The following is a 115,343-nucleotide window of genomic DNA, read 5'->3' as shown; positions in this document are numbered from 1 at the left end:
TGGCTTTCATCGCCGCCGGTTACGACTATCTGCCTCAGGCCTTCAACAATGGCGACGTGGAAAACGCGGCCGGGCAGAACGAAGGTTCGTGCAAGACCCTGGGTCTGGCGCTGCTCGAAGGTTTGAGCGATGAAGAAGCCCTGTTGGCGTTCGGCGAGCATTACCGCTCTGTGCTGGCAACGCCGGAAGGCAGCGACCACGGCAATATCCGCGCGTTGATGGCCCATGGTCTGGCCGGTGTGAAATTCAGCCAACAGCCACTGACCCGCCGCTGATTTAAATTGTAGGAGCGAGCCTGCTCGCGAAAAACCCAAGAGCACTGCTGGGCCTCCGGTTTACGCGTAATCGTTCACCACCATCGCGAGCAGGCTCGCTCCTACAGGTTCTGCATTCACGGCGCGGAACTGATCAGAAACACATCCTGACTTTTAAGATTGACCCGACGACTTTATTTCGTTTGCCGGTCACTGCTGCTCCCGGCTTAGATAAAAAGAAGTCCTCCTTCTTCCGAGCCGGTCATTCATGCGCAGCGAAACCATCAGCCAGTCGATCAACATCGTTCACCCTGTCACGCTCAGCCATGGCAAAAACGCCGAGGTCTGGGACACCGATGGCAAACGCTACATCGACTTTGTCGGCGGCATCGGCGTGTTGAACCTCGGCCATTGCCATCCGCGCATCGTCGAGGCCATTCGCGAACAAGCCACCCGACTGACCCACTATGCGTTCAACGCTGCGCCCCATGTGCCTTACCTCGAACTGATGGATCGCCTCAGCACGTTCATGCCGGTGGGTTACCCGGTCAGCGGCATGCTCACCAACAGCGGCGCGGAAGCGGCGGAGAACGCCCTGAAGATCGTCCGTGGCGCCACCGGCCGCAGCGCGGTCATCGCCTTCGACGGCGCATTCCACGGCCGTACACTGGCCACCCTCAACCTCAATGGCAAAGTCGCGCCGTACAAACAGAAAGTCGGCGTGCTACCGGGGCCGGTGTATCACCTGCCCTTCCCCAGCCAGGACAACGGCGTCACCTGCGCCGAAGCCCTCAAAGCCATGGAGCGCCTGTTCAGCGTCGAGATTGATGTCGAAGACGTCGCCTGCTTTATCGTCGAACCGGTGCAGGGCGAAGCGGGTTTCCTGGCCATGGACGTCGCGTTCGCCCGGGTGCTGCGCAAGTTCTGCGACGACAAGGGCATCGTGCTGATCGCCGATGAAATCCAGTCCGGCTTCGGTCGTACCGGCCAGCGCTTCGCGTTCTCGCGGCTGGGCATCGAACCGGACCTGATCCTGCTCGGCAAAAGCATCGCCGGCGGCGTGCCGCTGGGAGCGGTGGTCGGGCGCAAATCGCTGCTGGATAACCTGCCCAAGGGCGGACTTGGTGGCACCTATTCCGGCAATCCCATCGCCTGCGCAGCGGCACTGGCAACCCTGGATGAAATGACCGATGCCAACCTGCATGCCTGGGGCACACAACAGGAAGAAGCGATTGTCGGCCGCCATGCAACCTGGCGCGTGAACAACCTGACACCGTACCTGGGCCGCCTGACCGGTGTCGGCGCGATGCGCGGTATCGAGCTGATCAATGCCGATGGCTCGCCTGCGCCGGCTCAATTGACCCAACTGCTGGCCTTGGCGCGGGACGCGGGTCTGCTGCTGATGCCCAGTGGCAAATCTCGGCACATCATTCGCTTGCTGGCACCATTGACCATCGAGGCTGCGGTGCTGGAAGAAGGGCTGGATATTCTTGAAGCGTGCCTGGCAAAACTGGCTTGAAAGCAAATCCCACAAGGGATTTGCGGCCAGCACAACATTTGTGGGCGACATCAATTAAATGTGGGAGCGGGCTTGCTCGCGAAAGCGGTGGATCAGCCAGCATCAATGTTGAATGACACACCGCCTTCGCGAGCAAGCCCGCTCCCACACCGGAGTGTTATCAAGCATTAAATCGTGGGCATGAAAAAACCGGCCGAAGCCGGTTTTTTCATTTCGACGAAAGCAGAATCAAGCGTTCTGCAGATTGTCGAGATAACGCTCGGCATCCAGTGCCGCCATGCAACCAGCGCCGGCCGAGGTGATGGCCTGGCGGTAAACGTGGTCAGCCACGTCACCAGCAGCGAAGATACCTTCGAGGTTGGTGGCAGTGGCGTTGCCGTCACGGCCGCCCTGCACCACCAGGTAACCGTCTTTCAACGTCAGCTGGCCTTCGAACAGCGAAGTGTTCGGGGTGTGGCCGATGGCGATGAACACGCCGTCGACTTTCACTTCGTCGAAGCTGCCGTCATTGTTCTTCAGGCGGGCACCGGTCACGCCCATGTTGTCGCCCAGTACTTCGTCCAGGGTCGCGTTCAGCTTCAGCTCGATCTTGCCTTCGGCAACACGGGCGTTCAGCTTGTCGATCAGGATCTTCTCGGCGCGGAAAGTTTCGCGACGGTGGATCAGCGTGACTTTGCTGGCGATGTTGGCCAGGTACAGGGCTTCTTCAACAGCGGTGTTGCCGCCGCCGACCACAGCAACTGGCTTGTTGCGATAGAAGAATCCGTCGCAGGTTGCGCAGGCGGAGACGCCTTTGCCCATGAACGCTTCTTCCGATGGCAGGCCCAGGTAACGGGCGCTGGCGCCGGTGGCGATGATCAGGGCGTCGCAGGTGTAAGTCGCACTGTCACCGGTCAGGGTGTAAGGCTTGGCGGCGAAGTCGACAGCATTGATGTGATCGAAAACGATCTCGGTTTCAAAACGTTCGGCGTGCTCGCGCATCCGCTCCATCAGCGCCGGGCCGGTCAGGCCGTGGACGTCGCCCGGCCAGTTGTCGACTTCGGTGGTGGTGGTCAGTTGACCGCCGGCCTGCATGCCGGTGATCAGCAGAGGCTTGAGGTTGGCACGGGCGGCATAGACCGCTGCGCTGTAACCGGCAGGGCCGGAACCGAGAATAATCACTCGCGAATGACGAACTTCAGACATGACCTGCTCCTGTTGACCGGCCCGGAACACCTGGCGCGGAACGCCGGATTGCCGGCGGGAATAAAAAAGAACGGTTGAAAGCACTTGGGGAAGGCTTGAACCCGACCGTCCTGTAAAAAGATTGGGTGCAGCGTATCGAGGGGGCGAAGATTAAGGAAATACGGTTTAACAATCCAGCTCATAGGTGGTCTCTATCCTGTAACCGTGATTATCAGGACGCCTTTGTTACAGTTAATGTCGATGCCGCTACCGCGCTTTCGTCCGTCAGGCAAAGCCGGTAAGGTCGGCGCGTTTTCCCTCTGCTCGGAGCACGTTATGCCCGCCCCTGTTCTGTCCGGCCCGCAATACCTGCGCGAAGGCCTCAAGCTGGTATTGAGCCCAAGCCTGCGCTTGTTTGTGCTGTTGCCGCTGGCAATCAACCTGGTGCTGTTCGTCGGATTGATTTACCTGGCCGGCCACCAATTCAGCCTGTGGGTCGATACGCTGATGCCGTCCCTGCCCGACTGGCTGAGTTTTCTCAGCTACATTCTCTGGCCGCTGTTCGTGGTGCTCGTCGTGCTGATGGTGTTTTTCACCTTTACCATGCTCGCCAACGTCATTGCCGCGCCATTCAACGGCTTTCTCGCGGAGAAAGTCGAAGTGGTGGTGCGCGGTACCGATGACTTTCCGGCGTTCAGCTGGGGCGAACTGATTGCGATGATCCCGCGCACCCTGGCCCGGGAAATGCGCAAGCTCGGCTACTTTCTGCCCCGGGCGATCGGGCTGTTCATCCTCTCGTTCATCCCGGTGGTGAACATCATCGCCGCGCCGCTGTGGCTGTTGTTCGGGGTGTGGATGATGGCGATCCAGTACATCGACTACCCGGCGGACAACCACAAGCTGGGCTGGAACGAGATGCTTGGCTGGCTGCGCGAGAAGCGCTGGCAGAGCATGAGTTTTGGCGGGATTGTTTATCTGGTGTTGCTGATTCCGGTGGTCAACATCCTGATGATGCCGGCGGCGGTGGCGGGCGCGACGCTGTTCTGGGTGCGTGAGCGCGGCGCGGAAAACCTGGTGGCCCAGCGCTGAGCCATCACCGCCGGCACCTCGGTCACAAATCCATCATCCCGACGTCACACTGACGACATGGCCCCAGCCGACACTGGGGTCATGACGACAGCTCTGCATATCACCCTGATCACCGAAACCTTCCCTCCCGAAATCAACGGCGTGGCCAATACCCTTGGTCGCTTGTGCGACGGCTTGCGCGCGCGCGGGCACCAGGTGGAACTGGTGCGACCACGTCAAGGCTGTGACCAGCAGCTGGGCAGCGACGATGAATTGCTGCTGTGCCGCGGCTGGCCGCTTCCGGGTTACCCCGGCTTGCAGTGGGGGCAGTCGTCGATGCACAAGCTGCTGCGGCGCTGGACGCGTCACCGCCCGGACGTGCTCTATATCGCCACCGAGGGTCCGCTGGGCTTGTCGGCCTTGCGTGCGGCACGGCGACTGGGGATTTCCGTGGTCAGCGGTTTTCACACCAATTTCCAGCAGTACTCCAACCAGTACGGGCTTGGTTTGCTCACGCGCCTGCTGACTCACTACCTGCGCTGGTTCCACAACCGCTCGACCATGACCCTGGTGCCCAGCGTCAGCCAGCGCATGGAACTGGAGCGACGTCATTTCGAACGACTGGCGTTGCTGTCCCGAGGGGTCGACAGCGAATTGTTTCACCCGGCCAAACGCTTGAATGCCCTGCGCGAGCAATGGGGACTGGCCGAGGAGGACATCGCGGTCATTCATGTCGGGCGTCTGGCCCCGGAAAAAAACCTTGGCCTGCTCAAACGCACCTTCAATACCCTCAAGGCGAGTTATCCCCAGCGCACGCTGAAACTGATCGTGGTCGGTGACGGCCCGCAGCGCCAGGAACTTGAAAACGAAATGCCCGAGGCGATTTTCTGCGGCACGCAACGAGGTGAGGCACTGGCTTGTCACTATGCCTCGGGGGATGTGTTTCTGTTTCCGAGCCTGACCGAAACCTTTGGCAATGTGGTGCTTGAGGCACTTGCCTCGGGGCTCGGCGTAGTGGCCTACGACCAGGCGGCGGCCGCCCAGCACATTCGTCATGGCTACAACGGCGTATTGGCGATGCCGGGGGATGAAGAAGCGTTCTGCGATGCAGCGGCATGGCTGCTGGAGGACAGGGAAACCTTGCGCAATGTGCGCCTCAATGCGCGCCAGCATGCCAGTCGGCAGGGTTGGGCGACGATCATCGAGCAGTTCGAGGGACAGTTGCGCGGGGCATGTGCCGGGGAGATGGTGGTGCCGAATGCACCGATTGTTCCCTGATTTTGTAGTGCTCTTTAGTCAGTCATCGCGAGCAAGCTCGCTCCCACATTGGTTCTGTGTCGTACACAAATCCCCTGTGGGAGCGAGCTTGCTCGCGATGAGGCCTTCCCGGTCGCCGCTTAAACCAGCGTCATCAACGCCTCACGGCTGAACGGCAGAATGTCCTCTTCACGGCCATCACGCACTTTCTGCGCCCAGTCCGGATCCACCAGCAACGCACGACCGACCGCCACCAGGTCGAACTCATCGTTGTTCAAACGCTCCAGCAGTTTTTCCAGACTGGCCGGTTGCGCAACCTTGTCGGTGTTGACCATGAATTGCAGGAACTCGCCATCCAGGCCGACACTGCCCACGGTGATGGTCGGCTTACCGGTGAGTTGGCGGGTCCAGCCAGCCAGGTTCAGCTCGGAACCGTCGAACTCCGGCTCCCAGAAGCGGCGGGTCGAGCAGTGGAAAATATCCACGCCCGCATCGGCCAACGGCTTGAGGAACTCGCCCAGGGCCTCCGGGGTTTGCACCAGACGTGCGGTGTAGTCCTGCTGCTTCCATTGGGAGAAACGGAAGATGATCGGGAAACCTTCACCGACCGCGGCACGCACGGCCTGAATCAATTCAATGGCGAACCGCGAACGGTTGGCCAGGCTACCGCCGTATTCGTCGGTACGCTGGTTGCTGCCTTCCCAGAAGAACTGGTCGATCAGGTAACCGTGGGCACCGTGAATTTCCACGCCGTCCATGCCAATGCTCTGGGCATCCTTGGCGGCCTGGGCGAACGCGGCGATCACGTCCTGGATATCCTGCCTGGTCATACCGTGCACCACGACCTGACCTTCCTTCACTTTTTCCGACGGGCCATAGCCCGGTACGCTCGCGTCCGGCTCGGTGCCGATACGGCGGACGCTGCCCACATGCCACAACTGCGGAACGATCTTGCCGCCTTCAGCGTGCACGGCGTCGACGACTTTTTTCCAGCCGGCCAGTGCCGCTTCACCATAGAAGTGCGGAACGTTCGGATAGCCGTTGGAAGCCTTGTGACCGACGGTGGTGCCTTCGGTGATGATCAGGCCGACGCCCGCAGCGGCACGGCGACGATAGTATTCGATCACTTTGGAGTTCGGCACGCCGCCCGGAGAAAACGAGCGGGTCATCGGCGCCATGACGACGCGGGTCGGCAGTTCGAGGGTGCCGAGGTGGAACGGTTTGAACAGGGCTTTGACGGGCATGGGACGCTCCACAGGGAATGACTTTATGACGGCGATAATATGGAGGTTCGCGCGTACTGAACAGCACTATTGATTTAGGTGATGTAGGAGCGAGCTTGCTCGCGATGGTGGTCAACGATAACGCTGGCGGTCTGATGCCCCGCGGTGTTCCTGTAACCATCGCGAGCGAGCTCGCTCCTACAGAGGGAGAGGAGAATGTCAGCTCAGCGCTTTTTCAATCGCGTGAACAATGGTCGGATCATCCGGCGCCGTGCGTGGCGAGAATCTCGCCAGTACGCGGCCGTCCTTGCCGAGCAGGAACTTCTCGAAGTTCCAGGTGATATCGCCGGGGAATTCCGCGCCCTCGCCCGCCAGCAAGCGGTACAACTGATGACGGTCATGCCCGTTGACTTCCAGCTTGCTGGACAACGGAAAGCTCACGCCATAGTTGAGGCTGCAGAAATCCTTGATCTCCTGCTCGCTTCCCGGCTCCTGCCCGGCAAACTGGTTGCACGGCAAGCCCAGCACGCTGAAGCCTTTGCCCTTGTATTGCTGATAGAGGTTTTCCAGCGCCGCATACTGTGGGGTCAGGCCGCATTTGGAGGCGACGTTGACCACCAATACGACTTGGCCTTTGAAAGGCGCCAGAGGTAGCTCCTGTCCATCCAGGGCTGTCAATTTAAGGTCGTGAAAAGCACTCATGACGTACTCCAGATTCCCGTGTTCTTCTCGAAACAGCCACTTGGCGGTGTCGTCAGGGACAGCCGCAGACTAAAAAGGCGCCCTCGGGGCGCCTCTCCAGTTATCTGAGCTTAGCGCAGAAATCAGTGGTGATGGCCACCTTCGCCATGGACGTGACCATGAGCGATTTCTTCCTGGCTGGCGTCACGGATAGCGACGATCTTGACCTGGAAATTCAGGCGCTGACCGGCCAACGGGTGGTTGCCGTCAACGGTGACGTCGTCGCCGTCCAGATCACGGATGGTCACGATCTGCATCTGGCCGTCCGGAGCGGAAGCGTGGAACTGCATGCCCACTTCCAGCTCGTCGACGCCTTCGAACATGCTGCGGCTCAGGGTGCTGACCAGTTCGGCCGCGTATTCGCCGTAAGCGTCTTCCGGTTCAACGGCTACAGTCAGCTCGTCGCCGACGGTCTTGCCTTCCAGAGCCTTTTCCAGGCCCGGGATGATGTTGCCTGCGCCTTGCAGGTAGACCAGCGGCGCGCCGCCGGCGGAGCTGTCGATGACCTCACCAGCGTCGTTGGTCAGGGTATAGTCGATGGAGACAGCCTTATTGGCGGCGATCAGCATGGGGCGAGACCTTTTGCATAAGAAGATTGAAAGGCCAAGTTTAGCGAAGCAATCGTCCGAAAGCGAACACAACCCGGACAGACGGGATTCGACGATCACAGGCTTCCATCAGGACGAGGACGGACACTGGGTGGCCGAGCTTTCCTGCGGCCACACCCAACACCTGCGGCATCAGCCGCCATGGCAATCCCGGGCCTGGGTCATGGACCCTGCGCAGCGCCAGGAAAAAACAGGCCAACCCTTTGCCTGTGGTTGGTGCGCACAAGGCTCGGTTAGCGATAACCTTGGCGACTGAATTTCGGTAATCGGCCAGCCATAGGTCGTGACCATTGCCATGCACCTTCCAGAGAATCCGCATGCAAACTTTTTTTATCGCTCCCACCGATTTTGGCGTGGGCCTGACCTCCATCAGCCTCGGGCTGGTACGCACCCTTGAGCGAGCCGGGCTCAAGGTCGGCTTTTTCAAACCGATTGCCCAGCCACATCCGGGCGACACGGGCCCGGAACGTTCCACCGAACTGGTGGCGCGTACCCATGGCTTGAAACCGCCTCAGCCACTGGGTCTGGCCCATGTCGAGCGCATGCTCGGCGACGGTCAGCTCGATGAATTGCTCGAAGAAATCATCACCCTGTATCAGCAGGCGGCCATCGGCAAGGACGTGCTGATCGTCGAAGGCATGGTGCCGACCCGCAGCGCCAGTTACGCCGCGCGGGTCAACCTGCACCTGGCCAAGAGCCTCGACGCCGAGGTGATCCTGGTCTCTGCACCGGAAAACGAAGTGCTGACCGAGCTTTCCGGCCGCGTCGAGTTGCAGGCGCAATTGTTCGGCGGCCCGAAAGACCCGAAAGTCCTCGGCGTGATCCTCAACAAGGTCAAGACCGACGAAAGCATGGACGCCTTCGCCACACGCTTGAAAGAGCATTCGCCGTTGCTGCGCAGTGGTGACTTCCGCTTGCTCGGCTGCATTCCGTTCCAGCCGGAACTGAACGCCCCGCGCACCCGCGACGTCGCCGACCTGATGGGCGCGCAAGTACTCAACGCCGGTGATTATGAAACCCGGCGCATGACCAAAATCATCATTTGCGCCCGCACCATGCGCAACACCGTGGAGCTGCTCAAGCCCGGCGTGCTGGTGGTAACCCCCGGCGACCGCGACGACATCATCCTCGCCGTCAGCCTCGCAGCCTTGAACGGTGTGCCGCTCGCCGGCCTGCTTTTGACCAGCGACACCCTGCCCGACCCACGCATCATGGACCTGTGCCGCGGCGCCCTGCAGGCCGGGTTGCCGGTGTTGTCGGTGAGTACCGGCTCCTATGACACCGCCAACCTGCTCAATGGCCTGAACAAGGAAATCCCCATCGACGACCGCGAGCGCGCCGAGATCATCACCGATTTCATCGCTGGCCATCTCGATGCCGACTGGTTGCATCAGCGCTGCGGTACACCACGGGAGATGCGCCTGTCGCCAGCGGTTTTCCGCTATCAATTGATCCAGCGCGCCCAGGCGGCCAACAAGCGCATCGTGCTGCCCGAAGGCAGCGAACCGCTGACCGTGCAGGCTGCCGCGATCTGCCAGGCCCGTGGCATCGCTCGCTGTGTGTTGCTGGCCAAGCCCGAGGACGTGCAGGCCGTCGCCCGCGCCCAGGGCATCGAGTTGCCACCGGGGCTGGAAATCATCGATCCGGACTCGATCCGCGAGCGTTATGTCGAGCCGATGGTCGCGCTGCGCAAAAGCAAAAGCCTCAACGCACCAATGGCCGAGCAACAACTGGAAGACACCGTGGTCATCGGCACCATGATGCTGGCCCTGGATGAAGTCGACGGCCTCGTGTCGGGCGTGATCAACACCACCGCCAACACCATCCGCCCGGCCCTGCAACTGATCAAGACGGCACCTGGCTGCACCCTGGTGTCGTCGGTGTTCTTCATGCTGTTCCCGGAAGAAGTGCTGGTCTACGGCGACTGCGTGATGAACCCGCACCCGAGCGCCAGCGAGCTGGCCGAGATCGCCCTGCAAAGCGCTGACTCGGCCGCCGCATTCGGCATCACGCCACGGGTAGCGATGATCAGCTACTCCAGCGGTGATTCGGCCAGCGGCGAAGAAGTCGAGAAGGTCCGCGAGGCGACCTTGCTGGCACACGAACAACAGCACTCGCTGCTGATCGACGGCCCCTTGCAGTACGACGCCGCCGCCAACGAAAGCGTGGCCCGGCAATTGGCGCCGAACAGTCAGGTGGCCGGCCGTGCCACGGTGTACGTGTTCCCCGACCTCAACACCGGCAACACCACGCACAAAGCCGTACAGCGCAGCGCCGATTGCGTCAGCCTCGGGCCAATGCTGCAAGGCCTGCGCAAACCGGTGAACGATTTACCGCGCGGCGCGCAGGTCGATGACATCGTCTACACCATTGCCCTGACCGCGATTCAAGCCGCCAATCGACCTATGGATGTGTGAATGCTGGACTTCCTACCCGCCCCGTTGCGCGGCGTGATCGCCTCGCTGCTGTTGGCACTGAATACGATATTGCTCTGCTCGTTCCTGTTCTGCGTGGCAATCGTCAAGGCATTGCCGTTCGCCCTCACCCAACGCATTGCGGGCTGGCTGATGAGCCATACCCACGAAGCCTGGATCAGCAACAACAAAGGCTGGATGAACCTGGTGCGCCGCACGCGCTGGCACATCAGCGGCCTGCAGGGCCTCGACTACCAGCACTCGTACCTGATCACCAGCAACCATCAGAGCTGGGTCGACATTCTGGTGCTGCAATACGTGCTCAACCGGCGCATTCAACCGCTGAAGTTCTTTCTCAAGCAGGAGCTGATCTGGGTCCCGGTCATCGGTCTGGCCTGGTGGGCGCTGGGCTTTCCGTTCATGAAGCGCTACTCCAAGGCTTATCTGGAGAAGCACCCGGAAAAGAAAGGCAAGGACCTGGAAACCACCCGCAAGACCTGTGCGAGGTTCCGCGACAACCCGGTGGGCATTTTCAACTTCGTCGAAGGCACGCGCTTCACCGCGGGCAAGCATGCCCAACAGCAGTCACCCCTCAAGTACCTGCTCAAGCCCAAGGCCGGCGGTATTGCCTTTGTGCTGGATGCGATGGGCGAACAGCTTGAATCGATCGTTAACGTGACCATCCACTACCCCGCCGGGCGCCCGGGTTTCTGGGACTTGCTGTGCGGTAACGTTGCGGACGTGGTGGTGCACTTTGAAGAACTGAGGATTCCGCCGCAATTCATTGGCAAGAACTATGACCAGGACGGCGAATACCGCCTGCAGTTCCAGGGCTGGATCAATCAGTTGTGGCAGGACAAGGATGCGTTGCTGGCGCAGATGCATCGCGAATATCCAGGCAAACACTGATCCTCTGTGGGAGCGGGCCTGCTCGCGATAGCGGTCGTACATTCAGAATTTATGTCGACTGAACCGCCGCTATCGCGAGCAAGCTCGCTCCCACAGGTTTAGTGTTTGTTTTGACTGAGCAAACACAAAAAAACCCGCCGGTGATCACTCATCTGCGGGTTTTTTATTGACCACTAACGCTTAGATCGCCCCACGCTCACGCAGCAGAGCCAGCACTTGCTTGACGCTTTCTTCCAGCGACACAGACTGGGTGTCGATCACCAGGTCGGCATCCAGCGGCACGTCGTACGGGAAGGATTCGCCCGGGATGTTATCCCCGGCCGCCGCGTACAAACCTTGCGGATCACGCTCGGCGCAGACCGTTGGCGAAGCCTGGACGTAGACCGTCAACAGACGCTCCTTGCCGATCAGTTCCCGGGCCTGTTCACGACCTTCGGCACTCGGCGCGACGAACGCTGCCAGGGTCAGCAGACCGGCTTCGTTGAACTGACGCGCAACGTGCGCGGCACGACGCCAGTTTTCGGTACGCCCGGCGCGATCCTGTGGCAGGCCTTTGTTCAGGTCGTGGCGCAGGTTCTGGCCATCGAGCACGAACACCGCACGGCCCATGTCGAACAGCTTGCGTTCAACCGCATACGCCAGGGTGCTTTTGCCCGCGCCCGACAAGCCGCTGAACAACACGGTGGCCGGTTGCTGGCCGAAGCGCTGTGCGCGCTCTTCGGTGGCAACGTGGGCCAGTTTGCCGTGGTGCGTGCTGGTGCCATGGGCCAAAGGCTGGGCGACGATCATGCCTGCGCCAACGGTGCCATTGGTCAAACGGTCGATGATGATGAACGCGCCGGTGGTGCGGTTGCTGTCGTAACCGTCGAGGGCAATCGGCGCGTCGAGCGCGATCTTGACCTTGCCGATTTCGTTCAACTGCAACGCGCTGGCCGGGCCTTCTTCCAGGGTGTTCACGTCGACCTTGTTGACGATGCTGGCGATGGAACCCGGCACGTAACTGGTGGCGCGCTTGATGTCGTATTTCTTGCCTGGCAGCATCGGCTCTTCAGCCATCCACACCAGCATGGCTTCGAAGCTGTCGGTCACCGGCGGCACGTTGTCGGCGTGAACCAACAGGTCGCCACGGGAGATGTCGATCTCGTCTTCCATGGTCAGCGTCACCGCCTGACCAGGACCGGCGTGTTCCAACTCGCCTTCGAAGGTGACGATGGATTTCACGCGGCTGCTCTTGCCCGACGGCAACACCACGACTTCGTCGCCTTTCTTGACGATGCCGCTGGCCAGCGTACCGGCAAAACCACGGAAGTTCAGGTTCGGACGGTTGACGTACTGCACCGGGAAACGCAGATCGGTGAAGTTGCGGTCGCCCGCCACTTCCACAGTCTCGAGGATTTCCATCAGCGACTGGCCGGTGTACCACGGCGAGCGCTCGGACTTGTTGACCACGTTGTCGCCCTTCAATGCCGACATCGGCACGAAGTGCATGCTGGTGGGCTTCATCTTCAAGCCTTCGGCGAACTGCAGGTAGTCGGCCTTGATCGACTCGAACACGCCCTGATCGAAGTCCTTGAGGTCCATCTTGTTGATGGCCACGACAATATGCTTGATGCCCAGCAGGGAGGCGATGAAGCTGTGGCGACGGGTCTGGGTCTGCACGCCGTAACGGGCGTCGACCAGGATGATCGCCAGGTCGCAGGTGGAGGCACCGGTGGCCATGTTGCGGGTGTACTGTTCATGGCCGGGGGTGTCGGCAATGATGAATTTGCGCTTGGCGGTAGAGAAATAGCGGTACGCGACATCGATGGTGATGCCTTGTTCACGCTCGGCCTGCAGGCCGTCGACCAGCAACGCCAGGTCGATGTCTTCGCCGGTGGTGCCGACTTTTTTCGAGTCGCGGGTGATCGCTTCCAGGTGATCTTCGTAGATCATCTTGGAGTCGTGCAGCAGGCGCCCGATCAGGGTGCTCTTGCCGTCGTCGACGTTACCGCAGGTCAGGAAGCGCAGCAGCTCTTTACGTTCGTGCTGGCCCAGGTAGGCGAGGATGTCCTCGCTGATCAAATCAGATTGATGCGACATGACAGCCCCTTAGAAATAACCTTGACGTTTTTTGTCTTCCATCGAGCCGGCACCATCGTGATCGATGACACGGCCCTGGCGCTCGGAAGTTCGCGTCAGGAGCATTTCCTGAATGATGTCCGTAAGGCTTTCGGCCTCGGACTCCACCGCGCCCGTCAACGGGTAGCAACCAAGGGTACGGAAACGTACTTTCTTTTTGACGATGCGCGCTTTGTCTTCGTCGCTCAGGTGCTCGAGGATGCGCTCGTCGTCGATCATGATCAGCGTGCCGTTCTTCTCGATGACTTCGCGCTCGGCGGCGAAATACAACGGAACGATCGGGATGCCTTCAAGGTAGATGTACTGCCAGATGTCCAGCTCGGTCCAGTTCGACAGCGGGAAGACGCGGATCGACTCGCCCTTGTTGACCTTGCCGTTGTAGACGTTCCACAGCTCGGGACGCTGGTTTTTCGGGTCCCAGCGGTGCTTGCTGTCGCGGAACGAGTACACGCGCTCCTTGGCGCGGGATTTCTCTTCATCGCGACGGGCGCCGCCGAATGCTGCGTCGAAACCATACTTGTCGAGTGCCTGCTTCAGGCCCTCGGTCTTCATGATGTCGGTGTGCTTGGCGCTGCCGTGGGTGAACGGGTTGATGTTTTGCGCCACGCCTTCCGGGTTGACGTGGGTGATCAGGTCGAGGCCCAGTTCGGCGACCATCTTGTCACGGAAAGCGTACATCTCCTGGAATTTCCAGCGAGTGTCGACGTGCATCACCGGAAACGGCAGCTTGCCCGGGAAGAACGCCTTACGTGCCAGGTGCAGCATCACTGCGGAGTCTTTACCGATGGAGTACAGCATCACCGGATTATCGAACTCGGCGGCCACCTCGCGGATGATGTGGATGCTTTCCGCCTCCAGCTGTTTCAGATGCGTCAGTTTGTCGACCATGGCTACTCACGAAAGCTTTCTTATGAACGGCCAGCGGGCCGTGTTCGAGCGGGGATCCTAGCACAGCGACCTCTTCTAATCAGGACACCAACTAGATCGAAAGAGCATATGAATATGCCTGCCCGTTTGGGCACATCGCCCCCCCCCTGTAGGAGCGAGCTTGCTCGCGATGAACCAGAGAACACCGCGGCGTGTCAGGCTGCCAGCGTTATCCTTGGCGACCATCGCGAGCAAGCTCGCTCCTACAGGGGATCCCGGATTCAGATCGGATTGGGACAATCGATGAAGATGTGCTCCAGCGCAAAGCGCCGCGCCAGGTAATCCCCCAGCGCCTGAATGCCGTATCGCTCGGTTGCGTGGTGACCGGCGGCGATAAAACTGATGTCGTTTTCCCGGGCACTGTGGAAGGTTTGCTCGGAAGCCTCGCCGCTGAGGTACAGATCGACGCCGGCCAGAATGGCCTGATCGATGTAACCCTGGCCACCACCGGTGCACCAGCCAACGCGGCGGATCATGGCGCTGCCTTCGATCAGCAGCGGCTCACGGCCCATCACCTCCTGGACGCGGCGGGCGAAATCCCGAGGCATCATCGGCTCATTCAGCGAGCCGACCAGGCCGACAATCTTCAGATTGTCCGGGTCCAGCGGCCCTTCGACGGTGATGTCGAGCTGGCGCGCGAGCTGCACGTTATTGCCGACATCCGGGTGCAGATCCAGCGGCAAGTGATAGGACAACAGGCTGATATCGTGCTTGAGCAGGGTCTTCAAGCGGCGCTGCTTCATGCCGGTGATGCACGGGTTCTCGCCTTTCCAGAAGTAGCCATGATGCACCAGCACCAGATCGGCATTGGCTTCCACGGCCGCATCAAGCAAGGCCTGGCTGGCGGTGACGCCACTGACGATGCGCATCACTTGCGGCCGCCCCTCGACCTGCAGGCCGTTGGGGCAATAATCGGCGATTCTGGCGCTGTTGAGGTAGCGGTCGGCTTCTTCGACCAGGGTGCTCAGGGCGACGGCCATAAAAGACTCCTAAATATCCCGTTCAGAGGCGCGTGCGGCCTCGTATAATGCGCGTCATTATGAGCGGTCTCATACCGCCTGCAACTCTCTCAGGACGTGCTTAATGCTCAAGGCGCTGCGTTTTTCCGGCTGGCCGCTGTTGGCCGGCGTGCTTGTCGCTCTTTTGATAATCCAGCGTTACCCGCAGTGGGTCGGGCTCCCGAGCCTCGACGTCAATCTGCAACAAGCGCCGCAAACCACCAGTATGCAGCAGGGTCCGGTGTCTTATGCCGAAGCGGTATCCACCGCGGCGCCGTCGGTGGTGAACCTGTACACCACCAAAGTCATCAACAAACCCAGCCATCCGTTGTTCGAGGATCCGCAGTTCCGGCGCTTCTTTGGCGACAACTCGCCCAAGCAGAAGCGCATGGAGTCGAGCCTCGGCTCCGGCGTGATCATGAGCCCGGAAGGCTACATCCTGACCAACAACCACGTGACCAGCGGCGCCGACCAGATCGTGGTGGCGCTCAAGGACGGCCGGGAAACCCTGGCGCGGGTGATCGGCAGCGACCCGGAAACTGACCTCGCGGTTCTGAAAATCGACCTGAAAAACCTGCCGTCGATCACCGTGGGGCGTTCCGACAACATCCGCATCGGCGACGTGGCGCTGGCCATCGGCAACCCGTTCGGCGTTGGCCAGACCGTAACTATGGGCATTATCAGCGCCACCGGGCGTAATCAACTGGGCCTGAACAACTACGAAGACTTCATCCAGACCGATGCGGCGATCAACCCGGGTAACTCCGGTGGTGCGCTGGTGGATGCCATCGGCAACCTGACCGGCATCAACACGGCGATCTTCTCCAAGTCCGGCGGCTCCCAGGGCATCGGGTTCGCGATCCCGGTGAAGCTGGCGATGGAAGTGATGAAGTCGATCATCGAGCACGGCCAGGTGATTCGTGGCTGGCTGGGTATTGAAGTACAGCCGCTGACCCAGGAACTGGCCGAGTCGTTCGGCTTGTCCGGGCGCCCGGGCATTGTCGTGGCGGGGATCTTCCGCGATGGTCCGGCACAGAAGGCCGGCCTGCAACTGGGTGATGTGATTCTTGCCATCGATGGCGAACCGGCCGGTGATGGCCGTCGCTCGATGAATCAGGTGGCGCGGATCAAGCCAACCGACAAGGTCGCGATCGAGGTGATGCGCAATGGCAAGGAGCTCAAGCTGACCGCGGAAGTCGGCCTGCGTCCGCCGCCGGCTCCGGCCCAAGAAAAAGAAGAAGAGTAAGCGGCTAATACAAGCCCTTGTAGGAGCGAGCTTGCTCGCGATGGAGTGTCAGGTTAAGTGGTGTCACTGACACACCATCGCGAGCAAGCTCGCTCCTACAGTAGGGGGGCAGCGGTGGTTTAGAGGTCGCCCAGGCCGTCGATCAGCGCTTGATTCTGCTCTGGCGTGCCGATGGATATCCGCAGGAACTGGGCAATCCGCTCCTGCTTGAAGTGCCGGACAATCACGCCCTGTTCGCGCAATTTAGCCGCGATACCTGCCGCATCGTGCCGGGGGTGACGGGCGAAAATGAAATTCGCCGCCGACGGCAGCACTTCAAAGCCCTTCCCTTCCAGCTGCGCAATCACCCATTCACGGTGCTCGATGACCAACCGGCAGGTCTTGTCGAAGTACTCGCGATCTTCGAATGCGGCGGCTGCACCGACATTGGCCATACGATCCAGCGGATAGGAGTTGAAGCTGTTCTTGATCCGCTCCAGCGCCTCGATCAGGTCCGGATGCCCAACCGCCAGGCCTACCCGCAGACCGGCCAGGGAACGGGACTTGGACAGGGTCTGGGTCACCAGCAGGTTCGGATAGCGATCCACCAGGGAGATTGCCGTCTCGCCGCCGAAATCGATGTAAGCCTCATCCACTACCACCACCGAATCCGGACTGGCCTTGAGAATCTGCTCCACCGCTTCCAGCGCCAACAGGCAACCGGTCGGCGCATTCGGGTTAGGGAAAATGATCCCGCCGTTCGGTTTGGCGTAGTCCGCCGGGTTGATCTGGAATTGCTCGTCCAGCGGCACCGCATCGAAGGTGATGCCGTACAAACCGCAGTAGACCGGGTAGAAGCTGTAGCTGATGTCCGGGAACAACAGCGGCTGATCGTGCTGCAGCAAACCGTGGAAGATGTGCGCCAGCACTTCATCGGAACCGTTGCCGAGGAACACCTGATTGTTCTGCACGCCATAGTATTTGGCGACCGCGTTCTTCAGCAGATCGCTATTCGGGTCCGGGTACAGGCGCAGGTTGTCATTGAGTTCGGTTTGCATCGCAGCCAAAGCTTTCGGCGATGGACCGTACGGGTTTTCATTGGTGTTGAGCTTCACCAGTTTCGCCAGTTTCGGCTGTTCGCCCGGCACGTAAGGCACCAGATTCTTGACGAACGGGCTCCAGAATTTACTCATGTTCAGTTTCCCTGCCCTTGTGGAAAGTCTTCATCAACGATGCGGTATTCGGCGCTACGGGCGTGGGCGGTCAGCGACTCGCCACGGGCCAGCACGGAAGCGGTCTTGCCCAACTCGGAAGCGCCCTGCTCGGAGCAGAAAATGACCGACGAGCGTTTCTGGAAGTCGTACACGCCCAGAGGCGAAGAGAAGCGCGCGGTGCCGGAGGTCGGCAACACGTGGTTGGGACCTGCGCAGTAGTCGCCCAGGGCTTCGCAGGTGTGACGTCCCATGAAGATCGCGCCGGCGTGGCGGATCTGCGGCAGCCAGGCTTGTGGATCGGCAACGGACAATTCGAGGTGCTCCGGCGCGATGCGGTTGGCCACTTCGATGGCCTGTTCCATGTCGCGAACCTTGATCAGTGCACCACGGCCATTGATCGAGGTTTCAATGATCGCGGCGCGCTCCATGGTCGGCATCAGCCTGGCGATGCTGGCGGCGACCTTGTCGAGGAATTCGGCGTCGGGGCTGACCAGAATGGCCTGGGCGTCTTCGTCGTGCTCGGCCTGGGAGAACAGATCCATGGCGATCCAGTCCGGATCGGTCTGGCCGTCGCACACCACGAGGATTTCCGAAGGACCGGCGATCATGTCGATACCGACCTGGCCAAACACATGGCGCTTGGCGGTGGCGACATAGATGTTGCCCGGGCCGACCACTTTATCGACCTTCGGCACGCTTTCGGTGCCGTAAGCCAATGCGGCAACGGCTTGAGCGCCACCGATGGTGAACACACGGTCGACGCCGGCGATGCAGGCAGCAGCCAGCACCAGTTCGTTGATTTCACCGCGCGGGGTTGGTACGACCATGACCACTTCGGTGACGCCGGCGACCTTGGCCGGAATCGCGTTCATCAGCACCGACGACGGGTACGACGCCTTGCCGCCCGGTACGTACAGGCCGGCGCGGTCCAGCGGCGTGACTTTCTGGCCCAGCACGGTGCCATCGGCCTCGGTGTAGCTCCAGGAGTCCTGCTTCTGCTTTTCGTGGTAGCTGCGCACACGAGCCGCGGCGACTTCCAGCGCTTCACGCTGGGCCACGGAAATGCGGGTAAGCGCCAGCTCCAGACGCTCGCGCGGCAGGATCAGGTCAGCCATGGACTTCACGTCCAGGCCGTCGAACTGGCGGGTAAAGTCCACCAGTGCCGCGTCACCACGCTCACGCACGGCCTTGATGATGTCCAGCACCCGCTGATTGACCGAGTCGTCAGACACACTTTCCCAGCTCAGCAGATGATCCAGATGATGCGCGAAATCCGGGTCAGCAGCGTTGAGTCGGCGAATTGCAGTCGGTGCGGTCATAGCGAGAGCCTCATAGAATTGGCAAAAACTCAGGCGCCCGAAGCTAACATTCGATCCGCTTGGGCACCTGAGAATTCTGGCTATGAGGCGGATAGACGGGCGCGACTTAACGTCGCGCAGGTGAATCAGCCGCGGTGTCGAGACTCCACTGCCTTGCGCAGGGTGTCGATCAACGCCTGGATACGGGCGTGCTGCATCTTCATCGAAGCTTTGTTGACGATCAGCCGGGAGCTGATGGCAGCAATGAAATCCTGTGGTTCGAGGCCGTTGGCCCGCAGTGTGTTACCAGTGTCGACCACGTCGATGATCTTGTCGGCAAGGCCGATCAGCGGTGCCAGCTCCATCGAGCCGTACAGCTTGATGATGTCGACCTGACGACCCTGTTCAGCGTAATAACGCTTGGCAACGTTGACGAACTTGGTGGCGATGCGCAGGCGGCCCTTGGGCTCGACCGCGCCAACCTTGCCGGCCGTCATCAGCTTGCACTGGGCAATTTGCAGGTCCAGTGGCTCGTACAGGCCCTGGCCGCCATATTCCATCAGCACATCTTTACCGGCGACACCGAGGTCGGCGGCACCATGTTCGACATAGGTCGGCACATCGGTGGCACGCACGATCAGCAGGCGTACATCTTCCTGGGTCGTGGGAATGATCAGCTTGCGACTCTTGTCCGGATTCTCGGTCGGCACGATGCCCGCTTCAGCCAGAAGCGGCAGGGTGTCGTCAAGGATGCGGCCCTTGGACAGTGCGATGGTCAACATGGGAAACGTCAGTCCTTATCAAGGTACTCATGCCCGGTCGCAAATGGCGCCGGACACACATCGAGCCGAAAACGGCTCGACTTCAACAAATCAACGGGCATGTCCTTATGCCCATGCAGCGGGTACTAGCCCGGAACGCGACGGATCTTGGCACCCAGCATCTGCAGTTTTTCTTCGATGCACTCGTAGCCACGGTCTATGTGGTAGATGCGGTCGATCAGCGTGTCGCCGTCGGCGATCAGGGCCGAGATCACCAGGCTGGCCGAAGCACGCAGGTCGGTCGCCATCACTGGCGCGCCCTTGAGTTTTTCGGTGCCGGTGACGATTGCCGTGTTGCCTTCGACCTGGATCTTGGCGCCCATGCGGTGCAGCTCGTAGACGTGCATGAAGCGGTTTTCGAAGATCGTCTCGATCACTGCGCCAGTGCCTTCGGCAATGGCGTTGAGGGAGATGAACTGTGCTTGCATGTCAGTCGGGAACGCCGGGTACGGAGCGGTCCGCACGTTGACGGCTTTCGGCCGCTTGCCATGCATGTTCAGCTCGATCCAGTCTTCGCCGGTAATGATTTCGGCACCGGACTCACGGAGTTTTTCCAGAACGGCTTCGAGGATGGTCGGATCCGTATCCTTGACCTTCACACGACCACCGGTCACCGCCGCCGCCACCAGGTAGGTGCCGGTTTCGATACGGTCGGGCATCACTTTGTAAGTGGTGGTGTGCAGACGCTCGACGCCATCGATGGTGATGGTATCGGTGCCAGCACCGGAAACCTTGGCGCCCATGGCGTTCAGGAAGTTCGCCAGGTCGACCACTTCAGGTTCGCGCGCGGCGTTTGCCAGTACGCTGCGACCCTTGGCCAATGCTGCGGCCATCATGATGTTTTCGGTACCGGTCACACTGACGGTATCGAAAAAGAAGTGCGCACCGCGCAGGCCGCCTTCTGGTGCCTTGGCCTTGATGTAGCCGCCTTCGACGTCAATGACCGCGCCCATGGCTTCCAGGCCGCGGATGTGCAGGTCAACCGGACGCGAACCGATGGCGCAACCACCAGGCAAGGCGACTTCGGCTTCACCGAAACGGGCAACCATCGGGCCCAGCACCAGAATCGACGCACGCATGGTTTTAACCAGTTCGTACGGTGCGACCAGGGTCTTGATGGTGCGCGGGTCGATTTCGACGGCGAGTTTCTCGTCGATCACCGGTTCAATGCCCATGCGGCCGAACAGCTCGATCATGGTCGTGATGTCGTGCAGGTGCGGCAGGTTGGCCACGGTCACCGGGCCATCGCACAGCAAAGTGGCAGCCAGGATCGGCAGGGCAGAGTTCTTTGCCCCGGAGATGCGGATTTCGCCATCAAGACGAACGCCACCGGTAATAATCAATTTATCCATAAGAATCTCGACGCCCTTGGGCTCAGGTGCGCTCGGCCCAGGCCGCGCTGCTGAAAAATTTCATAGTGACCGCATGGATGCTGCCATCGACGATCCACGGGTTCAAATGGGCATAGACCTGCTGCTGACGCTTGACCGGGCTCAATGCCGCCAGTTCATCGCTAATCACGTTCAGCTGGAAATTGCAGCCTTCGCCTTCAACTTCTACCTGAATTCCTGGCAGCTTTCCTTCAAGGAAGCTCTTCACTTCTACGGCCTGCATGCTCAACCTCAATCGGCGCCCTGTGCGCGCGGGTCGGACATCATACAAAAAAGCCCCGCGCCTGCGAACCCCGCAATCACAGGACTCTGACGGGGGGCTTCTTTATAGATGCGGTTCAGGAATGCGCCAATAGCCCGGTCATCTCGCTGACCTGAGCGATTTCACGCATGTCGTCCGGCATCCCGCGGATGCTCAGGGCCTTGCCGGCCGCCTGCGCATCGCGGATGAAGCACAGCAGCAACGACAAACCGACACTGCTGGACTTGGTCACCGCCGAGCAATCGACTACCAGCGCCGCAGCCTTGCTGGCCTTGATCAGCGCCTTGCCCTGCTCGCGCAGGCCAGGGCCGGTGCGGTAATCCAGCACTCCACTGAGTCGCAGCTCGCCCGCTTCGTCCATCTGGACTGCCGACTCACTCATTGGGCTGACTGCTCTGGTTTCTTGTCAGTGGCTTCCTTGGCCTTGGCGACTTCCCCGGCCCAACCATTGATGGTCTTGTCCAGGTCGTTGCCATTGCGCTGCATCGCATCGGCGAACTGATCGCGGAACAGCTTGCCGATGTTGATGCCGTTGATGATGACGTTACGCAGCTTCCACTCGCCGTTGATCTTTTCCAGCGTGTAGGACACTGGATAGATCGAGCCGCTGCTGCCCTTGACGGTCATGCCAACGCTGGTACGGTCGCCCGACTCGTCCTTGGCAGGTTCAACGGTGATGCCCTGGTTGTTGTACTCCAGCAAGGCATTGCCATAGAACTGGAACAGACCCTTCTTGAAGTTTTCTTCGAAGGTCTTCATCTGCGCAGGCGTAGCTTTCTTCGAGTATTTGACCGTCATGATGCTCTTGGAAATACCCTCGGCATCCACAACCGGCCCGACGATGTTGTTCAGCGCCGTATAGAAGTCCTGCGGGTCCTTCTTGTACTTCTCTTTGTTTGCCGCCAGATCCGCGAGCATACGGTTGGTTGTGTCCTGCACCAGTTCGTGCGCCGAAGGCGACGCTACGGCATGAGACACCAACGGAAACACCGCGAGCATTACCAACAGGCCACGTCGCAAGGTAGAGATCATTTAAAAGTTCCTCATTTAGCTTCTTTGCTAACGGTATTGAGCAGGAATTTACCGATCAGGTCTTCGAGCACCAGCGATGACTGCGTGTCATGGATGGTTCCACCATCCTTGAGCAGGGTATCTTCCCCGCCGACGCTGATACCGATGTACTTCTCGCCCAACAGGCCCGCGGTCAGGATAGATGCAGTAGAGTCCGCCGGCAGATTATCGATGCGTTTTTCCAGCTGCATGGTCACCCGACCGGTGAAACTGTCGCGATCCAGATCGATGGCCGTGACCTTGCCGATGGTCACACCGGCCATGGTCACCTTTGCTCTGACAGTCAAACCGGCGATATTGTCGAAGTAGGCGTAAAGTTTATACGTGTCGGTGCTCGGAGTCGGGGACAGGCCACTGACCCGCAACGCCAACAAGAGCAAAGCCAGGATGCCAGCCAGCAAGAAAAGGCCGACACCGATTTCCAGGGTGCGGTTTTGCATCAGAAATCTCCAAACATCAAGGCGGTCAGAATAAAGTCCAGGCCGAGTACTGCCAACGAGGCATACACAACGGTCTTGGTAGTGGCACGACTGATCCCCTCGGAAGTGGGTTCGCAGTCATAGCCTTGGAATACGGCGATCCAGGTCACGACAAAGGCAAAGACGATACTTTTGATGATCCCGTTGAGCACATCCTCAGTGAACGTCACGCTGTTCTGCATGTTCGACCAGTAGGAGCCTTCATAGACCCCCAGCCAGTCGACAGCTACCCACGAGCCGCCCCAGATACCCACCACGCTGAAAATCATCGCCAGCACCGGCAGGGAAATGAAACCGGCCCACAGGCGTGGCGCAATGATGTACTTGAGCGGGTCGACCCCGATCATTTCCAGGCTGGATAACTGCTCGGTTGACTTCATGTTGCCGATTTCGGCGGTCAACGCCGAACCTGCGCGCCCGGCGAACAGCAAGGCGGTCACCACCGGCCCCAGCTCACGCAGCAGTGTCAGGGCAACCATCTGCCCGACAGCCTGCTCTGAACCATAGCTGGAAAGAATGTTGAAACCCTGCAGCGCCAGCACCATGCCAATGAATACCCCGGAGACCACGATGATCACCAGGGACATCACGCCCACCGAATGCAACTGCTTGACCAGCAGCCCGAAGCCGCCACCGATACCGCCCCGGCCGAGCAAGGCATGGAACAGGAACAAGCTCGAACGCCCGAACACCGCCAGCGCATCGATGCCGGCCTGGCCGAAGCGGCGCACGCGTTCTATCAATGAAATTCTGCGCATCAGCGCTTCCCCAGAAGATCTGCGCGGTAATCCGTCGCTGGAAAGTGGTACGGAACCGGGCCATCGGGTTCGCCGGTCATGAATTGACGGATACGCGGCTCATCCGAATTCATCAGTTCGTCCGGCGTGCCCTGCCCCAATACCTGACCATCGCCCACCACATAAATGTAATCGGCAATGCTCGCGGTCTCTGCCAGGTCGTGGGATACCACGATGCTGGTGATGCCCAGCGCATCGTTGAGCAACCGGATCAGGCGCACCAGAACGCCCATTGCGATGGGGTCCTGGCCGACAAAGGGCTCGTCGTACATGAGTATCTGTGGATCGAGAGCAATCGCCCGGGCCAGCGCAACACGGCGCTTCATGCCGCCGGAAAGCTCATCGGGCATCAGTTCGATGGCACCACGCAATCCCACGGCCTGCAGCTTGAGCAGGACGATGTCGCGGATCATTTCTTCCGGCAGTTGCGTGTGAACCCGCAGCGGAAAAGCGACGTTCTCGAAGACATCGAGGTCGGTAAACAGTGCGCCGCTCTGAAACAGCACGCCCATATGCTTGCGCGCATCGAACAGGTCGCTGCGCGACAGTTTTGGCAGATTCTGACCGTTGACCCAGACTTCGCCCTTGGTGGGCCGCAGCTGGGCGCCCATCAGACGCAAAAGCGTGGTCTTGCCACACCCGGAAGGCCCCATGATGCCGGTGACCTTGCCGCGTGGTATACGGATATCGACATTGTTGAAAATGCTGCGCGCACCGCGCTTGAAGGACAGTCCCTTCAGCTCGACCGCGTAGGCGTTATCGGCACTCATCTAAACTCCTTGCGATGCAGCCTCTCACTCGGACGCCTGGCTTTCTGACGAAAGCACATACCTCCCGGGCAGGCCGAACTGGCGGCGAACTATATCACTGCAAAGGCTGCGCGCCCAAGGCCAAAGCCGGGTCATATTCAACTGCACTACAGCTTGAAAGCCCCATTTAGAAGGTTTCCGGCAACAGGGACTGACAATGCACGACGAACTTGCGTGAGGGATTCGATCATAACCGCTATAATCGCCGCCTTTTCATCAGGCTATACGATTTCTGACATGAGCCAATCCAGCGACCTGATTCAATCAGCACAACGCACCATCCGCCTCGAGGTAGAAGCCGTGCAAGGCCTGCTACCCCATCTCGACGCAGATTTCGTACGCGCTTGCGAGATGATTCTGGCCAGCAAAGGCCGCGTGGTCGTGGTCGGCATGGGCAAGTCGGGGCACATCGGCAACAAGATTGCCGCGACCCTGGCCAGCACCGGCACCACGGCATTTTTTGTGCACCCGGCTGAAGCCAGCCACGGCGACATGGGCATGATTACCCGCGACGACATCATTCTGGCGCTCTCGAATTCCGGCTCCACCAATGAAATCGTTACCCTGCTGCCTCTGATCAAGCGCCTGGGCATTCAGTTGATCAGCGTGACCGGCAACCCTGACTCCGCGCTGGCCAAGGCCGCCGAGGTCAACCTGAATGTTCACGTCGAGCACGAGGCCTGCCCGTTGAACCTGGCACCCACCTCGTCGACCACCGCCGCCCTGGTCATGGGCGACGCCCTGGCCGTCGCGCTGCTGGAAGCCCGTGGCTTTACTGCCGAAGACTTCGCCTTTTCCCATCCCGGCGGCGCCCTGGGCCGACGTCTGCTGCTGAAAGTGGAAAATGTCATGCACGCAGGGCAAGAGCTGCCGCAAGTACAGCGCGGCACCCTGTTGAAAGACGCGCTAATGGAAATGACCCGCAAAGGCTTGGGCATGACCGTGATTCTGGAAGCCGATGGAAAGCTGGCCGGGATCTTTACCGACGGTGACTTGCGTCGCACGCTGGACCGTAGCATCGACATCCATAGCGCTACTATCGACCAGGTCATGACTGCACACGGCAAGACAGCCCGCGCCGAAATGCTCGCCGCCGAAGCGCTGAAAATCATGGAAGACCATAAAATCAACGCACTGGTCGTGGTTGACAGAGAAGACCGCCCGGTCGGCGCCTTGAACATGCACGACTTGCTGCGTGCAGGAGTAATGTAATGAGTGCGGACCTGCTGCAACGCGGCAAACAGATCAAGCTGGCGGTGTTCGATGTCGATGGCGTGCTGACCGATGGGCGCCTGTACTTCCTCGAAGACGGCAGCGAATTCAAGACGTTCAACACACTCGACGGTCAGGGCATCAAAATGCTGATGGCCGCCGGCGTACAGACAGCCATCATCAGTGGCCGCAAGACCCCGGTGGTCGAGCGGCGAGCCAGGAACCTCGGCATCCCGCACCTGTATCAGGGGCGCGAAGACAAACTGGTGGTACTCGACGAACTACTGGCCCAACTCAACCTGAGCTATGAACAGGTGGCCTACCTCGGCGACGACCTGCCGGACCTGCCGGTGATTCGCCGTGTCGGCCTGGGCATGGCGGTGGCCAATGCTGCCAGTTTCGTGCGCGAAAACGCTCACGGCATCACCCTCGCCCGTGGCGGCGAAGGTGCCGCTCGCGAATTCTGCGAATTGATCCTGCGCGCCCAGGACCGCCTCGATGCGGCCAATGCAGCGTACCTGTGAGCCCACTATGCTGAGCAAAAAGTTTCGCAACACCCTGCTGTTCAGTTGCATCGCGGCGATATTCGCCGCGGTTGGCTACTGGAACATCAGCCCGGAACGCTTCCTCGACAAGCCGGTAACGCCGGTCGATGAAAGCGCGATCGACTATTACGCCATCAACGCCCACAGCGTGCAGTACCTGCCGGACGGCAAGCTGCAATATGATCTGGTGTCCGACAAGGTCGAGCACCTGAAGGCGACCGAGGTGACATTGCTGACCAACCCCGACCTGAATGTGTTCCGCGGCACTGAATTCCCGTGGCACGTCCAGAGCCTGCACGGCGAGGTCAACCCTGACGGCACACAGGTCGAGCTGATCGATGACGTGCGTATCACGCGCTTCGACGAGAAAAACCGTAAAACCCTGATCACCAGCACCCGCATGACCGTGTTCCCGCAGCAGCAATATGCGCAGACCGAGCAAGACGTTAGAATCGACGGCGCTGGCGGTGTATCGACTGGCAAGGGAATGAAGGCGTATTTGAAAGAAAGCAGGATACACCTGCTATCGAACGTAAGAGGACAGTATGAGGCTCGTTAAAACCCTCCCGATTTTGCTCAGTCTGGGCGCAGCACTGGGAAGCGTGAGCGCCTGGGCTCTACCGGAAGATCAACAGCAGCCTATCCGCATTCAGGCCGACGATGCCCAACTGGACGACAAGCAAGGTATTGCTACCTACAAGGGTGATGTGATCATCACCCAAGGCTCGATGAAGGTGACCGGCAACACCGTGACCATCACCCGCACCCCGACCGGCGACATCGACGTAGTGACCTCGGTGGGCAACCTGGCGTACTTCGAGCAACTGCAGACCGCTGGCGATACCAAACCCGTTCAGGGCTGGGGTGTGACCATCCAGTATCACGCGGCACAAAACCGGGTCGTGTTGATTGACAAGGCAAAAGTTGTCGACAAGGACAACAACGTCACCCAAGGCGAGAAAATCGTCTACGACACGGTCAAGAAGCTCGCCAGCGCCGGTCGCGCCACGGGCAGCAAGGTCACCGAGGCACGTCCGCGTATCGACATGGTGATCCAGCCGAAGAAGAAAACCGACGAGAATAAGGCCCAGTAATGGCAACTCTGAAAGCTCAGCATCTGGCCAAGAGCTACAAGAGCCGCCAGGTCGTGCGCGACGTCAGCCTGTCCATCGACAGCGGCCAGATCGTCGGCCTGCTTGGCCCGAACGGCGCCGGCAAGACCACCTGCTTCTACATGATCGTTGGCCTGGTACAGGCCGACCAGGGCCGCGTCCTGATCGACGACCTGGACGTCAGCCACCAGCCGATGCACGGCCGGGCAAAGGCCGGTATCGGCTACCTGCCGCAGGAAGCATCGATCTTCCGCAAACTGTCGGTGGCCGACAACATCATGGCCATCCTCGAGACCCGCAAGGAACTCGACAAGGCCGGTCGTCGCAAAGAGCTGGAAAGCCTGCTGCAGGAGTTCCACATCAGCCACATCCGCGACAACCTCGGCATGAGCCTGTCCGGTGGTGAGCGCCGTCGCGTGGAAATCGCCCGCGCCCTGGCCACCAATCCGAAATTCATCCTCCTCGACGAACCCTTCGCCGGTGTCGACCCGATTTCGGTTGGCGATATCAAACAGATCATCTACCACCTCAAGGCCAAAGGCATTGGCGTGCTGATCACCGACCACAACGTTCGTGAAACCCTGGATATCTGCGAAACGGCCTATATCGTCAACGACGGCCAGTTGATCGCCGAAGGTGACGCCGAAACCATCCTGGCCAACAGCCTGGTCAAGGAAGTGTACCTGGGCCATGAGTTCCGCTTGTAAGCGCTGAAGCAGTCATGGCGGATGCCAGACCGCGGTAACGATAAAAATCAACAATTTTTTATTGTTACAGTGGTCTAGGCAAACACTTCAGTTTCAGGCATATAATTTGCTTATGTTTGGCGCCCCGGCGCCCTGTAGTGGATGGCGCATGTGCGCCGGCGAATAAGGTGTTAAGCCCCTGCCATGAAACCATCGCTAGTCTTGAGAATGGGCCAGCAGCTGACGATGACACCGCAGCTGCAACAGGCCATCCGCCTGCTCCAATTGTCGACCCTGGACCTGCAACAGGAAATCCAGGAGGCCCTGGAGTCCAATCCGATGCTCGAACGCCAGGAAGAAGGCGACGACTTCGACAATTCCGACCCCTTGGCCGACAACACCGAACAAAAGCCCAACACTGACACCCAGGAACCCTCCTACCAGGAAAGCGCCCCGACGGTTGACAGCCTCGATGAGGGCGACTGGAACGAGCGCATCCCCAACGAACTCCCCGTCGACACCGCGTGGGAAGACGTTTACCAGACCAGCGCCAGCAGTCTGCCCAGCAATGATGATGACGAGTGGGACTTCACCACCCGCACCTCGGCCGGCGAAAGCCTGCAAAGCCACTTGCTGTGGCAACTGAACCTGGCCCCGATGTCCGACACCGATCGCCTGATCGCCGTGACCCTGATCGACTGCATCAACAATCAGGGCTACCTGGACGAAACCCTCGAAGAAATCCTCGAAGCCTTCGATCCGGAACTGGACATCGAACTGGACGAAATCGAAGCCGTCCTGCACCGCATCCAGCAATTCGAGCCCGCCGGCATCGGCGCCCGCAACCTGGGCGAATGCCTGCTGCTGCAATTGCGCCAGCTGCCCGCCAAAACCCCTTGGCTGGCCGAGGCCAAGCGCCTGGTCACCGATTACATCGACCTGCTTGGCAGCCGCGACTACAGCCAGTTGATGCGCCGCATGAAGCTCAAGGAAGATGAACTGCGCCAGGTCATCGAACTGGTCCAGAGCCTCAATCCGCGCCCGGGCTCGCAGATCGAGTCCGCCGAAGCCGAGTACGTCGTTCCTGACGTTATCGTGCGCAAGGACAATGAGCGCTGGCTGGTGGAGCTGAATCAGGAGTCAGTGCCACGGCTGCGGGTCAACGCCCAGTACGCCGGATTCGTGCGCCGCGCCGACACCAGCGCCGACAACACGTTCATGCGCAATCAGTTGCAGGAGGCCCGCTGGTTCATCAAGAGCCTGCAAAGCCGTAATGAAACCCTGATGAAGGTGGCCACCCAGATCGTCGAGCATCAGCGCGGCTTCCTCGAGTATGGCGACGAAGCCATGAAGCCCCTGGTCCTGCATGACATCGCCGAAGCGGTCGGCATGCATGAGTCGACGATTTCACGGGTGACCACCCAGAAGTTCATGCACACCCCCCGGGGCATTTATGAACTGAAATACTTTTTCTCCAGTCACGTAAGCACCTCCGAAGGCGGTGAATGCTCGTCCACGGCGATCCGCGCGATCATCAAAAAACTGGTTGCCGCGGAAAATCAGAAAAAGCCGTTGAGTGACAGCAAGATCGCTGGTTTACTGGAGGCACAAGGCATTCAGGTGGCTCGCCGCACCGTCGCCAAGTACCGCGAATCCCTCGGGATCGCGCCTTCGAGCGAACGCAAGCGGTTGATGTAGGGCCACGCCACAGCGTTCCAGTGGTAGATCATCTGGTCTACCGCTTTATGCACTGGCAACGAAGGAGAAGCTGTATGCAAGTCAACATCAGTGGACACCAACTGGAAGTGACCGAACCTCTTCGCACCTACATCGGCGAAAAACTCGAACGATTGGAGCGACATTTCGACAAGATCACTAATGTGCAGGTCACGATGACCGTCGAAAAACTGAAGCAGAAAATCGAAGCCACGCTGCATATTCCCGGGAATGAAGTGGTCGCAAACGCGGAACATACCGATATGTACGCTGCGATCGACGCACTCACCGACAAGCTGGATAAACAACTCAAAAAGCATAAGGAAAAGACCCAGAGCCTCCTTCAGGGCGCAACCGGTCGTTAACACTCCCAACCCATGATCCGACTTGAAAGTATCCTGACCCCCGGCCGTTCCCTGGTGAACGTGCCGGGCGGCAGTAAAAAGAAAGCCCTCGAACAAATTGCCAATCTGATCGCCCGCGAAGTGCCGGCTCTGGAGATGCAAGATGTCTTCGAGGCACTGATTGCCCGTGAAAAACTTGGCTCCACCGGTTTTGGCAACGGCATCGCTATTCCACATTGCCGTCTCAAGGGCTGTGTTTCGCCCATCAGTGCATTGATGCACCTGGACGCCCCTATCGATTTCGACGCCATCGACGGCGCGCCGGTTGACCTGCTGTTCGTACTGCTGGTCCCGGAAGCCGCTACCGATGCGCACCTTGAGCTGCTGCGACAGATCGCCAGCATGCTCGACCGCAAGGATGTGCGAGAAAAACTGCGTAATGCCGCAAGCAATGACGCCCTGTATCAGGTTGTCCTGAACGAGCAAAACGGTCAGTAATCATGCGCTTGATCATCGTCAGTGGCCGTTCCGGCTCAGGTAAAAGTACCGCCCTCAACGTTCTTGAGGACAACGGCTACTACTGCATCGACAATCTGCCTGCCGGTCTGCTGCCGGAACTGGCCGAACGAGCATTGATTCATACCGAGCTAATGCAGCCGCTGGTCGCCGTTTCCATTGACGCCCGCAACCTGCCCAGCCACCTGTCACGCTTCCCCGACCTGCTCGAAGAAGTCCGCAGCCGCCACATCCAGTGCGATGTCCTGTACCTGGACGCCGATGAAGAAACCCTGCTCAAGCGCTTCTCGGAAACCCGCCGACGTCACCCCCTGACCAACGCCAACCGCTCGCTGGCCGAAGCCATCAACGTTGAAAGTGTCCTGCTCGGGCCGATTGCCGACCTCGCCGATCTCAAGATCAACACCACCAGCCTGAACCTGTACCAGCTGCGCGACGCCATCAAACTGCGCCTGTTGAATCAGCCCGAGCCGGGGACTGCGTTCCTGGTGGAGTCCTTCGGGTTCAAGCGTGGCATGCCGGTGGACGCCGACCTGGTGTTCGATGTGCGTTGCCTGCCCAACCCTTACTGGAAACCGGAATTGCGCGAGCAGTCCGGGCTCGATCAACCGGTTGCCGAGTATCTGGCGGCTCAGCCGGATGTCGAAGAGATGTTCCAGGACATTTCCACATACCTGCTAAAGTGGCTGCCTCGATTTGCCGCCAGCAACCGCGCCTACGTCACCATTGCCATTGGGTGCACTGGCGGACATCACCGCTCCGTCTACCTGACCGAGCGTTTGGGGCAGGCGCTGCAAAAAACCCTGAAGAACGTCCAGGTTCGCCACCGCGACCTCAGCTAAAGGATTCACACCGCGATGCCTGCTCTGGAAATCGAAATCATCAACAAGCTGGGCCTGCATGCCCGCGCTTCTGCAAAATTCGTTGGGGTGGCAGGTCAGTTCCCGTGCCAGATTCGGGCCGGTCGTACACCAGAGTCGATGGTCGATGGCAAAAGCATCATGGCGATGATGATGCTGGCCGCCGGCAAAGGCACCACGATCCACTTGAGCACAGAAGGTGAGCAGGAACAGGAAGCGCTGGATGCGCTGGTGGCGTTGATCAACAACTTCTTCGACGAAGGCGAGTAAACGTCGTCCAGTAACGGCAAGCCGTGCTCCTGCAGGCCCCATTCAAGTCGCAAAAAAGGCGTACCACCCGATGGGTGGCACGCCTTCTTTGTTTAGGGCAAAGCTTAACTACCCGCCACCGTCATCCGCTCGATCAGCACCGAACCGGTGCGAATGTTGCTGCGCAACTCCAGATCATTACCGACCGCAACGATCTGTTTGAACATGTCGCGCATGTTGCCGGCGATGGTCACCTCCTGAACCGCGAACTGGATTTCGCCGTTCTCGACCCAGTAACCCGCCGCGCCCCGGGAGTAATCGCCGGTGACCATGTTCAGCCCCTGGCCCATCAACTCGGTGACCAACAGCCCGCGCCCCATGCGCCGCAGCAAGGCCGCCTGGTCTTCATCGCCATGGCTGACGAACAGATTGTGCACGCCACCGGCGTTGGCCGTGCTCGGCATTCCGAGTTTGCGGCCGGAGTAGGTGCCGAGGATGTAGGACACCAGTTCGCCTTTTTCGACGAACGGTTTGGCGTAGGTTGCCAGGCCATCGCCATCGAACGCAGCACTGCCCAATGCCCGCATGAGATGCGGACGCTCGTCAATGGTCAGCCACTCCGGAAACAGCTTCTGGCCCAGCGTGCCTTCAAGGAACGATGACTTGCGGTACAGGCTGCCGCCGGAAATCGCCGACAGGAAGCTGCCGAACAAGCCGCCGGCCAACTCTGCGGAAAACAGCACCGGCACCTCGCAGGTCGGCACCGGACGCGCGCCCAGACGGCTCGCCGCCCGTTGCGCAGCCCGCTGGCCGATGCTGACCGGGTCGGCCAGCAGGTTGCCCTGGCGGTTCACGTCGTACCAGTAATCACGCTGCATCTGGCCGTCCGCTTCGGCGATCATCACGCAGCTCAAGCTGTGACGAGTCGATGCGTATCCGCCGATGAAGCCGTGGCTGTTGCCATAAACGCGGCAGCCCTGATGGGTGCTGAGGGTGGTGCCGTCGGCGTTCTTGATTCGGCTGTCGGCTGCAAACGCCGCGGCTTCACAGGCCAGGGCCTGCTCGATGGCTTGCTCCGGAGTGATGTCCCACTGGTGAAACAGGTCGAAATCCTGCACGTCCCTGGCCATCAACGCGGCATCCGCCAGGCCCGAGGCTTCGTCTTCCGAGGTGTGCTTGGCGATAGCCAGTGCAGCGGCAACCGTTTCGCGAATCGCCTCCGGACCGCTGGCCGAGGTGCTGGCCGAGCCTTTGCGCTGGCCGACGTACAAGGTGATGCCAAAACCCTGATCACGGTTGAATTCAACGGTTTCGACTTCACGCTGACGCACCGAAGTCGACAAGCCCTGCTCCAGTGACACAGCTACTTCACAGGCGCTGGCCCCCTGGCGCCTGGCTTCAGCGATGATCTGCTCGACTTGTTCCTGCAGTGCCGGCAACGCTTGTGGGCCGACGCTTTCAACTGCACTCATGCTGTTCTCCACTCAAATTCTGCTTTCGGTAACGGTCATCGAGCGACCGGGCCGGACAAGCGGCCCCCGACTGGTTATCATGGCGGCGTTTCTTTGCGGACTGCCACCATGGTTGATTCTTACGACGACTCCCTCGATACGGGAGAAAAAAGCAAATCCCAGGTCAAACGCGAGCTGCATGCTCTGGTTGACCTCGGCGAGCGCCTTACAACGCTCAAGCCTGACTTGCTCAACAAACTGCCATTGACCGACGGATTGCGCCGGGCCCTGGCCGATGCGCCCAAGCACACCGCGAACATCGCGCGTAAACGGCACCTTCAGTTCATCGGCAAACTGATGCGCGATCAGGACACTGACGCCATTCTGGTTCTGCTCGATCAACTCGATGCCTCCACCCGTCAGTACAACGAACGCTTCCATAACCTGGAACGCTGGCGCGATCGTCTGATTGCCGGCGACGACGCCGTACTGGAAAAATTCGTCGTCGAATATCCCGACGCGGATCGCCAGCAACTGCGCTCCCTGATCCGTCAGGCCCAGCATGAGGTTGCGCAAAACAAGCCTCCTGCTGCCAGCCGTAAAATCTTCAAGTACATCCGTGAGCTGGACGAGACTCAACGCGGACTGCGTTAAATCTCGAATCGGGTGAGTCGCGACGCGACTCACCCGAAGCTCGTTCCATCAAGCGCCCGTGCCACCCACGGTGATCGCATCTATCTTCAGCGTTGGCTGGCCGACACCCACCGGCACCGACTGCCCATCCTTGCCACACGTGCCCACGCCGCTGTCCAGTGACAGATCATTCCCGACCATCGACACTTTGCTCATGGCTTCCGGTCCGTTGCCGATCAGGGTCGCGCCTTTGACCGGAGCAGTGATCTTGCCGTCTTCGATCAGGTACGCCTCGCTGGTGGAGAACACGAACTTGCCGCTGGTGATGTCCACCTGACCGCCACCGAGGTTGGCGCAGTAAATGCCGCGTTTCACCGAAGCGATGATTTCCGCCGGGTCGCTTTCACCGGCGAGCATGTAGGTGTTGGTCATGCGCGGCATCGGCAGGTGCGCGTAGGATTCGCGACGGCCGTTGCCGGTACGCGCCACGCCCATCAGGCGGGCGTTGAGCTTGTCCTGCATGTAGCCTTTGAGTACACCGTTTTCGATCAGCGTGGTGCACTCGGTCGGCGTGCCTTCGTCATCGACGCTCAAAGAGCCACGGCGACCGGCCAGGGTGCCGTCATCGACAATGGTGCACAGACTGGACGCAACCATCTCGCCCATGCGCCCGCTATAAGCCGAACTGCCCTTGCGGTTGAAGTCGCCTTCCAGGCCATGGCCGACCGCTTCGTGCAGCAGCACGCCCGACCAGCCGGAGCCGAGCACCACCGGCAACGTGCCGGCCGGTGCCGGGATCGCTTCGAGGTTGACCAGTGCCTGACGCAACGCTTCGCGGGCATAGCCCATGGCGCGGTCTTCGCCGAGGAAATAGCGATAATCGGTCCGACCGCCACCACCGTGACCGCCGCGCTCGCGGCGACCGTTCTGCTCGACGATCACACTGACGTTGAAACGCACCAACGGCCGCACATCCGCCGCCAGACCGCCGTCGGTGGAAGCCACCAGAATCCGCTCCCAGACACCGGCCATGCTCACGGTGACCTGCTGGATACGTGGGTCGAGGGCGCGGGTCGCGGCGTCGATTCGCTTGAGCAAATCGACTTTCTCAGCGCGGGTCAGCACTTCCAGCGGATTGTCCGGCGCATACAGCTGCGCAACATCCTGGCTGGTGAACGCCTGCACGGTGCCATGCTGCCCGGCCCGGGAAATCGAACGGGCGGCACGCGCCGCCGCGCCCAGGGCTTCGAGGGTAATGGCATTGCTGTAGGCGAAACCGGTTTTTTCACCCGATTGCGCACGCACGCCCACACCTTGGTCAAGGTTGAAACTGCCTTCCTTGACGATGCCGTCTTCCAGCGCCCAGGACTCGGAGATCTGCCCCTGGAAATACAGGTCGGCGGCATCGATGCCCGGCCCGGCCAGATCGCCGAGCACGCCTTGCAGGCTCTCGATCGTGACGCCACCGGGCGCCAGCAGGTGTTCACTGACTGAGGACAACAACTCGCTCATATGCTTTACGCCTTAAATTCGTCGTTCTGATGCAGGTCGCTGGGCGCCCTGCGAGAAAAAGCGCCGATGACTGGACACCGGCATCCGCGCCCGGATGGACGCCTGTTCGCTGCTGTCGCGTTCGGCCAGCAGCACGGCCTCGCCTTGATCCTGTTGCGCCAGCACACGCCCCCACGGGTCGACGATGGCGGCATGGCCAAAGGTTTCCCGCGGCCCCGGATGCGTCCCGCCCTGGGCAGCCGCGAGCACGTAACATTGCGTCTCGATGGCCCGCGCACGAATCAGCACATCCCAGTGCGCCGCGCCGGTCACCGCCGTGAACGCCGAGGGGGCGGTGATCAGTTCCGCGCCGGCCACGCGCAATTCGCTGTACAGCTCAGGAAAGCGCAGGTCATAGCAGACCGTCAGGCCAACCCGGCCGACGGGTGTGTCCGCCACGACCACCCCGTTGCCATAAGCATAGTCATCGGATTCACGATAACGGCCACGATTGTCCGCCACGTCCACGTCGAACAGGTGCAGCTTGTCGTAGCGCGCCACCGTTTGGCCCAGGTCATCGACCAGCAACGAACAGGCATGCACTTTGGCCGTCGGCTGATCCACCGGCGGCAACGGCAATGTGCCAGCCACAATCCATAACTTGAGGTCGCGCGCGGTCTGTTTCAACCAGGGCAGGATCGGGCCTTCGCCCAATGCTTCGGCGCGCCCGATGTCGGCAATGTCGCGCCGGCCCATGGCGGCGAAATTTTCCGGCAATACCGCCAGTTTCGCGCCGCCGGCGGCCGCTTGTTCGAGCAGTCGACGGGCCTGGGCCAGATTGGCCAGCACATCGCTCTGGCTGACCATTTGAATCACCGCTACAGACATGGCCTTTTCCTTATTGAAATCAACACAGACCTTGTAGGAGCGAGCTTGCTCGCGATGAGTTTGAATGCGACGCGTATTTTCAGGCGGCCTGCGTCATCGTTCACGTCCATCGCGAGCGAGCTCGCTCCTACAGGAGGCAAGCCGCAATGGTCATGCTACTCCATAGGCCCGAAGGATGGCTTTTCAAAAAGCCTTGTCGAAGGTGATTTTCGGTTCTTTCCACGGTCCCTGAACGGTGTACTTCACACTGGCGAAACGGGCGACACGGTCACCGATCAGCTTGTCGATCAGGAACAGCGCCCCGCCGACCGCCGGTGCACCGACGATCAGCGCGGCAATCGGCAAGTTATTGGTCACCGGCAAGGTCACCAACAGTTTCGCATCGATCTGATCGGCGACCAGGTTCAAGGTACCGTCGAGTTCAATGGTGCTCGAAGGACCCGTCAGCCGGATCGGTTCACGGGTGACATACACTCCGTTCGTCCCAACCAACAGTCCCTTGACCCGGTCATAGCTCAGGCCTTTGCCGAACAGGTCGGAGAAGTCCAGGCGCAGGCGCCGGCCGATGGAATTAAAGTTGAGCAAACCAAATACCCGTAGCGCCTGGGCACTGCCTTCGACCTCGACGAACTGGCCCTGATTGAGCGTTGCATCGAGCGAGCCGGAGAAACGTTTGGTCGCCACCCAAGCCGGCGATCCGGGCCAGCGGCCATCGACATCCATATAAAAGTCCTTGCTGGTGACGCTCGGTGCATACCCCCAGTTCTTGAGCACATCGGCAAGGTTCTTGCCGCTGACGCGCCCCTTGTACCAACTTGTGCTGGCGCCGGGCACGCCCTCCCAACCACCGCTGCCCACCAACAGAATGCCCTTGAGGCCCAGGTCCAGCGAGTTGAACACGATGCCCTTGGCCGTCGGACGAATCTTCAGCGACCAGCCACCTACCAGATCCTGGCCCTGGAATAGCTGATTGATGGTGATGTCCATCGCGGGGATTTTCGTCGGGTCCACCGAGGCCAGCGGATCCGGTGAATTTTCATCGGCCAGCACGGCCGGGTCCGGTGCGGGCAGGCGCACGGTTTGCAGATTGATCGTGATCGGTGCCCCTTTTGCATCGGGAAGATTGGCGCTGCCTTTGATCTGCTGGCTGTCGAGTTGCAGCGCCCAGGCGGAAGGGTTGCGCGCCAGCTGGATCGAGGCCTGATCGAGCGTGGTGCCAATACCGCTGAGCTTGCCCACCTTGAAATCCGCGCCGCTGAGCAATTGCCTGGCGCTGCCTCCGGGGTCCTGCCCGGCGTATTTATCTACCAGATCCTTCCACGGGCCAACGTCCAGCTCCGACAGCACGCCCCGTACCCGCAGGCCTTTGGTGCCAGGCAATACGGCCTCGCCACCACCAAGGAACAAGTCCCCGCGACCGTCGGCGAAATTGCTGGCCGGGGCCGCAAACGTGAAACTCGCCAGGTCCCCGTAATTGAGCCAATAACGCCGCTCGTCGCCCTGCAAGGTCATGCGGAATGTCGTGTCGCGCCCGGTCTCGGCGGTCATGCCGAACGGTGCAGGTAAATCGACGGCCACGCCCTTGAGGCTGGAATTGACCATCAATTGGCTGTCAGCGCCGTTCAGGGTCAGTTGCAGTTGATAGGGGATCACGCCACTCACCGGCAGAGGCTGGGTCACCTTCAGCCAGTCGGTCAGTTTCTTGACCTCGACCTGGCCCGACGCGCTGACCCGGGTATTGAGTTTGCCCGCACTGCCATCGGCAAAAATCTGCGCGGTAACCGGCTTGTCGAATGCCCGTGCGCTGATGTTCTGCCCGCTCAGGCCTTTGGCACTGTCGAAACGGAAATCACCTTTGAGCTGAGTCAACTCCAGCACAGGCTCCGCCAGCTTCAAGCGCGCCTTGGCGGTCTTGAAGTCGACGAGGATTTTCGGCTCCTCGTCTTTTGCCAACGGGATATCCAGCTTCAACTTGCCTTGCAAGTCACCCTCGCCTTCCCAGCCGGCGAAGGTAGCCGCGGTGCCGATCGGTGCTTCCTGAAGGATTTTCAGACCATCGCCCAAACCACCGGCAAATCCGCCATCGAGGAACAAATGAACGTTCTGCCCCGCAGGCACATGGGGAATGTTGACGTAGATATCGCTGACCTGAGTGTCGAGCAACTGGCCCTTGCTGGCCAGAATCCGCACCCCGCTGTCCTCGACAAACACATCACCACTGACCTTGCTGACATGGGGCCAGCCAGGCTGGAAGGCCAGTTCGGCATCGTGGACCTTGAAGAACAGGCTGATGCTGCGATCGACGTCCGCGGCACCGTGGCTGAGCGACCCTTGATACTGGAAGAAGCCTTGATCCACCGCGCCGTTGAGAATCGCGGTGCGCAGCCATTCATCCAGCGCCGGGCTGAGGACTGCCGGCAGGTACTTGGCGGTGTAGCGACCGTCACCGTCCACCAGGCCAACCCGCAGGTCCATGTAGTCTTCCTGGGTGTGATCGAAATGCAGGCGAATCAGGAAGTCGCCGGCAATCTTGCCTTCCTCGCCCAGCACCTTCAGATACGGCGCGATCAGGGTGAAGCCTTCTTTATCGAGTTTCCACGTCAGCCGCGCATTGGCCTGAATGTACTGCCATGGCTTGGCGAAAATCGGGTCCAGGTGCAGCATGAAATCCTTGCTGTCCATGCGCAGTTCACCGTGCCCCAGGTCACCGCTGATGCTGCCACTGACGTTTCGGGCCGCCGGCGCACCGTGATAGGCGTCGAAGCCGACCCGATCGAGATTGGCGGCAAAGCTGAACTTGCTGTCGTCGGTGGCATTGGGCCGCACGTCGATCAATACATTGCGCAGTCCGCCCGTCACCTTGAGCCGCTCGACAACGGTGGCAAAGCCTTGCGGCAACGGCGCAAGGGCATTGAGCAGCGGCGTGAGCGGGGTCAGGTCGACGCGGTCGGCCTGCAGATGCCAAAGTTCTTCGGTCTTGTTGGTGGCGGCGTTTTGCTTGAGCTGCAAATGCGTTTCCCAGCGGGCGTCGCCAAGATTCATCGCCAGGGAATCCAGGGTCACCAGCATGCCTTCGGCACTGCGCTGGAAGTAACCATTGAGCGCCAGGTTGTTGATCTGGATCGGCTGGCGGTCGACGTAGGCGCCCTTGAGTTGTGGCGCGTTCAAGCGCACTGCCGCGCTTTGCAAGGTGCCTTTGCCCCAGGTCGCCCACAGCTCGCCGCCGGCCTTGATCTCGGAGAAATTCCATTGCTGGCTTACGCGCTCGGGCAACCACTTCGACCAGTCGCTTTGCGGCAGGCTTAGATAGACTTCGGCTTCACCTTCCTGCCATTGGCTGGCACTAATGCGGGTACGCAGGCTCATGGCTACTGGTTGCCCGTCAGGCAGGGTCAGTCGCGCGTCGAGCCGCTGCCGCGACGCCCCGGTTTTCAGATTCAGACCGACATAAGTCAGCGTCAGCGGCGAGTGTGCAAACGGCTGCAAGGTCACCTGGCTGTCGAGCACCGACAGCTGCTGGATCATTTGCATACGATTGAGCAACTGTTCCGGATCGGTGGGTTGATCCTGCTGCACTGGCAAACCTTCCAGAGCCCATTGACCGTCGTCACCCTCCTTGACGCTGATCTTCAAACCGCTGACTTCCAGATGAGCGATGCGTACCTGACGTGCCAGCAGGCTGGCCCAAAGGTCCGGCACCGCGCGCACCTGATCCAGATGCAAGGCATTGGCGCCCTCGCCGACCGTCACGTCGTGAGCCATCAATATGGGGGCAAATCCACCCCAGTTGCCTTCGAGCTCGCCAATCCGCAATGGCATGCCCAAGGCATCGCCGGCTTTGGTTTCAACCTCGGCACGGTACTCGGCCACCAGCGGCGTCAGCTCCCGGCCAAGGCTGACGTAAAGCGCCATCAACACCAAAACCAACGCGCACAAGCCCAGACCCCAGCGGATCAGCGCGGCCAAAATGCGTGTCAGACGGTCCATGTCAGATGGCCCCCATGGCAAAAAATTTGCAAAAAGCTGAGGCCAGCCATTCTCGAACAATCAAAACGATACGCTTCAGAGCAGCACCACGTCGTATTGTTCCTGGGAATACATGGTTTCGACCTGAAAGCGGATGGTGCGCCCGATAAACCCTTCCAGCTCGGCGACATTGCCCGACTCTTCGTCAAGCAGGCGGTCCACCACTTTCTGGTTTGCCAATACACGATAGCCTTCCGCCTGATACGCACGCGCCTCACGCAGGATTTCACGGAAGATTTCGTAGCAAACGGTTTCCGGGGTCTTGAGCTTGCCGCGCCCCTGACAGGCATTGCACGGCTCGCACAACACCTGCTCAAGGCTTTCGCGGGTGCGCTTGCGGGTCATCTGCACCAGGCCCAGCTCGGTGATACCAATGATGTTGGTCTTGGCGTGATCGCGCTCCAGTTGCTTTTCGAGCGTGCGCAGCACCTGGCGCTGGTGTTCTTCATCTTCCATGTCGATGAAGTCGATGATGATGATTCCGCCGAGGTTGCGCAGGCGCAATTGGCGGGCGATGGCCGTCGCGGCTTCGAGGTTGGTCTTGAAGATGGTTTCTTCGAGGTTGCGATGGCCGACGAACGCCCCGGTGTTGACGTCGATGGTGCTCATGGCTTCCGCCGGGTCGACCACCAGATAACCGCCGGACTTGAGCGGGACCTTGCGTTCGAGGGCCTTCTGGATTTCGTCTTCGACGCCATACAGGTCGAAAATCGGTCGCTCGCCCGGGTAATGCTCCAGGCGGTCGGCAATCTCGGGCATCAATTCGGCGACGAATTGCGTGGTTTTCTGGAAGGTTTCCCGGGAATCGATGCGGATCTTCTCGATCTTCGGGCTCACCAGGTCACGCAGGGTGCGTAGCGCCAATCCAAGGTCTTCGTAGATCACGCTGGGCGCGCTGATGGTTTTGATCTGGGCGCTGATCTGATCCCAGAGCCTTCGCAGGTAGCGGATGTCCATGAGGATTTCATCGGCGCCGGCGCCTTCGGCTGCAGTGCGCAGAATGAAACCGCCGGCTTCCTTGATACCTTCCTTGGCCACGCAATCAGTGACTACTTGCTTGAGGCGCTCACGCTCGGCCTCGTCTTCGATCTTCAGGGAAATGCCGACATGGGCCGTGCGTGGCATGTACACCAGATAACGCGAAGGGATCGACAACTGGGTGGTCAGGCGCGCGCCCTTGGAGCCGATCGGGTCCTTGGTCACTTGCACCACCAGGCTCTGGCCTTCATGCACCAGCGCACTGATGCTCTCGACCGCCGGGCCTTCGCGCAGGGAAATTTCCGACGCATGAATGAACGCAGCGCGATCCAGGCCTATGTCGACGAATGCCGCCTGCATCCCCGGCAATACCCGCACGACTTTGCCTTTATAGATGTTGCCGACGATCCCGCGCTTTTGTGTGCGCTCGACATGGACCTCTTGCAGGACACCGTTTTCGACCACCGCCACGCGCGACTCCATCGGCGTGATGTTGATCAGGATCTCTTCACTCATGGCAGGGTCTCGTTCAGGCATGTTCACGATAATGGCCGCATCTGTTCAGGAAGACGCTTAAAGCGCGCTCCGGGGTTGCCAACAGGGTATGCCGAAATGGCCGAGCAGTTCCGCGGTTTCGCAAAGCGGTAGTCCGACCACCGCTGAATAACTTCCATCGAGCCCGGCGACAAACACCGCACCCAGTCCTTGAATGCCATAACCGCCCGCCTTGTCCCGCGGTTCGCCGCTGGCCCAGTAGGCCGCGGCTTCATCGCGACTGATGGCACGAAATCGCACCCGACTGGCGACAACCCGGGACTCGCAACGTTCGCCATCGAGCACGGCAATTGCGGTCAGGACCTCATGTTCACATCCCGACAACATCATCAGCATGGCGCACGCATCCGCTTGATCAACCGGCTTGCCGAGAATTTTTCCGTCGAATACCACGGCGGTATCAGCGCCGAGCACACAGAACGGGCCATCGGATACGACAGCGCCGCGCCCGGCCTCGGCCTTGCCGCGCGCCAGACGCTCGACATAGGCCGATGGGGATTCTTGGGGTACAGGGGTTTCATCGATGTCCGCGCTGACGGCGCAGAACGGTACGCCGATCTGCGTGAGCAATTCACGTCGGCGTGGTGAACCAGAGGCAAGATAAAGCTGTTTCATCAAGACATCTCCCTGTCCAGGTGCGGGCAAATGCCTGACCGAATCAATTGATTTTGTAGCGCCGACGCAACCCGCGCAAACCGAAACTGATCCAGGGCCAGAGCAACGCACTGACCAATGCCGGCAGCACCAGCGCCAGGGTTGGCTGACGATTGCCGGTCAGGGCACTGAGCCACAACTGTACAAGCTGGGCGAGGCCGAAGATCACCAGAATCACCAGGCTCTGCTGCCACATCGGGAACATCCGCAGACGTTGCTGCAGCGCCAGTACCAAATAGGTGATGAGCGTCAGGATCAGAGCGTTCTGCCCCAGCAGCGTGCCATAGAGCACGTCTTCAGCCAGGCCCAGGCAAAACGCTGTCACCATCCCGACTGTCTGCGGCAGGTTCAACGCCCAGAACGCCAGCAACAGCGCCAGCCACAGCGGACGCAGGATTTCCATGAATTGCGGCAACGGTGAAACGCTCAGCAGCAGGCCGACGGCAAACGTCAGCCAGACTATCCAGCCGTTTCGGGATGCTTTTACACCGCCCATTATTCTCTTCCCACTGGAGTGGCCGGCGCGGAGACTGGCGGTTTGGCGGCAGGCTTCGCGGCAGCGGGTTGCGCCGCCGGCGGTTTAGCCGCCGCAGGATGCGTGGCCGCAGGCTTGGCTGGCGTGGTGGTCGGCTTGGCTGGCGCAGTGGCCGCAGGTGCCGCCGTGGCAGGAGTCGTCGGTGCGGCGGGGGCTACCGGGTTGACCACTTTCGGAACCGTCGCCGGAATGATCGGCCCACCACCCTGTGCATCCAGGTTTTCCTGGGCCTGGGCAGCGTCGTTGGCGCGTTCTTCCGGGGTACGGGTGTCGCTGAACACCAGCAGCAGGTAACGGCTGCGGTTCAAGGCGGCGGTCGGAATGGCGCGGACAATCGCAAACGGCTGGCCGGAATCGTGAATCACTTCCTTGACCGTCGCCACCGGGTAACCGGCCGGGAAACGTTGGCCGAGGCCGGAGCTGACCAGCAAGTCGCCTTCCTTGATGTCGGCGGTATCGGCCACATGACGCAACTCGAGACGCTCCGGGTTGCCGGTGCCGCTGGCAATCGCCCGCAAACCGTTACGGTTCACCTGCACCGGAATGCTGTGGGTGGTATCGGTCAGCAGCAAGACGCGGGAGGTATAGGGCATCAACTCGACCACCTGGCCCATCAGGCCACGGGCATCGAGCACTGGCTGGCCGAGGACCACGCCGTCGCGTTCACCCTTGTTGATGATGATGCGATGGGTGAAGGGATTGGGATCCATGCCGATCAGCTCGGCCACTTCGACCTTCTCGTTGACCAGTGCAGAAGAGTTGAGCAACTCGCGCAGCCGAACGTTCTGCTCGGTCAGGGCGGCGAGCTTCTGCATGCGCCCCTGCAACAGCAGGTTCTCGGTCTTGAGTTTTTCGTTTTCGGCGACGAGTTCGGTCCGGCTGCCAAACTGACTGGCAACGCCGTCCCACAATCGTCCGGGCAGGTCGGTGATCCAGTAGGCGTCCATCAGCACCAGCGACATCTGGCTGCGTGCAGGCTTGAGCAGACTGAAGCGGGCATCGACCACCATCAGCGCGACCGATAGCACGACCAGCACCAACAGGCGCACGCCCAGTGAAGGGCCTTTGGTGAAAAGCGGTTTAATAAGCCGCTCCTTCCAGGCAAATGTTCTGTTTATTCATACGGCAGCAATCCGGCCTGGATGCAGACTGACAGAAGATAAACGCGAACAGGCAGCACTGCAAAGTGCCGCCTGCGCGCTCAACAGCATAGAGGCGATCCGGCGACTTATTCGCTGGAAAGCAGGTCCATGGTGTGTTTATCCATCATTTCCAATGCACGGCCACCGCCGCGAGCAACGCAGGTCAGCGGGTCTTCGGCAACGATCACCGGCAGACCGGTTTCCTGGGCCAGCAGCTTGTCCAGGTCGCGCAGCAAGGCGCCACCACCGGTCAGTACCAGACCACGCTCGGCGATGTCGGAAGCCAGTTCCGGAGGCGATTGCTCCAGGGCGCTTTTCACGGCCTGAACGATGGTTGCCAGGGACTCTTGCAGAGCTTCCAGCACTTCGTTGGAGTTCAGGGTGAATGCGCGTGGAACGCCTTCGGCCAGGTTACGGCCACGAACGTCGACTTCACGAACTTCGCCGCCCGGGTAGGCCGTACCGATTTCCTGTTTGATGCGTTCGGCGGTGGATTCACCGATCAGGCTGCCGTAGTTGCGACGCACGTAAGTGATGATCGCTTCGTCGAAGCGGTCGCCGCCAACGCGGACGGATTCGGCGTAAACCACACCGTTCAGGGAGATCAGCGCGATTTCGGTGGTACCGCCACCGATATCCACGACCATCGAACCACGGGCTTCTTCAACCGGCAGGCCGGCACCGATCGCTGCGGCCATTGGCTCTTCGATCAGGAACACTTCGCGGGCACCTGCACCGAGGGCCGATTCGCGGATGGCGCGACGCTCAACCTGGGTGGATTTGCATGGAACGCAGATCAACACGCGCGGGCTAGGCTGCAGGAAGCTGTTTTCGTGAACCTTGTTGATAAAGTACTGCAGCATTTTTTCGCAAACGCTGAAGTCAGCAATCACGCCATCCTTCATCGGACGAATGGCAGCAATGTTGCCCGGTGTACGGCCGAGCATGCGCTTGGCTTCGGTGCCGACAGCAACGACACTTTTCTGGTTACCGTGTGTCCGAATGGCCACAACGGAGGGCTCATTCAGGACGATACCGCGCTCGCGCACGTAAATAAGGGTGTTGGCAGTGCCCAGGTCAATGGAAAGATCGCTGGAAAACATGCCACGCAGTTTCTTGAACATGGGAAAGGGACCCTAGGCAACGCGTGGGTAAAAAAGTGCGGCAAACTCTAACAACGACAGGGATTTTGGGCAAGGCGCCAATATGTTAAATTGGCCGCTTTTCTGTGCACCAAGCCCCACAATCGCGGCCTTATGACCGTAGAAGTGCGGTAGTGTTCCGACAATCTAACACACGGACGCCGTCCGTTTTGTTTTCCACTGGAGAATCCCAATGGCGCTAGAACGCTCCGACGTGGAAAAAATCGCTCATCTGGCCTGCCTTGGCCTGAATGAAGCCGATCTTCCACACATCACTTCAGCCCTCAACAGCATTCTCGGGCTGGTCGACGAAATGCAGGCGGTCAATACCGACGGTATCGAGCCGCTGGCCCATCCACTGGAAGCCAGCCAGCGCCTGCGCGCAGACGTCGTGACCGAGACCAATCACCGCGAGGCCTACCAGTCCATCGCACCAGCGGTCGAAAACGGCCTGTACCTGGTTCCGAAAGTCATCGACTAAAGGGAAAGAGCCTGCAATGCATCAATTGACTCTGGCCGAGATCGCCCGCGGACTCGCCGATAAAAAGTTTTCCTCCGAAGAGCTGACCAAAGTCCTGCTGGCGCGCATCGCCCAGCTCGATCCGCAGCTCAACAGTTTCATCAGCCTCACCGAGGACCTGGCGCTCACGCAGGCGAAAGCCGCTGACGCCCGTCGGGCCACTGGTGAGAGCGGCGCCCTGCTCGGTGCGCCGATCGCCCACAAAGACCTGTTCTGCACCCAGGGCATTCGCACCAGCTGCGGCTCGAAGATGCTCGACAACTTCAAGGCACCGTACGATGCCACCGTCGTCGCCAAGCTGGCCGCTGCCGGCGCCGTGACCCTGGGCAAGACCAACATGGACGAATTCGCCATGGGTTCGGCCAACGAGTCGAGCTACTACGGCCCGGTGAAAAACCCGTGGAACCTGGAACACGTTCCGGGCGGTTCGTCCGGCGGCTCGGCGGCGGCGGTTGCCGCTCGTCTGTTGCCAGCGGCCACCGGCACCGACACCGGCGGTTCGATCCGTCAGCCTGCGGCGCTGACCAACCTCACCGGCCTCAAACCGACCTACGGTCGTGTTTCGCGCTGGGGCATGATTGCCTACGCGTCCAGCCTCGACCAGGGCGGCCCGATGGCACGCACCGCCGAAGACTGCGCGATTTTGTTGCAAGGTATGGCCGGCTTCGATCCGAACGACTCCACCAGCATCGATGAGCCCGTGCCGGACTACAGCGCCAGCCTCAACGGTTCGCTGCAAGGCCTGCGCATCGGCGTGCCGAAAGAGTATTTCAGCGCCGGTCTCGACCCGCGCATCGCCGAACTGATCCACAACAGTGTCAAGGAGCTGGAAAAACTCGGCGCCGTGATCAAGGAAATCAGCCTGCCGAACATGCAGCACGCGATTCCTGCGTACTACGTGATCGCCCCGGCGGAAGCCTCTTCCAACCTGTCGCGTTTCGACGGCGTGCGCTTCGGCTATCGCTGCGAAGACCCGAAAAACCTGGAAGACCTGTACAAGCGCTCCCGTGGTGAAGGCTTCGGCGCGGAAGTGCAGCGCCGGATCATGGTCGGTGCCTACGCGCTGTCGGCCGGTTACTACGACGCCTATTACCTGAAGGCGCAGAAGATCCGTCGCTTGATCAAGAACGACTTCATGGCCGCCTTCAATGAGGTCGACATCATCCTCGGCCCAACCACGCCGAACCCGGCCTGGAAGCTCGGCGCCAAGAACAGCGACCCGGTCGCTGCGTACCTGGAAGACGTCTACACCATTACCGCCAACCTCGCGGGTCTGCCGGGCTTGTCCATGCCAGCGGGTTTCGTCGACGGTCTGCCGGTCGGCGTGCAGTTGCTCGCTCCGTATTTCCAGGAAGGCCGCTTGCTCAACGTTGCGCACCAGTATCAGCTCAACACTGACTGGCACACCCGCACCCCAACCGGCTTCTGAGGAGACACACATGCAATGGGAAGTCGTGATCGGGCTGGAGATTCACACCCAGCTCACCACCCGGTCGAAAATCTTTTCCGGTAGTTCCACCACCTTCGGCTCCGAGCCGAACACCCAGGCCAGCCTGGTAGACCTGGGCATGCCCGGCGTGTTGCCGGTGCTGAACCAGGAAGCGGTGCGCATGGCAGTGATGTTCGGTCTGGCGATTGACGCCGAGATCGGTCAGCACAACGTGTTCGCCCGTAAAAACTATTTCTACCCGGACCTGCCCAAGGGCTACCAGATCAGCCAGATGGAATTGCCGATCGTCGGCAAGGGCCACCTGGACATCGCTCTGGAAGACGGCACGGTCAAACGCGTCGGCATCACTCGCGCGCACCTTGAAGAAGACGCCGGCAAGAGCTTGCACGAAGAATTCAGCGGCGCCAGCGGCATCGACCTGAACCGTGCCGGCACCCCGCTGCTGGAAATCGTCTCCGAGCCGGACATGCGCAGCGCCAAGGAAGCGGTGGCCTACGTCAAGGCGATCCACGCACTGGTGCGCTACCTGGGCATCTGCGACGGCAACATGGCCGAAGGCTCGCTGCGTTGCGACTGCAACGTGTCGATCCGTCCGAAAGGCCAGGTCGAGTTCGGTACCCGCTGCGAGATCAAGAACGTCAACTCGTTCCGTTTCATCGAGAAGGCGATCAACAGCGAAATCCAGCGCCAGATCGAATTGATCGAAGACGGCGGCAAAGTGATCCAGCAGACCCGCCTGTACGATCCGAACAAGGACGAGACCCGTCCGATGCGCAGCAAGGAGGAAGCCAACGACTACCGTTACTTCCCCGATCCGGACCTGCTGCCTGTCGTTATCGAAAACTCGTTCCTCGACGACGTACGCGCCACCCTGCCGGAGCTGCCACCGCAAAAACGCGAGCGTTTCCAGGAGCAGTTCGGCCTGTCGGTCTACGACGCCAACGTGCTGGCTACCAGCCGTGAGCAGGCGGATTACTTCGAGAAGGTCGCGAGCATCAGCGGCGACGCCAAGCTGGCGGCGAACTGGGTGATGGTCGAGTTGGGCAGCCTGCTCAACAAGCAAGGCCTGGACATCGAAGAGTCGCCGGTTTCCGCAGAGCAACTGGGCGGCATGCTGTTGCGCATCAAGGACAACACCATCTCCGGCAAGATCGCCAAGGTGGTGTTCGAAGCGATGGCCAACGGCGAAGGCAGCGCGGACGAGATCATCGACAAGCGCGGCCTCAAACAAGTGACCGACACCGGCGCCATCTCGGCGGTACTGGACGAAATGCTCGCGGCCAACGCCGAGCAGGTCGAACAATACCGCGCAGCAGACGAAGCCAAGCGCGGCAAGATGTTCGGCTTCTTCGTCGGCCAGGCCATGAAAGCCTCCAAAGGCAAGGCCAACCCGCAACAAGTGAACGAATTGCTGAAAAGCAAGCTCGAAGGCTGATAGAAATGGAGCCAGCATTCATTACTGGCTCCGTCCTTGTGGAAGCGAGGTTGTGGCGAGGGGGCTTGCCCCCGTTGGACTGCGCAGCGGTCCCAATACCTGAAAACGCGGTGTGTCAGATAGAACCCGAATTCAGATATTGGGGTCGCTTCGCAACCCAACGGGGGCAAGCCCCCTCGCCACACAAGCCCGCCCCCCCACATTTTTTTCGGGAAACCTTCGAATGAAACGTCTGCTCGGCGCTTGCGCCCTCCTCTCGCTCCTGGCCGGTTGCGCCAGCACCGACACCGTCGATCCGCATGGCTACGACAAAACCGGCGTAGCTTCGTATTACGGCGCCAAACACCAAGGCAAACGCACCGCCAACGGCGAGCGCTTCGACAAGAATTCCATGACCGCCGCCCATCGCCAGCTACCCTTCGGTACACGGGTGAAGGTCACCAATCTGAATAACGATAAATCCTGCGTGGTGCGCATCAATGATCGCGGGCCGCACACCCGTGGCCGTCTGATTGACCTGTCCCATGAAGCTGCCGCACGCCTGGGCATGCTCAAAAGCGGCACCGCCCGGGTACGCGTCCAGGCCCTCGACGACTGACCGATGGAGCCCCGACCATTTTCGGACTAGCCGATATACCGCTGATCAGCGTGATCGAATTGCTCAGCGGATTGCTCCTGCTGATTGTCGGTGCCGAATTGATGGTGCGCGCCGCCGTACGTATTGCCGCGCGGTTGCACATACGACCGCTGATCATCGGCTTGACCATCGTCGCCCTCGGCAGCAGCGCACCGCAGATGGCGGTCAGCCTGCAAGCGACCCTGGCACACAATGCCGACATCGCCGTCGGCAGTGTGATCGGCAGCAGCATCTTCAACATCCTCGTCACCCTCGGGTTGTCCGCGCTGATCATTCCTTTGCGGGTTTCCCGGCAACTGGTGCGCCTGGATATTCCGTTGATGATCGGCGCCAGCCTGTTGGTGTTCGTACTCGCCTGGAATGAAGAACTGACCCGTGCCGACGGCGTGATGTTGCTGACGGCACTGGCGATTTACCTGGGGTTGTTGCTGCGCCAGTCGCGACACTCGGCACGCCCGGTATCGAGCCATGACCATCATGCGCAAGCGCCATGGTTGAGCAACCTGCTGATGATCGTCGCCGGGCTGGCGATGCTGGTGTACGCCGGGCACTTGTTGCTGGGTGCCGCCGTTGCGGTCGCCACCGATCTTGGGTTGTCGGAGCGGATCATCGGCCTGACCATTGTCGCCGTCAGCACCTCACTGCCTGAGCTCGCCACATCGTTGATCGCGGCAATGCGCGGCGAGCGCGATATTGCCGTGGGCAACGTGATCGGCAGCAACCTGTTCAACCTCCTGGGCGTGCTCGGCTTTACCGCGCTGGTGGCGCCGTCGCCGCTGTCGGTGTCGCCCAACGCCCTGGATTTCGACCTGCCGGTAATGCTCGGCGTCGCAGCGCTGTGCCTGCCGGTGTTCTACTCCGGCTACCGGGTGACCCGCGCCGAAGGCCTGCTGTTTCTGGGTTTGTACCTGGCGTATGGGCTGCACGTGGTGTCGTTCACCACCGGCATGCCACTGGCCGGCAAGCTCGAACACTTGATGCTGTTTTTCGTCCTGCCGGCGCTGGTGGCGTTCTTGCTGTTCACGTCGCTGCGTGCCTGGCGTCGCCAACACCATAAGAGGGAAATCCCATGACCGAGAATAAAAAAACCGGCGTTGAAGTCCGCCGCCAAGTGATGGGCGACGCCTTCGTCGACCGCGCACTGGGCAACGCCACCGAGTTCACCCAGCCGCTGCAGGATTTCGTCAATGAACACGCCTGGGGCGGCGTGTGGAATCGCGAAGGCCTGCCGCTGAAGACCCGCAGCCTGATCACCCTGGCGGCGCTGACCGCACTAAAGTGCCCGCAGGAATTGAAAGGTCATGTACGCGGTGCGCTGAACAACGGCTGCACCGTGGAGGAGATTCGCGAGGCGCTGCTGCATTGCGCGGTGTATGCCGGCGTACCGGCGGCGATCGATGCGTTTCGGGCGGCGCAGGAAGTGATCGACAGTTACCAGAAGCCAGAGTGATTACCCGAACGTCGTGGTGACAGCACTACCGCCATCGCGAGCAAGCTCGCTCCCACAAGGGTCGTCGGTGTGAATGGAATTTGATTAACAACAAAGAAACCTGTGGGAGCGAGCTTGCTCGCGATGAGGCCAGGAAGAACACCGCAAAGCCTGAGATCAGATCCACCCGCCCCACTGCAAAAAGAAGATCCCTAAATTGGTGGTGACCGCCGCCATCAACGTGGTGATCACGATAATCGCCGCCGCCAACTCGTGATTGCCATCCGCCGCCCGGGCCATGACGAAACTGGCGGCGGCGGTCGGGCTGCCGAAGTACAGAAAAAGAATCCCCAGCTCCGCACCACGAAAGCCCCACAACCACGCCCCCAGCGTCGCCAGCACCGGCAAGCCGATCATCTTCACCAGGCTTGAACTCAGCGCCATGTTGCCGCTTTTGCGCAGCGCCGCCAGGGACAGCGTGCCGCCGATGCAGATCAGCGCCAGCGGCAAGGTGGTTTGCGCCAGATACTGGCCGGAGGTTTCCAGCCAACCCGGCAAGCCGATCTTGAAATAGGCGAACGGCGCGGCCGCAATCACGCTGATGATCAGCGGATTGCTGAACACGCTTTTGCAGATGCTCCATGGATCAGACTTGATCACCGGGCTGTAGACCGCCAGCACGATGGTCGAGAGCGTGTTGTAAAACAGGATCACCAGCGCCGCCAGGATCGCCCCGAGGGAAATCCCGTAGTCGCCGTACATGCTTGCCGCCAGCGCCAGGCCGATCACTCCGTTGTTACCGCGAAAGGCCCCCTGGGTGTAGATCCCCCGATCTTCCCGCGGGCACTTCCAGATCGCCCAGCCCCAGGCAATGGCAAAGCACACCAGGGTCGCCACGGAGAAGTAAATCAGCAGCACCGGCTGCAACGCCGCGTGCAGGTCGGCATGCAGGATGCCCAGAAACAGCAGCGCCGGCATGGTGACGTTGAACACCAGTGCCGACGCGGTGTGGATAAAGTTGTCGTTGATCCAGTCGATGCGCTTGAGCAACACCCCAAGAAACAGCATGGCGAACACCGGTGCGGTGATGTTCAGGGTTTCGAGGAAAATTGCCAGCATGCCGGGAGGACCTTCGGGTGGGCGTCGTTAGGGGGCTAATGATAAGCCACTGGACACTTCGGCGTCCGCTAGATCGCCTTCGCGAGCAAGCCCGCTCCCACATTTAATCAGCGTCAAACACAACATCTGTGTACGCCAAAAATCCAATGTGGGAGCGGGCTTGCTCGCGAAGCAGGCGACTCGGTCTTAAGTAATCGGCGCCGGATTGAACAAGGTGATGTCGTTGTGCAACTTGTGCTGCTCGGCCCACGTCTGTTTCTTGCCGCTGGCCACGTCCAGGTAGTAGTGGAACAACTCCCAACCCAGTTCCTCGATTGATGCGCGGCCAGTGGCAATGCGCCCGGCATCGATGTCGATCAGGTCCGGCCAGCGTTGCGCCAGTTCGGTCCGGGTCGATACCTTCACGACCGGCGCCATGGCCAGCCCGTAAGGCGTGCCGCGACCGGTAGTGAATACATGCAGGTTCATCCCCGCCGCCAACTGCAACGTCCCGCAGACAAAATCGCTGGCCGGGGTCGCACAGAAGATCAGGCCTTTGCGCTTGAAACGCTCGCCAGGACCAAGCACGCCATTGATTGCGCTGCTGCCGGATTTGACGATCGAGCCCAAGGACTTCTCGACAATGTTCGACAACCCGCCCTTCTTGTTGCCTGGCGTGGTGTTGGCACTGCGATCTGCTTCGCCCTTGGCCAGGTAACGGTCGTACCAGTCCATTTCCCGCACCAGTTCCTGGGCGACGTCCTGGTTTTCCGCGCGGGAGGTCAGCAGGTAAATGGCATCGCGTACTTCGGTGACTTCGGAGAACATCACCGTCGCACCGGCCCGTAGCAGCAGGTCCGAGGCATAACCGAGCGCCGGGTTGGCGGTGATGCCGGAGAACGCATCACTGCCGCCACATTGCATGCCGAGAATCAGCTCGGACGCCGGCACGGTTTCCCGGCGACGTTGATCGAGCTTCTTCAAGCGCGTCTCGGCCAGTTCCATGATCTGCTCGATCATCTCGGTGAAGCCGTGGCTGGCATCCTGCAAGCGGTACAGCCATGGTTCGCTGAGATCCACCGAGCTGTCGTTGTCGTGCATCACCTGCCCGGCCTGCAATTTCTCGCAGCCCAGGCTGATCACCAGGGCTTCGCCGCCCAGGTTCGGATTGCGCGCCAGGTTGCGCACGGTGCGGATCGGGATGTACGCGTCGGTAGCGGTAATGGCCACGCCGCAGCCATAGCTGTGGGTCAGCGCCACCACGTCATCGACGTGCGGGTATTTGGGCAGCAACTCGGCCTTGATGCGCTTGACCGCATGATCGAGCACGCCGGTCACGCATTGCACGGTGGTGGTGATGCCGAGAATGTTGCGCGTACCGACGGTGCCGTCGGCGTTGCGATACCCCTCGAAGGTGAAGCCTTCCAGCGGTGCTTGCGCGGCCGGCACGTCGGTGGACAGCGGCAGGCTGTCCAGCGGTGGCGCGGTCGGCATGCGCAGTTGATCTTCCTTGACCCAGCTGCCGCGGGGAATCGGCTGCAAGGCGTAGCCAATGACCTGGCCGTAACGAATCACCTGGCCACCTTCGGGAATGTCTTCCAGGGTGACTTTGTGGCTCTGTGGCACGAAGTCCACGGTGACCAGGCCGTCCGCAAACTCGGTGCCGGCCGGAACGCCTTGATCGTTGACCACGATCACTACGTTGTCCCGCTCGTGCAGGCGGATATAGCGCGGCGAGTCGGAATGTTCAATCAACTGCATGACGCCGCTCCTCAGGAATGCGCTTGAGACAATTTGTTGTTGGTTTCAGCACCGCCCACCGGTGGCTCTTTGAGCACCACACGCTTGATCGGACCGACGATCACCAGATAGCTGAACACCGCCACCAGTGCGTTGCAGCCGACGAACACCAGCGCCCATTTGAACGAGCCGGTGGAGCTGATGATGTAGCCGATGACGATCGGCGTGGTGATCGAGGCAATGTTGCCGAACATGTTGAACAGGCCGCCACTCAAACCGGCGATCTGCTTCGGCGAAGTATCGGACACCACCGCCCAGCCCAGCGCGCCCACGCCTTTGCCGAAGAACGCCAGGGCCATGAAGCCCACGACCATCCATTCGATGTCGACATAATTGCAGGCAACGATACTGCTGGAAACCAAAAGACCGGCAATGATCGGCGCCTTGCGGGCGAAGGTCAGGGAGTGGCCCTTGCGCAGCAGGTAGTCGGAAATCACCCCGCCGAGCACACCGCCGATGAAGCCACAGATCGCCGGCAACGAGGCAATAAAACCAGCCTTGAGGATGGTCATGCCGCGCTCCTGCACCAGGTACACCGGGAACCAGGTCAGGAAGAAATAAGTGATGGCGTTGATGCAGTACTGGCTCAGGTACACGCCAAGCATCATGCGGTTGGTCAGTAACTGGCGGACGTAGTCCCATTTCGGGCCTTCGACACGTTTGCCTGCTTCCTGGCCCTTGGCTTTGTCCTGGTCCATGTCGACCATGCCGCCGTTATCGGCGATGTGCTTGAACTCGACCTCATTGATCATCGGATGTTGGCGCGGGCTGTGGATAACCTTCAGCCAGATCAACGAGAACACAATGCCGATCACCCCCATGACGATGAACACGTGCTGCCAGCCGAACGTGAACACGATCCAGCCCATCAACGGGGCGAAGAGCACGGTGGCGAAGTATTGCGCCGAGTTGAAAATCGCCGACGCGGTGCCGCGTTCAGCCGTCGGGAACCAGGCAGCCACGATGCGTGCATTGCCAGGGAAGGATGGCGCTTCGGCCAGCCCCACCAGGAAGCGCAACATGAACAACGCCACCACCGCCGTGGACATGCCGAACGAGCCGACGTAGCCCTGCAACACGGTGAACAGCGACCAGGTGAAGATGCTCAATGCGTAGACTTTTTTCGAGCCAAAGCGGTCGAGCAACCAGCCACCGGGGATTTGCCCGGCCACATAGGCCCAACCGAACGCGGAGAAGATGTAGCCGAGGGTAACGGCGTCAATGCCGAGGTCTTTTTGCAGGCTGGAACCGGCGATTGCGATGGTAGCGCGGTCGGCGTAGTTGATCGTGGTCACCAGAAACAGCATGAGCAGGATCAGATAGCGGACGTGAGTCGGCTTGGTCGATTGCATGTAGATGTACTCCCACTGATTATTTTTATGCGCGGGTGAATCTTTGTTTCCCCTGTAGGAGCGAGCTCTGCTCGCGATGGAAGTCAACGATGACGCGGGGTATCAGGTTTACCGCCGCGACCTCACGACCATCGCGAGCAAGCTCGCTCCTACAACAGGGATGTTGCGTTACGAACCGATGTAAGAGGTTTTTACAACCGTGTAGAACTCTTGCGCATAGCGACCTTGCTCACGTGATCCATAGGATGAACCTTTACGCCCACCGAACGGAACGTGGTAATCCACACCGGCGGTCGGCAGGTTGACCATCACCATCCCGGCCTGAGAGTGGCGCTTGAAGTGGTTGGCGTACTTCAGCGAGGTGGTGGCGATGCCCGCCGACAGCCCGAACTCGGTGTCGTTAGCCATGGCCAGCGCAGCTTCGTAGTCGGCCACACGCACCACGTTGGCCACCGGGCCGAAGATCTCTTCGCGGCTGATGCGCATCGCCGCTGTGCTGTCGGCAAACAGGGTCGGCGCGAGGAAGTAGCCTTCAGTATCGCAGGTCACCAGGCCACCGCCGCTGACCAGACGCGCACCTTCGGACTGGCCGATGTCGATGTACTTCATGTCCTGTTCAAGCTGGGCTTGCGAAACCACCGGACCGATGTCGGTGCCAGCCTTCAACGCGTGTCCGACCTTGATCGACTTCATGCGCTCGGCCATGGCTTCGACGAACCGGTCGTGGATGCCGGCGGTGACGATGAAGCGGCTCGAGGCGGTGCAACGCTGGCCGGTGGAGTAGAACGCGCTCTGTACCGACAGCTCGACCGCTTGCTTGAGGTCGGCGTCGTCGAGAATGATCTGCGGGTTCTTGCCGCCCATTTCCAGCTGGACCTTGGCCTGGCGAGACACGCAGTTCACAGCGATCTGACGACCCACGCCCACGGAACCTGTGAAGCTGATGCCGTCGACTTTCGGGCTGTTGACCAGTGCATCGCCAACCACACGACCGCTGCCCATCACCAGGTTGAACACGCCGGCCGGGAAACCGGCGCGGGAGATGATTTCGGCCAGGGCCCAGGCGCAACCCGGAACCAGGTCAGCAGGCTTGAGCACGACGCAGTTGCCGTAGGCCAGGGCCGGAGCGATTTTCCACGCAGGAATGGCAATCGGGAAGTTCCACGGCGTGATCAGACCGACCACGCCCAAGGCTTCGCGCGTGACTTCGACGTTGACGCCCGGACGCACCGACGGCAGGTAATCGCCGGACAGACGCAGGCACTCGCCAGCGAAGAATTTGAAGATATTGCCGGCGCGGGTCACTTCACCGATGGCTTCAGGCAGGGTCTTGCCCTCTTCCCGGGCCAGCAGGGTGCCGAGTTCTTCGCGACGGGCGAGGATTTCAGTACCGACTTTATCCAGGGAATCGTGACGAGCCTGAATACCCGAAACCGACCACGCCGGGAATGCGGCACGGGCGGCGTCGATGGCGGCGCGGACCTGAGCCAGGTCAGCCTTGGCGTAGTCGCCGATGGCATCGGTCAGTTCGGACGGGTTGATGTTGATCGAATAGTCGCCGCTGGCAACCCATTCGCCGTTGATGTAGTTATCAAAACGTTTTGAATCAGCCACTGAATCATCTCCTCACGCAAAAAACCGCTGATTGCTCAGCGGCCCTGGTTTTGTCGAGTGTTACTGCGCGCCCTGCTTGTCGATCAGCGCGGCGAGCATTTCGTACTCTTCGCCAGTCAGGTCGGTCAGCGGTGCACGCACAGGACCTGCGTCGTAGCCGGCAATTTTTGCCCCGGCCTTGACGATGCTCACCGCGTAACCAGCCTTGCGGTTACGGATGTCCAGGTACGGCAGGAAGAAGTCGTCGATGATCTTGCCGACAGTGGCGTGATCTTCGCGCGCAATGGCGTGGTAGAAGTCCATCGCGGTTTTCGGGATGAAGTTGAATACCGCCGAGGAGTAGACCGGCACGCCCAGTGCCTTGTAAGCCGCGGCGTAGACTTCGGCGGTCGGCAGACCACCCAGGTAGCTGAAGCGATCACCGAGGCGGCGACGGATCGACACCATTAACTCGATATCACCCAGGCCATCCTTGTAGCCGATCAGGTTTGGGCAGCGCTCGGCCAGACGCTCCAGCAGCGGCGCGGTCAGGCGGCAAACGTTGCGGTTGTAGACCACCACACCGATGTTGACCGATTTGCACACGGCTTCAACATGGGCGGCAACGCCGTCCTGGCTGGCTTCAGTCAGGTAGTGCGGCAGCAGCAACAGGCCCTTGGCGCCCAGACGCTCGGCTTCCTGTGCGTATTCGATGGCCTGGCGAGTGGAACCGCCTACGCCAGCCAGGATCGGCACGCTGGTGGCGCAGGTGTCGACGGCGGTCTTGATGATTTCCGAGTACTCGCTGGCCGCCAGGGAGAAAAACTCACCGGTGCCGCCCGCGGCGAACAGCGCCGAAGCACCGTATGGGGCCAGCCACTCGAGACGCTTGATGTAGCCCGCACGATTGAAGTCGCCCTGAGCATTGAAATCGGTGACCGGGAAAGACAGCAGACCGGCAGAGAGGATGGACTTCAGTTCTTGTGGATTCATTATTCGAACACCCTGGATAGCGACGTTGTGTGAGATAACCGTTCAGCTCGCGCCGAAGTTGTAGGTCATCGTACAACTTAAAATATAACCGTCAACTGCATTTCATCGCTGCGGGTGAAAATTGTTCGACAGGAGCGAGGAGAAGGCTCGGTTCAGGGACTTCAGGTTCGATGTAGACGAAAGCGAGCGTAGCGTTGACGCGACGCTATAGAGGTACGTTGTCGGAAGATTGGGATGGGAATAAGTAAATGGGGAACTGACTGAAGGTTTGGCGGGATGGCTTACGGCCCCTTCGCGAGCAAGCCCGCTCCCACATTGGATTTTCGGTGTACACAAATTTTGTGTTCGACACGATCAAATGTGGGAGCGGGCTTGCTCGCGAAGGCAATCTGTCAGCCAATACCGGATTGGAATCAGAACACTCAGCCCCGCTGCGCCTCCGCCTCTTCATGGGCATGACGCAACCGCTCACGACTGTTGGTCAGGTGCAAACGCATTGCCGCCCGCGCGGCATCGGAATCCTGGCGGGCAATCGCGTCGTAGATCTCTTCGTGCTCACGGCTCAGGCGATTCATGTAGTGCTGCTGATCATCATGGGCCAGCTTCGCGGAGTTCAGCCGTGTGCGCGGAATGATGCTGGTGCCCAAGTGGGTCATGATGTCGGTGAAGTAGCGGTTGCCGGTGGCCAGGGCAATCTGCAGATGGAACTGGAAGTCCGAGGCCACGGCATCGCTGGCGTGGGAGACGCTTTCATTCAGCGCATCCAGCGCCGCGCGCATCAGACCAAGCTGCTCGGGACTGCGACGTTGCGCCGCCAGCCCGGCGGATTCCACTTCCAGACTGATGCGCAGTTCCAGGATCGCCAGTACATCACGCAAAGTCACGACGGTCGCCGGGTCGATGCGGAAACCGCTCGGGCTCGGCGTGTCGAGCACGAAGGTGCCGATGCCGTGGCGGGTTTCCACCTGGCCGGCCGCCTGCAGGCGGGAAATCGCTTCGCGCACCACCGTGCGGCTGACGCCATGGGCATCCATGATGGCCGACTCGGTGGGCAACTTGTCGCCGCGCTTGAGGTGGCCGTCACGGATCTGCTCGGACAGCACCGTCACCAGTTCCTGAGCGAGGCTGCGGCGCTTGCGTGGGAGGCGTGGTGCGTCGATCGGGTTTTCCATGGTGTACATCTGTCTCGAAAAAATCGGCTGAAACCGCATCATAGCGCAACGCGGTTGTACGATCACCGTCAAGGTGACCACCACGCCCTGTGGGAGCGGGCTTGCTCGCGAAGGCAGTGTGTCAGACACCCTCATGCCGAATGTCAGACCGCTTTCGCGAGCAAGCCCGCTCCCACAAGGGGGGTTGTGGTGTTTATGCGGTCACGGCCTGGTCCACCAAGTGGCCATTTTCGATACGAATGTGCCGAGGATGGAAGCGTTTCAGGCTGCTGCGATGGCCGACGCTGACGATGCTCAGCCCCGGCAACTCATCGATCAGCGCCTGGTACAGCGAAGCCTCGTCCTCTTCGTCCATCGCCGAGGTCGCTTCGTCCATGTACAGCCATTGCGGCGCATAAAGCAGTGCGCGGGCAAAGGCCAGGCGTTGCTGTTCACCCGGCGACAACATGCGTTGCCAGTGGTTGGCTTCGTCGAGACGGGCAATCAGGTGCGGCAAGCGACAGGTTTCCAGCACCTGCACGTAGCGCTCGTTCGGATAGGTATCGCCGGGCTGTGGATAACTGAGGACATCACGCAGCGCGCCAATCGGCAAATACGGTTTTTGCGGCAGGAACAGGCAGCGTGCCGATGGCAGGCGAATACTGCCGTGGCCAGTCGGCCACAAGTGTCCCATCGCCCGCAGCAAGGTCGACTTGCCGCTGCCGGAACGACCGCTGAGCATCACACGCTCGCCCTCTTTCACGGTCATGTCGGCATTGGTCAGCAGGTGACGACCTTCAGCCAGGTCGAGGCCGAGGTTGTGCACTTTCAACACCGAACCGGCGCTCTGTACATCGATGGCCGGCGCACGCGCTTCGTTGTCACGCATAGCCTGGTGGAAGCTCAGCAGACGATCGCAGGTGGCGCGCCAGGAAGCGAGGCTCTGGTACGCACTGATAAACCAGCTGAAACTTTCCTGCACATTGCCGAATGCCGAGCTGATTTGCATCAGCTCGCCCAGTTCGATCTTGCCGGAGAGGTAACGCGGCGCGGCAACCATGAAGGGGAAGATGATGGCTGCCTGGCTGTAACCGGCGGTGAAGAACGTCAGGCGCTTGGACACCTTCATGATGTCCCAGAAGTTATGCCAGACCATCCCGAAGCGGCCGCTCAACCGACGATTTTCGTTCGGCTCGCCGTTGTACAACGCGATGCTTTCGGCATTCTCGCGAATCCGCACCATGGAGAAACGCAGGTCGGCTTCGAAGCGTTGTTGTTGGTTGTTCAGACCGATCAGGCGACGACCGATCAAATGCGTCAGCCAACTGCCCACCACCGCGTAAACCAGCACGCACCAGAACATGTAGCCAGGAATGGTGATGCCGAGGACTTCAATGCTGCCCGATACGCCCCACAGAATGATCGAGAACGACACCAGGCTGACGATATTGCGCAGCAGCCCGATACCCAGTTCAAGGGTGTTTGAGGTGAAGTTATTGAGGTCTTCGGAGATCCGCTGGTCCGGGTTATCGGTGTAACCGCCCTGCTCCAGCTGGTAGTAATTCTTGTCGGCGAGCCAGCGAGCGAAATGCTTTTCGGTTAGCCAGGCCCGCCAGCGAATGGTCAGCATCTGAGTCAGGTAGAGCCGATACACCGCGCCGACGATCGCCACCGCCGCAATCGCGCAGAAGTACAGGATCAGTTGCCAGAACGCTGCCTCGTCCTTCTTTTGCAGGGCATTGTAGAAGTCCTTGTACCAGGTGTTGAACCACACCGAGATCCCCACGCTGATCAGCGACAGCGCAATCACCGCGATCAGCAGCGTCCAGGCCTTGACCTTCTCTTCACTGCGCCAGTAAGGCGTGATCATCGCCCATACTTTGCGAAAAAACTGCCCGCGCACGGCGTCGTTGGCCGCGGAATACTCAGCGTTCTGATTCATGGGTAAGGCTCGATAGAGAAAAGAACACGCACGAACCGATCATAGATGATCGGTCCGGTTTGTCGTGAGATACGGCCCGCATTCGTTCAGTGCAGGTTCAGCGGCGAACGGGGCGCTTCTGCAGTTTGCGCTGCAGGGTGCGGCGGTGCATGCCCAGGGCACGGGCAGTGGCGGAGATGTTGCCTTCGTGCTCGGTCAGCACGCGCTGGATGTGCTCCCACTGCAGGCGGTCCACGGACATCGGGTTCTCCGGCACCAGGCTGTCGAGGTCGGCGTGTTCGGACAGCAGCGCCGCCAGCACGTCGTCGGCGTCCGCCGGTTTGCACAGGTAGTTGCAGGCACCGCGCTTGATCGCTTCGACGGCGGTGGCAATGCTCGAATAACCGGTGAGAATCACCACGCGCATTTCCGGATCCATTTCCAGCAATTTTGGCAGCAGCACCAGGCCCGAGTCGCCGTCCATCTTCAGGTCCAGGGCGGCATAATCCGGCAGATCGGCCTTGGCCAGTTCCAGGCCTTCCTCGGCGGAGCTGGCAGTGCTGACGCGAAAACCGCGGCGGGCCATGGCGCGGGCCATGACGCGGGTGAACGTGGCGTCGTCATCGACCAGCAACAAATGCGGCAGTTCTTCGCCTTCGACTTGGATCTCGTCACTCATGTTCGTCTCCTCGGGCGACACGGGGCAGGCGCAGCTCGGTAAGCGTGCCACCTTCCTCATGACTGTAGAGTTTCACTGAGCCGCCGGCGCGTGTCACGCTGGCTTTGCTCAAAAACAGGCCCAGGCCGAAGCCTTTGCCCTTGGTGGTAAAAAACGGTTTGCCGATTTGTTCGGCGATGGCCAGCGGCACACCGGCGCCATGGTCACGAATGCTGATGGTCAGGTCCTCGGCGTCCCAGTCCAGTGTCACTTGCAACCCATCGGGGCAGGCATCGGCGGCGTTGTTCAGCAGATTCAGCAACGCCTGGGTCAAGTCTGGCGGCGGCGCCATGCGCGGTACCGCGCCCTGGCCGAGGCGCTGGAAGCGGTAACTGGCTTCCGGGCGCATCAGGTGCCAGCGATTGAGGGCTTCATCGAGCCAGTCGGTGACGTCCTGCATCTCCACCGCCAGGCGGCGATTGGCCTCAGCCGCCCGAACGAGCTGTTGCAAGGTCTGTTTGCACAGCTTGACCTGATCCTGCAGCACGCTCAGGTCATCCTGCAACATCGGGTCATGGTGATCCTGACGCATTTCCTTGAGCAGCACACTCATGGTCGCCAGCGGCGTACCCAACTCATGGGCCGCACCGGCAGCCTGGGTGGCGACGGCCAGCAATTGCTGATCACGCAGGCCTTCTTCGCGACGAATGGCGCGCAGTTCTTCCTGACGGCGCAGCTCTTCAGCCATGCGCGCTGCGAAGAACGTGATCACAGCAGCGGCAAGGGCGAAGCTCAGCCACATCCCGTACACTTGCAGGTTTTCCCGGGCGATCGGGAAGGTTTGCAACGGATAGAACTGCGCCAGCAACAGCGTGTACATCGTCAGCGCGATACCCGACAGGATCACCGAATAACGCCATGGCAACGTCACCGCAGCAATGGTCAGCGGCACCAGGTAATAAGAAACAAAGGGGTTGGTCGACCCCCCGGAGAAATACAGCAGCGCACTGTGGATAAACAGGTCGCAGGCCAATTGAACGGCGTATTCGAGCTCGGTCACCGGCCACGAGGTGCGCAGGCGAATCGCCGTGAACACACACAACAGCATCGAGCAACCAAGGGTCGCGGCCAGTTGAAACCAGGGCAGCGGCAACAATTCGAGCCAGTAGGCCAGGCCCACGGAACCGGCCTGGGCGGCCAGCACCAACGTGCGGATGAACGTCAGCCGCCAGAGGTTCTGGCGAGTGGCGGAAGTGATTTGAACGGGGGCGAGCATGAGCTCTCCTGATGAGCGCTCCAGGCGGATCGCAGGGAGTATAACCAAGCGCGGGGGCTGACAGGCAAAAGTGCGGCAAACGGCCACAGCCTATTGGCCGGCACACATCCCTTGTAGCAGCTGGCGAAGCCTGCGTTCGGCTGCGAAGCAGTCGTCAATCAGGCTCCGCGTTCATACAAAGACATCATGCACGCAGGTTTTACGACTGCTTCGCAGCCGAACGCAGCCTTCGGCAGCTGCTACAGGGAATCGCGTCGATCTGTATAGAAGTTGTAACTGTGCGAACCGGAGCATAAAAGCTAGAGTCTGATGGTTTCACGCAGGCCCGGACCATATCCCTGCGCACCTCTCAAGGAGCCTTCATGCACACATTCCGCCGCAGCGCCGCCCTTCTCGCCCTGAGCCTTGGCACCGTCGCCAGCCTCCCGGCCCTGGCCGCCGACGAGCTTCATTACAACCAGATTTCCCTGCGCGCCGAAGTCAGTCAGGAAGTGGCCCGCGACCTGATGATCGTGACCCTCTACACGGAAGAACAGAACAGCGACCCGGCCAAACTCGCCGCCAATGTCAGCACCACTATGAACAAGGCGCTGGCCCAGGCCAAGCAGGTCAAGGACATCACCCTGCGCCAGGGCAGTCGCAACAGCTACCCGATCTACGACACCAAGGGCCAGAAAATCACCGGCTGGCGCGAGCGCGCCGAATTGCGCCTGGAAAGCCCGGACTTCGCCGCACTGTCGAAGCTGACCGGCGAACTGCTCACCGACCTGAAAATGGGCGGCATGGACTTTGCCATCGCCCCCCCGACCCGCAAGGCCAGCGAAGACGCCTTGCTCAAGGACGCCGTGACCGCCTTCAAGGCCCGCGCCCAACTGGCCACCGACGCTCTTGGCGGCAAGAGCTACAAAATCGTCAACCTGAACCTCAACAGCAACGGTTATCCACAGCCTTACCTGCGCGCGCCGATGATGATGAAAGCCGCCGCCATGGACGCCGCACCGGTGACACCGGATGTCGAAGCCGGCACCAGCCAGGTCAGCATGACTGCCGATGGTTCGATTGAAGTGCTGATGCCTTGATTCGATAGCCCGTCCACAAAAAACGGCAATCACTCACATGATTGCCGTTTTTTTTCGGGCAGTTTTCAGGCATGAGCTATAACTGGAGAGTCCGCCGGAAAAAGCCGGCAGTTGCACCGGGTGCAACTGAGATCGATTGGCCACTATCGGTGCAACAATAACCACTCTTATTCACGCCATACCCAGCCCACAAAACGGGGGTATAAATAAGTAACACCCCGCCCTGATCGGGAGCATGTAGCGTTCATCGCGCACCGTAAAAGTGCGTAGTTTGCACCCTGAAAATGCCGCGCAAACGGTCAAATGCGTCAGGACTTATACAAATGCGACATTAAGGTACGTTCGTGCCACCGTTTAAGGCTTGTAGTCACTCTGGATCTTGCATTGGGTATGGCCCCTGCATAAGTATCCGCAGGCACGACTCACGAGGTCGTCCTCTAATTCCAAAAATGACAACAAATCATGAGGCCACCATGCTTAAACAAGCGGTCATTCCGTTTTTAGTTGGCGCAAGCTTGCTAGCCAGCGCACCGTTCGCCCAAGCAGCGACTAACCTGGTGTTCTGCTCCGAAGGGAGCCCGGCCGGTTTCGATCCAGGTCAATACACCACCGGAACCGACTTCGACGCCTCTGCAGAAACCATGTTCAACCGCCTCACCCAGTTCGAGCGCGGCGGCACCGCCGTTATTCCTGGGCTGGCGACCAAGTGGGACATCTCCGATGACGGCCTGACCTACACCTTCCACCTGCGTGAAGGCGTCAAGTTCCACACCACCCCGTATTTCAAGCCAACTCGTGAGTTCAACGCCGACGACGTGCTGTTCACCTTTAATCGCATGATTAACAAGGATGACCCGTTCCGCAAAGCGTACCCGACCGAATTCCCGTACTTCACCGACATGGGGATGGATACCAACATCACCAAGATCGATAAAGTCGACGACCACACTGTCAAGTTCACCCTCAAAGACGTCGATGCCGCGTTCATCCAGAACATGGCCATGAGCTTCGCCTCGATCCAGTCCGCCGAGTACGCTGCCCAGCTGCTCAAGGAAGGCAAGGCCGCCGACATCAACCAGAAGCCGGTTGGCACTGGTCCGTTCGTGTTCAAGAGCTACCAGAAAGACTCCAACATCCGCTACACCGGGAACAAGGACTACTGGAAGCCTGATGACGTGAAGATCGACAACCTGATCTTCGCCATCACCACCGACCCGTCGGTACGTATCCAGAAGCTGAAGAAAAACGAGTGCCAGGTCACCCTGTTCCCTCGTCCGGCCGACCTGAAGGCGCTGAAAGAAGACAAGGACCTGAAACTGCCTGACCAGGCCGGTTTCAACCTGGGTTACATCGCCTACAACGTGATGCCCAAGGTCAAGGGGCAAACGGATGCCAACCCGCTGGCCGAGCTGAAAGTTCGCCAGGCACTGGACATGGCGGTCAACAAGCAACAGATCATCGACTCCGTGTACCAGGGCGCCGGCCAACTGGCTGTCAACGCCATGCCGCCGACCCAGTGGTCCTACGACACCACCATCAAGGATGCACCGTACAACCCTGAGAAAGCCAAAGAGCTGCTCAAGGAAGCGGGCGTGAAAGATGGCACCGAAATCGTTCTCTGGGCGATGCCGGTACAGCGTCCATACAACCCGAACGCCAAACTGATGGCAGAAATGCTGCAGTCCGACTGGTCCAAGATCGGCCTCAAGGTCAAGATCCAGAGCTACGAGTGGGGCGAGTACATCAAGCGCTCCAAAGGCGGCGAAAACCAGGCGATGCTGATTGGCTGGAGCGGCGACAATGGTGATCCGGACAACTGGCTGAACGTGCTGTTCGGTTGCGACTCGCTGGAAGGCAACAACTTCTCCAAGTGGTGCGACAAGAAGTTTGACGACACCGTCAAGCAAGCCAAGCGCACCTCGGACCAGGCCAAGCGCACCGAACTGTACAAGCAGGCGCAACACCTCCTCAAAGATGCTGTACCAATGACACCTATCGCTCACTCGACGGTGTTCCAACCCATGCGCGCCAACGTGCAGGACTTCAAGATCAGCCCATTTGGCTTGAACTCCTTCTACGGCGTCAGCGTCAGCAAATAAGGTTTTGCAACGGCGACGTTTCTGACGTCGCCGTTGCTTTATCTACCGAGAAAGCAGGAATTTGCCTACATCCAAATCCGCAGCTGACTACAGCATCGGGTGAGGACGCGTTGCCATTTCCTACGAGTCTTTAGGACTCTACGCATTTACTGCCGGACCCGTGGCTCATACCGTCGGGATCCGACCAGTGCGCGCGTGGGTCATCGGTTACTGCTGCGTGCATGGCTTGAAATCAGTGGTGCCTCTACGTCCGCGAACGGGACGGCGGCTCATTGACAACACTTTGAGAGAAAAGGGAGCGTTATGCGCCATACCTTGGTTTTATCCGCATTGCTGGGCACCGGCCTGTTGGCCGCCACTTCCATCAGCCAGGCCGCCAACAACAGCCTGGTGTTCTGCTCCGAGGGCAGCCCCGCCGGTTTCGATACGGCGCAGTACACCACTGCGACCGACAACGACGCCGCCGAACCGCTGTACAACCGACTGGCAGAGTTTGAAAAAGGCGCGACCAATGTCGTACCGGGCCTGGCCACGAGCTGGGATATTTCCGAGGACGGCCTTAAATATACCTTTCACCTGCGCGAAGGGGTGAAGTTTCATACCACCAAATACTTCACGCCGACCCGCGATTTCAACGCCGACGACGTGCTGTTCACGTTCAATCGCATGCTCGATCCGCAACAACCTTTCCGTAAGGCTTATCCGACAGAGTTTCCGTACTTCAACGGCATGAGCCTGAACAAGAACATCGCCAAGGTCGAAAAGACCGGGCCGCTGACCGTGGTCTTTACGCTCAATAGCGTGGACGCCGCGTTCATCCAGAACATCGCCATGAGCTTCGCCGCCATCCTTTCGGCCGAGTACGCCGACAAACTGCTGGCCGAAGGCAAGCCGAGCGACATCAACCAGAAGCCGGTCGGCACCGGGCCGTTCGTGTTCAAGAGCTATCAGAAAGACTCGAACATCCGCTACACCGGCAACAAGCATTACTGGGACCCAAGCCGCGTCAAGCTCGACAACCTGATTTTCGCCATCAACACCGACGCTTCGGTGCGGGTGCAGAAACTCAAGGCCGGCGAGTGCCAGATCACCCTGCACCCGCGCCCTGCCGATGTGACCGCGCTGAAGAACGACCCCGCGCTGCAACTGATCGAGAAGCCAGGTTTCAACCTCGGCTACATCGCCTACAACGTGCGCCACAAGCCGTTCGACCAGCTCGAAGTGCGCCAGGCGCTGGACATGGCGGTGAACAAGCAAGGCATTCTCAATGCCGTTTACCAAGGCGCGGGGCAACTGGCGGTCAACGCCATGCCGCCGACCCAATGGTCCTACGACGAGACCATCAAGGACGCCGCCTACAACCCGGAAAAAGCCAGGGAATTGCTCAAGGCTGCCGGCGTCAAGGAAGGCACTGAAATCACCCTCTGGGCCATGCCGGTCCAGCGTCCGTACAACCCTAACGCCAAGTTGATGGCCGAAATGCTCCAGGCTGACTGGGCGAAGATCGGCCTCAAGGTCAAGATTGTCAGCTATGAGTGGGGCGAGTACATCAAGCGCACCAAGAATGGCGAGCACGACATCAGCCTGATCGGCTGGACCGGTGACAACGGTGATCCGGACAACTGGCTGGGCACGCTGTACAGCTGCGATGCCATTGGCGGTAACAACTACTCGATGTGGTGTGATCCGGCCTACGACAAGCTGATCAAGCAGGCCAAGGTCGTCACCGACCGTGACCAGCGCACCTTGCTCTACAAACAGGCGCAGCAGTTGCTCAAGCAGCAAGTGCCGATCACGCCAGTCGCCCACTCAACGGTCAACCAGCCGCTGAGCGCCAAAATCGAAGGGTTCAAGGTGAGCCCGTTCGGCCGCAACGTTTTCTCGGGTGTCAGCATAGAAAAATAACCGATTAGCCAGAAATGCCGGGGGGCGGATTTTCCGCCCTCACGCAGACGCTTTGCCGTCTTTCGCCAATTTGGCCGACAGCAAACGTTTGCGATGCCGTGAACGAGTTCTAAACCAATAGCCGGATCAACAAATAAGACCGGTATAAAAAAGAAAGTAAGGAGCTTTACCCATGAAACTGAGCAGCACCGCGTTATTGGCCTTGGCCATCAGCAGCGTAACCGCCACGGCTTACGCAGAAACCCAAAGCCAGGCTTTCACCCCGGTTACCGTGAACGAGAAAAGCGCCCAAAGCGAAGCCACCGGCTTTGTCGAAGGCCAGTCGATCACCGGCACCACTCGTAACTGGTACGCCAACGAGCAACTGCAACGCGGCGCCAAGTTCGCCTACAAGAAAGACGGCGTTTCGACCCCGACCGATCGCCGGATCAACTGGGTCCAGGGCACCATCCTCAAGTACAACTCGGGCTTCACCGAAGGCACTGTCGGTTTCAGCACTGAAGTCGCCGCCTACAACGCCATTGCCCTGGACCGGGACCGCAAAGACCTGGCGTCCAACAACGGTGGCGCACCGGGCTCTCGTCCAGGCGCGGGCAACAACCGTACCCTGACCAAAGAAGGCGGCGACGCTCAAGGCCAGTGGAGCAAAGTGGGCCTGGCCAACGTCAAGGCCCGTGTCTCCAACACCACCCTGACCGCCGGCCGCATGAACTTCAGCAGCCCGATGGTCGACGTGATCGGTAACCGTGCATTGCCTTCGAGCTTCGAAGGTGTGGCCATCCACAGTGAAGAGCTGAACAACCTGGCCTTCGACCTGGCCACCTTCGACCGCAACTCACCGCGTACCGAAGAAAGCCAGCGCAAATTCCGCACTGAATACGCCAACGGCATCGTCGAAACCGACCACGTCTACACCGGCGGTATTACCTACAACCCGCTCGCCAGCCTGACCACCAGCCTCTGGGCGACCCAGGCTGAAGACATCTGGAACCAGTACTACTTCGGCGCCTCTCACGTACTGGGCGACAGCCAGGTACTGAGCCTGACCACCGGCCTGAACTACTACAAAACCAAGGAAACCGGTAAAGCCCTGATCGGCGATATCGACAACGACACCTACTCGCTGTCGTTCGGTCTGACCCACCAGGCTCACACCCTGACCTTCTCGTACCAGGAAGTGAACGGTAACGAGTACTTCGACTACCTGCACGAAACCAACGGCATCTACCTGGCCAACTCCCTGCTGTCGGACTTCAACGGCCCGAACGAAAAATCGTTCCAGGTTGCCTACGGTCTGAACATGGCCGAATACGGCGTGCCAGGCCTGAAGTTCAACATCTACCAGGCTCGCGGCTGGGGCATCGACGGTACTCACTACACCGGCAACCAGGGTGTGGCTGGCAAAGGCTACGACGGTATCCAGTCGCAAGATGGCGAACACCATTACGAATACGGCATCGGCGCGACCTACGCCGTGCAGAGCGGCCCGCTCAAGGCCACCACGATCCGCGGCACCTACACCGCTCACCGTGCCAGCGAAAACCAGGCTGACGGCAGCATCAACGAGTTCCGTCTCGTGACCACGGTTCCGTTCAACATCCTGTAATGCACGTGCCGAACGGCTGATTCAATGACGAATCGACCGTTCGGCTTTTGTCCTTTAACTGATTGCAGAGGGTTCTTGATGAAAATGCTTCCCCTACGTGCGGCCATCGCGGCCGCGTTGCTCAGTGTCGCTGTCGGCGTTTCGGCCAAACCCCTGGTGGTTTGCACGGAAGCCAGCCCTGAAGGCTTCGACATGGTCCAGTACACGACTGCAGTCACTGCCGATGCCGTGGCCGAAACCATCTTCAATCGCCTGGCAGACTTCAAGCCCGGGACCACCGACGTGATTCCGGCGCTGGCCGAATCCTGGGACATCAGCGAAGACGGCCTGAGCTACACGTTCCATCTGCGTAAAGGCGTCAAGTTCCACACCACCGAATACTTCAAGCCGACCCGCGACCTGAACGCCGACGACGTGGTCTGGAGCTTCCAGCGTCAGCTGGACCCGAACCACCCATGGCACAAGCTATCGAGCGTAGGCTTCCCGTACTTTGAAAGCATGGGCTTCAAGGAGCTGCTCAAGAGCGTCGAGAAAGTCGACGACAACACGGTCAAGTTCACCCTGACCCGTCGCGAAGCGCCGTTCCTGGCCGACATTGCCATGGCCTTCTCTTCGATCTACTCCGCCGAGTACGCCGACCAGTTGCTCAAGGCCAACAAGACCGGCGACCTGAACAACAAGCCAGTCGGCACCGGTCCGTTCGTGTTCCAGCGTTACAACAAGGATGCCCAGGTTCGCTTCAAGGCCAACCCGGAGTACTTCCGTGGCAAGCCACCTGCTGATGCGCTGATCCTGGCCATCGCCACCGACAACAACGTACGTCTGCAGAAGCTCAAGGCCAACGAGTGCCAGGTCGCGCTGTATCCGAAGCCGGATGACATCCCGAGCATCAAGAAAGACGACAAGTTGAAGGTCGATGAGCTGAACGCGATGACCGTTTCCTACGTCGCCATGAACACCACGCACAAGTACATGAGTGACGTGCGGGTGCGCAAAGCCATCGACATCGCCTTCGACAAAGAGGCGTATGTCAATGCGTTGTTCGGCAAGGGCAATGCAACCGCCGGGGTCAACCCGTACCCGGACACCCTGCTGGGCTACAACCACAGCCTGAAGAACCCGGCCCATGACCTGGACAAGGCTCGCGCCCTGCTCAAGGAAGCTGGCGTACCGGAAGGCACCACCTTCACCCTGTTCACCCGCAACGGTGGCGGTCCGACCAACCCGAACCCAATGCTCGGCGCGCAGATGATGCAAGCCGACCTGGCCAAGGTCGGGATCAAGATCGACATCCGCGTGATGGAATGGGGCGAAATGCTCAAACGCGCCAAAAACGGCGAGCACGATATGGTTTCCGCCGGATGGGCGGGCGATAACGGCGACCCGGATAACTTCCTGACGCCTATGCTCAGTTGTGAAGCCGCCAAGAACGGAGAAAACTACGCCCGCTGGTGCAATGACAAGTTCCAGGCGCTGATCGATCAGGCCCGTGAAAAAACCGATCCGGCCGAGCGTGCAGCGCTCTACGAACAGGCCCAGGTTATTTTCAACCAGGACCAGCCATGGATCAGCATGGCGCACACTAGAATGTTTACCGCAATGCGCAACAACGTAGAGGGCTATCAAATTAGCCCCCTCACCACGAATAACTTCGCCACCACCCAGGTGAAGTAGATAAGAAAACTCCCGGCATGCCTGACCCCAGGCATGCCGGGCACGCCTAACCGGCTGATGAGGTACACCTTACGATGTTTAGTTTTATTGCCCGCCGACTGGGGTTACTGATCCCCACGTTTTTCGGCATCACCTTGCTGACATTCGCGTTGATTCGCATGATCCCTGGCGACCCCGTGGAAGTCATGATGGGCGAACGCAGAGTCGACCCGGAAATGCACGCTCAGGCAATGGAACGCCTAGGTCTGAACAAACCCCTGTATGCCCAGTACCTGGATTACATCGGCAAACTGGCCCACGGCGATCTCGGTGAATCCCTGCGAACCCGTGAAAGCGTCTGGACCGAATTCACCTCTCTATTCCCCGCGACCCTGGAACTGTCCTCGGCCGCGCTGTTGTTCGCCGGTGTCCTGGGCCTTCTGGCCGGAGTGATCGCGGCACTCAAGCGAGGGTCCCTGTTCGACCATGGGGTGATGGGAGTCTCCCTGGCGGGATACTCGATGCCGATCTTCTGGTGGGGCCTGATCCTGATCATGTTCTTCTCGGTGAGCCTGGGCTGGACCCCGGTTTCCGGGCGTATCGACCTGCTCTACGACATCGAGCCACGCACCGGTTTCATGCTGATCGACACCCTGCTGGCCGACGAGCCGGACGCCTTCTTCGACGCCCTGCACCACCTGATCCTGCCGGCCATCGTGCTCGGCACCATTCCGCTGGCAGTGATTGCGCGGATGACCCGCTCGTCGATGCTCGAAGTGTTGCGTGAAGACTACATCCGCACCGCCAAGGCCAAAGGCCTGTCGCCGGCACGCGTGGTGTTCGTACACGGCCTGCGTAACGCGCTGATCCCGGTACTGACGGTGGTCGGCCTGCAAGTCGGCACCCTGCTGGCCGGTGCGGTCCTGACCGAAACCATCTTCTCGTGGCCCGGCATCGGCAAATGGCTGATCGAAGCCATTGGCGCCCGGGACTATCCCGTCGTGCAAAACGGCATCCTGTTAATCGCCTGCCTGGTGATTCTGGTCAACTTCGTAGTGGACATCCTCTACGGCTTTGCCAACCCACGCATCCGTCATCAGCGCTGAGATCATGACCATGACCACTCCAATTCCACCGGTAGCAGTCGATCAAAGCCTGCTGTACCCGTCTCCGTACAAAGAATTCTGGCAAGCGTTCTCCAGGAACAAAGGTGCCGTCGCCGGCCTGATGTTCATGCTGCTGGTGATTTTCTGCGCAATCTTCGCCCCTTGGGTCGCGCCGCATAACCCGAGCGAGCAGTACCGCGACTTCCTGCTGACCCCGCCGGCCTGGCTGGAAAGCGGGCAAATCCAGTTCCTGCTGGGGACCGATGAACTCGGTCGCGACCTGCTGTCGCGTCTGATCCACGGTTCGCGCCTGTCCTTGATGATCGGCCTGTCGTCGGTAGTCATGTCGCTGATTCCGGGCATCCTGATGGGTCTGTTCGCCGGGTTCTTCCCCCGCGTGCTCGGCCCGACCATCATGCGCCTGATGGACATCATGCTGGCCCTGCCGTCCCTGCTGCTGGCCGTGGCGATCGTCGCCATCCTCGGCCCTGGCCTGATCAACACCGTGATCGCCATCGCCGTGGTGTCCCTGCCGTCCTATGTTCGCCTGACCCGCGCCGCGGTGATGGGCGAGCTGAACCGCGACTACGTGACCGCTGCGCGCCTGGCCGGTGCCGGCCTGCCGCGCCTGATGTTCGTTACCGTGCTGCCTAACTGCATGGCGCCGCTGATCGTTCAGGCCACCCTGAGCTTCTCTTCGGCGATCCTCGATGCCGCCGCACTGGGCTTCCTCGGCCTTGGCGTACAACCGCCAACCCCTGAGTGGGGCACCATGCTGGCTTCGGCCCGCGACTACATCGAACGCGCCTGGTGGGTAGTGAGCCTGCCTGGCTTGACCATTTTGCTCAGCGTGCTGGCAATCAACTTGATGGGTGACGGCCTGCGCGACGCGCTGGACCCGAAACTCAAGAACGCCGCCTGAGGAGATTCCCATGTCATTGCTAGAAATCAAGAATCTCAACGTTCGCTTCGGCGACAAAAACGCCACGCCAGTAGTCGACGGCCTCGACCTGACAGTGGACAAGGGCGAAGTGCTGGCCATCGTTGGCGAATCGGGTTCCGGCAAGTCCGTGACCATGATGGCGCTGATGGGCCTGATCGAGCATCCGGGGATCGTCACCGCTGACGCCCTGAATTTCGACGGCAAGAACATGCTCAAGCTCAACAATCGCCAGCGTCGACAGATCGTCGGTAAAGACCTGTCCATGGTCTTCCAGGATCCGATGACCGCGCTGAACCCGAGCTACACCGTGGGCTTCCAGATTGAAGAAGTGCTGCGCCTGCACCTGAAAATGTCCGGCAAGGCTGCCCGCAAGCGCGCCATCGAACTGCTGGAAAAAGTTGAAATCCCGGGTGCCGCCAGCCGTATGGACGCCTACCCGCATCAACTGTCAGGCGGCATGAGCCAGCGTGTCGCGATTGCCATGGCGATTGCCGGCGAGCCGAAACTGCTGATCGCCGACGAACCGACCACGGCGCTGGACGTGACCATTCAGGCGCAGATCATGGACCTGCTGCTGGCGTTGCAGAAAGAGCAGAACATGGGCCTGGTGCTGATCACCCACGACCTCGCTGTAGTGGCCGAAACCGCCCAGCGCGTGTGCGTGATGTACGCCGGCCAAGCGGTCGAAGTGGGCCAGGTGCCGCAACTGTTCGACATCCCGGCACACCCGTACAGCGAAGCACTGCTCAAGGCGATTCCGGAACACAGCCTGGGTGCCACCCGCCTGTCGACCCTGCCGGGCATCGTTCCCGGTCGCTATGACCGTCCTCAGGGCTGCCTGCTGTCGCCGCGCTGCCCGTACGTGAAAGACAACTGCCGCCAGCAACGTCCGGCCCTTGACCAGAAAAGCAACAGCCTCGCTCGCTGCTTCTACCCGCTGAACCAGGAGGTGGCGTAATGGCCGTCGTTCTTACCGCCCGCGACCTGACCCGTCACTACGAGGTGTCCCGAGGCCTGTTCAAGGGTCACGCCACCGTGCGCGCCCTCAACGGTGTGTCGTTCGAACTGGAAGCCGGCAAGACCCTCGCTGTCGTCGGCGAGTCGGGCTGCGGCAAATCCACCCTGGCCCGTGCCCTGACCCTGATCGAAGAGCCGTCCTCCGGCTCCTTGAAAATCGCCGGACAGGAAGTCGCCGGAGCCAACAAGGCCCAGCGCAAGCAACTGCGCAAAGACGTGCAGATGGTGTTCCAGAGCCCGTACGCCTCGTTGAACCCACGGCAGAAAGTCGGTGATCAGCTTGCAGAGCCATTATTGATCAACACCAACCTGAGCGCCGCCGAACGTCGCGAGAAAGTCCAGGCGATGATGAAGCAGGTGGGCTTGCGTCCCGAGCACTACCAGCGTTATCCGCACATGTTCTCCGGCGGTCAGCGCCAGCGGATCGCCCTGGCCCGGGCGATGATGCTGCAACCGAAAGTGCTGGTGGCGGACGAACCGACCTCGGCGCTGGACGTATCGATTCAGGCGCAGGTGCTCAACCTGTTCATGGATTTGCAGCAAGAGTTCAACACCGCCTACGTGTTCATCTCCCACAACCTGGCAGTGGTACGCCATGTTGCCGACCATGTGATGGTGATGTACCTCGGTCGCCCGGTGGAAATGGGCGCGAAAGAGGACATTTACTCCCGTCCCCTGCACCCCTACACCCAGGCGCTGTTGTCGGCGACACCGGCCATCCATCCGGATCCGGACAAGCCGAAAATCAAGATCGTCGGCGAATTGCCCAACCCGCTGAACCCGCCATCCGGCTGCGCCTTCCACAAGCGCTGCCCGTACGCCACCGAGCGTTGCAGCACTGAAGAGCCGGCCCTGCGCCTGCTCGACGGCCGCCAAGTAGCCTGCCACTACGCCGAGCAATTCCTCGACGGTGCGGCATAAAAATGTGAGGGCGGGCTTGCTCCCACAGGTAACGCGTTAACCAAACCCCTTCTACTTCGATTGCGCATCGGTCTGGTAGAGGGGGTTTTCTTTTGTCTGCGGCTTACGTCTGGCTGTCGCCTTCTTCTTCATCGGAGTCCGGCTCGTCGGTGGTCGAATCATCGCCGTTATCAGCACCACCCTGCCCCTGATCGCCCGGTTCCGATTCGGATTTGGCGAGCATCAACCCTGCGTAACCCGCTTGCCCGCTTGAAGCCTGCTCTCCATGATCGATGCACTCGGCCCACGCCATCGAAGTTCCGAGCGAGAGCATCACCAACACCTTCAACAGCAGTAAAACGCGAAACAACCTGTTCATAGCCGATTCCTTCCTTTCGTAGAGTGCCTGTCTGGTGCTGAGTGAAATCTAGTTCCGATCAGCCGGGTTCTCCAGATTGGACGCTATCGAGCGGGGGGAAATACAGAGGGTAGGGAGACTGGTTTTGAATAGGGGTTATTCCCAATTCAACTAACACCGAAGAACCCTGTGGGAGATTTGCCAGACATTAAAAAGCCCCGAGGCATTCGCGTCGGGGCTTTTTGATTTTGCAACTCAGCGCTTAATGATGCTCACGCGTCGCACGGAATTTCACATCCGGCCAGCGCTCTTCCATCAGCGCCAGATTGACCCGGGTCGGTGCGAGGTAAGTCAGATGACCGCCGCCGTCCAGTGCCAGGTTTTCCACAGCCTTGTTGGAGAATTCCTCTAGTTTCTTCTTATCGCTGCACTCGATCCAGCGTGCGGAATAAACAGTGATCGGCTCGTAGGAGCACTCGACCTTGTATTCCTCTTTCAAACGGCTGGCGACAACATCGAACTGCAGCACGCCGACGGCGCCGAGGATGATGTCGTTGCTGCGTTCCGGGAAGAACACCTGGGTCGCGCCTTCTTCGGCCAGTTGTTGCAGGCCCTGGCGCAGCTGCTTGGACTTCAGCGGATCTTTCAGACGTACGCGACGGAACAGTTCCGGGGCGAAGTGCGGGATGCCGGTGAAGCCCAGGACTTCGCCTTCGCTGAAGGTGTCGCCGATCTGGATGGTGCCGTGGTTGTGCAGGCCGATGATGTCGCCGGCAAAAGCTTCTTCCAGTTGCTCACGTTCGGAGGAGAAGAAGGTCAGCGCGTCGCCGATCCGCACGTCCTTGCCGGTGCGCACGTGGCGCATCTTCATGCCTTTTTCGTACTTGCCCGAGCAGATACGCATGAAGGCGATGCGGTCACGGTGTTTCGGGTCCATGTTTGCCTGGATCTTGAAGATGAAGCCCGAGAACTTCTCTTCCACCGGCTCCACCGTGCGCTCGTTGGCTACGCGCGCCAGAGGGCGCGGTGCCCAATCGACCACGGCGTCGAGGACGTGGTCGACACCGAAGTTGCCCAGCGCCGTACCGAAGAACACCGGGGTCAGTTGACCGTCGAGGAACTCCTGCTGGTTGAACTCGTGGCAGGCGCCCTGCACCAGCTCAAGCTGTTCGAGGAAACGCTCGTACTCGTCACCCAGGTGCGCACGCGCCTCGTCGGAGTCGAGCTTTTCGATGATCTTGGTTTCGGTGCGCTCATGGCCGTGACCGGCGGTGTACACGATGATGTAGTCATCGGCGAGGTGATACACGCCTTTGAAGTCACGGTAGCAACCGATCGGCCAGGTGATCGGCGCAGCCTTGATCTTGAGGACGGCTTCGATTTCGTCGAGCAATTCGATCGGGTCGCGGATGTCACGGTCGAGTTTGTTGATGAAGCTGACGATCGGCGTGTCACGCAGACGGCAGACATCCATCAGGGCGATGGTCCGTGGCTCTACACCTTTACCACCGTCGAGAACCATCAACGCCGAGTCCACCGCCGTCAAAGTGCGGTAGGTATCTTCGGAGAAGTCTTCGTGGCCCGGGGTGTCGAGCAGGTTGATCATGTGCTCGCGATACGGGAACTGCATGACCGACGTGGTAATGGAAATACCCCGCTGCTTTTCCATTTCCATCCAGTCGGAGGTGGCATGGCGATCGGATTTACGAGATTTCACCGTACCGGCTACCGCAATCGCCTTGCCCATCAGCAATAGCTTCTCGGTGATGGTGGTTTTACCGGCATCGGGGTGGGAAATAATGGCGAAAGTGCGGCGTTTCGCGACTTCGGCGGCCTGTTTGGTCATGGGAAATCGCCTGGCAGGTGATTCAAAAAAGGGCGGCGAGTATAGCCCAAATCGCGACCTCCGGACCACCGTTCGCCCGTAGCAGCTGCCGAGCCCGCGAGGCAGCTGCTACGTGAGTCGAGGTGCGACGACAGGTGGCCAAATAATGTTGGATTGGGGGAACCTTTTAAAGCACGGAGGCGTCCACTCCCCCGTTACGACCACTCGTCGGGGGCCTGAAACACCTGCAATTCAGCCTGACGAGGCTGTGCTCATGGCTCGCTATCACGCCGCATTGCCGGCCTGAACGAGCTGCTTCTCGCGAACATTTTTTCGGCAGCCACGTAAGGCATTGCCAGTGTTCGCCGACTGAAAAAGGAGTCCGCCTGTGGCTATCCACTATGGCAAAGGGCTGATAGGAGGCGCGCTGGTAATCGCCCTTCTGGCCCTGCTGATCCACTGGATCGGCATCAATACGATCGAACATTACCGCGACGATTTATTGTTTTACCTGCAAGCTCATCTGATTCTTGTCCTCGCGTCCATGCTGGCTGCCCTTGTCGTGGGCATTCCTGCCGGCATCCTCCTCAGCCGCCCGTCCATGGTCGGCCGCGCCGAACGCTTCATGCAGTTCTTCAATATCGGTAACACCGTTCCTCCCTTGGCCGTCCTGGCCATCGCCCTCGGCATCCTCGGCATCGGCAGCGGTCCGGCCATCTTCGCCCTGTTCCTCGCCTCGCTATTGCCCATCGTGCGCAACACCTACGAAGGCCTGAAAAACGTTCAGGGCTCGCTCAAGGAAGCCGCCGTCGGCATCGGCATGACTCCGCTCCAGGTACTGCGCAAAGTCGAGTTGCCCAACGCGGTGCCGATCATCATCGGTGGCGTGCGCGTGGCTCTGGCGATCAACGTCGGGACTGCGCCGCTGGCGTTCCTGATCGGCGCCAACAGTCTTGGCAGCCTGATATTCCCCGCAATTGCCCTGAACAATCAGCCGCAGCTGCTGCTCGGTGCCGCCTGCACCGCGTTGCTGGCCTTGTTGCTGGACGGCGTGGTCACACTCACCAGTCGCCTCTGGCTCGAACGCGGCTTGCGCCCGTCTTAAGCCTCGGCAAAGGAATCGTCATGAAAACATCAAGCTTTTTACTAGGCTGCGTTCTGCTGTGCGCTGGATTTGCCCAGGCTGCGGAAAAACCGCTAATCCGCATCGGCGCCCGGGTGTTCACCGAACAGACCCTGCTCGCGGAAATCACTGCTCAATACCTGCGCAGCAAAGGTTATGACGCCCAGGTCACCGGCGGCCTCGGTAGCAACCTGGCCCGCAGCGCCCAGGAAAGCGGCCAACTGGACATGGTCTGGGAATACACCGGCGTGTCCCTGGTGTCCTACAACCATGTGACGGAAAAACTCGACAGCCAGCAGTCATTGGCACGGGTTACTGAACTGGACGCGAAGAAAGGCCTGACCTGGCTCTCGCCGTCGAAATTCAGCAACACCTATGCGCTGGCGCTACCGGCAAACATCGCCGCCGAGTACCCGCAAGTCCACACCATCAGTGACCTCGATCGCACATTGCGCGCCGAGGCCAAGGACAATCCGCTGGTGGCGCTGGACACCGAGTTTGCCAACCGCTCCGACGGCCTGGCCGGCATGGTCGAGCTCTACGGCATGGATCTGACCCGCAAAAACATCCGGCAGATGGACGCAGGCCTGGTCTACACCGCCCTGCGCAACGGCCAGGTGTTTGCCGGTCTGGTCTACACCACCGACGGACGCTTGAGCGCGTTCAAACTCAAGTTGCTGGAAGACGACAAGCACTACTTTCCCGACTACACCGCCGCACCGGTCGTGCGCCAGGCGTACCTCGCTGCGCATCCGCAACTGGCCGCACAGCTCAAGCCACTGGCTGACCTGTTCGATGACGAAACCATGCGCCTGCTCAACGCCCGGGTCGATGTCGATCATCAAAGCCCTGCATCCGTTGCCGCAGATTTCCTGCGCCAGCATCCCTTGAACTGAGGAGGAGACGACATGGATTTTCTCAACGCCTTTTCCCATCTCGACTGGTCGCAAGTGCTGCACCTGACCTGGCAACACATCACCCTGGTCGGCATCGCCGTAAGCCTGGCGATTCTGGTCGGCGTGCCGCTGGGCATTCTGATGGCGCGGTTCCCGCCCCTGGCCGGTCCCCTACAAGCCAGCGCCACAGTGCTGCTGACCATCCCGTCGATTGCGCTGTTCGGTTTGTTGTTGCCGGTGTACTCGACATTCGGCCAGGGCCTGGGGCCGATGCCGGCAATCACCGCGGTGTTTCTCTACTCGCTGCTGCCGATCCTGCGTAACACCTACCTCGCGCTGAACAGCGTCGAACCGGGCATCCGCGAAGCCGCGCGCGGCATCGGCATGACCTTCGGCCAGCGCCTGCGCATGGTCGAGTTGCCCATCGCCGTGCCGGTGATCCTCGCCGGTGTGCGCACCGCCGTGGTCATGAACATCGGTGTCATGACCATCGCCGCCACCATCGGTGCCGGCGGCCTCGGCGTACTCATCCTCGCTTCCATCAGCCGCAGCGACATGTCGATGCTGATCGTCGGCGCTGTGCTGGTCAGTGTGCTGGCGATCATCGCCGACCTCTTTCTGCAAGTGCTGCAACGCACGTTGACTCCAAAAGGATTACTCAAATGATCGAACTTCAAAACCTCAGCAAGACCTTCCAAAGCAACGGCAAAGATGTGAAAGCCGTGGACTCGGTGAGCCTGACCGTCAATGAAGGCGAAATCTGCGTGTTCCTCGGGCCATCGGGTTGTGGCAAAAGCACCACGCTGAAAATGATCAATCGCCTGATCACGCCGACCTCGGGCACCATCCTGATCAACGGCGAAGACACCACAGGCCTCGACGAAGTGACCCTGCGACGCAACATCGGCTACGTGATCCAGCAAATCGGTCTGTTCCCGAACATGACCATCGAAGAGAACATAGTGGTGGTGCCGAAATTGCTCGGCTGGGACAAACAGAAATGTCACGACCGCGCCCGCGAGTTGATGAACATGATCAAGCTCGAACCCAAGCAATACCTGCATCGCTATCCGCGGGAGTTGTCCGGTGGTCAGCAGCAGCGGATCGGCGTAATCCGCGCATTGGCCGCAGATGCACCGTTGCTGTTGATGGACGAACCGTTCGGCGCGGTCGACCCGATCAACCGCGAAATGATCCAGAACGAATTCTTCGAGATGCAGCGGGCGCTGAACAAGACCGTGATCATGGTCAGCCATGACATCGACGAGGCGATCAAGCTCGGCGACAAGATCGCGATCTTCCGCGCCGGCAAGCTGCTGCAGATCGATCACCCGGACACGCTGCTCGCGCATCCGGCGGATGAGTTTGTCAGCAACTTCGTCGGCCAGGACAGCACACTCAAGCGTCTGTTGCTGGTGAAAGCCGAAGACGCGGCGGACAACGCGCCCTCCGTCAGCCCGCAAACCCCGGTGGCCGAGGCGCTGGAGTTGATGGACGAGCATGACCGTCGATACGTGGTGGTTACTTGTGCCGAGAACAAAGCCCTGGGTTACGTGCGCCGTCGCGACCTGCACCGTCAGACTGGCACCTGCGCGCAGTACCAACGCGAGTTCAACGCCACGGCAGCGTACGACGAACATTTGCGCATCCTGCTGTCACGCATGTACGAGTTCAATCGGGCGTGGTTGCCGGTGATGGATGCCGAGCGGGTGTTTTTGGGTGAGGTGACGCAGGAGTCGATTGCGGCCTACTTGAGTTCTGGACGTTCGCGGGGAATGAAGACCAGCATCGTGTCGCCGGCCGAGGCAGTGGTTGCCTGACAGCCCACATTACCCGGTAAAAATACAAAACCTGTGGGAGCGAGCTTGCTCGCGATGGCGCCATTTCAGGCAACTACGATGCCGGCTGTGAAAATGTCATCGCGAGCAAGCTCGCTCCCACAGGTTCTGTGCGATTTTCCAGCGATTCGCAGGCCGGAAAAAAATATCAACAGTAGCGACTGTAAAATCTGTCCAGTAACACGCTCCGAAATAGTCAATCCCCCTCTCAGCCTACCTTTTCGCAGCCAACGTCGCCGATGTTGACGCTATCGCACTTCCTAGCGATCTAGCGCACAAAAGCAGCGAACGTGCAGGTATTTTTAACACTGCTCAATTCTTCGGGAACATCCGCCTGTCATCTGAGTCGGTTACAAAGAGTGATGCCCGCAACGCGCGTCAGAAGAGTGCAAAAACGCGACATTTTTTGTTGATCTCAAGCCCCTCACGCCCTAAAGTTCGCGCCGAACGTCCATGCTGGAAACGATCCATCCGGCTCAAGTACTGACGACGAGACAGCAAGGCCAAGGGAAAACACCACTTCCCATGGCCTTTTTGCTTTCGGCGACATGCCTTGGGAAGTAGGCGAACCAAAGTGGGGATACGGAGGACGTTCATTTGCACCCATTGATTAACAACGTTTGCCTTTAGGAGCTCCCAGGTATGTCGATCCAGGTCGAAGACTATTTCGCGCGCGAAACCTTTCAGAAAATGAAGGCGTTCGCCGACAAACAGGAAACCCCGTTCGTGGTGATCGACACCGCGATGATCGCCCAGGCCTATGACGACCTGCGCGCCGGTTTCGAATTCGCCAAGGTCTACTACGCGGTCAAGGCCAACCCGGCCGTCGAAATCATTGACCTGCTCAAAGAGAAAGGCTCGAGCTTCGACATCGCCTCGATCTATGAGCTGGACAAAGTGCTGAGCCGTGGCGTCAGCGCCGACCACATCAGCTACGGCAACACCATCAAGAAGTCCAAGGACATCCGCTACTTCTACGAGAAGGGCGTGCGCCTGTTTGCCACCGACTCCGAAGCCGACCTGCGCAACATCGCCAAGGCCGCACCTGGGGCAAAAGTCTACGTACGCATCCTGACCGAAGGCTCGACCACCGCCGACTGGCCGTTGTCGCGCAAATTCGGCTGCCAGACCGACATGGCCATGGACCTGCTGATCCTCGCTCGCGACCTGGGCCTGGTGCCTTACGGCATCTCGTTCCACGTCGGCTCGCAGCAGCGCGACATCAGCGTCTGGGACGCCGCGATCGCCAAGGTCAAAGTGATCTTCGAGCGCCTGAAGGAAGAAGACGGCATTCACCTGAAGCTGATCAACATGGGCGGCGGCTTCCCGGCCAACTACATCACCCGCACCAACAGCCTGGAAACCTACGCCGAAGAAATCATCCGCTTCCTGAAAGAAGACTTCGGTGATGACTTGCCGGAAATCATCCTCGAGCCAGGCCGTTCGTTGATCGCCAACGCCGGCATCCTGGTGAGCGAAGTGGTGCTGGTCGCGCGCAAATCCCGCACCGCGGTCGAGCGCTGGGTGTACACGGATGTGGGCAAGTTCTCCGGCCTGATCGAAACCATGGACGAAGCCATCAAGTTCCCGATCTGGACCGAGAAGAAGGGCGAGATGGAAGAAGTGGTCATCGCCGGCCCGACCTGCGATAGCGCCGACATCATGTACGAGAACTACAAGTACGGCCTGCCGCTGAACCTGGCCATCGGTGATCGCCTGTACTGGCTGTCGACCGGTGCGTACACCACCAGCTACAGCGCTGTTGAGTTCAATGGTTTCCCGCCGCTGAAGTCGTTCTACGTATAAATCCCGCCTGCTATACCAAAAAGGCCTGTGAGTAATCACAGGCCTTTTTTATTTCCACCTCCTTAAAACGAATTCAGCGCCACTTCTCAACACATTAAGTTTCGATATCGGAACGTCGAACCTTATCCAGCAGAAACAATAACGTGCCAATTTACCCCTTCCACCAGACATACTTTGAAATCCTTCACGACTTAACTTTAATCACAACCACCATTACTTTTCAGTGACGACAACAAGCACTTCCACGACGCAATAACATAAAAGGGATTTTCATGTTAGCCATTCAAGAACAGATCATTACCGCAGAACAACTTAACTCATTGACATCGGATTTCATCGGGGCTGCTTCCGGCACTCTCGAGGGCGTCGAGCGCGAACAAGGATTACTGGTCACAAATGACGACATCAGAAAAATCAAACACTACGTCAATACCGCGCTTACACTCCCCATCGAAACCAATGAAATAGAACAGATACACAAGTACGACCAACTGAACATCGCCGGACTTAAATCTGCCGATATGCAAATCCTGTTCAAGTCCATGAGAAACCATGCTGCTTCCTGGTCACCACTGGAATCCAACATGAAGAAAGTCGGTTCGGACCTTCATGTATTTTCCGACAATTTCACTTCAAGCAGTCAATCCATTACTGACTACCTGGAGAGGCTTCCCAGTTACATTAGCGGTATCGGAAAAATCGGCGACCTGAGCCCGGAGGAAATCGACAATCTTCCGGAAATCCAATTGACTGAAAATGAGAAACAAAAAATCCCGGCATTACTGGAACTTGTAGAGGAACTTAAAGCAGTTATTACCGAACACAGTGCAAGCACACAGCTCACCAAAACCCGGATCAGCGAATTCAAACGGGAAATCAGCAATTCCCTGAAGCCGGCACTGGGTTTAAAAATAGCCCTGTGCAATAGCCATAACTTCGATGAAGAAATAAAATTTCTTAATGAAAGGTTTGAAATTCTCAACCAGCGCATCAACGAAAAACTCGCTGAAATCGAAGAGTACTCCAGAGGCAAATGGTATGGGGTCATCGGTGGCGTAATTGGCCTTATCATTAGTTCTTCAATATATGGAGCCAAGGCCAGCAAGGCTCGTAAGGAACTGGATCTGCTAACAACCGAACGACGTGAAATCGAAACAACGATTGCAACCACCAATGCGATCCTCGCATCGTTGCGGGCATTCGAAACCAGTCTTCAGGACCTGCATGTCAGGATTGAAGGTGCTGCTGGCAGTTCATCGAACCTCGAAAGCCTCTGGGAGTTGATACAGGCTTATATCGAATCCTCCAGCAAAAGACTGGATGGCGTTACCAATGCCATGTACCTGGTGTCTTTTGTCTCCAGGTTAACCACGATGAGGGATAACTGGTCAGCGATAAAAAAGCAGGCGGGCGATTTACTGACTGCCTTCAACAATGCCACAAGCGACGCCTGACATCCCGGCTTACGCTCCCATGCCAAACCCGAAATTCAATTTTTAAACACGGAAAAATCATGACCTTACATACTCTCGGCTCGCAATTCCAATACCCCTCTCCCGACATGAAAAAAATCAAGCATAACCGCGATGAAATCCACTATAAAATCCGCACATTGAGCACTATCTATCTACCGGTACTCGGGGAGCAACTGGCGTCGTTGCTAGAGGAATTAAACTCCATCAACCAGCAAGCACTTAGCACCCTGACTCTACTGCCTACCGTTTTACCCGTTGACGAAATTCAACGTTTTCACACCATCATCGAGAAACTGAAACTCGAGCCCTCTTCCCCCGAGCAACAGGAGGCCATAAAGAGTTTTTACGAAGAAATCAATTCATCGATTAAAATCGGCATATCCGAAGTCTCAAAACTTGCAACAACACTGAACAACAATTTGGCGAATTTTAAAGCAGTGACCCTTAGCGACAACCAATATCGCATCAAAGAACTGGAAGCATCCATCAGCAACATCAGCCCGTATATAGCAGAACTTGAAAGCGACATTGAGAAACTGACAACTGACGAATCAGAACTGAACAGTGCTATCAAACTCATTGAATCGATGGACACTTTCTCGCTGATCAAGGAGCTCTTTCTCACGGTGGAAAAACTTGCAGGACTTGACCTCTCCGCCTCTCAAGTTGAACTCGTCAAGGCCGGCATTGCCGCCGCCGGCAAGATCCTCAATTTAATCAGCGACAGAATCAAATATGGCAACCTGATTGAAGCCAGGCGCCAGATCCAAACGCGACTTGATGACCGCCGTCGCAACCTGGCCCGCATCAATCAAGATGTAAAAATCTTGCAAGAGCAAAAAAATCAGTTAGTGGAGTTCCACTCCGTGCAAACCCCGAGAGAGGCTTACACGAATGAGATAAGCACCCTCGCCGAGGCCGTTTATAAATTCCTGGAGATCAATGAACATGATGCTACCGACGATTTCGGTTCGGTTGTTAAACGGTTCATCGAACAGTCGAACATCTTCATCAAGCATTTGAAAAATCTTCGCCAGGAATGGAGAAGCTAAACCGGGCCCGCTGCGCGCGCAAGTAGCACCCTGATCATCGCGAGCGAAGGCGCGCGCAACGCCATTTCGCTCGCCTTGATGACAGCTACGGCCTTCGGTATCTAGGCCCCCTGTGCCTGACTTTGCAATTGCTCGGCACGCTGCTGAAAGCGCGAGGCCAATGCCCGCAGATCGGGGTGGGGAGCCTGCAGCAGTGCCTGGCCGCTCACCCGCAGGAAGTTCAGGCTGCCAGCCTCCAACGCCCGATCAAGCCATACCAAGGCCGCTTCGACTTTCCCATCCTGCGCCAGAACGGCCGCATAACTGAACTGCCCGCGAAAATCCCCGCCCTCTGCAGCACGCCTATAGCACTCGAAAGCGGCATCCGGGTCGGCGCGGCAAAATCGGCCCTCCTCCAGATAGCGCCCCAGCAGGTTCATCGACTTCGCATGGCCGAGGTCCGTCGCGCGCCGGTACCAGCTCAGCGCCAGTGCCTGATCTTCAGCCACACCGCGCCCGGTGGCGAGCAGATTGGCCAGGTTGTACATCGCCCAATCCAGCCCACCCTGCGCTGCAATCCGGTAATGCCGCGCCGCAATCGAGGCATCGGCAACACAACCCCAGCCATGTTCATGACAACGGCCGAGCATGTTGCGCGCCATCAGGTGTCCCTGGCGCGCAGCAATACCGAACCAGCTCAGCGCCAGCGGTTGGTCCTGCGCGATACCCTGGCCGTCGAGCAGAATCTGCCCAAGCAAGGCCTGGGCCTCGACTTCACCTTCACGTGCGGCGATCAGGATGGCCTGGGCTGCGCGGGCCGGACTTTCGTCAAGCATGGAGCGCAGGCGCTCGCCGTCGAGCATTTCTTCGCGGCGTAAACGAAAATCCGCCACTTACACCTCGACCCAGCGACGCAACAGATTGTGATAAGTGCCGGTCAGGCGGATCAGCGATGGATGATCAGGCACATCGCGGGTCAGTTGCTGGATGGCCCCGTCCATCTCGAACAACAGGGCGCGCTGGCTGTCTTCGCGCACCAGGCTTTGAGTCCAGAAAAACGAGGCGAGTCGCGTTCCGCGTGTCACCGCGTTGACCTTGTGCAGGCTGGTGCCGGGGTACAGCACCATGTCGCCAGCGGGCAGTTTCACTCGCTGGGTGCCGAAGGTGTCCTGGATTTCCAGCTCGCCGCCGTCGTAATCCTCGGGCTCGCTGAAGAACAGCGTGGCGGACAAATCCGTGCGCACCCGCTCGATGCTGCCTTTGGGCTGACGCACGGCGTTGTCGATATGAAAATCGAAACTGCCACCGGCGGTGTAACAGTTCACCAACGGAGGAAAGACTTTGTGCGGTAGCGCAGCCGACATGAACAGCGGATTTTTCCACAGCCGCTCCAGCATCGCCGCGCCGATCTCCTTGGCCAGCGGGTGGCCCTCCGGCAACTGCAAATTGTGCTTGGCCTTCGCCGACTGGTAGCCGGCGGTGATCTTGCCATCGGCCCAATCAGTGTGTTCCAGAGCCTCGCGAATATGCTGCACCTCGTCTTTTTCGAACAGGCCGGGAATGTGCAGCAACATGACAAAGACACCTGAAAACAAAGGGGCGCCAATGGTATTGATTCTTATTGCCCATGTAAAACACATCTGACGGATGAGTCAGCAAAAACCGTAAGGTTAAATTGTAAAGATTGTAAATTAAGTGCGAATAGTAATGTTTCGCAATTGTTACAAATACCTGTTTACCCTATATTCCGCGGCCTCAAATCCTTGGGGAGGGGAATTCAAATGTCGCGTCAACAACCACAAGTACCGGTCAGTTCACCACGTCTGCTCGCATCCGCCATTGGCATGGCAATTACTGCCGGCTCTGCGGGCCACATGGTTTTCGCAGCGGAAAAAACCGACGAAAAAGCACCGGACAAAGTGATTTCGCTGGGCGCCACCGCCATCACCGGCGAAGCCCAGGACGAGACAACCTACAACGTAGAAAAAGCCTCCTCGCCCAAGTACACCGCCCCGCTGATCGACACGCCGCGCTCGGTGACCGTTGTTCCGCAACAAGTCTTGAAGGACACCGGTTCGCTCAACCTGCAGGACGCGCTGCGCACTGTTCCAGGCATCACCTTCGGTGCCGGTGAAGGCGGTAACCCGCAAGGCGACCGTCCGTTCATTCGCGGCTTCGACGCCCAGGGCGACACCTACCTGGACGGCGTGCGCGATACCGGTTCACAGAGCCGCGAGATCTTCGCCGTTGAATCGATTGAAGTCAGCAAAGGCCCGAACTCCGCGATCGGCGGCCGTGGCGCAGCTGGCGGCAGCATCAACCTGGTCAGCAAGAAAGCGCACCTGGGCAATTCGCTCGACGGTGGTTTCACCTGGGGCTCCGACCAGACCCAACGCTACACCTTCGATGGCAACTACCAGTTCACCGACACCGCCGCTGGCCGTCTGAACCTGCTGAGCCACGAGAGCAACGTCGCCGGGCGTGACAGCGTCGATAACGACCGTTGGGGTATCGCCCCCTCCCTGGCTTTCGGCCTGGGTACGGACACTCGCGTCAATCTCGACTACTACCACCTCGAAAACAACGACACACCGGATTCGGGCATTCCTTACTCCATCCCGACCGCCGGTTCGACTGCCCGTACCAAGGCCAACCCGGACAAGCCGAATGACGGCGGCAACAGCAGCAATTTCTATGGTCTGACCGACCGCGACTTCCGCAAGGGGCGCACCGACACCGCGACCTTCGCCATCGAGCACGACCTGAGCGACGCGCTGACCATCAAGAACACCCTGCGTCACGGCACCAGCATGCAGGATTACATCCTGACCCAACCGGACGACAGCAAAGGCAACGTCAATAACGGCAGCGTCTGGCGCCGCGCGAACACCCGCGTGAGCAACACTGAGACCACCACCAACCAGACCGACCTGTTTGGTGATGTCTACATCGCCGGGTTCAAGAACAGCTTCTCCACCGGTGTCGAGTACACCCACGAGGAAAGCGAAAAATCCTCGTACAACGTCAACACGGACACCACCCCGGGAACGGCAGCGGTGACCACCAACTGCTCGCCGGCACTGATCGGCGCGCCAAGCGGTTACAACTGCACCTCGCTGTCCAATCCGACCCCGAATGATCCATGGAACGGTGCCATCTCGCGCAACTACGCCGGCACCGACACCAAGGCCGACACCTACGCGCTGTACGTGTTCGACACCCTGACGTTGTCCGAGCAGTGGCTGGTGAACATGGGTCTGCGCTACGACCATTTCGATACCAAGTACCGCACCTTTGACGGTTCCGGCGCCACCGTCGTGACCAAAGGCAACGCAGTCAAAGGCAAGGACACCAGCGAATTCGTTACCGGTCAGTTCGGCGTGGTGTACAAACCAGCCGAAAACGGCAGCATCTATGCGTCCTACGCGACGTCTGCCACGCCACCGGGCAACTCCCTGGGCGAAGGTTCGGAAGGCAATCCGTTGGCTGGCACGCCGGATCGCAACGGCAACCTGCTCAATAGCGACCTGGAGCCGGAAACCACCAAGAACTACGAAATCGGTACCAAATGGGACCTGTTGAACGACCGTCTGTCCCTGACCGCCGATATCTTCCGCACCGAGAAAGACAACGCTCGTGTGCAATCCAACACCATCACGTTTGAAAACGTCGGCAAAACCCGCGTTCAAGGTATCGAACTGTCGGCCAGCGGCAAGCTCACCGACAAATGGCAAGTGTTCGCCGGTTACGCCTACATGGACAGCGAACAAGTCGACGGCGGTGACCTGCCGGCAAACAAAGCCAACAACGGCAACGAACTGCCTAACACGCCGAAAAACAGCGCCAGCCTGTGGACGACCTATCAGGTCACGCCGAAGCTGACCATCGGTGGCGGAGCATTCTATGTCGATGACGTGTTCGGCAGTGCCGCCAACACCACCATGGTTGACTCCTACGTTCGCTACGACGCGATGGCAGCCTACAAGCTGAGCAAAAACGTCGACCTGCAACTGAACGTGCAGAACCTGACCGACGAAACCTACTACGACAAGGCATTCTCGACTCACTTCGCCAACCAGGCGGCCGGTCGTACCGTCTTGCTGAGCACCAACTTCCACTTCTGATTGCCACTCACACTGCAATCCCTGTGGGAGCGAGCTTGCTCGCGATGACGGCGCCACATTCAACATTTATGTTGGCCGACACACCGCTATCGCGAGCAAGCTCGCTCCCACAGGAGAGGGTGAAAGCTGAAATCAGACCCGGCCCCGTTCATTCACATGAACGGGGCCTTTGCGCGTAAAAAAGAATGCTTCTCGACAACGCCACGGCATAATGCACGGCGTGATGAATCAATTTGAACGAACAAGGCGAGCGACGTGTTGAAGAAAACCCTGTTCCAGTTGCACTGGTTTTTCGGCATCAGCGCCGGGCTGGTCCTGGCCCTGATGGGCATCACCGGGGCGACGGTGTCGTTTCAGGATGAAATCCTGAGCGCGCTCAACCCTTCTGTGTTGCAGGTCGAGAAACAGCTCGCCGGTGTGCTGCCGCCAGCCGAACTGGTGGAACGAATCGAAGCCGTGTCGGGCAAAAAAGTCTCGATGCTCACGGTGGAAACCGACAGTGGCAACGCCGCCAAAGTGTGGTTCACCCCGCCACCGGGTGAACGCCGTGGCGAGATGCGCTACTTCGATCCGTACACTGCCGAATTCCTCGGCGACGCCACCGGCCAGGACTTTTTCGGCCTGATGCTGCAACTGCACCGCTTCCTCGCCATGGGCGACACGGGTCGGCAGATCACCGGCGCGTGCACATTGATTCTGGTGTTCTTCTGTCTGTCCGGCCTGTACCTGCGCTGGCCTCGCCAGTGGAGAAGCTGGCGTGCCTGGCTGACCCTGGACTGGAAGAAAAAGGGCCGCAGCTTCAACTGGGACCTGCACTCGGTGGCCGGCACCTGGTGCCTGGTGTTTTACCTCCTGGCGGCGCTGACCGGGTTGTCCTGGTCCTACGAGTGGTACAACAAGGGCCTGACCCGATTGCTCTCCGACTCACCGCAGAACGAACGCGTTCGTGGCGGACGTGGCCCTGCGCCGCAGGGTCCGGCACCGACGGCCGATTACGCGGCGATGTGGAGCAGCATCTACAGCGCGGCCGGTGCGCAACTCAGTTCCTATAACGTGCGCATGCCGCCAGTGGCCGGCCAACCAGCGACCGTTTACTTCCTGCTGAAAACTTCGCCCCACGACCGCGCCCTCAACCAGATCACCCTCGACCCGGCTACCGGCGTGGTCAAACGGGTTGACCGTTACAGCGACAAGAGCCTCAAGGCGCAACTGCTGACCAGCATTTATGCGCTGCACGTCGGCAGTTACTTCGGCATCGTCGGGCGCATCATCCTGACCCTCACCGCGCTGACCATGCCGCTGTTCTTCGTCACCGGCTGGATGCTGTACCTGGATCGCCGACGCAAGAAACGTCAGATCAAAGATGCGCGCAAAGATCTCGTGCAACCCGCCAGCGATGCGCCGGCGTGGTTGATCGGCTTCGCCAGTCAAAGTGGTTTTGCCGAGCAGCTGGCGTGGCAAACCGCCGGGCAATTGCAGGCCGCAGGGTTGCCGGTAAAAGTGCAGCCGTTGGCGGACCTCAGCGAGCAGGATTTGCATGAATCGAACAATGCCTTGTTCGTCGTCAGCACCTTCGGTGACGGCGAAGCGCCGGACAGCGCCAGGGGTTTCGAACGCAAGGTGCTGGGCCGCACGCCAAGCCTGGAGCGCCTGAACTACGCGGTCCTAGGTCTCGGTGACCGGCAGTATCAACACTTCTGCGGATTCGCCAAACGCCTGCACTCCTGGCTCGGTGAGCACGGCGGCAAGACCTTGTTCGCGCCGGTGGAAGTCGACAGCGGCGATCCTTACGCGTTGCGCCACTGGCAACAGCAACTGGGCCTGCTGACCGGCCACGCACCCGTCGATACCTGGCAAGCGCCCAGCTACGACAACTGGACTCTGGCCCGTCGTGAACTGCTCAACCCGGACAGCAGCGGATCCCCTGTGTACTTGCTGGGCCTCAGCGCGCCAACCACCAGCAGTTGGCTGGCCGGCGACCTGGTGGAAGTGTTGCCGCGCAATTGCCCATGGGCCATCGAGCACTTCCTCGATGGTCTGGGCATCCATGGCGAAACCAAGGTGCAACTCAACGGCCTGGAAGAAACCCTCGAACAGGCCCTGGCCAGCCGCCAGTTGCCGGAGAACCGCGCCCATCTGGTCGGCCTGCACGCCCAAGCGCTGGCAGAGGCCCTCGTGCCGTTGGCCATGCGCGAATATTCCATTGCGTCGATCCCGGCCGATGGCGTGCTGGAACTGATCGTGCGCCAGGAAGTGCATGCCAACGGCAACCTCGGCGTCGGTTCCGGCTGGTTGACCGAACACGCGCCTGTGGGCAGTTCGATCAGCCTGCGCGTGCGGCGCAACAGTGGTTTCCATCTGCCGGTCCGACCGGTACCGATGATCCTGCTGGGCAATGGCACAGGGCTGGCCGGGTTGCGCAGCCTGCTCAAGGCACGGATTGCCGACGGTCAGCAACGTCACTGGCTGCTGTTTGGCGAGCGCAATCGCGAGCACGACTACCTGTGCCGAAAGGAGCTGGAGGAGTGGTTGATCAACGGTGATCTGGCGCGACTGGACCTGGCGTTTTCACGGGATCAGGAACAAAAGATTTATGTTCAGGATCGCCTGCGTGAATCGGCGGCCGAGCTCAAGAAGTGGCTGGCGGACGGTGCGGTGATCTACATCTGCGGCAGCCTTCAAGGCATGGCTTCGGGCGTGGACCAGGTGCTCAACGAGGTGCTGGGCGCCGCCGAAGTGGAACACCTGATCGAACAGGGCCGCTACCGCCGCGACGTGTACTGATTCACTGAGTTCCCTGTGGGAGCGAGCTTGCTCGCGATAGCGGAGTGTCAGGCGACATCACGGTTGAACGTGATGACGCCATCGCGAGCAAGCTCGCTCCCACAGGGGCTTTGAGTCCAGCGATCAAACCGGCTGCAACCTCTGCTCGAACACAGACACCCCGTCCAGATCCCGTAACACCACGCTCAACTCCCCCGTTTGCCCATCGATATTCACCTCGCCAAAAAACTGAAACCCGGCAAACGGCGAGACGTTCTGCGCGGGTGGCGCCTTTTCGAACACCACTTCGGGGCCGAAGGTCTTGTCCAGTGGATTGGGCCCGAAACTCCCGGCATTCAATGGCCCGGCGACGAACTCCCAGAACGGTTCGAAATCCTGAAACGCCGCCCGATCCGGGTGGTAATGATGGGCCGCGCAGTAATGCACATCCGCGGTCAGGAACAGGAAATTGCGCACCCGCTGCGCCCGCAGAAAACCGAGCAGTTCGGCGATTTCCAGTTCGCGACCCTGGGCCGGGCCAGGGTCACTGTTGGCCACCGCTTCCCAGCGCGTGACACCGGGGCTGACCTCGCCGTCGGGCACGCCGAGGCCAATGGGCATGTCGGCGGCGATCACTTTCCATTGCGCGTTCGAGGCCTGCATTTCCCGCTTGAGCCAGTCCAGTTGCGCACGCCCGAGGAAGGGTTTTTCAGCGCCCAGATTGTCATCGTTGGCTGCGCGATAACTGCGCATGTCCAGCACGAACACATCGAGCAGCGGCCCGTAACCGAGCTTGCGATAGATCCGCCCGCCGCCATCACCGCTCTGCAAGCGCATCGGCGCATATTCGAGCCAGGCCTGGCGTGCGCGGCCCACCAGGCTGTGGATATCTTTGTCCTGGTAACGCGCATCCAGCTGCTTGCCCGGCGACCAGTTGTTCACCACTTCGTGGTCGTCCCACTGCCAGATCTGCGGGACCTCGGCGTTGAAGCGACGGATGTTTTCGTCCATCAGGTTGTAGCGGTAATTACCGCGATACTCGTCGAGGGTCTCGGCGACTTTGCTCTTGGCCTCGGTGGTGATGTTGCGCCATACCCGACCGCTTTCCGTGGTGAGCTGCGCCGGGATCGGGCCGTCGGCGTAAATGGTGTCGCCGCTGTGGATAAAGAAGTCCGGCAAACGCAGGCGCATTGCTTCGTAGATGCGCATGCCACCAATGTCCGGGTTGATGCCGAAGCCCTGGCCGACGGTGTCGCCGCTCCAGACAAAACGGATGTCACGGCGGGTTTGCGGCACGCTGCGCAAGTGACCGAACCAGGGCTCGCTGGCGACGCCGCTCTGGGCGTCTTCGAACTGCACGCGATAGAAAATCGCCTGGCCGGCGGGCAGCCCGGTGAGTTCGACCCGGGCAGTGAAATCGGTACGCGCATCGGCCATGGGTGAGACGAATCGCCGGGGGTTGGGAAACAGGCTGCGGGTGTCCCACTCCACCACCATCCGCGCGGGGCGATCGCAGCGGCTCCAGATGATCGCCCGGTCGCCCAGCAGGTCGCCGGACTGCACACCGTCGGTGAGTTGCGGCCGATCCTTGACCGAAGCGATCACCGCCGGCGCCAGCCCCGGCAGCAGCAGTCCGGCGCCGACCGCTTGCATGACACGACGGCGCCCGAGGTTAAAATCGCTCATGGAGTTCTCCCTGAAATGGAAAACTAAAGCATGGACCTATGACCCTGGCATGACACAGATCCCGCCAACACCACAGATCCCGTGTGGGAGCGAGCTTGCTCGCGATGACGGATTCATACTCAACAAATATGTTGGCTGAACGACCGCTATCGCGAGCAAGCTCGCTCCCACAGGGGGCAGGTGTCAGGCTGTGACGGGTTCTACCCCCAACTCCACCACCTCCGGCCGTTTCACCAGCGCATACACCACTGCCGTCAACAGACTCCCCGCGACAATCGCCAACAAGTAAAGCAGCGCATGGTTGATCGCATTCGGGATCGCCATCACGAACAACCCCCCATGGGGTGCCATCAACTTGCAGCCGAAGTACATCGACAAAGCACCGGTCAGCGCACCGCCGGCGATGCTCGCCGGAATCACCCGCAACGGATCTTTCGCCGCAAACGGAATGGCCCCTTCGGAGATGAAACAAAGCCCCAGCACCAGCGCTGCTTTACCGGCTTCGCGTTCGGTCTGGGCGAACTTGCGTCGGGCAATGAACGTGGCGATGCCCAGGCCAATCGGCGGCACCATGCCGGCGGCCATGGTCGCCGCCATCGGCGCGTAACTCTGCGATGCCAACAACCCGACCGAGAACGCATAGGCCGCTTTGTTGATCGGTCCGCCGAGGTCGACGCACATCATTCCACCCAGCAACACACCCAGTAGAATCGCGTTGGTGGTGCCCATGCTGTCGAGGAAATGCGTGAGGCCGGCGAGCATGCCAGCCACCGGTTTGCCCACTACGTAAATCATTACCAGACCGGTGAACAGACTCGCCAGCAACGGGATGATCAGGATCGGTTTAAGCGCCTCCAGGCTCTGTGGTAAACGCGCATATTTATTGATCGCCCGGGCCGTATAACCGGCGAGGAAACCGGCAATGATCCCGCCGATGAAACCGGCGCCCAAGGTGCTCGCCAGCAACCCGCCAATCATCCCCGGCGCGAGGCCAGGACGGTCGGCGATGGAGTAGGCGATGTAGCCCGCCAGCAGCGGCACCATCAGCTTGAATGCGCTGTCGCCGCCAATCTGCATCAACGCCGCCGCCAGCGTGCCCTCTTCCTTGAATGCGGTAATGCCGAACACGAACGACAAGGCGATCATCAAGCCACCGGCGACCACCATCGGCAACATGAACGACACACCTGTCAGCAGGTGTTTATAGACGCCGGTCTTCTCCTGTTTGGTCGTTGTTTTGGCAGCGCTCGATGCGCTTTCCTGCTGGCCTTCGGCCAAGGCTTTGTTCAAGGTCGCTTCGGCTTGCTTGAGGGCAATGCCGGTGCCACAACGATAGATTTTCTTGCCGGCAAAACGCTCGGTGGCGACTTCGATATCGGCCGCCAGCAGCACCACATCGGCCTCGGCGATCGCTTGCGCGCTCAATGGATTGCGTGCGCCGACCGAGCCCTGGGTTTCCACCTGCAGATCGTAGCCCAGGCGCTTGGCCGCTTGCTGCAAGGCTTCGGCAGCCATGAACGTGTGTGCTACGCCCGTCGGGCATGCGGTGACGGCCACCAGTCGAGGCGTGTTTTGGGCAACTGCCACAGGTTCGACGACCGCTTCGGTAGCGACGTAGACCTGAGCGTCCTGCGCTCCTCGCCGGAGCACGGCTTCCACGTCCTGCAGGGCCTGGGCCGGAGTGCTCTGGTACACCCGCTTGCCGACAAACCGTGACATGTCCACCGGCGCGCTGGTCACCAGCAGTACCCACTCGGCCGCTTCGAGGGTGGTCGCCGACAGTTGCTTTTCGGGATGCGCGGCATCGGTGACTTCGACACTGGTGCTCCAGCCCTGACGCTGGGCCGCGGCATCGAGCAGCCGGGCACACAGCACACTGGTGACCATGCCGTTCGGGCAGGCCGTAATGATGGCTAACTTCATGACAAACCCTCTTATTGTTCTGTCAGGGGACGCACGCGCACACCCTGTTCGAGCTGCGCCAGTTGCGCCGCATCGCCAATGCCGAATCCGATCTGGGTCACGGCCATCGCGGCAATCGCCGTGGCGGTGCGCAAGGTCTGCTCCGGCGTATCGGCGCTGAGCAAACCGTGGAGCATCCCCGCCAGCAACGAATCACCCGCGCCCACCGTGCTGGCGACGCTGACTTTGGGTGGCGTTGCATGCAGCGCCGAGCCGACGCTGAACCAGTTCACGCCATCGGCACCGTGGGAGATCACCACATGCTCGATACCTTGGGCGTGCAATCGCTCCGCCGCTGCGGCCTGGGCACTGACCGACACGACCTCGCAATCCAGCACCTCGGCCAGCTCTTCAGTGTTGGGTTTGATCAGCCACGGCCCCGCTTTGAGCGCTGCACGCAATGCATCGCCGCTGGTGTCGAGGACGACGTTCAGACCCAGTTGTTTCAAGCGCAAAATCAACGCCTGCAACCACTGCGCGCTGACGCCCAACGGCAAGCTCCCGGCGACCACCACCGCATCGTGCCCCGGGGCAATCTGCTCCAGTCGATCCAGCAAGGCCTGCTGCGCCGCTTCGCTGACCTGCGGCCCGGGCCCGTTGATGTCGGTGATGCGGCCGTCGCTTTCCGCCAGTTTGATGTTGCTGCGGGTTTCACCGGGAACGCGGATAAAGGCATCGACAAAACCGCGTTTGGCGAACAACGCCTCGAACGCTTGCAGGTTGTCTTCACCAAGAAATCCACTGACGGTCAACTGATGCCCGAGGTCCGCCAGCACTTGTGCCACGTTTACGCCTTTGCCGGCGGCGTGGGTGTGCATCACATCGCTGCGGTTGACCTGGCCGGTTTCAAGGCGCGGCAACTGGACGGTCAGGTCCAGCGCCGGATTGAGGGTCAGAGTGAGAATCCGGGCCATTACAGGGCCTCCACTAGTGCGCGCACTTCATTGGCGCTGCCCACGGCCAGGGCCTGTCGGGCAAGGGTTTGAGTCTGAGTGAAGCCCAGTTCGCGAATCCGCGCCTTGACCTCGGCAATGCTGCGCGCCCCGACGCTGAGTTCATCCACCCCGAGGCCGACCAGCACCGGCACCGCCAGCGGGTCGGCCGCCAGTTCACCGCACACACCGACCCATTTGCCATGAGCATGGGCCGCGCGCACGGTGATGTCGATCAGTTGCAGCACCGCCGGATGCAAGCCATCGGCCTGGGCCGACAGCGTCGGATGGCCACGGTCGATAGCCAGGGTGTATTGAGTCAGGTCGTTGGTACCGACGCTGAAAAAGTCGACTTCTTTGGCCAGCACCGGCGCCAGCAATGCCGCCGACGGCACTTCGATCATGATCCCCAGTTGCAGGTCGGCAACCGGGATCTCCTGGCGCAGGCGTTCGGTCATGTCACGGGCCTGGCGCCACTCGTCAACGCTGCCCACCATCGGGAACATGATCCGCAGGGGCCGGTTGTCGGCCGCCCGCAGCAAGGCGCGCAATTGCGCTTCCATGATCTGCGGGCGCTGCAAGGTCAGGCGAATGCCGCGCACGCCAAGGAAGGGGTTTTCTTCCTTCGCAATCGGCCAGTACGGCAGCGGTTTGTCGCCACCGACATCGAGGGTGCGCACCACCAGCGGCCGCCCGGCCAGACCATCGAGGACGCGGCGGTACTCGACTTCCTGGGTCGCCTCGTCGGGCGCTTGCGGGTGGGCCATGAAAATCAGTTCGGTGCGCAACAGGCCAATGCCTTCGGCCCCCTGCTCCACCGCGCCAACCACACCAACGCTTTCACCGATGTTGGCGAACACTTCGACGGCGTGGCCATCGGTGGTCAGTGCCGGTAGGTGGCGTTGCTCCGCAGCTGCCTTCAAGCGCTGCTCGCGGGTGTCACGCTCGACTGTGGCGCGCTGCAAGGTCGCCGCGTCAGCGTTTACATGCAGGCGACCACGCTGGCCATCAAGCAGCAACGGCGTCCCCGGCGCCAGCAGCAAAACACCGGGACCGGCGCCGACCAGTGCCGGGATGCCCAAGGCCCGGGCGACAATCGCACTGTGCGCCGTAGCGCCACCACGGGCGGTGAGAATCCCCGCCACGCGAGCCGGGTCGAGACGCGCGACGTCGGACGGGCCGACCTCGTCCATCACCAGAATGTACGGTTGGTCCGGTTCGCTCGGGGTTTCGATGCCACTGAGCTGCATCAGCACCCGACGGCCGATGTCGCGCAAGTCGGCAGCACGCTCGGCGAGCAAGGCATCCTGTAACGCCTCCTGCTGCCGGGCCGCCGCTTCAATCACGGTCATCCACGCCGCCTCGGCGCTTTCGCCCTGCTTGAGGCGCGTGTCGACCTCATCGGTCAGTTCCGGGTCGTCGAGCATCTCCTGGTGGGTGATGAAGATTTCGCGAATGGCTTTGCTTTTGCTGCGCTCGATCAAGCCCTGTATGTCACGGCGTACCTGCGCCAGGGCATGCTTGAGACGTTCACGCTCGATGGCGGCGGACTCGCCGCGCAACGGGTAATCGATGGCTTGCAGCACTTGAATATGGGCCGGTCCGATGGCGATCCCGGGGGCCGCGGCAATCGCCTGAACCACGCTGCCCGATACCGGGGCGACGACCACTTCGGCCATATCGGCAACGACTTCACATGCCTGGCTTGCCGGCGGCAGCGGTTCGACCTCTTCACCGAGGCCTTCTTCGATGGCGGCCAGCAAGGCCGGCAACGCATCAGCCGCAATGTCCGGTTCGGCGATGATTTCCAGTACCTGTCCCCGACGGGCGCCGAGGCTGAGCAACTTGCTCAAGCTCTTTACCGACACGGCGCTGTCATGGCCATCGACAATGCGCACACGAATTTCGCCTTCAAAACTTTTTGCCAGTTGCGCGAGGATTTTCGCCGGGCGCGCATGCAAACCGTGGGCGTTGGCCAATGCAATTCGCGCGCTGGGCCAGTCGGCGGGCACTTCACCACCGAGCACTTCGAGGACTTTGCGGCTGCTGGTGGCGCGTCCCAATTCATGGCCACGTCCTTCGATCAATAACGCGCACAGGCGCTCGAGCAGGGCTTGATGGGCCTCACCGAGGCTGGCCAGGCAAAACAGCCCATTAAGTGGCTGGCCGAGGTAACGCAGCGGTTTGTCCGGGGTGACGAAGGCCAGGCCCGGACGCTTCACCGTCTGCTCGCTGTGCAGCCACCACAGGCCATCGCCCAGGGGCAGCGCTTCAACCTGCTGCAGCACGGCGGAGAAACCGTTGCTCACACAGTCGGCCTGCCGTAACAGACGTGCGCCGCGCCAGACCAGCTCTTCGAAATCTTCGGCCGCCACACCGAGGCCGATCATCTGTGCATCCAGCGCCAGTTCCTGCGGCGCGCCTTGCAGCAACTTCAGCAAGGCTTCGGCGGACCCGGCGCGACGCAGGGCCTGGCCCAGGTCAGTCTCGCCGAGGGCGCGGGTGAGCAATTGCAACAGACGCAGGTGTTCATCGGATTTGGCGGCGATACCGATCGCCAGGTAAACGATATGACCGTCGCCCCAGTCCACGCCGTCAGGGAACTGCATCAGGCGCACACCGGTGGTGAACACCTGGTCGCGGGTTTCGGGCGTACCGTGGGGGATGGCAATACCTTGACCGAGAAAGGTCGAGCCCTGGGCTTCCCGCGCCTGCAACCCGGCGAGATAACCCTCGGCAACCAGGCCGTCGACGACAAGGTGCCGGGCCAGCAATTGCAGCGCTGCGGACTTGTCCACAGCCGACTGGCCCATGGAAATCTGCTCTACAGTGAGCTCGAGCATGCTTTCTCCTTTTTGGCGCCTAGGGGCACCAGGTATTGTTTTGAATGAATCAGCTCAGGCGCTTGGTCATAGCATTTGGCGGTTTCACGGCAGAACCGGCCAAAGGCGCCTTTAACGTAGAAAATACGCTTGCTGAAACGTTTAATCTAGAATCAATGGCACGTTACTCGATAATGTCCCATCCTTGAAGCCCAACTTGTCGGATGCGTTACGACAATGGTCGCCTGCCTGAATCGGTTAGGATTGACGAAAATGTCGAGGCAACCTCGAAAAAACAAGGAAACAGCGGGTTGAAACTCAGTGATATCGCCCAGTTGGCCGGTGTGTCCGTCACCACCGCCAGCTATGTCATCAATGGCAAGGCCGAACAGCAGCGCATCAGCAGCGCCACCGTCGAACGCGTGCGTGCGGTCGTCGAACAACATGGCTTCACGCCTAACCCACAGGCCGCCGGATTGCGCAGCCGACACACGCGCACGCTGGGGTTCATTCTGCCGGATCTGGAAAACCCCAGTTACGCGCGAATCGCCAAATTGCTGGAGCAAGGCGCGCGGGCCCGGGGTTATCAGCTGTTGATCGCCAGTTCCGACGATGCACCGGACAGCGAACGGCAATTGCTGCAACTGTTCCGCGCCCGGCGCTGCGACGCGCTGATCGTTGCCAGTTGCCTGCCAGCCGGCGACGAAAGTTATCGCCAATTGCAGGCCAAGGGCATTCCGATCATCGCCATCGACCGGGTCATGGAACCCGAGCATTTCTGTTCGGTGATCAGCGACGACCGCGAGGCCAGCCTGCAACTGACCCGCAGCCTGCTGGAGCCGTTGCCCAGGCAGATCGCGTTGATCGGCGCCCGCCCGGAGCTGAGCATCAGCCGGGAACGTGCCGCAGGCTTCAAAGAGGCCCTCACCGGGTTCAACGGCGAAGTACTGATCGAAGAAGGCGAATCCTTCAGTCGCGAGTGCGGTAAACAATTGATGGAAGAGTTGCTTCTGCGCCTGGGGCATTTGCCCGATGCGTTGGTGACTACCTCCTACGTGCTGCTTCAGGGCGTGTTCGATGCGCTGCACGACTTCCCGCTGAAAAACCGCCCGTTGCGCCTCGGCACATTCGGCGACACCCAGTTGCTGGACTTCCTGCCGCTACCGGTCAACGCCATGGCCCAGCAACACCAGTTGATCGCCGACAAGGCCCTCGCACTGGCCCTGGCGGCCATCGAGCAGTCGGATTACCGGCCCGGCGTGCAAGCCATCGCGCGGACGTTCAAGCAACGTATTCTCCAGGATTGAACCGTGGAGCTGATCGACACCCACACCCATCTGGATTTTCCAGACTTCGACAACGACCGCCAGACGCTGCTGGCCGACAGCCGCGCCCTCGGAGTGCGGCGGATCGTGGTGCTGGGGGTTTGTCAGGCCAATTGGCAGCGAGTCTGGGAGCTGGTGCAGAGTGATCCCGACCTGCACGCCGCCTTCGGTTTGCATCCGGTGTACCTGGACGATCATCGCCCGCAACACCTGAGCGAACTCGGTGACTGGCTGACTCGTCTGGCCGGCCATCGGCAATTGTGTGCGGTGGGCGAGATCGGCCTGGATTACTTCATCGAGACTCTGGACCGCGACCGCCAGCAGGCATTGTTCGATGCGCAATTGCAACTGGCGGCGGATTTCGATCTTCCGGCATTGATCCATGTGCGACGTAGCCATGCGGCGGTGATTGCCACGCTCAAACGGTTTCGCCTGAAGCGGGCCGGCATCATCCACGCCTTCGCCGGTAGCAAGGAAGAGGCACGGGAATACATCAAGCTCGGTTTCAAGCTCGGCCTTGGCGGCGCCCCGACCTGGCCGCAGGCGCTGCGCATGCACCGCGTGCTCGGCGAACTGCCGCTGGATTCGGTGGTGCTGGAAACCGACTCGCCAGACATGGCCCCGGCCATGTTTCCAGGCCAGCGCAACAGCCCGGCACACTTGCCGGCGATTTGCGGGGCACTGGCGCAATGGATGGCGATCAGCCCGGAACAACTGGCGGCTGCCAGCACCGCCAACAGCTGCGCAGTGTTCGGCTGGTAATCAGTCGGCGTGAGCCTTGGCGGCTTCCAGGATCAGCGTCAGGTGCTGGCGTCGGCGGAAATAACGGACCACCGCGAAGTACACGAATATGGCGATCAGCGAAACATTCAGCTGTTCGATGACGCTGAGCATTCCCAGCCACTCCATCACCAACGCCACCAGCAACGCGGTGCAGACCATCAACCGCAGGCTGGCGCGCAACAGCGAAAAAGAATCGAGCGACTTGAAGCGTTTGAACTGTTCCGGACAACATAACTGAACGTGTTTCTGGCAGTGGGCACAGGCAAACGCTTCATTTATCGCAATGGCATTGAGTTGCCAGGGTTGAAGCAGCAATGTGCGCTGACAATGCGCACAGCGCCCCTGAACTCCTGTTGTTACAACAGACATAACCAAACCTCCTCCATGGGGTAAGCCACGTAAATCTTCCTTGATTGAAATACAAAAGCCAGCGCACGGAGAGAATCAGGAGAACTCCCGCCCGGAAAGGGAAAAAGTATTACGAAACTTTCCGACAGTACACCAAAACTGTGGGAGCGGGCTTGCTCCGGGCGGCGATCCGACGAAAGCGATCATTCAGTCACATGAATGTTGGATGTGCCGCCGTCTTCGCGGGCAAGCCCGCTCCCACTGGGTCCCGAGGAGTCTTTCAGACCCGGAATGCACTGATCAAATGTTTCAACTCCACGACCTGGGCCGACAACGCCCGACTGGCATCTTCGGTCTGATGTGCACCTTCAGCGGTACGCTCGCCGGCGCGATTGATCTCGACGATGTTCTGATCGATGTCGTGGGCCACGGCGGTTTGTTGCTCCACCGCGGCGGCAATCTGCTGGTTCTGGTCGACGATCATGCCGACCGCTCCCAGAATGTTTTCCAGCGCCCGCTGGACCTTTTCCGACTGCCCCACCGTACCGTTGGCCATTTCATGGCTGGTGCCCATGGCCTTGACCGCCGCGCCGACACCGCCATGGAGTTTGGCGATCATCTGCTCGATTTCTTCGGTCGATTGCTGGGTACGCTTGGCCAGGGTCCGGACTTCATCGGCTACCACCGCGAAACCACGCCCCTGTTCACCGGCCCGTGCAGCTTCGATAGCGGCATTGAGTGCCAGCAGGTTGGTTTGCTCGGCGATACTCTTGATCACTTCCAGAACGCGGCTGATGGACTGGCTGTCGCTGGCCAGTTGATTGATCACCAGCACCGATTGATCGATCTCGCTGGCCAGCGCGGCAATGCTGCCTTGCTGAGACTGCACCAGACTGCGACCACTGATGGTCTCATCGTTGACACTGTGGGCACTGCTCACCGCTGCGGCGGCACTGCGCGCGACTTCCTGGGAAGTGGCCGACATCTGGTTCATGGCCGTGGCCACTTGTTCGATCTGCGTGCGCTGCCCGGCGACGGCCTGGTTGCTCTGCGCGGAAACGTTCTCCACCTGCCCGGCCTGACGCTCGACTTCGCTGACGGTCTGCCCCACCCGCTCGATCAGGTCATGGATTTTTTTCACGGTGCCGTTGAACACCTCACCCAGCTCCCCCAGTTCATCGCGGCTGTGAGCGCTGAAGGTCACGGTCATGTCGCCTGCCGCCACCTTGTCCATCACCGCCCCCAGACGCTTGAGCGTAGTGCGGGTCGAGGCATAGAAAGCGCCGTAGAGATAAAAGATCAACACAAATACGACTGACAACGCCACGGCCTGCAAGAACATGTGCGTGCGATTCTGCTCAAGCCGCTGCTGCAATTGCGGGCCGAGATACTTCAGGACCGCCTCATTGAGTTGGTAAGTCTGTTCCATCAGGGTGCTGACCTGATCGTAAAAGCCCTGCCACGGCGCATCGAGGGTATCGGCCATGACCACTTGCTCTTCGAACAGCTCGCTGGCTTTCTTCAAGGATGCCCGGCTGCTATCGGCCTGAGCGGCCAAGGTGTCGCGGGCGGCCTTGCTGGAACCCAGGGCATCCTGCAACTTCAGGCCATATTCGGCCTGGAGCTTTTCAATCTGCGCCAGCAACTCATCGAAACGGGTACTCGAAGCCGAGTTGATGAAACCCTGCCCCAACGAAAAAGAACCCATTGCCCGGCCTTCGCCCAGGATCTGGGTGACCCGTGGCGTGACAAGGGTGACGAGCTCGCTCAACTGGCGCATGTCGCTCTGGTTGTCGCGACTGAGGCCGGCCTGGCTGGTGATGAGCTGGCTGAAAATCTGCGCGCTACCCACCAGCTTGCCAATCAGCGCACTCTTGCTTTGCAGGGAGTTTTCCGTTTGCTGGGCCTTGAACGCGGCGATCATTTCATCGCGTTTGCCATCGAACACCGCGACCTGCTCCGGGTCGCTGGTCATCGCCGTCAGCCCTTGCAGGCGAGTCAGAATGTTTTGCTCAAGCGCGCTGATTTTCGATTCGACATTGCCGGCCTTGCCGGACTGGCCGAGGCTGACATTGATCTGCACCAGGTTGTTCAGGGTTTCCAGATCGCGTCGTAACGCCAGGCTGCTGCCCAACAGATCAAGGCTCTGCAGTTCGACACGCGTGCCGTGGAATTCACGATAGGAGTCGCGCACCAGATAGAAGTTGGTCACCAGCATCGGCACCAGGAACAGTACGCTGATCAGACTGAACTTCATGCCGAAGCTCAGGCGGTTCATCAGCGCGACAGCGGGATAGAGCAAGCTCTTCACTGGATGTCTCCCTTCGATTTCTTATTTTTTTTATTGGCAGGCGCAGACCGAGAGCAGATAGCCACTATTCGGCGCTGTCTCTGTATAACTTAAATCGGCAGGAGGTTTTGTAACTTAAGGTTAACGACAGGTTTCATCCGCGCAGGCGGATGAACCATTGTGGCGAGGGGGCTTGCCGGATCGCCACAATGGCTCAATGCAGGCCTAATGCAGGACCGTCCACAACGCAAACCCGGCATACCAGAGCACCGCGGCACGCAGCAGCAGTTCCCAGATGCGGTCCAGGTTGTTGATACCTTCCGCGCCGGCCACCGGCGCCGGAATTTCACCAGCCACCAACCCGACTTTCTCGATCAGTTGCGCGGCGCTGATGTCCCAGTTCAGCAGCTCATGCAACATGACCCGGCTGACCGCGACAAAATTGCCGACCAACGCCAGGCTCGCCGCCAACAGGCGTACCGGCACCCAGTCGAAGGCGTGACGCAGTTGCCCGGCGCGCTCGACCACCGCAGGGCTTTTCCCGTGTTCTTCGGCCAGCGCCAGCAGCCTGTAACTCAACGCCGCGACCGGGCCCAGCAGGAAGTACCAGAAAATCACCGCGAAAAAACTCTGGTAGGCCTCCCACAGCAAATGCCCTTCGACCTGCTCCAGCAGCTGCTCGCCACTGTCTGCACAAATATCCAGATCGCGCTTGGCGACAAGGGCCGCGGCTTGCAGGTCCTCACGACGCCAGGCATCGCGGAACGGCCCAAGATCGCCCAGCAGATCACCGCGCCCCAGGCTGTAAATGACTACCAGCAAATGGATCGGCAACGCCAGCAACCCGTAGGCCACCGGCTCGATGACCACCAGCAGCAAACCCAGCAACGCCACCGGTAACAAGACAAGTACCAACAACACCAACCATGGCCGTCCCGAAAGTCGCGGGCTGGTCTCAAGCTTGTTCAGCTCGTGTATCCAGCCGCCGTCTCGCTGAACCCGATGACGCAAGGCCGAGAACTTCTCGATCCACACCGCCAACAGCAACACCAGAAAACTCATCGTCCTTCCTCTTGTGCCAGGGCGGCACGATAGCGTGCCCAGTCGAACGCCGGCCCTGGATCGGTTTTGCGCCCCGGTGCAATGTCGCTGTGCCCGCAGATGCGCTCTGTGGTAATCGCCGTGAACGCCTGCTGCAACTGGCGGGTCAGGGCTGTCAACGCGCTGTACTGCGCATCGGTGAACGGCAGATCATCCGTGCCTTCGAGCTCGATGCCCACGGAAAAATCGTTACAGGTTTCCCGCCCCTCGAAGCTCGAAACACCCGCATGCCATGCACGCTCAAGGCATGAAACAAACTGGGTGACGGTACCGTCACGTTCGATCAGAAAGTGCGCGGACACCCGCAAATCCGCGATCCCTTCAAAATAGGGATGTTCGGTGACATCCAGACGATTCTGAAAAAATTCCTGCACCTTGCCGGTGGCGAACTGCGCCGGCGGCAGGCTGATATTGTGGATCACCAGCAGGGAAATCTCGCCTGTGGGGCGCGCATTGAAGTTGGGTGAGGGGCAGACACACACACCCTGAATCCAACCGCTCGCGGGGTCCAGCTGCATACAGATTCCTTCAACGTCGACTGTGTTGGCACAGTATGCCGCGATAACCCCCCGAGGCGCGATCACTTGCCGCGTTTGAGACGCTGGAGGTTGCCGATCTCAAACAGGCGCCTGTTCGGAATCGACGGCCAACGCCGACAATGTAAAGGATTCGACCAAATACAGGCGCCAGCGCAAACGTAACGCTCTGATGCCTTGGGTTGGTCCGTGCCATGGCCCTATAATCTAGCCACTTTGTTTGTGGAGTCCGTTATGCCGAATCTACGTCTCGCCGATCTGACCGCCGAAATCGAAGCCAACGTGCGCCGTGCGTTGCGCGAAGACATCGGCAGCGGCGACATCACCGCGCAATTGATCCCGGCCGAACGCCTGGCCAAAGCCACCATCATTACTCGCGACGCCGCCGTCATCAGCGGCACCGCCTGGGTGGATACCGTGTTTCGGCAACTGGACCCACGGGTGGCGGTGCACTGGCAGGTTGCCGACGGCGAACGGGTGACGCCCAATCAGGTGCTGTTCCACCTCGAAGGACCTGCGCGCTCACTGCTGACCGGCGAACGCAGCGCCCTGAACTTCCTGCAATTGCTCTCCGGCGTGGCAACCCGCGCGCAATACCTGGCGGACTTCGTGGCCGAGACTCAGGTCAAGCTGCTCGACACCCGCAAAACCTTACCGGGGCTGCGCCTGGCGCAGAAGTACGCCGTGACCTGCGGCGGTTGCCACAACCACCGCATCGGCCTGTATGACGCCTTCCTGATCAAGGAAAACCACATCGCCGCCAGTGGCGGCATCGCGCAGGCCATCGCCGCCGCGCACAAGATCGCCCCGGGCAAACCGGTAGAGATTGAAGTGGAAAGCCTGGAGGAACTGAAAGAAGCGCTGGCGGCCGGTGCCGACATCATCATGCTCGACGAACTGAGCCTGGACGACATGCGCGAAGCCGTGCGCCTGAATGCCGGCAAAGCCAAGCTGGAGGCCAGCGGCGGGATCAATGAAAGCACGTTGCTGCCGATTGCACAGACCGGGGTGGATTACATTTCGATCGGTGCGATGACCAAAGATGTGAAGGCGGTCGATCTATCGATGCGCCTGAGTCTCTGATCACACGGATGTGAGTTGCCAAAACTGTAGGAGCGAGCTTGCTCGCGATGAGGGTGGCACACTCAAGAAATGTGCAAGCTGACACGCCGTCATCGCGAGCAAGCTCGCTCCTACATGAGTGTCAGACCACCAGATTGTTCATCTCGCAGTACTCTTCCCACTCGACGCCCAACACCTCGGCCGCCTCCTTGTGCAGCTTCAGGCGTTCTGCCTCGTACTCCTGCGGAGTTGAGGTGTACTTGAGCGTCAGTTCCCACGGCTGCAAGCCCTGGGCCTCCGCCTCGTCCTCGAACGCCCACTGAATCTGGTCTTTCTGATCATCGGCGGGCAAGTCCTTGATCTCTTCAGCTAGCTGGGGCGAATCGAGCAAATACTTCTTCAGAGCCTCTTCGTGTCGGGCTTCCTGGGTCATCTCTTTATCGGTCATGGCGTTCTCGCTGATCTGGGAATGGAAGATGGATCTGGATCTTCAAGGATCTCTCTGACACAAAAACCGGATCAGGCCCGGTTTATCTGGCCTTCAGAACCATTCTGGATCATCTGAAAACTGCTGGGCGTTGCTCAGGCAGGCTCCGAATATAGGACGTTTGGCCGCGGATTTACACGTCTCTTTGCATCTCCCCGCAAAAAGTTGTGCACACGATGTTTTGATGATGGCGGGAATATGAATTCAAACAGCGATCAGGACCGCGAACTCGAGAACCTCAAGCGTACCGTCGAGGACCTGAGCAGAAAGGTGGAATAACCGAGGGGGATATGGTGCCCGAGACAGGAATCGAACCTGCGACCTTCGCGTTACGAGTGCGCTGCTCTACCGGCTGAGCTACACGGGCGGTGGGCTAAACCTAGCACTGAGTTTCGACTCCGGCAACTTCGCCAATCATCTCAGTGATCTACAGACAAAAAAATGCCCCACCGTTTTCACGGCAGGGCATTTTTTAAAACGTTGAAGCGGTCAGGCGTGGGGCGCGATTAAACGCCCGAAGCCTTGGCGGCTGCCACGTCTTTGATGGACAGCTTGATACGGCCGCGGTTGTCCACGTCCAGTACCAGTACTTCCACTTCCTGACCTTCTTTCAGGATGTCGGTCACTTTCTCAACGCGAGCGTCGCTCAGCATGGAGATGTGAACCAGACCGTCCTTGCCTGGCAGGATGTTGACGAATGCGCCGAAGTCGACGATGCGCTCAACCTTACCGACATAGATCTTGCCGATTTCGGCTTCAGCGGTGATGCCCAGAACGCGCTGACGGGCAGCTTCTGCCGCTTCCTTGGTTTCGCCGAAGATCTTGATCGAACCGTCGTCTTCGATGTCGATCGAAGCCTTGGTTTCTTCACAGATCGCACGAATGGTCGCGCCGCCTTTACCGATGACGTCACGGATTTTGTCGGTGTCGATCTTCATCGCGATCATGGTCGGAGCGTTGGCCGACAGTTCGGTACGCGACTGGCCAATGATCTGGTTCATCTGGCCGAGGATGTTCAGGCGCGCTTCCAGGGCTTGGCCCAGAGCGATCTCCATGATTTCTTCGGTGATGCCCTTGATCTTGATGTCCATCTGCAGCGCGGTGACGCCTTTGGCGGTACCGGCTACCTTGAAGTCCATGTCGCCCAGGTGGTCTTCGTCACCCAGGATGTCGGTCAGGACGGCGAATTTCTCGCCTTCTTTAACCAGACCCATGGCGATACCGGCAACCGGCGCCTTCATCGGCACGCCGGCGTCCATCAGGGCCAGGGAAGCACCGCAAACCGAAGCCATCGAGCTCGAACCGTTGGATTCGGTGATTTCCGAAACCACGCGGATTGTGTACGGGAACACGTCAGCGGCAGGCAGCATGGCCGAAACCGAACGACGGGCCAGACGGCCGTGACCGATTTCGCGACGACCAGCGCCACCCATGCGACCACACTCGCCCACCGAGAACGGAGGGAAGTTGTAGTGCAGCATGAACGGGTCTTTTTTCTCGCCTTCCAGGGTGTCCAGCAGCTGCGCGTCACGGGCGGTGCCCAGAGTCGCGACTACCAGGGCCTGGGTTTCGCCACGGGTGAACAGTGCCGAACCGTGGGTCTTTGGCAGAACACCGACTTCGATGTTCAGCGGACGCACGGTGCGAGTGTCGCGACCGTCGATACGTGGCTTGCCGTTTACGATGTTTTCGCGAACGGTGCGGTATTCGATTTCGCCGAAAGCCGCTTTGACTTCGGCGGAGGAAGGCTGGCCTTCTTCACCGGACAGCTTGGCAACGACCTGATCCTTCAACTCACCCAGGCGAGCGTAACGGTCGGCCTTGACGGTGATGGTGTAGGCCTGGGAGATCGCTTCGCCGAACTCGGCACGGATAGCGCCCAGCAGTTCGGTGGCTTCAGGCTGTGGAGCCCAGGTCCAGGTTGGCTTGGCAGCTTCGGCAGCCAGTTCTTTGACAGCGTTGATCACAACCTGGAATTCGTCGTGAGCAAACAGTACCGCGCCCAGCATCTGGTCTTCGGTCAGCTCTTTGGCTTCCGACTCAACCATCAGCACTGCGTCCGAAGTACCGGCAACGACCATGTCCAGGCTCGAAGCAGCCTGTTGCTCGTAAGTCGGGTTCAGCAGGTAGCCGGTGCTTTCGTGGAACGCAACGCGGGCAGCGCCGATCGGGCCATCGAAAGGAATGCCGGAGATGGCCAGGGCAGCCGAGGTACCGATCATCGCAGCGATGTCCGGATCGGTCTTCTTGCTGGTGGAAACGACGGTGCAGACAACCTGCACTTCGTTCATGAAGCCTTCCGGGAACAGCGGACGGATCGGACGGTCGATCAGTCGGGAAGTCAGGGTTTCTTTCTCGGAAGGACGGCCTTCGCGCTTGAAGAAACCGCCAGGGATCTTGCCGGCAGCGTAAGTCTTTTCCTGGTAGTGAACAGACAGAGGGAAGAAGCCCTTGCCTGGATCGGCTTGCTTGGCACCGACTACGGTCACCAATACGCTGACGTCGTCGTCAACGGTGACCAATACTGCGCCGGAGGCCTGACGGGCGATACGGCCAGTCTCGAGGGTAACGGTCGACTGACCGAACTGGAATTTTTTGATTACCGGGTTCACGGTGTCCTACCTTCTTTGTGGCTCTTGGGGGAACTGGTTTCTTGCGAAATTCTTGGGCAACGCCGGGAATCGGCCCGACCGGTTGTCCGGGGTTTACTCACACAGGTAATACGGTAAAGCAGACATCCAGATAAAACTTGAGGCTGGGAGCCTGCCATGCGCCTGCGGGAAACCCGCTGACGCACGACAGACAACCAACCTCTAGCGCAATCGCTTATTAGCGACGCAGACCCAGGCGAGCGATCAGAGCGCTGTAACGGCTCACGTCCTTGCCTTTCAGGTAGTCCAGCAGCTTACGACGCTGGTTAACCATGCGGATCAGACCACGACGGGAGTGGTGATCTTTACCGTTGGCCTTGAAGTGACCTTGCAGTTTGTTGATGTTGGCGGTCAGCAGTGCAACTTGCACTTCTGGCGAACCAGTGTCACCAACAGCTTGCTGGTAGTCAGCTACGATTTGAGCTTTTTCTTGAACGTCGAGAGCCATGAGGCAATCCTTTTATCAGGAAACTGTTTCAGAAACAGTTTCAACAGGCCAGGGACAAATCCCTGTATCTAAAAATGAGTAGTGACCGTGCCTGTTAACAGCCACCCTCGTCCGGTCATTCTGACCGAATCAGTCGACGTGGCGCGATACGCCCGTCTTCGCTCACTTCACCGATACCGATGAAGCGACCATTGTGATCCTGTACCCGCACCATGCCGAACTTCGGAGCATCCGGGGCACGTACCGGCTGGCCATTGAGCCAGTAGAACGCACTCGCTTCCGAGAACTGCAACAGTGGCCAATCCAGCAGGCCGCTGTCCGATGGCATCAGGAAGCGATCGACCGCTTCGTTGCCGCCTTCGGCATGTACTGCTTCCAGCTCTTCCAGGGTAACCGTCTGCGCCAGGGTGAATGGTCCGGCCTGGGTACGTCGCAGTTCTGCAACGTAAGCGCCACAACCGAGTTGCTCACCGATATCCTCCACCAGGGTACGGATATAGGTGCCTTTGCTGCAATCCACCGCCAGCCGCGCAGTATCACCTTCGAAGGCCAGCAATTCCAAGCGCGTAATAGTAACAGAACGCGGTTCGCGCTCCACTACTTCACCAGCACGGGCCAACTTGTACAGCGGCTGCCCATCACGCTTGAGTGCCGAGTACATCGGCGGTATCTGACTGATTTGCCCACGAAATTTCGGCAGTACAGCCTCGATATCGGAGCGACCAACGGTCACCGGACGCTCCTGCAAAACTTCACCTTCGGCATCCGCCGTGGTGGTCGTCTTGCCCAGTTGCGCCAGGGTTTCATAACCCTTGTCGGAATCGAGCAGGTACTGCGAGAACTTGGTGGCCTCGCCGAAGCACAGCGGCAACACGCCTGTGGCCAAGGGATCGAGACTGCCGGTGTGTCCGGCCTTCTCGGCATTGAGCAACCAGCGAACCTTCTGCAAGGCCGCGTTGGAGGTGAACCCCAGCGGCTTGTCGAGCAGGATGATGCCACTGACGTTACGACGGATACGTTTGACCTGAGCCACCGATTACTCCTTGGTGTCTTCGGCTTCTGCCGCAACCGGATGCTGATTGTCTTCAGCCACTGCGCGCTCGATCAATGCCGACAGGTGCGCACCACGCACGACGCTTTCGTCGTAGTGGAAGTGCAGCTGTGGAACGCTGCGCAGCTTCATCTCGCGAGCCAGCTGCATGCGCAGGAAGCCGGCGGCAGAGTTCAGCACCTTGATGCTTTGTGCGATTTCTTCGGCGCTATCCTGCCCCATCACGGTGATGAAGATCTTGGCGTGACCGACGTCACGACTGACTTCCACTGCGGTAATGGTGACCAGGCCGACGCGCGGGTCTTTGACTTCACGACGGATCAGTTGTGCCAGCTCACGCTGCATCTGATCGCCGATACGTTGGGTACGGCTATATTCTTTTGCCATGTATTGTTACCTGTTACTGCCCCACGGTGAAACCCGCAAGGTCTGAAAGCGGCAAACGCCCGGCCTGACAAAAGCCAGACCGGGCGTTGCGTTTAGAGTCCTGGTGACGAGCTGCGCATTTGCATGCGGCTACCCGTCACGGCTCCTGAAGTGCGCGAGTTAGAGGCTGCGAGCAACCTGCACCTTCTCGAAGACTTCGATCTTGTCACCGACCTTGACGTCGTTGTAGCTCTTCACGCCGATACCGCATTCCATGCCGGCACGTACTTCGGAAGCGTCATCCTTGAAGCGGCGCAGGGATTCCAGCTCGCCTTCGAAGATAACGATGTCTTCACGCAGTACACGGATTGGACGGTTACGGTGAACGACACCTTCGATCACCATGCAACCCGCGATCGCGCCAAACTTCGGCGAACGGAACACGTCACGCACTTCGGCGATACCCAGGATGTTCTCGCGAACATCGCTGCCGAGCATGCCGGTCAGGGCTTTCTTGACGTCTTCGATGATGTCGTAGATCACGTTGTAGTAACGCATGTCCAGACCTTCCTGCTCGACGATCTTGCGCGCGCCGGCATCGGCACGCACGTTGAAGCCGAACAGTACAGCGTTGGAGGCCAGTGCCAGGTTAGCGTCGGATTCGGTGATACCACCGACGCCGCCACCGACCACACGCACTTGCACTTCGTCGTTACCCAGGCCGTTCAAGGCGCCGTTCAACGCTTCGAGCGAACCACGGACGTCGGATTTGAGGACGATGTTGAGCGTCTTCTTCTCTTCCTGACCCATGCTTTCGAAGATGTTTTCCAGCTTGCCGGCGTGAGCGCGAGCCAGTTTGACTTCGCGGAACTTGCCTTGACGAAACAGAGCCACTTCACGGGCTTTCTTCTCGTCGGCAACCACGCTCATCTCGTCGCCAGCGTCCGGGGTACCGTCCAGGCCGAGGATCTCGACAGGGATGGCCGGACCGGCTTCCTTGATTGGCTTGCCGTTCTCGTCGAGCATGGCGCGCACGCGGCCATAGTTCGAACCGACCAGGACCATGTCGCCCTGACGCAGGGTACCGTCTTGAACCAGCACGGTAGCCACCGGGCCACGGCCCTTGTCCAGGCGGGATTCAACCACGACACCACGGCCAGGAGCCGATGGGGTTGCAGTCAGCTCCAGGACTTCGGCTTGCAGCAGAACGGCTTCGAGCAGTTCGTCTACACCGGTACCCATCTTCGCCGAAACCGGTACGAATGGCGTGTCACCACCCCACTCTTCCGAGGTCACGCCGTGTACCGACAGTTCGCTACGGATGCGATCGAGGTCAGCACCTGGCTTGTCGATCTTGTTCACCGCGACAACCAGCGGAACGCCAGCAGCCTGAGCGTGCTGAACAGCTTCGATGGTTTGCGGCATCACGCCGTCGTCCGCTGCAACCACGAGGATCACGATGTCGGTCGCCTTGGCGCCACGGGCACGCATCGCGGTGAACGCGGCGTGACCAGGGGTGTCGAGGAACGTCACCATGCCACGGTCGGTTTCAACGTGGTACGCACCGATGTGCTGGGTGATACCACCGGCTTCGCCAGCAGCAACCTTGGCACGACGGATGTAGTCGAGCAGGGAAGTCTTACCGTGGTCAACGTGGCCCATTACGGTCACGACCGGCGCACGGGAAACTGCCTCGCCTTCAAACTTCAGGGACTCGGCCAGGGAATCTTCCAGGGCGGTGTCGCTGACCAGGGTCACTTTGTGGCCCAGCTCTTCGGCAACCAACTGGGCAGTTTCCTGATCCAGTACCTGGTTGATGGTCGCTGGAGTACCCAGTTTGAACATGAACTTGATGATTTCAGCAGCCTTCACCGACATCTGTTGAGCGAGATCGCCAACAGTGATGGTTTCGCCGATCTTCACTTCGCGCACGACAGGGCCGGTCGGGCTCTGGAAACCGTGGGCGTTGCGCTTCTTCAGCTTGGCCTTGCCGCGACCACCACGACGGAAGCCATCGCTTTCTTCGTCGGTAGTACGTGGAGCAACGCGTGGAGCCGGCGCCTTTTCCTTGACCGAAGCACGATGCGGAGCGTTTTTGCGCTCGCCATCGCCGCCACCGCGACGACTGTTGTCGTCGGCACGTGGTTTGTCCGGACGACGCTGTTCGTCACGTTTGCGAGTGTCGGCCGCAGGAGCCGGGGCAGCTGCCACAACCGGAGCGCTTTCGCGCACAGGCTCGGCCACTGCGACAGGCGCTGCGACAGGTTCGGCAGGAGCGGTCTGCGCAGCAGCAGGCTGGCGGCGCGCTTCTTCTTCGGCGCGACGCTTGGCTTCTTCTTCAGCCTTCTGACGTGCAGCATTTTCTACTGCGCGACGTTCATCCAGTTCACGCTTGCGCTCGGCTTCGATTTCTTCCGGGCTGCGCTGTACGAAGACTTTCTTCTTGCGTACTTCAACGCTGATGCTTTTGCTGCCAGCAACCCGCAGGGTGCTGGTGGTTTTACGCTGCAGCGTAATCTTGCGTGGTTCTTCCACTTTCGCCTTGTGGCTGCTTTTCAAGTGAGTCAGCAACGATTGCTTCTCACTGTCAGTCACATGTTCTTCGGCGGCGGTGTGCGGCAGACCTGCCTCACGCATCTGCTGCAACAGGCGCTCTACCGGTGTTTTGACCTCATCGGCCAGTTGTTTCACCGTGACTTGCGTCATGCACTTCTCTCCTCAGGCCGCGCCTAATTACTCGAACCAGTGGGCTCGGGCGGCCATGATCAACTTGCCGGCACGATCATCGTCAATGCCGTCGATGTCGAGCAGGTCGTCAATAGACTGCTCGGCCAGGTCTTCGCGGGTAATTACGCCGCGCACCGCCAGTTCCATCGCCAAATCCTTGTCCATACCCTCAAGCGAGAGCAGGTCTTCGGCCGGATGGGCGTCTGCCAGCTTTTCCTCAGTAGCGATGGCTTTGGTCAACAAGCGATCCTTGGCACGAGCGCGAAGCTCGTTGACGATTTCCTCGTCAAAGCCGTCGATGTTGAGCATTTCTTCCAACGGTACGTAGGCAATCTCTTCCAGGCTGGTGAAGCCTTCATCAACCAGCACCTGAGCCAGCTCTTCGTCGACTTCCAGCTCGTCGATGAAGTTGCGCAGGATGTCGCCGGTTTCTGCTTGCTGTTTAGCCTGGATGTCCGATTCGGTCATCACGTTCAGGGTCCAGCCAGTCAACTGGCTGGCCAGACGCACGTTCTGACCACCGCGACCGATGGCCTGAGCCAGATTGTCTGCGCCAACGGCGATGTCCATTGCATGGGCATCTTCGTCAACGATAATTGCCGCA

General features: G+C 59.9%; 100 protein-coding genes, 1 tRNA gene and 1 pseudogene (2 of these 102 only partly in view). 46 read left to right on the top strand and 56 right to left on the bottom strand.

Features of this window, described 5'->3' with window-relative positions; all coding sequences use genetic code 11:
• Positions 1-275 carry the 3' portion of a HopJ type III effector protein gene (locus tag ACEN8Z_RS06965; RefSeq protein WP_495597157.1) on the top strand. Its footprint begins 64 nt before the window's first position, so the window shows 275 of its 339 coding nt (coding positions 65-339); its start codon lies beyond the left edge, outside the window; it ends in the stop codon at positions 273-275.
• A gap of 247 nt (positions 276-522) precedes the next feature.
• A complete protein-coding gene (locus ACEN8Z_RS06960; RefSeq protein WP_495597156.1) occupies positions 523-1,773 on the top strand; it encodes a 2-aminoadipate transaminase in 1,251 nt (416 codons plus the stop codon).
• Positions 1,774-2,001: 228 nt separating this feature from the next.
• On the opposite strand, the gene trxB is transcribed toward ACEN8Z_RS06960, so the two are convergent.
• Positions 2,002-2,958, bottom strand: a complete 957-nt coding sequence (gene trxB, locus ACEN8Z_RS06955) for a thioredoxin-disulfide reductase (RefSeq protein WP_007970300.1) — start codon at positions 2,956-2,958, stop codon at positions 2,002-2,004.
• Between the two features lie 315 nt (positions 2,959-3,273).
• Here trxB and cysZ point away from each other — a divergent pair, with 315 nt between their 5' ends.
• A complete protein-coding gene (gene cysZ, locus ACEN8Z_RS06950) occupies positions 3,274-4,026 on the top strand; it encodes a sulfate transporter CysZ (protein WP_008000581.1) in 753 nt (250 codons plus the stop codon).
• A 57-nt stretch (positions 4,027-4,083) separates the two neighbouring features.
• Positions 4,084-5,283, top strand: a complete 1,200-nt coding sequence (locus ACEN8Z_RS06945) for a glycosyltransferase family 4 protein (protein WP_495597155.1) — start codon at positions 4,084-4,086, stop codon at positions 5,281-5,283.
• Between the two features lie 119 nt (positions 5,284-5,402).
• Here the strand turns inward: ACEN8Z_RS06945 and ACEN8Z_RS06940 are convergent, their stop codons facing one another.
• The 3 genes from ACEN8Z_RS06940 to ACEN8Z_RS06930 all read right to left on the bottom strand — a co-directional run bounded on the left by ACEN8Z_RS06940 (position 5,403) and on the right by ACEN8Z_RS06930 (position 7,795).
• Entirely contained in the window at positions 5,403-6,506 is a 1,104-nt protein-coding gene (locus ACEN8Z_RS06940) for an NADH:flavin oxidoreductase (RefSeq protein WP_495597154.1), read from the bottom strand.
• A gap of 198 nt (positions 6,507-6,704) precedes the next feature.
• Positions 6,705-7,187, bottom strand: a complete 483-nt coding sequence (locus ACEN8Z_RS06935; protein ID WP_204929217.1) for a glutathione peroxidase — start codon at positions 7,185-7,187, stop codon at positions 6,705-6,707.
• Positions 7,188-7,309: 122 nt separating this feature from the next.
• Positions 7,310-7,795 carry an FKBP-type peptidyl-prolyl cis-trans isomerase gene (locus ACEN8Z_RS06930; protein WP_008000574.1) on the bottom strand — a complete coding sequence of 162 codons (486 nt, stop codon included), beginning with the start codon at positions 7,793-7,795 and terminating at the stop codon, positions 7,310-7,312.
• Between ACEN8Z_RS06930 and ACEN8Z_RS06925 the strand changes: the two genes are divergently transcribed.
• The 3 genes from ACEN8Z_RS06925 to yihG all read left to right on the top strand — a co-directional run bounded on the left by ACEN8Z_RS06925 (position 7,764) and on the right by yihG (position 11,157).
• The gene (locus tag ACEN8Z_RS06925; protein ID WP_495597153.1) at positions 7,764-8,090 is read left to right on the top strand and encodes a DUF3565 domain-containing protein; all 327 of its coding nucleotides are present in this window, start codon (positions 7,764-7,766) and stop codon (positions 8,088-8,090) included. The two genes, ACEN8Z_RS06930 and ACEN8Z_RS06925, sit on opposite strands and share 32 nt — an antisense overlap.
• Positions 8,091-8,151: 61 nt before the next feature.
• On the top strand, positions 8,152-10,251 hold the full coding sequence (pta, locus tag ACEN8Z_RS06920; RefSeq protein WP_204929215.1) for a phosphate acetyltransferase: 2,100 nt from the start codon (positions 8,152-8,154) through the stop codon (positions 10,249-10,251).
• The gene (gene yihG / locus ACEN8Z_RS06915) at positions 10,252-11,157 is read left to right on the top strand and encodes a 1-acylglycerol-3-phosphate O-acyltransferase, YihG family (RefSeq protein ID WP_495597152.1); all 906 of its coding nucleotides are present in this window, start codon (positions 10,252-10,254) and stop codon (positions 11,155-11,157) included.
• Between the two features lie 180 nt (positions 11,158-11,337).
• Here yihG and cysN read toward each other — a convergent pair whose 3' ends face one another.
• The 3 genes from cysN to ACEN8Z_RS06900 form a co-directional block, all read right to left on the bottom strand.
• The gene (gene cysN / locus ACEN8Z_RS06910; RefSeq protein ID WP_495597151.1) at positions 11,338-13,236 is read right to left on the bottom strand and encodes a sulfate adenylyltransferase subunit CysN; all 1,899 of its coding nucleotides are present in this window, start codon (positions 13,234-13,236) and stop codon (positions 11,338-11,340) included.
• Between the two features lie 9 nt (positions 13,237-13,245).
• Complete coding sequence (gene cysD / locus ACEN8Z_RS06905; RefSeq protein ID WP_008003894.1) at positions 13,246-14,163, bottom strand: sulfate adenylyltransferase subunit CysD; 918 nt, start codon at positions 14,161-14,163, stop codon at positions 13,246-13,248.
• Positions 14,164-14,423: 260 nt separating this feature from the next.
• Positions 14,424-15,182, bottom strand: a complete 759-nt coding sequence (locus tag ACEN8Z_RS06900) for a Nif3-like dinuclear metal center hexameric protein (protein WP_442095869.1) — start codon at positions 15,180-15,182, stop codon at positions 14,424-14,426.
• Positions 15,183-15,285: 103 nt separating this feature from the next.
• On the opposite strand from ACEN8Z_RS06900, the gene algW reads away from it, so the two are divergent.
• A complete protein-coding gene (algW, locus tag ACEN8Z_RS06895; RefSeq protein WP_495597150.1) occupies positions 15,286-16,446 on the top strand; it encodes a Do family serine endopeptidase AlgW in 1,161 nt (386 codons plus the stop codon).
• Between the two features lie 119 nt (positions 16,447-16,565).
• Here algW and hisC read toward each other — a convergent pair whose 3' ends face one another.
• From hisC to ACEN8Z_RS06845, 10 genes are all read right to left on the bottom strand, one after another.
• A complete protein-coding gene (gene hisC / locus ACEN8Z_RS06890; protein ID WP_008003889.1) occupies positions 16,566-17,618 on the bottom strand; it encodes a histidinol-phosphate transaminase in 1,053 nt (350 codons plus the stop codon).
• Positions 17,619-17,620: 2 nt separating this feature from the next.
• Positions 17,621-18,958: a histidinol dehydrogenase gene (gene hisD / locus ACEN8Z_RS06885; RefSeq protein WP_495597149.1), complete on the bottom strand. Its 1,338-nt coding sequence runs from the start codon at positions 18,956-18,958 to the stop codon at positions 17,621-17,623.
• Between the two features lie 125 nt (positions 18,959-19,083).
• On the bottom strand, positions 19,084-19,719 hold the full coding sequence (gene hisG, locus ACEN8Z_RS06880; RefSeq protein WP_008018703.1) for an ATP phosphoribosyltransferase: 636 nt from the start codon (positions 19,717-19,719) through the stop codon (positions 19,084-19,086).
• Positions 19,720-19,844: 125 nt separating this feature from the next.
• Positions 19,845-21,110 carry a UDP-N-acetylglucosamine 1-carboxyvinyltransferase gene (gene murA, locus ACEN8Z_RS06875; RefSeq protein ID WP_008001304.1) on the bottom strand — a complete coding sequence of 422 codons (1,266 nt, stop codon included), beginning with the start codon at positions 21,108-21,110 and terminating at the stop codon, positions 19,845-19,847.
• 22 nt (positions 21,111-21,132) lie between these two features.
• Positions 21,133-21,372 (bottom strand): BolA family protein, encoded by a 240-nt coding sequence (locus tag ACEN8Z_RS06870; protein WP_007986714.1) that lies wholly within the window; start codon positions 21,370-21,372, stop codon positions 21,133-21,135.
• A 115-nt stretch (positions 21,373-21,487) separates the two neighbouring features.
• Positions 21,488-21,793 (bottom strand): STAS domain-containing protein, encoded by a 306-nt coding sequence (locus tag ACEN8Z_RS06865; RefSeq protein ID WP_008001302.1) that lies wholly within the window; start codon positions 21,791-21,793, stop codon positions 21,488-21,490.
• Positions 21,790-22,443, bottom strand: coding sequence for an MlaC/ttg2D family ABC transporter substrate-binding protein (locus ACEN8Z_RS06860; protein ID WP_008001300.1), 654 nt, complete (start codon positions 22,441-22,443; stop codon positions 21,790-21,792). Before ACEN8Z_RS06860 ends, ACEN8Z_RS06865 begins: the two co-directional genes overlap by 4 nt.
• An 11-nt stretch (positions 22,444-22,454) precedes the next feature.
• Positions 22,455-22,922, bottom strand: a complete 468-nt coding sequence (mlaD, locus tag ACEN8Z_RS06855; protein ID WP_007970271.1) for an outer membrane lipid asymmetry maintenance protein MlaD — start codon at positions 22,920-22,922, stop codon at positions 22,455-22,457.
• Positions 22,922-23,719 carry a lipid asymmetry maintenance ABC transporter permease subunit MlaE gene (gene mlaE, locus ACEN8Z_RS06850; protein WP_008001297.1) on the bottom strand — a complete coding sequence of 266 codons (798 nt, stop codon included), beginning with the start codon at positions 23,717-23,719 and terminating at the stop codon, positions 22,922-22,924. Before mlaE ends, mlaD begins: the two co-directional genes overlap by 1 nt.
• Complete coding sequence (locus ACEN8Z_RS06845; RefSeq protein WP_008001295.1) at positions 23,719-24,528, bottom strand: ATP-binding cassette domain-containing protein; 810 nt, start codon at positions 24,526-24,528, stop codon at positions 23,719-23,721. Before ACEN8Z_RS06845 ends, mlaE begins: the two co-directional genes overlap by 1 nt.
• A gap of 276 nt (positions 24,529-24,804) precedes the next feature.
• Here ACEN8Z_RS06845 and ACEN8Z_RS06840 point away from each other — a divergent pair, with 276 nt between their 5' ends.
• The 10 genes from ACEN8Z_RS06840 (at position 24,805) to ACEN8Z_RS06795 (ending at position 31,828) form a co-directional block, all read left to right on the top strand.
• On the top strand, positions 24,805-25,779 hold the full coding sequence (locus ACEN8Z_RS06840; protein WP_008001293.1) for a KpsF/GutQ family sugar-phosphate isomerase: 975 nt from the start codon (positions 24,805-24,807) through the stop codon (positions 25,777-25,779).
• Positions 25,779-26,303 carry a KdsC family phosphatase gene (locus ACEN8Z_RS06835; RefSeq protein ID WP_008001291.1) on the top strand — a complete coding sequence of 175 codons (525 nt, stop codon included), beginning with the start codon at positions 25,779-25,781 and terminating at the stop codon, positions 26,301-26,303. The genes ACEN8Z_RS06840 and ACEN8Z_RS06835 overlap by 1 nt, the downstream gene beginning before the upstream one ends.
• A gap of 7 nt (positions 26,304-26,310) precedes the next feature.
• The gene (gene lptC, locus ACEN8Z_RS06830; protein ID WP_033052584.1) at positions 26,311-26,883 is read left to right on the top strand and encodes an LPS export ABC transporter periplasmic protein LptC; all 573 of its coding nucleotides are present in this window, start codon (positions 26,311-26,313) and stop codon (positions 26,881-26,883) included.
• Complete coding sequence (gene lptA / locus ACEN8Z_RS06825; protein ID WP_007986700.1) at positions 26,870-27,418, top strand: lipopolysaccharide transport periplasmic protein LptA; 549 nt, start codon at positions 26,870-26,872, stop codon at positions 27,416-27,418. Before lptC ends, lptA begins: the two co-directional genes overlap by 14 nt.
• Entirely contained in the window at positions 27,418-28,143 is a 726-nt protein-coding gene (lptB, locus tag ACEN8Z_RS06820) for an LPS export ABC transporter ATP-binding protein (protein WP_108229136.1), read from the top strand. Before lptA ends, lptB begins: the two co-directional genes overlap by 1 nt.
• Before the next feature lie 183 nt (positions 28,144-28,326).
• Complete coding sequence (locus ACEN8Z_RS06815; RefSeq protein ID WP_495597148.1) at positions 28,327-29,820, top strand: RNA polymerase factor sigma-54; 1,494 nt, start codon at positions 28,327-28,329, stop codon at positions 29,818-29,820.
• A gap of 74 nt (positions 29,821-29,894) precedes the next feature.
• A complete protein-coding gene (gene hpf, locus ACEN8Z_RS06810; protein WP_007941242.1) occupies positions 29,895-30,203 on the top strand; it encodes a ribosome hibernation-promoting factor, HPF/YfiA family in 309 nt (102 codons plus the stop codon).
• Between the two features lie 12 nt (positions 30,204-30,215).
• Entirely contained in the window at positions 30,216-30,680 is a 465-nt protein-coding gene (gene ptsN / locus ACEN8Z_RS06805) for a PTS IIA-like nitrogen regulatory protein PtsN (protein ID WP_495597147.1), read from the top strand.
• A 2-nt stretch (positions 30,681-30,682) separates the two neighbouring features.
• The gene (rapZ, locus tag ACEN8Z_RS06800) at positions 30,683-31,540 is read left to right on the top strand and encodes an RNase adapter RapZ (protein WP_108229137.1); all 858 of its coding nucleotides are present in this window, start codon (positions 30,683-30,685) and stop codon (positions 31,538-31,540) included.
• 15 nt (positions 31,541-31,555) lie between these two features.
• Positions 31,556-31,828, top strand: coding sequence for an HPr family phosphocarrier protein (locus ACEN8Z_RS06795; RefSeq protein ID WP_007970256.1), 273 nt, complete (start codon positions 31,556-31,558; stop codon positions 31,826-31,828).
• Positions 31,829-31,932: 104 nt separating this feature from the next.
• On the opposite strand, the gene pmbA is transcribed toward ACEN8Z_RS06795, so the two are convergent.
• Positions 31,933-33,279, bottom strand: coding sequence for a metalloprotease PmbA (pmbA, locus tag ACEN8Z_RS06790; protein ID WP_495597146.1), 1,347 nt, complete (start codon positions 33,277-33,279; stop codon positions 31,933-31,935).
• 108 nt (positions 33,280-33,387) lie between these two features.
• Between pmbA and yjgA the strand changes: the two genes are divergently transcribed.
• The gene (yjgA, locus tag ACEN8Z_RS06785; protein ID WP_007986687.1) at positions 33,388-33,912 is read left to right on the top strand and encodes a ribosome biogenesis factor YjgA; all 525 of its coding nucleotides are present in this window, start codon (positions 33,388-33,390) and stop codon (positions 33,910-33,912) included.
• A gap of 48 nt (positions 33,913-33,960) precedes the next feature.
• Here yjgA and tldD read toward each other — a convergent pair whose 3' ends face one another.
• The 8 genes from tldD to mreB all read right to left on the bottom strand — a co-directional run bounded on the left by tldD (position 33,961) and on the right by mreB (position 45,284).
• Complete coding sequence (gene tldD / locus ACEN8Z_RS06780; RefSeq protein ID WP_007997600.1) at positions 33,961-35,403, bottom strand: metalloprotease TldD; 1,443 nt, start codon at positions 35,401-35,403, stop codon at positions 33,961-33,963.
• Between the two features lie 12 nt (positions 35,404-35,415).
• Positions 35,416-36,270 carry a carbon-nitrogen hydrolase family protein gene (locus ACEN8Z_RS06775; RefSeq protein ID WP_495597145.1) on the bottom strand — a complete coding sequence of 285 codons (855 nt, stop codon included), beginning with the start codon at positions 36,268-36,270 and terminating at the stop codon, positions 35,416-35,418.
• A 183-nt stretch (positions 36,271-36,453) separates the two neighbouring features.
• Positions 36,454-40,257, bottom strand: coding sequence for a YhdP family protein (locus ACEN8Z_RS06770; RefSeq protein ID WP_495597144.1), 3,804 nt, complete (start codon positions 40,255-40,257; stop codon positions 36,454-36,456).
• Positions 40,258-40,332: 75 nt separating this feature from the next.
• Entirely contained in the window at positions 40,333-41,790 is a 1,458-nt protein-coding gene (rng, locus tag ACEN8Z_RS06765; RefSeq protein ID WP_007970246.1) for a ribonuclease G, read from the bottom strand.
• Between the two features lie 57 nt (positions 41,791-41,847).
• Positions 41,848-42,444 carry a Maf family protein gene (locus ACEN8Z_RS06760; RefSeq protein ID WP_495597143.1) on the bottom strand — a complete coding sequence of 199 codons (597 nt, stop codon included), beginning with the start codon at positions 42,442-42,444 and terminating at the stop codon, positions 41,848-41,850.
• Positions 42,445-42,487: 43 nt separating this feature from the next.
• Positions 42,488-42,979 (bottom strand): rod shape-determining protein MreD, encoded by a 492-nt coding sequence (gene mreD / locus ACEN8Z_RS06755; protein WP_007970244.1) that lies wholly within the window; start codon positions 42,977-42,979, stop codon positions 42,488-42,490.
• Positions 42,979-44,055: a rod shape-determining protein MreC gene (gene mreC, locus ACEN8Z_RS06750; RefSeq protein WP_495598092.1), complete on the bottom strand. Its 1,077-nt coding sequence runs from the start codon at positions 44,053-44,055 to the stop codon at positions 42,979-42,981. The genes mreD and mreC overlap by 1 nt, the downstream gene beginning before the upstream one ends.
• A gap of 191 nt (positions 44,056-44,246) precedes the next feature.
• Entirely contained in the window at positions 44,247-45,284 is a 1,038-nt protein-coding gene (gene mreB / locus ACEN8Z_RS06745; protein ID WP_002555108.1) for a rod shape-determining protein MreB, read from the bottom strand.
• Between the two features lie 211 nt (positions 45,285-45,495).
• On the opposite strand from mreB, the gene gatC reads away from it, so the two are divergent.
• The 6 genes from gatC to ACEN8Z_RS06715 all read left to right on the top strand — a co-directional run bounded on the left by gatC (position 45,496) and on the right by ACEN8Z_RS06715 (position 50,794).
• Positions 45,496-45,783, top strand: coding sequence for an Asp-tRNA(Asn)/Glu-tRNA(Gln) amidotransferase subunit GatC (gatC, locus tag ACEN8Z_RS06740; protein ID WP_047537661.1), 288 nt, complete (start codon positions 45,496-45,498; stop codon positions 45,781-45,783).
• Between the two features lie 16 nt (positions 45,784-45,799).
• Positions 45,800-47,251, top strand: coding sequence for an Asp-tRNA(Asn)/Glu-tRNA(Gln) amidotransferase subunit GatA (gatA, locus tag ACEN8Z_RS06735; RefSeq protein WP_495597142.1), 1,452 nt, complete (start codon positions 45,800-45,802; stop codon positions 47,249-47,251).
• Between the two features lie 10 nt (positions 47,252-47,261).
• On the top strand, positions 47,262-48,707 hold the full coding sequence (gene gatB, locus ACEN8Z_RS06730) for an Asp-tRNA(Asn)/Glu-tRNA(Gln) amidotransferase subunit GatB (protein WP_008000924.1): 1,446 nt from the start codon (positions 47,262-47,264) through the stop codon (positions 48,705-48,707).
• A gap of 223 nt (positions 48,708-48,930) precedes the next feature.
• Positions 48,931-49,305: a septal ring lytic transglycosylase RlpA family protein gene (locus tag ACEN8Z_RS06725; RefSeq protein ID WP_057398870.1), complete on the top strand. Its 375-nt coding sequence runs from the start codon at positions 48,931-48,933 to the stop codon at positions 49,303-49,305.
• A 50-nt stretch (positions 49,306-49,355) separates the two neighbouring features.
• A complete protein-coding gene (locus ACEN8Z_RS06720; RefSeq protein ID WP_008000928.1) occupies positions 49,356-50,417 on the top strand; it encodes a calcium/sodium antiporter in 1,062 nt (353 codons plus the stop codon).
• Complete coding sequence (locus ACEN8Z_RS06715; RefSeq protein ID WP_007976475.1) at positions 50,414-50,794, top strand: carboxymuconolactone decarboxylase family protein; 381 nt, start codon at positions 50,414-50,416, stop codon at positions 50,792-50,794. The genes ACEN8Z_RS06720 and ACEN8Z_RS06715 overlap by 4 nt, the downstream gene beginning before the upstream one ends.
• Before the next feature lie 156 nt (positions 50,795-50,950).
• Here the strand turns inward: ACEN8Z_RS06715 and ACEN8Z_RS06710 are convergent, their stop codons facing one another.
• The 9 genes from ACEN8Z_RS06710 to ACEN8Z_RS06670 form a co-directional block, all read right to left on the bottom strand.
• Positions 50,951-51,892 carry an AEC family transporter gene (locus ACEN8Z_RS06710; protein WP_495597141.1) on the bottom strand — a complete coding sequence of 314 codons (942 nt, stop codon included), beginning with the start codon at positions 51,890-51,892 and terminating at the stop codon, positions 50,951-50,953.
• A gap of 186 nt (positions 51,893-52,078) precedes the next feature.
• Positions 52,079-53,632, bottom strand: coding sequence for a galactarate dehydratase (gene garD / locus ACEN8Z_RS06705; RefSeq protein WP_495597140.1), 1,554 nt, complete (start codon positions 53,630-53,632; stop codon positions 52,079-52,081).
• 11 nt (positions 53,633-53,643) lie between these two features.
• A complete protein-coding gene (locus ACEN8Z_RS06700; RefSeq protein ID WP_495597139.1) occupies positions 53,644-55,023 on the bottom strand; it encodes an MFS transporter in 1,380 nt (459 codons plus the stop codon).
• 168 nt (positions 55,024-55,191) lie between these two features.
• Entirely contained in the window at positions 55,192-56,637 is a 1,446-nt protein-coding gene (locus ACEN8Z_RS06695; RefSeq protein ID WP_495597138.1) for an aldehyde dehydrogenase family protein, read from the bottom strand.
• Positions 56,638-56,697: 60 nt separating this feature from the next.
• Complete coding sequence (gene kdgD, locus ACEN8Z_RS06690; RefSeq protein ID WP_007981458.1) at positions 56,698-57,609, bottom strand: 5-dehydro-4-deoxyglucarate dehydratase; 912 nt, start codon at positions 57,607-57,609, stop codon at positions 56,698-56,700.
• A 422-nt stretch (positions 57,610-58,031) separates the two neighbouring features.
• Complete coding sequence (locus ACEN8Z_RS06685; protein WP_495027454.1) at positions 58,032-58,781, bottom strand: FadR/GntR family transcriptional regulator; 750 nt, start codon at positions 58,779-58,781, stop codon at positions 58,032-58,034.
• 193 nt (positions 58,782-58,974) lie between these two features.
• Entirely contained in the window at positions 58,975-60,702 is a 1,728-nt protein-coding gene (locus ACEN8Z_RS06680) for an ABC transporter ATP-binding protein/permease (protein WP_495597137.1), read from the bottom strand.
• A gap of 97 nt (positions 60,703-60,799) precedes the next feature.
• Positions 60,800-61,360, bottom strand: coding sequence for a response regulator transcription factor (locus ACEN8Z_RS06675; protein WP_008000948.1), 561 nt, complete (start codon positions 61,358-61,360; stop codon positions 60,800-60,802).
• Positions 61,353-62,615 carry an ATP-binding protein gene (locus tag ACEN8Z_RS06670; RefSeq protein ID WP_495597136.1) on the bottom strand — a complete coding sequence of 421 codons (1,263 nt, stop codon included), beginning with the start codon at positions 62,613-62,615 and terminating at the stop codon, positions 61,353-61,355. The genes ACEN8Z_RS06675 and ACEN8Z_RS06670 overlap by 8 nt, the downstream gene beginning before the upstream one ends.
• A gap of 362 nt (positions 62,616-62,977) precedes the next feature.
• On the opposite strand from ACEN8Z_RS06670, the gene ACEN8Z_RS06665 reads away from it, so the two are divergent.
• The 9 genes from ACEN8Z_RS06665 to ACEN8Z_RS06625 all read left to right on the top strand — a co-directional run bounded on the left by ACEN8Z_RS06665 (position 62,978) and on the right by ACEN8Z_RS06625 (position 74,944).
• Positions 62,978-63,694, top strand: coding sequence for an SIMPL domain-containing protein (locus ACEN8Z_RS06665; protein ID WP_495597135.1), 717 nt, complete (start codon positions 62,978-62,980; stop codon positions 63,692-63,694).
• Between the two features lie 473 nt (positions 63,695-64,167).
• Complete coding sequence (locus tag ACEN8Z_RS06660) at positions 64,168-65,793, top strand: ABC transporter substrate-binding protein (protein ID WP_495597134.1); 1,626 nt, start codon at positions 64,168-64,170, stop codon at positions 65,791-65,793.
• Positions 65,794-66,096: 303 nt separating this feature from the next.
• Positions 66,097-67,698: an ABC transporter substrate-binding protein gene (locus ACEN8Z_RS06655; protein WP_495597133.1), complete on the top strand. Its 1,602-nt coding sequence runs from the start codon at positions 66,097-66,099 to the stop codon at positions 67,696-67,698.
• A gap of 172 nt (positions 67,699-67,870) precedes the next feature.
• Positions 67,871-69,304, top strand: coding sequence for an OprD family porin (locus tag ACEN8Z_RS06650; protein ID WP_442095889.1), 1,434 nt, complete (start codon positions 67,871-67,873; stop codon positions 69,302-69,304).
• Between the two features lie 78 nt (positions 69,305-69,382).
• Positions 69,383-70,978 carry an ABC transporter substrate-binding protein gene (locus ACEN8Z_RS06645; RefSeq protein WP_442095890.1) on the top strand — a complete coding sequence of 532 codons (1,596 nt, stop codon included), beginning with the start codon at positions 69,383-69,385 and terminating at the stop codon, positions 70,976-70,978.
• A gap of 74 nt (positions 70,979-71,052) precedes the next feature.
• Positions 71,053-72,063, top strand: coding sequence for an ABC transporter permease subunit (locus ACEN8Z_RS06640; protein ID WP_008000961.1), 1,011 nt, complete (start codon positions 71,053-71,055; stop codon positions 72,061-72,063).
• A 10-nt stretch (positions 72,064-72,073) separates the two neighbouring features.
• Positions 72,074-72,985, top strand: a complete 912-nt coding sequence (locus ACEN8Z_RS06635) for an ABC transporter permease subunit (RefSeq protein ID WP_495597132.1) — start codon at positions 72,074-72,076, stop codon at positions 72,983-72,985.
• 10 nt (positions 72,986-72,995) lie between these two features.
• The gene (locus tag ACEN8Z_RS06630; RefSeq protein WP_008000966.1) at positions 72,996-73,964 is read left to right on the top strand and encodes an ABC transporter ATP-binding protein; all 969 of its coding nucleotides are present in this window, start codon (positions 72,996-72,998) and stop codon (positions 73,962-73,964) included.
• Positions 73,964-74,944, top strand: coding sequence for a peptide ABC transporter ATP-binding protein (locus tag ACEN8Z_RS06625; RefSeq protein ID WP_116260328.1), 981 nt, complete (start codon positions 73,964-73,966; stop codon positions 74,942-74,944). Before ACEN8Z_RS06630 ends, ACEN8Z_RS06625 begins: the two co-directional genes overlap by 1 nt.
• Positions 74,945-75,047: 103 nt before the next feature.
• Here the strand turns inward: ACEN8Z_RS06625 and ACEN8Z_RS06620 are convergent, their stop codons facing one another.
• Entirely contained in the window at positions 75,048-75,302 is a 255-nt protein-coding gene (locus ACEN8Z_RS06620) for a hypothetical protein (protein ID WP_495597131.1), read from the bottom strand.
• A 241-nt stretch (positions 75,303-75,543) separates the two neighbouring features.
• Complete coding sequence (locus ACEN8Z_RS06615) at positions 75,544-77,127, bottom strand: peptide chain release factor 3 (RefSeq protein WP_007973058.1); 1,584 nt, start codon at positions 77,125-77,127, stop codon at positions 75,544-75,546.
• 367 nt (positions 77,128-77,494) lie between these two features.
• On the opposite strand from ACEN8Z_RS06615, the gene ACEN8Z_RS06610 reads away from it, so the two are divergent.
• The 7 genes from ACEN8Z_RS06610 to ACEN8Z_RS06580 all read left to right on the top strand — a co-directional run bounded on the left by ACEN8Z_RS06610 (position 77,495) and on the right by ACEN8Z_RS06580 (position 85,296).
• Positions 77,495-78,211, top strand: a complete 717-nt coding sequence (locus tag ACEN8Z_RS06610; protein WP_495597130.1) for an ABC transporter permease — start codon at positions 77,495-77,497, stop codon at positions 78,209-78,211.
• 20 nt (positions 78,212-78,231) lie between these two features.
• Entirely contained in the window at positions 78,232-79,125 is an 894-nt protein-coding gene (locus ACEN8Z_RS06605) for a glycine betaine ABC transporter substrate-binding protein (RefSeq protein WP_495597129.1), read from the top strand.
• 12 nt (positions 79,126-79,137) lie between these two features.
• Entirely contained in the window at positions 79,138-79,791 is a 654-nt protein-coding gene (locus tag ACEN8Z_RS06600) for an ABC transporter permease (protein WP_495597128.1), read from the top strand.
• The gene (locus ACEN8Z_RS06595) at positions 79,788-80,945 is read left to right on the top strand and encodes an osmoprotectant ABC transporter ATP-binding protein OsmV (RefSeq protein WP_495597127.1); all 1,158 of its coding nucleotides are present in this window, start codon (positions 79,788-79,790) and stop codon (positions 80,943-80,945) included. Before ACEN8Z_RS06600 ends, ACEN8Z_RS06595 begins: the two co-directional genes overlap by 4 nt.
• Before the next feature lie 660 nt (positions 80,946-81,605).
• Positions 81,606-82,769, top strand: coding sequence for a type III PLP-dependent enzyme (locus tag ACEN8Z_RS06590; RefSeq protein WP_008018759.1), 1,164 nt, complete (start codon positions 81,606-81,608; stop codon positions 82,767-82,769).
• Between the two features lie 272 nt (positions 82,770-83,041).
• Positions 83,042-84,223 (top strand): alpha-xenorhabdolysin family binary toxin subunit A, encoded by a 1,182-nt coding sequence (locus ACEN8Z_RS06585; RefSeq protein ID WP_495597126.1) that lies wholly within the window; start codon positions 83,042-83,044, stop codon positions 84,221-84,223.
• 59 nt (positions 84,224-84,282) lie between these two features.
• Positions 84,283-85,296: an alpha-xenorhabdolysin family binary toxin subunit B gene (locus ACEN8Z_RS06580; protein WP_495597125.1), complete on the top strand. Its 1,014-nt coding sequence runs from the start codon at positions 84,283-84,285 to the stop codon at positions 85,294-85,296.
• Between the two features lie 101 nt (positions 85,297-85,397).
• On the opposite strand, the gene ACEN8Z_RS06575 is transcribed toward ACEN8Z_RS06580, so the two are convergent.
• On the bottom strand, positions 85,398-86,168 hold the full coding sequence (locus ACEN8Z_RS06575; RefSeq protein ID WP_495597124.1) for a tetratricopeptide repeat protein: 771 nt from the start codon (positions 86,166-86,168) through the stop codon (positions 85,398-85,400).
• Entirely contained in the window at positions 86,169-86,849 is a 681-nt protein-coding gene (locus tag ACEN8Z_RS06570; protein WP_495597123.1) for a Fe2+-dependent dioxygenase, read from the bottom strand.
• Between the two features lie 207 nt (positions 86,850-87,056).
• On the opposite strand from ACEN8Z_RS06570, the gene ACEN8Z_RS06565 reads away from it, so the two are divergent.
• On the top strand, positions 87,057-89,399 hold the full coding sequence (locus ACEN8Z_RS06565) for a TonB-dependent receptor (RefSeq protein ID WP_495597122.1): 2,343 nt from the start codon (positions 87,057-87,059) through the stop codon (positions 89,397-89,399).
• 255 nt (positions 89,400-89,654) lie between these two features.
• Positions 89,655-92,183 carry a PepSY domain-containing protein gene (locus ACEN8Z_RS06560; protein ID WP_495597121.1) on the top strand — a complete coding sequence of 843 codons (2,529 nt, stop codon included), beginning with the start codon at positions 89,655-89,657 and terminating at the stop codon, positions 92,181-92,183.
• Between the two features lie 123 nt (positions 92,184-92,306).
• Here ACEN8Z_RS06560 and ACEN8Z_RS06555 read toward each other — a convergent pair whose 3' ends face one another.
• The 4 genes from ACEN8Z_RS06555 to ptsP form a co-directional block, all read right to left on the bottom strand.
• Positions 92,307-93,848 (bottom strand): alkaline phosphatase D family protein, encoded by a 1,542-nt coding sequence (locus ACEN8Z_RS06555; RefSeq protein ID WP_495597120.1) that lies wholly within the window; start codon positions 93,846-93,848, stop codon positions 92,307-92,309.
• 183 nt (positions 93,849-94,031) lie between these two features.
• Positions 94,032-95,771, bottom strand: a complete 1,740-nt coding sequence (locus ACEN8Z_RS06550; protein WP_495597119.1) for a PTS fructose-like transporter subunit IIB — start codon at positions 95,769-95,771, stop codon at positions 94,032-94,034.
• A gap of 11 nt (positions 95,772-95,782) precedes the next feature.
• Positions 95,783-96,724 (bottom strand): 1-phosphofructokinase, encoded by a 942-nt coding sequence (gene pfkB / locus ACEN8Z_RS06545; RefSeq protein WP_495597118.1) that lies wholly within the window; start codon positions 96,722-96,724, stop codon positions 95,783-95,785.
• Positions 96,724-99,585 (bottom strand): phosphoenolpyruvate--protein phosphotransferase, encoded by a 2,862-nt coding sequence (ptsP, locus tag ACEN8Z_RS06540; RefSeq protein ID WP_495597117.1) that lies wholly within the window; start codon positions 99,583-99,585, stop codon positions 96,724-96,726. The genes pfkB and ptsP overlap by 1 nt, the downstream gene beginning before the upstream one ends.
• 290 nt (positions 99,586-99,875) lie before the next feature.
• On the opposite strand from ptsP, the gene cra reads away from it, so the two are divergent.
• Both cra and ACEN8Z_RS06530 read left to right on the top strand, forming a co-directional pair.
• Positions 99,876-100,871, top strand: a complete 996-nt coding sequence (gene cra / locus ACEN8Z_RS06535) for a catabolite repressor/activator (RefSeq protein ID WP_033052572.1) — start codon at positions 99,876-99,878, stop codon at positions 100,869-100,871.
• A 3-nt stretch (positions 100,872-100,874) separates the two neighbouring features.
• Positions 100,875-101,651 carry a TatD family hydrolase gene (locus tag ACEN8Z_RS06530; RefSeq protein WP_495597116.1) on the top strand — a complete coding sequence of 259 codons (777 nt, stop codon included), beginning with the start codon at positions 100,875-100,877 and terminating at the stop codon, positions 101,649-101,651.
• Here ACEN8Z_RS06530 and ACEN8Z_RS06525 read toward each other — a convergent pair whose 3' ends face one another.
• From ACEN8Z_RS06525 to ampD, 5 genes and pseudogenes are all read right to left on the bottom strand, one after another.
• Positions 101,652-102,041, bottom strand: coding sequence for a hypothetical protein (locus ACEN8Z_RS06525; RefSeq protein WP_008001005.1), 390 nt, complete (start codon positions 102,039-102,041; stop codon positions 101,652-101,654).
• Between the two features lie 259 nt (positions 102,042-102,300).
• Positions 102,301-103,005 carry a methyl-accepting chemotaxis protein gene (locus tag ACEN8Z_RS06520; protein ID WP_495598091.1) on the bottom strand — a complete coding sequence of 235 codons (705 nt, stop codon included), beginning with the start codon at positions 103,003-103,005 and terminating at the stop codon, positions 102,301-102,303.
• A 153-nt stretch (positions 103,006-103,158) separates the two neighbouring features.
• Positions 103,159-103,362, bottom strand: a pseudogene (locus ACEN8Z_RS06515) (HAMP domain-containing protein); the annotation flags it as partial.
• 1,173 nt (positions 103,363-104,535) lie between these two features.
• Positions 104,536-105,372 (bottom strand): regulatory signaling modulator protein AmpE, encoded by an 837-nt coding sequence (gene ampE, locus ACEN8Z_RS06510; RefSeq protein ID WP_495597115.1) that lies wholly within the window; start codon positions 105,370-105,372, stop codon positions 104,536-104,538.
• Positions 105,369-105,929 carry a 1,6-anhydro-N-acetylmuramyl-L-alanine amidase AmpD gene (gene ampD, locus ACEN8Z_RS06505; protein WP_495597114.1) on the bottom strand — a complete coding sequence of 187 codons (561 nt, stop codon included), beginning with the start codon at positions 105,927-105,929 and terminating at the stop codon, positions 105,369-105,371. Before ampD ends, ampE begins: the two co-directional genes overlap by 4 nt.
• Positions 105,930-106,181: 252 nt before the next feature.
• Here ampD and nadC point away from each other — a divergent pair, with 252 nt between their 5' ends.
• Positions 106,182-107,030 (top strand): carboxylating nicotinate-nucleotide diphosphorylase, encoded by an 849-nt coding sequence (gene nadC / locus ACEN8Z_RS06500; RefSeq protein ID WP_108229182.1) that lies wholly within the window; start codon positions 106,182-106,184, stop codon positions 107,028-107,030.
• A 121-nt stretch (positions 107,031-107,151) separates the two neighbouring features.
• On the opposite strand, the gene ACEN8Z_RS06495 is transcribed toward nadC, so the two are convergent.
• The 8 genes from ACEN8Z_RS06495 to nusA all read right to left on the bottom strand — a co-directional run.
• Entirely contained in the window at positions 107,152-107,457 is a 306-nt protein-coding gene (locus tag ACEN8Z_RS06495) for a DUF6388 family protein (protein ID WP_495597113.1), read from the bottom strand.
• A gap of 330 nt (positions 107,458-107,787) precedes the next feature.
• Positions 107,788-107,863, bottom strand: a tRNA-Thr gene (locus tag ACEN8Z_RS06490).
• A gap of 139 nt (positions 107,864-108,002) precedes the next feature.
• Positions 108,003-110,108 carry a polyribonucleotide nucleotidyltransferase gene (pnp, locus tag ACEN8Z_RS06485; RefSeq protein WP_007993604.1) on the bottom strand — a complete coding sequence of 702 codons (2,106 nt, stop codon included), beginning with the start codon at positions 110,106-110,108 and terminating at the stop codon, positions 108,003-108,005.
• 217 nt (positions 110,109-110,325) lie between these two features.
• Positions 110,326-110,595: a 30S ribosomal protein S15 gene (gene rpsO, locus ACEN8Z_RS06480; RefSeq protein WP_011332409.1), complete on the bottom strand. Its 270-nt coding sequence runs from the start codon at positions 110,593-110,595 to the stop codon at positions 110,326-110,328.
• Positions 110,596-110,710: 115 nt separating this feature from the next.
• On the bottom strand, positions 110,711-111,628 hold the full coding sequence (truB, locus tag ACEN8Z_RS06475) for a tRNA pseudouridine(55) synthase TruB (RefSeq protein ID WP_007993603.1): 918 nt from the start codon (positions 111,626-111,628) through the stop codon (positions 110,711-110,713).
• Between the two features lie 3 nt (positions 111,629-111,631).
• Positions 111,632-112,033: a 30S ribosome-binding factor RbfA gene (gene rbfA / locus ACEN8Z_RS06470; protein ID WP_007973108.1), complete on the bottom strand. Its 402-nt coding sequence runs from the start codon at positions 112,031-112,033 to the stop codon at positions 111,632-111,634.
• A 159-nt stretch (positions 112,034-112,192) separates the two neighbouring features.
• Positions 112,193-114,718: a translation initiation factor IF-2 gene (gene infB / locus ACEN8Z_RS06465; RefSeq protein WP_495597112.1), complete on the bottom strand. Its 2,526-nt coding sequence runs from the start codon at positions 114,716-114,718 to the stop codon at positions 112,193-112,195.
• Between the two features lie 27 nt (positions 114,719-114,745).
• A protein-coding gene (nusA, locus tag ACEN8Z_RS06460) for a transcription termination factor NusA (RefSeq protein WP_007988680.1) crosses the window boundary here: on the bottom strand, positions 114,746-115,343 show its final stretch. The gene runs 884 nt beyond the window's last position; only the last 598 of its 1,482 coding nucleotides appear in the window; the start codon falls outside the window, past its right edge; its stop codon occupies positions 114,746-114,748.

It is taken from the genome of Pseudomonas sp. Pseusp10 (assembly GCF_059492225.1).
The sequence above is the reverse complement of the archived record's forward strand: the minus strand, read 5'-3'. Positions and strand labels throughout refer to the sequence as shown.

Bases quoted from the DNA above. Each gene is read 5' to 3' on its own strand.
- ACEN8Z_RS06960 (WP_495597156.1), top strand. From the start codon at position 523: ATGCGCAGCGAAACCATCAGCCAGTCGATCAACATCGTTCACCCTGTC.
- trxB (WP_007970300.1), bottom strand. From the start codon at position 2,958: ATGTCTGAAGTTCGTCATTCGCGAGTGATTATTCTCGGTTCCGGCCCT.
- cysZ (WP_008000581.1), top strand. From the start codon at position 3,274: ATGCCCGCCCCTGTTCTGTCCGGCCCGCAATACCTGCGCGAAGGCCTC.
- ACEN8Z_RS06945 (WP_495597155.1), top strand. From the start codon at position 4,084: ATGGCCCCAGCCGACACTGGGGTCATGACGACAGCTCTGCATATCACC.
- ACEN8Z_RS06940 (WP_495597154.1), bottom strand. From the start codon at position 6,506: ATGCCCGTCAAAGCCCTGTTCAAACCGTTCCACCTCGGCACCCTCGAA.
- ACEN8Z_RS06935 (WP_204929217.1), bottom strand. From the start codon at position 7,187: ATGAGTGCTTTTCACGACCTTAAATTGACAGCCCTGGATGGACAGGAG.
- ACEN8Z_RS06925 (WP_495597153.1), top strand. From the start codon at position 7,764: ATGGAGACAGCCTTATTGGCGGCGATCAGCATGGGGCGAGACCTTTTG.
- ACEN8Z_RS06930 (WP_008000574.1), bottom strand. From the start codon at position 7,795: ATGCTGATCGCCGCCAATAAGGCTGTCTCCATCGACTATACCCTGACC.
- pta (WP_204929215.1), top strand. From the start codon at position 8,152: ATGCAAACTTTTTTTATCGCTCCCACCGATTTTGGCGTGGGCCTGACC.
- yihG (WP_495597152.1), top strand. From the start codon at position 10,252: ATGCTGGACTTCCTACCCGCCCCGTTGCGCGGCGTGATCGCCTCGCTG.
- cysN (WP_495597151.1), bottom strand. From the start codon at position 13,236: ATGTCGCATCAATCTGATTTGATCAGCGAGGACATCCTCGCCTACCTG.
- cysD (WP_008003894.1), bottom strand. From the start codon at position 14,163: ATGGTCGACAAACTGACGCATCTGAAACAGCTGGAGGCGGAAAGCATC.
- ACEN8Z_RS06900 (WP_442095869.1), bottom strand. From the start codon at position 15,182: ATGGCCGTCGCCCTGAGCACCCTGGTCGAAGAAGCCGACCGCTACCTC.
- algW (WP_495597150.1), top strand. From the start codon at position 15,286: ATGCTCAAGGCGCTGCGTTTTTCCGGCTGGCCGCTGTTGGCCGGCGTG.
- hisC (WP_008003889.1), bottom strand. From the start codon at position 17,618: ATGAGTAAATTCTGGAGCCCGTTCGTCAAGAATCTGGTGCCTTACGTG.
- hisD (WP_495597149.1), bottom strand. From the start codon at position 18,958: ATGACCGCACCGACTGCAATTCGCCGACTCAACGCTGCTGACCCGGAT.
- hisG (WP_008018703.1), bottom strand. From the start codon at position 19,719: ATGTTGACCATCGCACTGTCCAAGGGCCGCATCCTTGACGACACCCTG.
- murA (WP_008001304.1), bottom strand. From the start codon at position 21,110: ATGGATAAATTGATTATTACCGGTGGCGTTCGTCTTGATGGCGAAATC.
- ACEN8Z_RS06870 (WP_007986714.1), bottom strand. From the start codon at position 21,372: ATGCAGGCCGTAGAAGTGAAGAGCTTCCTTGAAGGAAAGCTGCCAGGA.
- ACEN8Z_RS06865 (WP_008001302.1), bottom strand. From the start codon at position 21,793: ATGAGTGAGTCGGCAGTCCAGATGGACGAAGCGGGCGAGCTGCGACTC.
- ACEN8Z_RS06860 (WP_008001300.1), bottom strand. From the start codon at position 22,443: ATGATCTCTACCTTGCGACGTGGCCTGTTGGTAATGCTCGCGGTGTTT.
- mlaD (WP_007970271.1), bottom strand. From the start codon at position 22,922: ATGCAAAACCGCACCCTGGAAATCGGTGTCGGCCTTTTCTTGCTGGCT.
- mlaE (WP_008001297.1), bottom strand. From the start codon at position 23,719: ATGCGCAGAATTTCATTGATAGAACGCGTGCGCCGCTTCGGCCAGGCC.
- ACEN8Z_RS06845 (WP_008001295.1), bottom strand. From the start codon at position 24,528: ATGAGTGCCGATAACGCCTACGCGGTCGAGCTGAAGGGACTGTCCTTC.
- ACEN8Z_RS06840 (WP_008001293.1), top strand. From the start codon at position 24,805: ATGAGCCAATCCAGCGACCTGATTCAATCAGCACAACGCACCATCCGC.
- ACEN8Z_RS06835 (WP_008001291.1), top strand. From the start codon at position 25,779: ATGAGTGCGGACCTGCTGCAACGCGGCAAACAGATCAAGCTGGCGGTG.
- lptC (WP_033052584.1), top strand. From the start codon at position 26,311: ATGCTGAGCAAAAAGTTTCGCAACACCCTGCTGTTCAGTTGCATCGCG.
- lptA (WP_007986700.1), top strand. From the start codon at position 26,870: ATGAGGCTCGTTAAAACCCTCCCGATTTTGCTCAGTCTGGGCGCAGCA.
- lptB (WP_108229136.1), top strand. From the start codon at position 27,418: ATGGCAACTCTGAAAGCTCAGCATCTGGCCAAGAGCTACAAGAGCCGC.
- ACEN8Z_RS06815 (WP_495597148.1), top strand. From the start codon at position 28,327: ATGAAACCATCGCTAGTCTTGAGAATGGGCCAGCAGCTGACGATGACA.
- hpf (WP_007941242.1), top strand. From the start codon at position 29,895: ATGCAAGTCAACATCAGTGGACACCAACTGGAAGTGACCGAACCTCTT.
- ptsN (WP_495597147.1), top strand. From the start codon at position 30,216: ATGATCCGACTTGAAAGTATCCTGACCCCCGGCCGTTCCCTGGTGAAC.
- rapZ (WP_108229137.1), top strand. From the start codon at position 30,683: ATGCGCTTGATCATCGTCAGTGGCCGTTCCGGCTCAGGTAAAAGTACC.
- ACEN8Z_RS06795 (WP_007970256.1), top strand. From the start codon at position 31,556: ATGCCTGCTCTGGAAATCGAAATCATCAACAAGCTGGGCCTGCATGCC.
- pmbA (WP_495597146.1), bottom strand. From the start codon at position 33,279: ATGAGTGCAGTTGAAAGCGTCGGCCCACAAGCGTTGCCGGCACTGCAG.
- yjgA (WP_007986687.1), top strand. From the start codon at position 33,388: ATGGTTGATTCTTACGACGACTCCCTCGATACGGGAGAAAAAAGCAAA.
- tldD (WP_007997600.1), bottom strand. From the start codon at position 35,403: ATGAGCGAGTTGTTGTCCTCAGTCAGTGAACACCTGCTGGCGCCCGGT.
- ACEN8Z_RS06775 (WP_495597145.1), bottom strand. From the start codon at position 36,270: ATGTCTGTAGCGGTGATTCAAATGGTCAGCCAGAGCGATGTGCTGGCC.
- ACEN8Z_RS06770 (WP_495597144.1), bottom strand. From the start codon at position 40,257: ATGGACCGTCTGACACGCATTTTGGCCGCGCTGATCCGCTGGGGTCTG.
- rng (WP_007970246.1), bottom strand. From the start codon at position 41,790: ATGAGTGAAGAGATCCTGATCAACATCACGCCGATGGAGTCGCGCGTG.
- ACEN8Z_RS06760 (WP_495597143.1), bottom strand. From the start codon at position 42,444: ATGAAACAGCTTTATCTTGCCTCTGGTTCACCACGCCGACGTGAATTG.
- mreD (WP_007970244.1), bottom strand. From the start codon at position 42,979: ATGGGCGGTGTAAAAGCATCCCGAAACGGCTGGATAGTCTGGCTGACG.
- mreB (WP_002555108.1), bottom strand. From the start codon at position 45,284: ATGTTCAAGAAACTGCGTGGCATGTTTTCCAGCGATCTTTCCATTGAC.
- gatC (WP_047537661.1), top strand. From the start codon at position 45,496: ATGGCGCTAGAACGCTCCGACGTGGAAAAAATCGCTCATCTGGCCTGC.
- gatA (WP_495597142.1), top strand. From the start codon at position 45,800: ATGCATCAATTGACTCTGGCCGAGATCGCCCGCGGACTCGCCGATAAA.
- gatB (WP_008000924.1), top strand. From the start codon at position 47,262: ATGCAATGGGAAGTCGTGATCGGGCTGGAGATTCACACCCAGCTCACC.
- ACEN8Z_RS06725 (WP_057398870.1), top strand. From the start codon at position 48,931: ATGAAACGTCTGCTCGGCGCTTGCGCCCTCCTCTCGCTCCTGGCCGGT.
- ACEN8Z_RS06715 (WP_007976475.1), top strand. From the start codon at position 50,414: ATGACCGAGAATAAAAAAACCGGCGTTGAAGTCCGCCGCCAAGTGATG.
- ACEN8Z_RS06710 (WP_495597141.1), bottom strand. From the start codon at position 51,892: ATGCTGGCAATTTTCCTCGAAACCCTGAACATCACCGCACCGGTGTTC.
- garD (WP_495597140.1), bottom strand. From the start codon at position 53,632: ATGCAGTTGATTGAACATTCCGACTCGCCGCGCTATATCCGCCTGCAC.
- ACEN8Z_RS06700 (WP_495597139.1), bottom strand. From the start codon at position 55,023: ATGCAATCGACCAAGCCGACTCACGTCCGCTATCTGATCCTGCTCATG.
- kdgD (WP_007981458.1), bottom strand. From the start codon at position 57,609: ATGAATCCACAAGAACTGAAGTCCATCCTCTCTGCCGGTCTGCTGTCT.
- ACEN8Z_RS06685 (WP_495027454.1), bottom strand. From the start codon at position 58,781: ATGGAAAACCCGATCGACGCACCACGCCTCCCACGCAAGCGCCGCAGC.
- ACEN8Z_RS06680 (WP_495597137.1), bottom strand. From the start codon at position 60,702: ATGAATCAGAACGCTGAGTATTCCGCGGCCAACGACGCCGTGCGCGGG.
- ACEN8Z_RS06675 (WP_008000948.1), bottom strand. From the start codon at position 61,360: ATGAGTGACGAGATCCAAGTCGAAGGCGAAGAACTGCCGCATTTGTTG.
- ACEN8Z_RS06670 (WP_495597136.1), bottom strand. From the start codon at position 62,615: ATGCTCGCCCCCGTTCAAATCACTTCCGCCACTCGCCAGAACCTCTGG.
- ACEN8Z_RS06665 (WP_495597135.1), top strand. From the start codon at position 62,978: ATGCACACATTCCGCCGCAGCGCCGCCCTTCTCGCCCTGAGCCTTGGC.
- ACEN8Z_RS06660 (WP_495597134.1), top strand. From the start codon at position 64,168: ATGCTTAAACAAGCGGTCATTCCGTTTTTAGTTGGCGCAAGCTTGCTA.
- ACEN8Z_RS06655 (WP_495597133.1), top strand. From the start codon at position 66,097: ATGCGCCATACCTTGGTTTTATCCGCATTGCTGGGCACCGGCCTGTTG.
- ACEN8Z_RS06650 (WP_442095889.1), top strand. From the start codon at position 67,871: ATGAAACTGAGCAGCACCGCGTTATTGGCCTTGGCCATCAGCAGCGTA.
- ACEN8Z_RS06645 (WP_442095890.1), top strand. From the start codon at position 69,383: ATGAAAATGCTTCCCCTACGTGCGGCCATCGCGGCCGCGTTGCTCAGT.
- ACEN8Z_RS06640 (WP_008000961.1), top strand. From the start codon at position 71,053: ATGTTTAGTTTTATTGCCCGCCGACTGGGGTTACTGATCCCCACGTTT.
- ACEN8Z_RS06635 (WP_495597132.1), top strand. From the start codon at position 72,074: ATGACCACTCCAATTCCACCGGTAGCAGTCGATCAAAGCCTGCTGTAC.
- ACEN8Z_RS06630 (WP_008000966.1), top strand. From the start codon at position 72,996: ATGTCATTGCTAGAAATCAAGAATCTCAACGTTCGCTTCGGCGACAAA.
- ACEN8Z_RS06625 (WP_116260328.1), top strand. From the start codon at position 73,964: ATGGCCGTCGTTCTTACCGCCCGCGACCTGACCCGTCACTACGAGGTG.
- ACEN8Z_RS06620 (WP_495597131.1), bottom strand. From the start codon at position 75,302: ATGAACAGGTTGTTTCGCGTTTTACTGCTGTTGAAGGTGTTGGTGATG.
- ACEN8Z_RS06615 (WP_007973058.1), bottom strand. From the start codon at position 77,127: ATGACCAAACAGGCCGCCGAAGTCGCGAAACGCCGCACTTTCGCCATT.
- ACEN8Z_RS06605 (WP_495597129.1), top strand. From the start codon at position 78,232: ATGAAAACATCAAGCTTTTTACTAGGCTGCGTTCTGCTGTGCGCTGGA.
- ACEN8Z_RS06600 (WP_495597128.1), top strand. From the start codon at position 79,138: ATGGATTTTCTCAACGCCTTTTCCCATCTCGACTGGTCGCAAGTGCTG.
- ACEN8Z_RS06595 (WP_495597127.1), top strand. From the start codon at position 79,788: ATGATCGAACTTCAAAACCTCAGCAAGACCTTCCAAAGCAACGGCAAA.
- ACEN8Z_RS06590 (WP_008018759.1), top strand. From the start codon at position 81,606: ATGTCGATCCAGGTCGAAGACTATTTCGCGCGCGAAACCTTTCAGAAA.
- ACEN8Z_RS06585 (WP_495597126.1), top strand. From the start codon at position 83,042: ATGTTAGCCATTCAAGAACAGATCATTACCGCAGAACAACTTAACTCA.
- ACEN8Z_RS06580 (WP_495597125.1), top strand. From the start codon at position 84,283: ATGACCTTACATACTCTCGGCTCGCAATTCCAATACCCCTCTCCCGAC.
- ACEN8Z_RS06570 (WP_495597123.1), bottom strand. From the start codon at position 86,849: ATGTTGCTGCACATTCCCGGCCTGTTCGAAAAAGACGAGGTGCAGCAT.
- ACEN8Z_RS06565 (WP_495597122.1), top strand. From the start codon at position 87,057: ATGTCGCGTCAACAACCACAAGTACCGGTCAGTTCACCACGTCTGCTC.
- ACEN8Z_RS06555 (WP_495597120.1), bottom strand. From the start codon at position 93,848: ATGAGCGATTTTAACCTCGGGCGCCGTCGTGTCATGCAAGCGGTCGGC.
- ACEN8Z_RS06550 (WP_495597119.1), bottom strand. From the start codon at position 95,771: ATGAAGTTAGCCATCATTACGGCCTGCCCGAACGGCATGGTCACCAGT.
- pfkB (WP_495597118.1), bottom strand. From the start codon at position 96,724: ATGGCCCGGATTCTCACTCTGACCCTCAATCCGGCGCTGGACCTGACC.
- ptsP (WP_495597117.1), bottom strand. From the start codon at position 99,585: ATGCTCGAGCTCACTGTAGAGCAGATTTCCATGGGCCAGTCGGCTGTG.
- ACEN8Z_RS06525 (WP_008001005.1), bottom strand. From the start codon at position 102,041: ATGTCTGTTGTAACAACAGGAGTTCAGGGGCGCTGTGCGCATTGTCAG.
- ACEN8Z_RS06520 (WP_495598091.1), bottom strand. From the start codon at position 103,005: ATGTCGGCCACTTCCCAGGAAGTCGCGCGCAGTGCCGCCGCAGCGGTG.
- ampE (WP_495597115.1), bottom strand. From the start codon at position 105,372: ATGAGTTTTCTGGTGTTGCTGTTGGCGGTGTGGATCGAGAAGTTCTCG.
- ampD (WP_495597114.1), bottom strand. From the start codon at position 105,929: ATGCAGCTGGACCCCGCGAGCGGTTGGATTCAGGGTGTGTGTGTCTGC.
- nadC (WP_108229182.1), top strand. From the start codon at position 106,182: ATGCCGAATCTACGTCTCGCCGATCTGACCGCCGAAATCGAAGCCAAC.
- ACEN8Z_RS06495 (WP_495597113.1), bottom strand. From the start codon at position 107,457: ATGACCGATAAAGAGATGACCCAGGAAGCCCGACACGAAGAGGCTCTG.
- rpsO (WP_011332409.1), bottom strand. From the start codon at position 110,595: ATGGCTCTCGACGTTCAAGAAAAAGCTCAAATCGTAGCTGACTACCAG.
- rbfA (WP_007973108.1), bottom strand. From the start codon at position 112,033: ATGGCAAAAGAATATAGCCGTACCCAACGTATCGGCGATCAGATGCAG.
- infB (WP_495597112.1), bottom strand. From the start codon at position 114,718: ATGACGCAAGTCACGGTGAAACAACTGGCCGATGAGGTCAAAACACCG.